The sequence below is a fragment of the Rhodococcus tibetensis genome, from assembly GCF_024438035.1.
Classification (GTDB): domain Bacteria; phylum Actinomycetota; class Actinomycetes; order Mycobacteriales; family Mycobacteriaceae; genus Rhodococcus_F; species Rhodococcus_F tibetensis.
The window spans coordinates 1-115,343 of sequence record NZ_JANFQF010000006.1 but is presented as its reverse complement, the minus strand read 5'-3'; the positions used below and the strand labels follow the sequence as shown (position 1 = coordinate 115,343).

At 66.2% G+C, this 115,343-nt stretch carries 110 protein-coding genes, 3 tRNA genes and 1 pseudogene (1 of these 114 running past the window's edge); 36 read left to right on the top strand and 78 right to left on the bottom strand.

Features of this window, described 5'->3' with window-relative positions; translation table 11 throughout:
- The 8 genes from NOF53_RS08990 to NOF53_RS08955 all read right to left on the bottom strand — a co-directional run.
- Positions 1-190: the 5' portion of a [protein-PII] uridylyltransferase gene (locus NOF53_RS08990; protein WP_255967453.1), read on the bottom strand. It extends 2,357 nt beyond the left edge of the window; only the first 190 of its 2,547 coding nucleotides appear in the window; it begins with the start codon at positions 188-190; its stop codon lies off the left edge, out of view.
- Positions 180-518, bottom strand: a complete 339-nt coding sequence (locus tag NOF53_RS08985) for a P-II family nitrogen regulator (protein ID WP_005240467.1) — start codon at positions 516-518, stop codon at positions 180-182. The genes NOF53_RS08990 and NOF53_RS08985 overlap by 11 nt, the downstream gene beginning before the upstream one ends.
- A gap of 57 nt (positions 519-575) precedes the next feature.
- Entirely contained in the window at positions 576-1,880 is a 1,305-nt protein-coding gene (locus NOF53_RS08980) for an ammonium transporter (RefSeq protein ID WP_255967450.1), read from the bottom strand.
- Between the two features lie 167 nt (positions 1,881-2,047).
- Positions 2,048-3,442, bottom strand: a complete 1,395-nt coding sequence (ftsY, locus tag NOF53_RS08975) for a signal recognition particle-docking protein FtsY (protein ID WP_255967448.1) — start codon at positions 3,440-3,442, stop codon at positions 2,048-2,050.
- Between the two features lie 65 nt (positions 3,443-3,507).
- Complete coding sequence (gene smc / locus NOF53_RS08970) at positions 3,508-7,113, bottom strand: chromosome segregation protein SMC (RefSeq protein ID WP_255967446.1); 3,606 nt, start codon at positions 7,111-7,113, stop codon at positions 3,508-3,510.
- 22 nt (positions 7,114-7,135) lie between these two features.
- Entirely contained in the window at positions 7,136-7,405 is a 270-nt protein-coding gene (locus NOF53_RS08965; RefSeq protein WP_255967720.1) for an acylphosphatase, read from the bottom strand.
- An 8-nt stretch (positions 7,406-7,413) separates the two neighbouring features.
- On the bottom strand, positions 7,414-8,343 hold the full coding sequence (locus NOF53_RS08960) for an NHL repeat-containing protein (protein WP_255967444.1): 930 nt from the start codon (positions 8,341-8,343) through the stop codon (positions 7,414-7,416).
- On the bottom strand, positions 8,343-8,783 hold the full coding sequence (locus tag NOF53_RS08955) for an OsmC family protein (protein WP_255967442.1): 441 nt from the start codon (positions 8,781-8,783) through the stop codon (positions 8,343-8,345). Before NOF53_RS08955 ends, NOF53_RS08960 begins: the two co-directional genes overlap by 1 nt.
- Positions 8,784-8,948: 165 nt before the next feature.
- Between NOF53_RS08955 and NOF53_RS08950 the strand changes: the two genes are divergently transcribed.
- Positions 8,949-9,620 carry a pyridoxamine 5'-phosphate oxidase family protein gene (locus NOF53_RS08950; RefSeq protein ID WP_255967440.1) on the top strand — a complete coding sequence of 224 codons (672 nt, stop codon included), beginning with the start codon at positions 8,949-8,951 and terminating at the stop codon, positions 9,618-9,620.
- On the opposite strand, the gene mutM is transcribed toward NOF53_RS08950, so the two are convergent.
- The 10 genes from mutM to fakA form a co-directional block, all read right to left on the bottom strand.
- Positions 9,562-10,440 (bottom strand): bifunctional DNA-formamidopyrimidine glycosylase/DNA-(apurinic or apyrimidinic site) lyase, encoded by an 879-nt coding sequence (mutM, locus tag NOF53_RS08945; RefSeq protein WP_255967438.1) that lies wholly within the window; start codon positions 10,438-10,440, stop codon positions 9,562-9,564. The genes NOF53_RS08950 and mutM overlap by 59 nt on opposite strands.
- The gene (rnc, locus tag NOF53_RS08940; RefSeq protein WP_255967436.1) at positions 10,433-11,191 is read right to left on the bottom strand and encodes a ribonuclease III; all 759 of its coding nucleotides are present in this window, start codon (positions 11,189-11,191) and stop codon (positions 10,433-10,435) included. The genes mutM and rnc overlap by 8 nt, the downstream gene beginning before the upstream one ends.
- A 19-nt stretch (positions 11,192-11,210) precedes the next feature.
- A complete protein-coding gene (rpmF, locus tag NOF53_RS08935) occupies positions 11,211-11,393 on the bottom strand; it encodes a 50S ribosomal protein L32 (protein ID WP_005240446.1) in 183 nt (60 codons plus the stop codon).
- Between the two features lie 2 nt (positions 11,394-11,395).
- Positions 11,396-12,007: a YceD family protein gene (locus NOF53_RS08930; protein WP_305086701.1), complete on the bottom strand. Its 612-nt coding sequence runs from the start codon at positions 12,005-12,007 to the stop codon at positions 11,396-11,398.
- A gap of 102 nt (positions 12,008-12,109) precedes the next feature.
- Entirely contained in the window at positions 12,110-12,883 is a 774-nt protein-coding gene (locus NOF53_RS08925) for a DivIVA domain-containing protein (RefSeq protein WP_255967718.1), read from the bottom strand.
- Positions 12,884-12,990: 107 nt separating this feature from the next.
- The gene (gene coaD, locus NOF53_RS08920) at positions 12,991-13,482 is read right to left on the bottom strand and encodes a pantetheine-phosphate adenylyltransferase (RefSeq protein ID WP_255967431.1); all 492 of its coding nucleotides are present in this window, start codon (positions 13,480-13,482) and stop codon (positions 12,991-12,993) included.
- Complete coding sequence (rsmD, locus tag NOF53_RS08915) at positions 13,479-14,045, bottom strand: 16S rRNA (guanine(966)-N(2))-methyltransferase RsmD (RefSeq protein WP_255967429.1); 567 nt, start codon at positions 14,043-14,045, stop codon at positions 13,479-13,481. Before rsmD ends, coaD begins: the two co-directional genes overlap by 4 nt.
- Positions 14,042-17,446, bottom strand: a complete 3,405-nt coding sequence (locus NOF53_RS08910; RefSeq protein WP_255967427.1) for a pyruvate carboxylase — start codon at positions 17,444-17,446, stop codon at positions 14,042-14,044. Before NOF53_RS08910 ends, rsmD begins: the two co-directional genes overlap by 4 nt.
- Before the next feature lie 175 nt (positions 17,447-17,621).
- Entirely contained in the window at positions 17,622-19,880 is a 2,259-nt protein-coding gene (gene recG, locus NOF53_RS08905; protein ID WP_255967425.1) for an ATP-dependent DNA helicase RecG, read from the bottom strand.
- Between the two features lie 8 nt (positions 19,881-19,888).
- Positions 19,889-21,592, bottom strand: coding sequence for a DAK2 domain-containing protein (fakA, locus tag NOF53_RS08900; protein WP_255967716.1), 1,704 nt, complete (start codon positions 21,590-21,592; stop codon positions 19,889-19,891).
- 235 nt (positions 21,593-21,827) lie between these two features.
- Between fakA and rpmB the strand changes: the two genes are divergently transcribed.
- Both rpmB and NOF53_RS08890 read left to right on the top strand, forming a co-directional pair.
- The gene (rpmB, locus tag NOF53_RS08895) at positions 21,828-22,019 is read left to right on the top strand and encodes a 50S ribosomal protein L28 (RefSeq protein ID WP_109330998.1); all 192 of its coding nucleotides are present in this window, start codon (positions 21,828-21,830) and stop codon (positions 22,017-22,019) included.
- Positions 22,020-22,167: 148 nt separating this feature from the next.
- On the top strand, positions 22,168-22,968 hold the full coding sequence (locus NOF53_RS08890; protein ID WP_255967415.1) for an enoyl-CoA hydratase/isomerase family protein: 801 nt from the start codon (positions 22,168-22,170) through the stop codon (positions 22,966-22,968).
- 3 nt (positions 22,969-22,971) lie between these two features.
- Here the strand turns inward: NOF53_RS08890 and NOF53_RS08885 are convergent, their stop codons facing one another.
- From NOF53_RS08885 to NOF53_RS08875, 3 genes are read right to left on the bottom strand one after another with little or no spacing between them, the layout of a single operon-like run.
- Complete coding sequence (locus NOF53_RS08885) at positions 22,972-23,649, bottom strand: uracil-DNA glycosylase (protein WP_255967714.1); 678 nt, start codon at positions 23,647-23,649, stop codon at positions 22,972-22,974.
- A complete protein-coding gene (locus NOF53_RS08880; protein WP_255967413.1) occupies positions 23,646-24,167 on the bottom strand; it encodes a gamma carbonic anhydrase family protein in 522 nt (173 codons plus the stop codon). Before NOF53_RS08880 ends, NOF53_RS08885 begins: the two co-directional genes overlap by 4 nt.
- Before the next feature lie 9 nt (positions 24,168-24,176).
- Entirely contained in the window at positions 24,177-25,088 is a 912-nt protein-coding gene (locus NOF53_RS08875; RefSeq protein ID WP_374212588.1) for a thiamine-phosphate kinase, read from the bottom strand.
- A 259-nt stretch (positions 25,089-25,347) separates the two neighbouring features.
- On the opposite strand from NOF53_RS08875, the gene NOF53_RS08870 reads away from it, so the two are divergent.
- Entirely contained in the window at positions 25,348-25,578 is a 231-nt protein-coding gene (locus tag NOF53_RS08870) for an Lrp/AsnC ligand binding domain-containing protein (protein ID WP_255967412.1), read from the top strand.
- A complete protein-coding gene (locus NOF53_RS08865; protein WP_374212593.1) occupies positions 25,575-26,168 on the top strand; it encodes a DUF3515 domain-containing protein in 594 nt (197 codons plus the stop codon). The genes NOF53_RS08870 and NOF53_RS08865 overlap by 4 nt, the downstream gene beginning before the upstream one ends.
- 37 nt (positions 26,169-26,205) lie before the next feature.
- Here the strand turns inward: NOF53_RS08865 and NOF53_RS08860 are convergent, their stop codons facing one another.
- The 3 genes from NOF53_RS08860 to NOF53_RS08850 all read right to left on the bottom strand — a co-directional run bounded on the left by NOF53_RS08860 (position 26,206) and on the right by NOF53_RS08850 (position 29,533).
- A complete protein-coding gene (locus tag NOF53_RS08860) occupies positions 26,206-27,312 on the bottom strand; it encodes a D-alanine--D-alanine ligase family protein (protein ID WP_255967407.1) in 1,107 nt (368 codons plus the stop codon).
- 93 nt (positions 27,313-27,405) lie between these two features.
- Positions 27,406-28,530 (bottom strand): cystathionine gamma-lyase, encoded by a 1,125-nt coding sequence (locus tag NOF53_RS08855; protein WP_255967405.1) that lies wholly within the window; start codon positions 28,528-28,530, stop codon positions 27,406-27,408.
- A 4-nt stretch (positions 28,531-28,534) separates the two neighbouring features.
- Positions 28,535-29,533, bottom strand: a complete 999-nt coding sequence (locus tag NOF53_RS08850; protein WP_255967403.1) for an NAD(P)H-dependent glycerol-3-phosphate dehydrogenase — start codon at positions 29,531-29,533, stop codon at positions 28,535-28,537.
- 97 nt (positions 29,534-29,630) lie between these two features.
- Here NOF53_RS08850 and cofC point away from each other — a divergent pair, with 97 nt between their 5' ends.
- From cofC to NOF53_RS08835, 3 genes are read left to right on the top strand one after another with little or no spacing between them, the layout of a single operon-like run.
- Positions 29,631-30,368 (top strand): 2-phospho-L-lactate guanylyltransferase, encoded by a 738-nt coding sequence (gene cofC / locus NOF53_RS08845; protein ID WP_255967401.1) that lies wholly within the window; start codon positions 29,631-29,633, stop codon positions 30,366-30,368.
- A gap of 50 nt (positions 30,369-30,418) precedes the next feature.
- Positions 30,419-32,623 (top strand): RNA degradosome polyphosphate kinase, encoded by a 2,205-nt coding sequence (locus tag NOF53_RS08840; protein ID WP_255967389.1) that lies wholly within the window; start codon positions 30,419-30,421, stop codon positions 32,621-32,623.
- Positions 32,624-32,657: 34 nt separating this feature from the next.
- The gene (locus NOF53_RS08835) at positions 32,658-33,593 is read left to right on the top strand and encodes an NUDIX hydrolase (protein ID WP_255967387.1); all 936 of its coding nucleotides are present in this window, start codon (positions 32,658-32,660) and stop codon (positions 33,591-33,593) included.
- A 101-nt stretch (positions 33,594-33,694) separates the two neighbouring features.
- On the opposite strand, the gene NOF53_RS08830 is transcribed toward NOF53_RS08835, so the two are convergent.
- The 3 genes from NOF53_RS08830 to leuC form a co-directional block, all read right to left on the bottom strand.
- The gene (locus NOF53_RS08830; protein ID WP_255967385.1) at positions 33,695-34,369 is read right to left on the bottom strand and encodes an HU family DNA-binding protein; all 675 of its coding nucleotides are present in this window, start codon (positions 34,367-34,369) and stop codon (positions 33,695-33,697) included.
- Between the two features lie 157 nt (positions 34,370-34,526).
- Complete coding sequence (gene leuD / locus NOF53_RS08825; protein WP_109331021.1) at positions 34,527-35,135, bottom strand: 3-isopropylmalate dehydratase small subunit; 609 nt, start codon at positions 35,133-35,135, stop codon at positions 34,527-34,529.
- Between the two features lie 27 nt (positions 35,136-35,162).
- Positions 35,163-36,575 (bottom strand): 3-isopropylmalate dehydratase large subunit, encoded by a 1,413-nt coding sequence (gene leuC, locus NOF53_RS08820; protein WP_255967383.1) that lies wholly within the window; start codon positions 36,573-36,575, stop codon positions 35,163-35,165.
- A 147-nt stretch (positions 36,576-36,722) separates the two neighbouring features.
- Here leuC and NOF53_RS08815 point away from each other — a divergent pair, with 147 nt between their 5' ends.
- The 3 genes from NOF53_RS08815 (at position 36,723) to NOF53_RS08805 (ending at position 38,232) form a co-directional block, all read left to right on the top strand.
- Positions 36,723-37,424, top strand: a complete 702-nt coding sequence (locus NOF53_RS08815; protein ID WP_255967381.1) for an IclR family transcriptional regulator — start codon at positions 36,723-36,725, stop codon at positions 37,422-37,424.
- A 40-nt stretch (positions 37,425-37,464) separates the two neighbouring features.
- Complete coding sequence (locus NOF53_RS08810; protein WP_255967379.1) at positions 37,465-37,983, top strand: pyridoxamine 5'-phosphate oxidase family protein; 519 nt, start codon at positions 37,465-37,467, stop codon at positions 37,981-37,983.
- Positions 37,984-38,064: 81 nt separating this feature from the next.
- A complete protein-coding gene (locus NOF53_RS08805) occupies positions 38,065-38,232 on the top strand; it encodes a DUF5302 domain-containing protein (protein ID WP_255967377.1) in 168 nt (55 codons plus the stop codon).
- Positions 38,233-38,290: 58 nt separating this feature from the next.
- Here NOF53_RS08805 and NOF53_RS08800 read toward each other — a convergent pair.
- From NOF53_RS08800 to NOF53_RS08785, 4 genes are all read right to left on the bottom strand, one after another.
- Positions 38,291-38,363: transfer RNA gene (locus NOF53_RS08800), tRNA-Glu, on the bottom strand.
- 76 nt (positions 38,364-38,439) lie between these two features.
- Positions 38,440-38,511: transfer RNA gene (locus tag NOF53_RS08795), tRNA-Gln, on the bottom strand.
- Positions 38,512-38,650: 139 nt separating this feature from the next.
- Positions 38,651-40,126, bottom strand: coding sequence for a glutamate--tRNA ligase (gene gltX / locus NOF53_RS08790; protein WP_255967375.1), 1,476 nt, complete (start codon positions 40,124-40,126; stop codon positions 38,651-38,653).
- A 72-nt stretch (positions 40,127-40,198) separates the two neighbouring features.
- Entirely contained in the window at positions 40,199-40,972 is a 774-nt protein-coding gene (locus NOF53_RS08785; protein WP_255967373.1) for a fumarylacetoacetate hydrolase family protein, read from the bottom strand.
- A 170-nt stretch (positions 40,973-41,142) separates the two neighbouring features.
- On the opposite strand from NOF53_RS08785, the gene NOF53_RS08780 reads away from it, so the two are divergent.
- On the top strand, positions 41,143-42,315 hold the full coding sequence (locus NOF53_RS08780; protein WP_255967711.1) for an MFS transporter: 1,173 nt from the start codon (positions 41,143-41,145) through the stop codon (positions 42,313-42,315).
- A gap of 15 nt (positions 42,316-42,330) precedes the next feature.
- Here the strand turns inward: NOF53_RS08780 and NOF53_RS08775 are convergent, their stop codons facing one another.
- The 5 genes from NOF53_RS08775 to NOF53_RS08755 form a co-directional block, all read right to left on the bottom strand.
- Complete coding sequence (locus NOF53_RS08775) at positions 42,331-43,341, bottom strand: 3-isopropylmalate dehydrogenase (RefSeq protein WP_255967371.1); 1,011 nt, start codon at positions 43,339-43,341, stop codon at positions 42,331-42,333.
- Between the two features lie 72 nt (positions 43,342-43,413).
- Complete coding sequence (serA, locus tag NOF53_RS08770; RefSeq protein ID WP_255967369.1) at positions 43,414-45,009, bottom strand: phosphoglycerate dehydrogenase; 1,596 nt, start codon at positions 45,007-45,009, stop codon at positions 43,414-43,416.
- A gap of 224 nt (positions 45,010-45,233) precedes the next feature.
- Entirely contained in the window at positions 45,234-46,247 is a 1,014-nt protein-coding gene (ilvC, locus tag NOF53_RS08765; RefSeq protein WP_509908952.1) for a ketol-acid reductoisomerase, read from the bottom strand.
- Positions 46,248-46,286: 39 nt separating this feature from the next.
- A complete protein-coding gene (ilvN, locus tag NOF53_RS08760; RefSeq protein WP_109331036.1) occupies positions 46,287-46,790 on the bottom strand; it encodes an acetolactate synthase small subunit in 504 nt (167 codons plus the stop codon).
- Positions 46,787-48,730 (bottom strand): acetolactate synthase large subunit, encoded by a 1,944-nt coding sequence (locus NOF53_RS08755; RefSeq protein WP_255967366.1) that lies wholly within the window; start codon positions 48,728-48,730, stop codon positions 46,787-46,789. The genes ilvN and NOF53_RS08755 overlap by 4 nt, the downstream gene beginning before the upstream one ends.
- Positions 48,731-48,996: 266 nt before the next feature.
- Between NOF53_RS08755 and NOF53_RS08750 the strand changes: the two genes are divergently transcribed.
- From NOF53_RS08750 to NOF53_RS08740, 3 genes are all read left to right on the top strand, one after another.
- Complete coding sequence (locus tag NOF53_RS08750) at positions 48,997-49,488, top strand: PH domain-containing protein (protein WP_255967707.1); 492 nt, start codon at positions 48,997-48,999, stop codon at positions 49,486-49,488.
- Positions 49,489-49,540: 52 nt separating this feature from the next.
- Positions 49,541-51,385, top strand: coding sequence for a dihydroxy-acid dehydratase (gene ilvD, locus NOF53_RS08745; RefSeq protein WP_255967364.1), 1,845 nt, complete (start codon positions 49,541-49,543; stop codon positions 51,383-51,385).
- Positions 51,386-51,711: 326 nt separating this feature from the next.
- A complete protein-coding gene (locus NOF53_RS08740) occupies positions 51,712-53,247 on the top strand; it encodes an amino acid permease (protein WP_255967363.1) in 1,536 nt (511 codons plus the stop codon).
- A 61-nt stretch (positions 53,248-53,308) separates the two neighbouring features.
- Here NOF53_RS08740 and NOF53_RS08735 read toward each other — a convergent pair whose 3' ends face one another.
- Positions 53,309-54,172 (bottom strand): DoxX family protein, encoded by an 864-nt coding sequence (locus NOF53_RS08735; RefSeq protein ID WP_255967705.1) that lies wholly within the window; start codon positions 54,170-54,172, stop codon positions 53,309-53,311.
- A 98-nt stretch (positions 54,173-54,270) separates the two neighbouring features.
- Here NOF53_RS08735 and NOF53_RS08730 point away from each other — a divergent pair, with 98 nt between their 5' ends.
- Positions 54,271-55,425 (top strand): PQQ-dependent sugar dehydrogenase, encoded by a 1,155-nt coding sequence (locus NOF53_RS08730; protein ID WP_255967362.1) that lies wholly within the window; start codon positions 54,271-54,273, stop codon positions 55,423-55,425.
- A 123-nt stretch (positions 55,426-55,548) separates the two neighbouring features.
- On the opposite strand, the gene gatB is transcribed toward NOF53_RS08730, so the two are convergent.
- From gatB to NOF53_RS08710, 4 genes are all read right to left on the bottom strand, one after another.
- Positions 55,549-57,060, bottom strand: a complete 1,512-nt coding sequence (gatB, locus tag NOF53_RS08725; protein WP_255967361.1) for an Asp-tRNA(Asn)/Glu-tRNA(Gln) amidotransferase subunit GatB — start codon at positions 57,058-57,060, stop codon at positions 55,549-55,551.
- Positions 57,061-57,102: 42 nt separating this feature from the next.
- On the bottom strand, positions 57,103-58,134 hold the full coding sequence (locus NOF53_RS08720) for an ATP-dependent 6-phosphofructokinase (RefSeq protein WP_255967360.1): 1,032 nt from the start codon (positions 58,132-58,134) through the stop codon (positions 57,103-57,105).
- Between the two features lie 131 nt (positions 58,135-58,265).
- On the bottom strand, positions 58,266-58,928 hold the full coding sequence (locus NOF53_RS08715) for a response regulator (protein WP_255967359.1): 663 nt from the start codon (positions 58,926-58,928) through the stop codon (positions 58,266-58,268).
- Positions 58,929-58,937: 9 nt separating this feature from the next.
- The gene (locus tag NOF53_RS08710; protein ID WP_255967358.1) at positions 58,938-60,107 is read right to left on the bottom strand and encodes a sensor histidine kinase; all 1,170 of its coding nucleotides are present in this window, start codon (positions 60,105-60,107) and stop codon (positions 58,938-58,940) included.
- A 165-nt stretch (positions 60,108-60,272) separates the two neighbouring features.
- Here NOF53_RS08710 and NOF53_RS08705 point away from each other — a divergent pair, with 165 nt between their 5' ends.
- Together NOF53_RS08705 and NOF53_RS08700 are read left to right on the top strand one after the other, a co-directional pair.
- Positions 60,273-60,914, top strand: a complete 642-nt coding sequence (locus NOF53_RS08705; protein WP_255967357.1) for a hypothetical protein — start codon at positions 60,273-60,275, stop codon at positions 60,912-60,914.
- A gap of 2 nt (positions 60,915-60,916) precedes the next feature.
- The gene (locus NOF53_RS08700; RefSeq protein ID WP_374212592.1) at positions 60,917-62,368 is read left to right on the top strand and encodes an alpha/beta-hydrolase family protein; all 1,452 of its coding nucleotides are present in this window, start codon (positions 60,917-60,919) and stop codon (positions 62,366-62,368) included.
- Here the strand turns inward: NOF53_RS08700 and gatA are convergent.
- Both gatA and gatC read right to left on the bottom strand, forming a co-directional pair.
- Positions 62,342-63,838 carry an Asp-tRNA(Asn)/Glu-tRNA(Gln) amidotransferase subunit GatA gene (gene gatA / locus NOF53_RS08695; RefSeq protein WP_255967355.1) on the bottom strand — a complete coding sequence of 499 codons (1,497 nt, stop codon included), beginning with the start codon at positions 63,836-63,838 and terminating at the stop codon, positions 62,342-62,344. The two genes, NOF53_RS08700 and gatA, sit on opposite strands and share 27 nt — an antisense overlap.
- On the bottom strand, positions 63,835-64,134 hold the full coding sequence (gene gatC / locus NOF53_RS08690; RefSeq protein ID WP_109331061.1) for an Asp-tRNA(Asn)/Glu-tRNA(Gln) amidotransferase subunit GatC: 300 nt from the start codon (positions 64,132-64,134) through the stop codon (positions 63,835-63,837). Before gatC ends, gatA begins: the two co-directional genes overlap by 4 nt.
- A 395-nt stretch (positions 64,135-64,529) precedes the next feature.
- Here gatC and NOF53_RS08685 point away from each other — a divergent pair, with 395 nt between their 5' ends.
- Positions 64,530-65,180 (top strand): ACT domain-containing protein, encoded by a 651-nt coding sequence (locus NOF53_RS08685; RefSeq protein WP_255967352.1) that lies wholly within the window; start codon positions 64,530-64,532, stop codon positions 65,178-65,180.
- Between the two features lie 20 nt (positions 65,181-65,200).
- Here the strand turns inward: NOF53_RS08685 and NOF53_RS08680 are convergent, their stop codons facing one another.
- From NOF53_RS08680 to NOF53_RS08640, 9 genes are all read right to left on the bottom strand, one after another.
- On the bottom strand, positions 65,201-65,689 hold the full coding sequence (locus NOF53_RS08680; RefSeq protein ID WP_255967350.1) for a GNAT family N-acetyltransferase: 489 nt from the start codon (positions 65,687-65,689) through the stop codon (positions 65,201-65,203).
- A 57-nt stretch (positions 65,690-65,746) separates the two neighbouring features.
- Complete coding sequence (gene ligA / locus NOF53_RS08675; RefSeq protein WP_255967348.1) at positions 65,747-67,837, bottom strand: NAD-dependent DNA ligase LigA; 2,091 nt, start codon at positions 67,835-67,837, stop codon at positions 65,747-65,749.
- Between the two features lie 41 nt (positions 67,838-67,878).
- The gene (locus tag NOF53_RS08670) at positions 67,879-68,901 is read right to left on the bottom strand and encodes a methionine synthase (protein ID WP_255967345.1); all 1,023 of its coding nucleotides are present in this window, start codon (positions 68,899-68,901) and stop codon (positions 67,879-67,881) included.
- Positions 68,898-69,992, bottom strand: a complete 1,095-nt coding sequence (mnmA, locus tag NOF53_RS08665; RefSeq protein WP_255967343.1) for a tRNA 2-thiouridine(34) synthase MnmA — start codon at positions 69,990-69,992, stop codon at positions 68,898-68,900. Before mnmA ends, NOF53_RS08670 begins: the two co-directional genes overlap by 4 nt.
- On the bottom strand, positions 69,992-71,212 hold the full coding sequence (locus NOF53_RS08660) for a cysteine desulfurase family protein (protein ID WP_255967341.1): 1,221 nt from the start codon (positions 71,210-71,212) through the stop codon (positions 69,992-69,994). Before NOF53_RS08660 ends, mnmA begins: the two co-directional genes overlap by 1 nt.
- A 17-nt stretch (positions 71,213-71,229) precedes the next feature.
- Positions 71,230-72,105, bottom strand: coding sequence for a lysophospholipid acyltransferase family protein (locus NOF53_RS08655; protein ID WP_305086694.1), 876 nt, complete (start codon positions 72,103-72,105; stop codon positions 71,230-71,232).
- A 41-nt stretch (positions 72,106-72,146) separates the two neighbouring features.
- Positions 72,147-72,980 (bottom strand): GNAT family N-acetyltransferase, encoded by an 834-nt coding sequence (locus NOF53_RS08650; RefSeq protein WP_255967337.1) that lies wholly within the window; start codon positions 72,978-72,980, stop codon positions 72,147-72,149.
- A 130-nt stretch (positions 72,981-73,110) separates the two neighbouring features.
- Positions 73,111-74,067, bottom strand: coding sequence for an electron transfer flavoprotein subunit alpha/FixB family protein (locus tag NOF53_RS08645; RefSeq protein ID WP_255967335.1), 957 nt, complete (start codon positions 74,065-74,067; stop codon positions 73,111-73,113).
- Positions 74,068-74,113: 46 nt separating this feature from the next.
- Positions 74,114-74,914 carry an electron transfer flavoprotein subunit beta/FixA family protein gene (locus NOF53_RS08640; protein WP_255967333.1) on the bottom strand — a complete coding sequence of 267 codons (801 nt, stop codon included), beginning with the start codon at positions 74,912-74,914 and terminating at the stop codon, positions 74,114-74,116.
- Positions 74,915-75,153: 239 nt separating this feature from the next.
- Here NOF53_RS08640 and NOF53_RS08635 point away from each other — a divergent pair, with 239 nt between their 5' ends.
- From NOF53_RS08635 to NOF53_RS08625, 3 genes are all read left to right on the top strand, one after another.
- Positions 75,154-75,981: a class I SAM-dependent methyltransferase gene (locus NOF53_RS08635; protein ID WP_255967331.1), complete on the top strand. Its 828-nt coding sequence runs from the start codon at positions 75,154-75,156 to the stop codon at positions 75,979-75,981.
- Positions 75,982-76,046: 65 nt separating this feature from the next.
- Positions 76,047-77,597, top strand: a complete 1,551-nt coding sequence (locus NOF53_RS08630) for a 1,4-alpha-glucan branching protein domain-containing protein (RefSeq protein ID WP_255967703.1) — start codon at positions 76,047-76,049, stop codon at positions 77,595-77,597.
- Positions 77,594-78,838, top strand: coding sequence for a glycosyltransferase family 4 protein (locus NOF53_RS08625; protein ID WP_255967329.1), 1,245 nt, complete (start codon positions 77,594-77,596; stop codon positions 78,836-78,838). Before NOF53_RS08630 ends, NOF53_RS08625 begins: the two co-directional genes overlap by 4 nt.
- A 56-nt stretch (positions 78,839-78,894) precedes the next feature.
- Here the strand turns inward: NOF53_RS08625 and NOF53_RS08620 are convergent, their stop codons facing one another.
- Both NOF53_RS08620 and NOF53_RS08615 read right to left on the bottom strand, forming a co-directional pair.
- Positions 78,895-79,149 carry a DUF3253 domain-containing protein gene (locus NOF53_RS08620; protein ID WP_255967327.1) on the bottom strand — a complete coding sequence of 85 codons (255 nt, stop codon included), beginning with the start codon at positions 79,147-79,149 and terminating at the stop codon, positions 78,895-78,897.
- A 25-nt stretch (positions 79,150-79,174) separates the two neighbouring features.
- Positions 79,175-79,918, bottom strand: coding sequence for an acyltransferase (locus tag NOF53_RS08615; RefSeq protein WP_255967325.1), 744 nt, complete (start codon positions 79,916-79,918; stop codon positions 79,175-79,177).
- A gap of 139 nt (positions 79,919-80,057) precedes the next feature.
- Between NOF53_RS08615 and NOF53_RS08610 the strand changes: the two genes are divergently transcribed.
- Entirely contained in the window at positions 80,058-81,365 is a 1,308-nt protein-coding gene (locus NOF53_RS08610; protein WP_255967323.1) for an outer membrane protein assembly factor BamB family protein, read from the top strand.
- 36 nt (positions 81,366-81,401) lie between these two features.
- Here the strand turns inward: NOF53_RS08610 and NOF53_RS08605 are convergent, their stop codons facing one another.
- From NOF53_RS08605 to NOF53_RS08585, 5 genes are all read right to left on the bottom strand, one after another.
- Positions 81,402-82,559 carry a THUMP-like domain-containing protein gene (locus tag NOF53_RS08605; protein WP_255967321.1) on the bottom strand — a complete coding sequence of 386 codons (1,158 nt, stop codon included), beginning with the start codon at positions 82,557-82,559 and terminating at the stop codon, positions 81,402-81,404.
- A 1-nt stretch (position 82,560) separates the two neighbouring features.
- Positions 82,561-83,532 (bottom strand): class I SAM-dependent methyltransferase, encoded by a 972-nt coding sequence (locus tag NOF53_RS08600; RefSeq protein WP_255967319.1) that lies wholly within the window; start codon positions 83,530-83,532, stop codon positions 82,561-82,563.
- A gap of 57 nt (positions 83,533-83,589) precedes the next feature.
- Positions 83,590-84,369 carry an enoyl-CoA hydratase/isomerase family protein gene (locus NOF53_RS08595; protein ID WP_255967318.1) on the bottom strand — a complete coding sequence of 260 codons (780 nt, stop codon included), beginning with the start codon at positions 84,367-84,369 and terminating at the stop codon, positions 83,590-83,592.
- A gap of 57 nt (positions 84,370-84,426) precedes the next feature.
- Positions 84,427-85,269, bottom strand: a complete 843-nt coding sequence (locus NOF53_RS08590) for an NUDIX hydrolase (RefSeq protein WP_255967317.1) — start codon at positions 85,267-85,269, stop codon at positions 84,427-84,429.
- Between the two features lie 63 nt (positions 85,270-85,332).
- Positions 85,333-86,157: an ABC transporter ATP-binding protein gene (locus NOF53_RS08585; protein WP_255967315.1), complete on the bottom strand. Its 825-nt coding sequence runs from the start codon at positions 86,155-86,157 to the stop codon at positions 85,333-85,335.
- Between the two features lie 50 nt (positions 86,158-86,207).
- On the opposite strand from NOF53_RS08585, the pseudogene glgX reads away from it, so the two are divergent.
- Positions 86,208-88,205: pseudogene (glgX, locus tag NOF53_RS08580) on the top strand (glycogen debranching protein GlgX); the annotation flags it as partial.
- Between the two features lie 17 nt (positions 88,206-88,222).
- Here glgX and yczE read toward each other — a convergent pair.
- The 4 genes from yczE to ctaD form a co-directional block, all read right to left on the bottom strand.
- The gene (yczE, locus tag NOF53_RS28020) at positions 88,223-88,924 is read right to left on the bottom strand and encodes a membrane protein YczE (protein WP_255967313.1); all 702 of its coding nucleotides are present in this window, start codon (positions 88,922-88,924) and stop codon (positions 88,223-88,225) included.
- Positions 88,925-88,990: 66 nt separating this feature from the next.
- Positions 88,991-89,752 (bottom strand): aminoacyl-tRNA hydrolase, encoded by a 762-nt coding sequence (locus NOF53_RS08570; protein ID WP_255967701.1) that lies wholly within the window; start codon positions 89,750-89,752, stop codon positions 88,991-88,993.
- 20 nt (positions 89,753-89,772) lie between these two features.
- On the bottom strand, positions 89,773-90,993 hold the full coding sequence (gene serB, locus NOF53_RS08565; protein ID WP_255967310.1) for a phosphoserine phosphatase SerB: 1,221 nt from the start codon (positions 90,991-90,993) through the stop codon (positions 89,773-89,775).
- Between the two features lie 164 nt (positions 90,994-91,157).
- Positions 91,158-92,948 carry an aa3-type cytochrome oxidase subunit I gene (gene ctaD, locus NOF53_RS08560; RefSeq protein WP_208961302.1) on the bottom strand — a complete coding sequence of 597 codons (1,791 nt, stop codon included), beginning with the start codon at positions 92,946-92,948 and terminating at the stop codon, positions 91,158-91,160.
- Between the two features lie 301 nt (positions 92,949-93,249).
- Here ctaD and NOF53_RS08555 point away from each other — a divergent pair, with 301 nt between their 5' ends.
- From NOF53_RS08555 to NOF53_RS08545, 3 genes are read left to right on the top strand one after another with little or no spacing between them, the layout of a single operon-like run.
- Positions 93,250-94,248, top strand: a complete 999-nt coding sequence (locus tag NOF53_RS08555; RefSeq protein ID WP_255967306.1) for an ABC transporter substrate-binding protein — start codon at positions 93,250-93,252, stop codon at positions 94,246-94,248.
- Positions 94,249-94,283: 35 nt separating this feature from the next.
- Positions 94,284-95,357 (top strand): ABC transporter substrate-binding protein, encoded by a 1,074-nt coding sequence (locus NOF53_RS08550; protein WP_255967304.1) that lies wholly within the window; start codon positions 94,284-94,286, stop codon positions 95,355-95,357.
- 10 nt (positions 95,358-95,367) lie between these two features.
- Entirely contained in the window at positions 95,368-95,841 is a 474-nt protein-coding gene (locus tag NOF53_RS08545; protein WP_255967302.1) for an NUDIX hydrolase, read from the top strand.
- Positions 95,842-95,912: 71 nt separating this feature from the next.
- On the opposite strand, the gene nrdF is transcribed toward NOF53_RS08545, so the two are convergent.
- From nrdF to NOF53_RS08525, 4 genes are all read right to left on the bottom strand, one after another.
- The gene (gene nrdF / locus NOF53_RS08540; protein WP_255967300.1) at positions 95,913-96,926 is read right to left on the bottom strand and encodes a class 1b ribonucleoside-diphosphate reductase subunit beta; all 1,014 of its coding nucleotides are present in this window, start codon (positions 96,924-96,926) and stop codon (positions 95,913-95,915) included.
- 31 nt (positions 96,927-96,957) lie between these two features.
- Positions 96,958-99,039, bottom strand: coding sequence for a class 1b ribonucleoside-diphosphate reductase subunit alpha (gene nrdE, locus NOF53_RS08535; protein WP_255967699.1), 2,082 nt, complete (start codon positions 99,037-99,039; stop codon positions 96,958-96,960).
- Positions 99,040-99,098: 59 nt separating this feature from the next.
- Positions 99,099-99,575 (bottom strand): class Ib ribonucleoside-diphosphate reductase assembly flavoprotein NrdI, encoded by a 477-nt coding sequence (gene nrdI / locus NOF53_RS08530; protein WP_255967298.1) that lies wholly within the window; start codon positions 99,573-99,575, stop codon positions 99,099-99,101.
- An 88-nt stretch (positions 99,576-99,663) separates the two neighbouring features.
- The gene (locus NOF53_RS08525) at positions 99,664-99,897 is read right to left on the bottom strand and encodes a redoxin NrdH (RefSeq protein ID WP_255967295.1); all 234 of its coding nucleotides are present in this window, start codon (positions 99,895-99,897) and stop codon (positions 99,664-99,666) included.
- 443 nt (positions 99,898-100,340) lie between these two features.
- Here NOF53_RS08525 and NOF53_RS08520 point away from each other — a divergent pair, with 443 nt between their 5' ends.
- Positions 100,341-101,171 (top strand): siderophore-interacting protein, encoded by an 831-nt coding sequence (locus tag NOF53_RS08520; protein ID WP_255967293.1) that lies wholly within the window; start codon positions 100,341-100,343, stop codon positions 101,169-101,171.
- A 21-nt stretch (positions 101,172-101,192) separates the two neighbouring features.
- Here the strand turns inward: NOF53_RS08520 and NOF53_RS08515 are convergent, their stop codons facing one another.
- Positions 101,193-101,756, bottom strand: coding sequence for an NAD(P)H-dependent oxidoreductase (locus NOF53_RS08515; RefSeq protein ID WP_255967291.1), 564 nt, complete (start codon positions 101,754-101,756; stop codon positions 101,193-101,195).
- A 99-nt stretch (positions 101,757-101,855) separates the two neighbouring features.
- On the opposite strand from NOF53_RS08515, the gene NOF53_RS08510 reads away from it, so the two are divergent.
- Entirely contained in the window at positions 101,856-102,455 is a 600-nt protein-coding gene (locus NOF53_RS08510; protein WP_255967289.1) for a TetR/AcrR family transcriptional regulator, read from the top strand.
- A 3-nt stretch (positions 102,456-102,458) separates the two neighbouring features.
- On the opposite strand, the gene NOF53_RS08505 is transcribed toward NOF53_RS08510, so the two are convergent.
- Entirely contained in the window at positions 102,459-103,010 is a 552-nt protein-coding gene (locus tag NOF53_RS08505; RefSeq protein ID WP_255967287.1) for a nucleosidase, read from the bottom strand.
- 67 nt (positions 103,011-103,077) lie between these two features.
- Between NOF53_RS08505 and nadE the strand changes: the two genes are divergently transcribed.
- The gene (gene nadE / locus NOF53_RS08500; RefSeq protein WP_255967285.1) at positions 103,078-103,917 is read left to right on the top strand and encodes an NAD(+) synthase; all 840 of its coding nucleotides are present in this window, start codon (positions 103,078-103,080) and stop codon (positions 103,915-103,917) included.
- 4 nt (positions 103,918-103,921) lie between these two features.
- Positions 103,922-104,701: an SDR family oxidoreductase gene (locus NOF53_RS08495; protein ID WP_255967283.1), complete on the top strand. Its 780-nt coding sequence runs from the start codon at positions 103,922-103,924 to the stop codon at positions 104,699-104,701.
- 27 nt (positions 104,702-104,728) lie between these two features.
- Here the strand turns inward: NOF53_RS08495 and NOF53_RS08490 are convergent, their stop codons facing one another.
- Together NOF53_RS08490 and moaA are read right to left on the bottom strand one after the other, a co-directional pair.
- A complete protein-coding gene (locus tag NOF53_RS08490) occupies positions 104,729-104,989 on the bottom strand; it encodes a MoaD/ThiS family protein (RefSeq protein WP_255967281.1) in 261 nt (86 codons plus the stop codon).
- On the bottom strand, positions 104,982-106,037 hold the full coding sequence (moaA, locus tag NOF53_RS08485; RefSeq protein ID WP_255967279.1) for a GTP 3',8-cyclase MoaA: 1,056 nt from the start codon (positions 106,035-106,037) through the stop codon (positions 104,982-104,984). The genes NOF53_RS08490 and moaA overlap by 8 nt, the downstream gene beginning before the upstream one ends.
- A 113-nt stretch (positions 106,038-106,150) precedes the next feature.
- On the opposite strand from moaA, the gene NOF53_RS08480 reads away from it, so the two are divergent.
- The 4 genes from NOF53_RS08480 to NOF53_RS08465 all read left to right on the top strand — a co-directional run bounded on the left by NOF53_RS08480 (position 106,151) and on the right by NOF53_RS08465 (position 110,381).
- The gene (locus NOF53_RS08480) at positions 106,151-107,335 is read left to right on the top strand and encodes a molybdopterin molybdotransferase MoeA (RefSeq protein WP_255967277.1); all 1,185 of its coding nucleotides are present in this window, start codon (positions 106,151-106,153) and stop codon (positions 107,333-107,335) included.
- A complete protein-coding gene (moaCB, locus tag NOF53_RS08475) occupies positions 107,332-108,303 on the top strand; it encodes a bifunctional molybdenum cofactor biosynthesis protein MoaC/MoaB (protein ID WP_255967275.1) in 972 nt (323 codons plus the stop codon). Before NOF53_RS08480 ends, moaCB begins: the two co-directional genes overlap by 4 nt.
- Entirely contained in the window at positions 108,296-108,709 is a 414-nt protein-coding gene (locus NOF53_RS08470; RefSeq protein ID WP_255967273.1) for a molybdenum cofactor biosynthesis protein MoaE, read from the top strand. Before moaCB ends, NOF53_RS08470 begins: the two co-directional genes overlap by 8 nt.
- 259 nt (positions 108,710-108,968) lie before the next feature.
- Positions 108,969-110,381 (top strand): DEAD/DEAH box helicase, encoded by a 1,413-nt coding sequence (locus tag NOF53_RS08465; RefSeq protein WP_255967271.1) that lies wholly within the window; start codon positions 108,969-108,971, stop codon positions 110,379-110,381.
- On the opposite strand, the gene bluB is transcribed toward NOF53_RS08465, so the two are convergent.
- The 3 genes from bluB to NOF53_RS08450 all read right to left on the bottom strand — a co-directional run bounded on the left by bluB (position 110,378) and on the right by NOF53_RS08450 (position 112,877).
- Positions 110,378-111,037 (bottom strand): 5,6-dimethylbenzimidazole synthase, encoded by a 660-nt coding sequence (gene bluB / locus NOF53_RS08460; protein ID WP_255967269.1) that lies wholly within the window; start codon positions 111,035-111,037, stop codon positions 110,378-110,380. The two genes, NOF53_RS08465 and bluB, sit on opposite strands and share 4 nt — an antisense overlap.
- On the bottom strand, positions 111,034-112,083 hold the full coding sequence (locus NOF53_RS08455) for a CobW family GTP-binding protein (protein ID WP_255967267.1): 1,050 nt from the start codon (positions 112,081-112,083) through the stop codon (positions 111,034-111,036). The genes bluB and NOF53_RS08455 overlap by 4 nt, the downstream gene beginning before the upstream one ends.
- Positions 112,084-112,391: 308 nt before the next feature.
- Positions 112,392-112,877, bottom strand: coding sequence for an acyltransferase (locus NOF53_RS08450; protein WP_255967265.1), 486 nt, complete (start codon positions 112,875-112,877; stop codon positions 112,392-112,394).
- A gap of 125 nt (positions 112,878-113,002) precedes the next feature.
- On the opposite strand from NOF53_RS08450, the gene NOF53_RS08445 reads away from it, so the two are divergent.
- Positions 113,003-113,401: a PAS domain S-box protein gene (locus NOF53_RS08445; protein WP_255967263.1), complete on the top strand. Its 399-nt coding sequence runs from the start codon at positions 113,003-113,005 to the stop codon at positions 113,399-113,401.
- 240 nt (positions 113,402-113,641) lie between these two features.
- Here NOF53_RS08445 and NOF53_RS08440 read toward each other — a convergent pair whose 3' ends face one another.
- The 4 genes from NOF53_RS08440 to NOF53_RS08425 form a co-directional block, all read right to left on the bottom strand.
- Positions 113,642-113,848: a hypothetical protein gene (locus NOF53_RS08440; RefSeq protein ID WP_255967261.1), complete on the bottom strand. Its 207-nt coding sequence runs from the start codon at positions 113,846-113,848 to the stop codon at positions 113,642-113,644.
- A gap of 57 nt (positions 113,849-113,905) precedes the next feature.
- Positions 113,906-114,169 (bottom strand): hypothetical protein, encoded by a 264-nt coding sequence (locus NOF53_RS08435; protein WP_374212591.1) that lies wholly within the window; start codon positions 114,167-114,169, stop codon positions 113,906-113,908.
- Between the two features lie 748 nt (positions 114,170-114,917).
- A tRNA-Ala gene (locus NOF53_RS08430) sits at positions 114,918-114,990 on the bottom strand.
- A gap of 170 nt (positions 114,991-115,160) precedes the next feature.
- On the bottom strand, positions 115,161-115,343 hold a 183-nt coding region (locus tag NOF53_RS08425; protein ID WP_255967257.1), incomplete at its 5' end, for a hypothetical protein.

Here is a 115,343-nt window from a genome sequence, read left to right as displayed (position 1 = left end):
CGTCCAGTCGACGGCCGTGTCCTCCCCTCGCACCGGGGGTGCTCTCCGAACCGCCGCTGAGGAGTTGTCGGCGTGCGCGGGCCAGGTCCGCAGCTTCGTTCGATCCGCCTGACGCAACCGGCCCTGGTTCCGTCGCCTTCGCGACGGGACCAGGGCCGGTCTTACCGGACCCGTTGGGGTCAGAGCGCATCCGCGCCGCGTTCCCCGGTGCGTACCCGGATGACCGACTCGACGGGCGACACCCACACCTTGCCGTCACCGATCTTCCCGGTGCGGGCGGCTTCGACGATCACCTCGACGACCTTGTCGACTGCCGCATCGTCCACTACCACCTCGACCCGGACCTTCGGTACGAAATCGACCGAGTACTCGGCTCCGCGGTAGACCTCGGTGTGCCCCTTCTGGCGGCCGTACCCCTGGACCTCGCTGACGGTCATGCCCAGGACGCCCGCCTGCTCGAGTCCCGTCTTGACGTCCTCGAGAGTGAACGGCTTGACAATTGCCGTGATCAGCTTCATTTCGTTGTCCCTTCCAAAGCTCTTCAGTACTCGGTGTTCACTCTTATCACTTGCCGATCAGGCGAAGTCGTAAGCGGTCTCCGCATGTTCACTCTCGTCGATGCCCTGAGCCTCTTCCTCGGCGGACACCCTCCAGCCGAGCGGCTTGAGAGCGAACGCGATGACAGCGGTCAGGATGCCGGTGAACACGAGCGCGAACAGGGCGATCACGATCTGGACAACCAATTGCTTGTAGTCACCACCGTAGAACAAACCGGTCGACGTTCCGAAGAACCCGATGGCCACGGTGCCCCAGAGTCCGGAAACGAGGTGGACACCCACGACGTCGAGCGAGTCGTCGTAACCGAACTTGAACTTCAGACCCACGGCCAGCGCCGACAGGATGCCTGCGATCGCGCCCAGGACGAGCGAGCCGACCGGACTGAGGGCACCCGCCGCCGGGGTGATGGCGACCAGGCCGGCGACCGCACCGGAGGCTGCGCCGAGGCTGGTGGCGCGGCCGTCACGGATACGTTCCGTCAGGAGCCAGCCCAGGATCGCGGCGGATGTGGCGGAAGTCGTGTTGACCCAGGCGAGTCCGGCATTGCCGTCGGCGGCGAAAGCCGAACCCGCGTTGAAGCCGAACCAGCCGAACCACAGCAGAGCGGCACCGAGCATGACGAAAGGCAAGTTGTGCGGACGGAACGCGGTCTTGCCGAATCCGATGCGCTTTCCGATGATCACGGCGAGGACGAATGCGGCGATACCGGCGTTGATGTGAACCACGGTGCCACCGGCGAAGTCGATGGGGGCCACCGAGGCGACCAATCCGCCCTCACCGTCATCGGTGGTTCCGAACATCTTTGCCGCGAGCCCGTCTTCCGAGCCGGACAGCAGACCGCCACCCCACACCATGTGAGCGAGGGGGAAGTACACGATGGTGACCCACACACCGGAGAACAGCAGCCAGGTGCCGAACTTGACGCGCTCAGCCAGGGCACCGCTGATCAGTGCGGTGGTGATCATCGCGAACGTCACCTGGAAGGCGATGTCGATCACGTTCGGGTAGCCGAATGCACCCGCGATGAAGTTGCCGTCGGCATCGGTGATGCTGTCCTTCAGTCCGAAGAACTCGAAGGGGTTCGCGAAGATGCCACCGATGTCGTCGGTCCCGTAGGACATCGACCAACCCCACAGCACGTAGATCACCGCGATGACCGCCATGGCGCCGAACGACATCATCATCATGTTCAGCACGGATTTCGACCTGGACATACCGCCGTAGAAGAACGCCACGCCCGGCGTCATCAGTAGAACCAGGGATGCTGACATCAGCATCCATGCGGCGTTGCCGGAGTTTGCCAACACTTCGTCGGGACTCACTTACTACCTCCTAGTCGCGCGCTGCTCTGCACGTCGTCAGGAAGAAGGTTCGCTTTGCGGTGTTTCGGCTGTGCCACTGCACTGTTTCGCGCGCGTGAACGCATGACCCTATTGTGTTGCGTACAGGTTTCGTAACGGCAGTTGCAAGGTTTTCGTCGCTGTTCCGCTCAACCCAGCAAGGCGTCGACGAACGCGCCAGGTTCGAACGGGGCGAGATCGTCGGCACCTTCTCCCAGCCCGACGAGCTTCACCGGGACACCGAGTTCGTGTTGCACCTGGAATACGATGCCGCCCTTGGCCGTGCCGTCGAGCTTCGTGAGCACCACCCCGGTGATGTCGACGACCTCGGCGAACACGCGCGCCTGCGCCAGACCGTTCTGACCGATCGTCGCATCGAGCACCAGCAGCACGTCGTCGACAGACGCCTTCTTCTCGATCACGCGCTTCACCTTGCCGAGCTCGTCCATCAGACCGGTCTTGGTGTGGAGGCGGCCCGCCGTGTCGATCAATACGGCGTCCACGCCGTTCTCGATGCCCTTCGATACGGCATCGAACGCGACGGCAGCCGGATCCGCGGCTTCCTTGCCCCGAACCACCTCAGCACCTACCCGTTCCGCCCACGTCTGGAGCTGGTCCGCGGCCGCGGCGCGGAACGTGTCCGCCGCCCCCAGGAGAACTCGCCTGCCGTCGGCGACGAGAACACGTGCGAGCTTGCCGGTGGTCGTGGTCTTGCCGGTGCCGTTGACCCCGACGACCAAGAGGACCGCGGGGTGGTCGTCGTGCGGAAGCGCACGAATCGAACGATCGAGTTCGGGACGCAACTCGGCGATCAGTACCTCGCGCAGCAGCGCCCGGGCATCGGCCTCGGTGCGGACGCTCCGCGCCGCCATTTGCTCACGCAGCGCGGTGACCACCTTCGTGGTGGTCGCCGACCCGAGATCCGCGATCAGAAGGGTGTCCTCGACCTCTTCCCACGAGTCCTCGTCCAGGTCACCGCCGCCCAGCAAACCCAGCAGGCTCTTGCCCACGGCAGACTGCGAGCGGGACAGCCGACCACGCAGACGGTCGAGCCGTCCTTCGGTGGGAGCGATGACGTCGAGCACCGGCGCGGCAGGAGCCGGTTCCGGTTCGGGCGCGACCTCGGGTTCCGGCTCGACCTCGGGCGCGACAACCGGTTCATACGTGACCGGCTGCGGCGGGACCGTCGGCTTCTCCGGGGCCTTCTCCGGCTCGGGAGCCTTCTCCGGCGCCGGGGGCACGACGACCTCGGGTTCGGGCGCCGGCTTCGGCACAACGGGTTCGGGCGCCGGCTTGGGCACAACAGGCTCGGGCGCAGGTGGACGTGGCGGCGCCGTCGCCGTCGACCCTTCACTGAAACTGAAGCCGGTACCAGCGCGATAACCTCCCGACCGGTCCTTCTCGGTGGCGATCTGTGGAGTGTCGGGCGCCTTCAGGGAGATCTGGCGTCGCCGGTACAGCACTGATCCGACAACGAGAACGACGAGAAGAACGGCCAATGCGGCCGCGATGGCAATCCAGGCTCCGGTAGTCACGCCGCCCATTGTTTCAGGCGCCGGTTTCGCCCGTGCAGTGCCTTCCCGGGGCGACGCCCTCGACCGCAGCGCGGTCAGGCCTCAGCGGTCGCCATGTCCTGTCCCCGCAGGCGCTGGGAGATGACGGTAGTGATGCCGTCACCGCGCATGCTCACGCCGTAGAGTGCATCGGCGACTTCCATCGTCGGTTTCTGGTGGGTGATGACGATGAGCTGCGACTTCTCCCGCAGCTGCTCGAACAAACCGATGAGACGGCGCAGGTTCGTGTCGTCCAGCGCTGCCTCGACCTCGTCCATCACGTAGAACGGTGACGGCCGGGCCCGGAAGATCGCCACCAGCATCGCGACCGCGGTCAGTGACTTCTCCCCACCCGACAGCAACGACAGCCGTTTGACCTTCTTCCCGGGCGGGCGGGCCTCCACCTCGATGCCGGTGGTCAGCATGTCGGACGGATCGGTGAGCACCAGCCGCCCCTCACCACCGGGGAACAACTTCGCGAACACCTGTACGAATTCCCGTTCGACGTCGACATACGCCTCGGTGAACACCTGCAGGATCCGGGCGTCGACATCAGCGACGACACCGAGCAGGTCCTTGCGTGCCGTCTTTACGTCTTCGAGCTGGGTCGAGAGAAAGTTGTACCGCTCCTCCAGTGCCGCGAATTCCTCGAGGGCGAGCGGGTTGACCTTTCCGAGTGTCGCCAGATCCTTCTCGGCACGCTTCGCGCGACGTTCCTGCGTAGCCCGGTCGTAGGGAACTGGCGCAGGCATCGTCACCTGCTCGCCACGCTCCTTCGCCTGCTCGTACTCCTCCATCTCCAGCGGAGACGGTGGCAACGACACGTCGGGCCCGTATTCGGCGATCAGGTCGTCCAACCCGATGCCGTGCTGTTCGAGGATCGTTTCCTCGAGCTGCTCGATGCGCATCGCAGCCTGAGCGCGAGCCACCTCGTCGCGGTGGACGGCGTCGGTCAATGAAGCCAACTGCCCCGTCAACTGACGCACCTTTTCTTTGACTTGTTCGAGCTGCTCGGTCCGTTCGGTGCGTGCTCGGGCGAGTTCGTCGCGGTGTGCCATCGCCGCCTCGACCACGTCACCGAGGTGGTCGGCCACCGCCTGTCCCGATTCGGCGACCGCAGCCGCGACCGCAGCGGCATTCTGCCGCGCCTTCATTGCACGTTCCGCACGTGCCCGGGCATCTCGTTCCACCTGGGCCGCCCGGCGCAGCGAATCCGCCTTCCCGCGCACCGACTCCGCGCGCTCCTCGGCTGTGCGAACCGCGAGACGTGCTTCCACCTCGACGGCGCGCACTTCGGCGAGCGCCGCGGCTGCCATCTCACGCTCGTAGCTCGTGGATTCGGACCCTCCCGATTCGGTGCCGGCGGGCGAGGAGTCCTCCTCGGCCAGGCGCAACCGCTCTTCGAGTTCGGCGAGAGCCGCCACTGTCTCCTCGCGTCCACTCTCGGCCTTCTCCCGTTGCCGGGTGAGGCGATCGGACTCGGCATGCGCCGCGCGTGCCGCCTGCCCGAGACGGCCGAGCCGCTCATAGATGGCGGACATCGCGGCGTCGGACTCGTTGAGGGCGGCAAGGGCTTGCTCTGCGTTCTCCTGGCGCGCGGCCTGTTCCGTCAGCGCCCCCGCCAGGGCTGCAGACAGCTCCTCGGATCGCCGTTCGGCACGGGCCAGATCGCTCACCGAATTGTCGATCGCGGCCTGAACTTCGAGCGTGCTGGGCTGCCTGTCCGAACCGCCACTGATCCAGCCGGCGCCGAGTAGGTCTCCGTCCCGGGTGACCGCACGCAAGTGCGGTGCGGAGTCCACGACCTCGACGGCGTCGTCGATGGAGTCGACCACCACCACGCCGGTGAGGAGTGCCGACAGCCCGGTTCGCAGCTCGACCGGGCACTCGATGACATCGACCGCCCAACGGGCACCGAAGGCGAGCGAGGTGCCCGACGGTGGCGTCCGGTCACAGCCGATCAGTAAGGAGGCCCGTCCGCTGTCGGTGTCCTTCAGCGCGCCGACCGCCGCGCGGGCTGCATCGAGCGAGTCGGCGACGACGGCATCGGCGGCCGGTCCCAACGCTGCTGCGACCGCCCCTTCATAACCCTGTTCGACGGTGATGAGGCCGCCGAGCGGTCCCGCAATGCCGTCGTCGCTGCGGTTCTCGACGAGCCAACCGGCCCCGTCTTTGCGTTCGAGTCCCATCGACAGAGCGTCGATCCGGGCGCGCAGGGACGCCACCTCCTGACCCGCCGCGCGTTCGGCGCTCTGCAGTTCGGTGACACGCTCGGTAATGAGGCGCAACGCCTCGACCGCTCGCTCGTGGTGGGAGTCGAGCCCGACTTCCCCGGCGTCGAGGTCACCGATCTCGTCCTGGACCACTTCGAATTCGGATTGCGCGGCGTCGCCGCGCGCCCGCGCTTCCTCGATGGCCACCGTCAATCGCGACACCTCGGCGTCCACCGAGTCGGCGCGGGACCGCAGGGTGTCGACCTGGCCCGACAGGCGGGCAAGCCCCTCCCGGCGGTCGGCGATGGCGCGAACGGCCGCCATGTGCGCGCGTTCCGCTTCAGCGGCGGCCTCCTCCCCCGATGCCAGCTGCTCCTTGGCCGCGTCGAGAGCCGCGCGCGCCATCTCGACGGCTTCGGCCAGTTCCTGTTCTTCCGTAGCGAGCCGGTCGGCCCGCGCCTCCATCTCGTCGGGATCCTGGCCGCGGTGCGCCGAAGGCTCCGAATCGAGGTGCCGCGCCCGTTCGCGGGCGATCCGAATGGTGGCGTTCACGCGCTCCGCAAGGGCAGACAATTGAAACCACGTCTGTGCGGCCGCCTCGGCGCCCGGCGTCAGCCGCGACAGCTCCTGCTCGTGACGGCCGAGTTCGAGATTGGCCTCGTCGAGCGCTTCGGTGACGGCATCGTGCTGCTCGCGTGCCCTCTTCTCGTCCTGCGCCTGATTCTCGAGGTCCGAGCGGCGCGTCACCAGGTCATCGGCGGCGAGCCGGAGCTTGGCATCGCGAAGATCGGCCTGCACGGTCTGCGCGCGACGCGCCACCTCCGCCTGCCGTCCCAGTGGCTTGAGCTGGCGGCGCAATTCGGCCGTCAGATCGTTCAGCCGGGCGAGGTTGGCCTGCATGGAGTCGAGCTTGCGGACAGCTTTTTCTTTGCGCTTGCGGTGCTTGAGCACTCCCGCAGCTTCCTCGATGAACGCGCGCCGGTCCTCCGGACGCGACTCGAGGATGGCTGCCAGACGCCCCTGCCCGACGATGACGTGCATCTCCCGGCCGATGCCGGAGTCGCTGAGCAGCTCCTGCACATCCATCAGGCGGCAGGAGCTGCCGTTGATCTCGTATTCGCCTGCACCGTCGCGGAACATCCGACGGGTGATCGAGACCTCGGAGTAGTCGATGGGGAGCGCCCCGTCCGAATTGTCGATGGTCAGCGTGACCTCGGCGCGGCCGAGTGGTGCTCTGCCCGCGGTGCCCGCGAAGATGACGTCTTCCATCTTGCCGCCGCGCAGGGCTTTCGCTCCCTGCTCACCCATCACCCAGGTGAGGGCGTCGACCACATTGGACTTACCTGATCCGTTGGGTCCCACGACGCACGTGATACCGGGTTCGAATCGCAGAGTCGTTGCGGACGCAAAGGATTTGAATCCCTTCAGCGTCAGACTCTTCAGATGCATGACGGACGACTTTACCTTCGGTTCACCGTTCGACGAACCCGGTGAGGTCACCGCGAGCAGAATCCCACTGCTCCACCACCAGGTCCACGTCGCCAGGCGTGTTGCCTGAGCGCAGGAGTGCGAGCAGCGCGTCCAGCTTCTCGCGTGGGCCCTCGGCGATCACCAGCACGCGGCCGTCCGCCTGGTTGGCCGCATAGCCGACGAGACCGAGTTCCAGTGCTCGCGCGCGCGTCCACCACCGGAACCCCACACCCTGTACGTAGCCGTGTACCCACGCTGTCAGTCGTTCCATGCTCATTGTCACGGCCGTTCCAGTCGGTAGATGGTTCCGGTGAAACTCGTTGCGTAGAGGGCCTCTGCGTTCCAGCCCGGCCCGGCACCGAACCGTACCGACGACACCAGCGGAACCCCGGACGCGATCGCGCAACTGTCTCCGGTCGCCGGATCGACGCGCACCACCTTGCCGCCGCCGTTGTAAGCGACGTACACGATGCCGTCCGGCCCTACCGTGAGGTCGTCCGCGGCATTGAGAGGACCGGCCCCGGGCAACGGAATCGACACGATCGGGCCGGTGAGGTCGTCCACTCGCAGAATGCGCAGCGTGGTGGTGGTATCGAACGTCGTCACCGTGTAGATGTTCCCGTCGTGGGCAGCGAGACCGTCCACGGTTCCCAAATCGGTACGCACCGTTTCCGGCGTGTGCGGTTCCGCGGCGGGAACACGGGTCAGTCCCGCTCCGGCCCCGAGGTTCCGGGCGGTGAGGATGTCGCCGTTGTCGAGTCGAACCAGGCCGTTCGGCATGACGAGCCCCTGGGCCACCGTGCGCGTATCCCCGGTCTCGAGGTTCACGACGTCGATCGTTCCGCTCTCCGTTCCGGCAACCCCGGACGAGAATGAATTACCCGTCGCAAAGTAGACGTCTGAGCCGTGCACCGCGATGCCGCCCGGCGCATCGACGTCGGGCACGATTTCGCGGATCGTTCCGTCCGGGTCGACTCCGTCGACACCTCCGCCCCCGACGAGGCCGGTGCGGGACACCAGCATCGTTCCCGCCCCGTCGAAGGCGAGGTTCTCCACTACGCCGGCACCCGAGACCACCTCGGACACTGCCCATGGCGTGCAGGTCCCGACCGGCGGTGCGAAGGCCGGGCCGGCGGCGGCGGGCGCGGCCGCGAGAAGACCCGCGCAGAGCACCGACCCTCCGGCGAGGGCGGTCAGCTCACGCCGCATCAGGCGTCGCTTTCGACGGTCAGCGTGACTTTCGTTCCCGTCTTCAGAGTCCGGCCCACCGTGCACACCTTGTCTACCGAGCGTTCCACGAGCGCGACGAGACGCTCCTGCGCCGCGGCGTCGAGTTCGCTCAGATCCAGTTCGAGGACCTCGTCCAACTGCGGGTACACCTCGTTCTCTCGATCGGCCGCGCCCGACACCCGGATCGTGGCGTCGTAGCTGTCACCAAGCCGTCGCGACAGTGGGAAGTCCGAACTCATGCCGGTGCATGCCGCAAGCGCGATCTTCAGCAGCTCACCCGGAGTGAAGACGCCTTCGACGCCGTCCGAACCGATCAGGACCTCGGCGCCGCGCGAGCTGCGCCCCGTGTAGCGGCGTGTGCCGGTTCGCTCGACCCACAACGAGGTAGTGGCCGGCGTGTCGGAAGTCTGTTCTGCCATGCGAGCAATCCTGCCACCCGCCACCGACCGGCCTGCACGACGGGCATATACGCACCCGACTCGAGACCCGGCCGAAGTTGTGTGTTGTGGGCACCGAAGCAGAGCAGAGGCAATCGGTGCGCCGTAGGGTGAACCGACCAACGACGCCGGAGACGTGAGCGGGGAATGCAGATGGGCCAGATCGGTAGCGCGGGAGAGCGGAGTCTTCAAGTCGTGCACGGCACCGAGGATCGTGCCGCCAAGTTCTACTCGGACCAGATGCTCGACCACCTCAATCCGACAATGATCGACTTCGTCGGACGCCAGGAACTCGCGTTCGTCGCCACCGCCGACGCGTCCGGCGAATGCGACAACAGCCTGCGCGCCGGCGCACCCGGTTTCATGCACGTCATCGATCCGAAGACACTGGCGTACCCGGAATACCGTGGCAACGGGGTAATGGCGAGTCTCGGAAACATCAGCGAGAACCCGCACGTGGGAATCATTCTCGTCGACTTCGTCCACGACCTGATCGGTCTGCATGTCAACGGGTCCGCCCGGATCGTGGAAGACGCGGACCTGCGTTCCGAGATCGCGGATCTGCCAGCAGATCACACCAAGGGCCGGGTGCCCGAGCGGTGGGTCGTCGTCGAGGTGGAAGAGGCGTACATTCACTGCCGCAAGCACATTCCGCGGATGGCGCCCGTACCGCAGCACCGTGAGTGGGGCACGGATGACGTGAAGCGCAAGGGCGGCGACTACTTCGACGCCAAATCGACCCTGCGTCACGACGAAGAACTCAGTCAGGAGGTCTCGGCGGACTTCGCCGCGGCGCGGGCTGGCAACTCGGGCAGCTGAACGACGAGCGATTCATGAACCTCTCCCGACGGATCGCGGTACCGCACCGCGGGCAGGGACGATCCTCTCGCCCGTATGCGGACAACGACCGATCGAAATAGCCGGACTCGCCGTTCACGTTCACGTACAGGGCGTCGAAGGACGTGCCGCCTTGGGTGAGGGCTTCTCGCATGACCTCCTGAGCGGCACTGAGCAGTTCACGGAGTTTCGCAGCGGCCAACCGATCGGTGAGCCGGGATCCGTGAATCTGCGCGCGCCACAGTGCCTCGTCCGCGTAGATGTTGCCGATGCCCGACACCACCGTCTGGTCGAGAAGGGCACGTTTGATCTCGGTGTGCTTGCGGCGCATCACCGTAACGGTCGCCGCGGAATCGAACCTCGTGTCGAGTGGATCCCGGGCGATGTGCGCAACCGAGTCGGGGATGAGCGAGCCGTCGACGTCGACCAGCGGCGCGAGCGCCCATCCACCGAAGGTGCGTTGATCCACAAATCGAAGATCGAGTCCCGAATCGAGGCGCGCCCGAATGCGCAGATGTCTTTCGGTGACGGCCTCGGGCGGCTGCACGAGCATCTGCCCGCTCATTCCCAGATGCACCACGAGCGCGACTGCACTTGGTTCGAGAACCAGCCACAGATACTTTCCGCGGCGGTCAGCTCGCGCGATCCGCTCGCCGGTGAGCTGTCCGGCGAGATCCGCTGCGCCGAGGAGGTGACGACGGATCGCCCGGGGGTGAAGGACATCGATCGACGCGATCGACGCTCCGACGATGTGCCGTTCGAGTCCGCGGCGAACTACCTCTACCTCGGGGAGTTCAGGCACTGACGTTGTCGGCGGCTACGTCGGGGCCACCGTCGGACAGTGTGTTCCACGCAGTACTCGCGGCCTTCTGCTCGGCTTCCTTCTTGGATCTGCCGATTCCGACTCCGAACGGCTTACCACCCACCACGACCGTGGCGGTGAACTCTTTGTCGTGGTCCGGTCCTGTTGCGGTGATCTCGTACGAGGGGACACCGACACCGCGTTCCGCAGTGAGTTCCTGCAGGCTCGTCTTCCAGTCGAGTCCTGCGCCGAGACGCGGAGCCCGTTGGAGGAGGTCGCTGAAGAGATCGAGTACCACTCGCCGCGCTGTCTCGATCCCGTGCTGCAGATGGATAGCCCCGAGAATCGACTCCATGCCGTCCGCCAGGATGCTCGGCTTGTCCCGCCCGCCCGTCATCTCCTCGCCCTTGCCGAGGAGTAGATGCGCGCCGAGCCCGCCGTTACCGAGAGATCGGGCCACCTCGGCGAGCGCGTGCATGTTGACAATGCTCGCTCGGATCTTCGCGAGGTCACCCTCGGACTTCTCCGGATGTGCCAGGTACAACTGCTCGGTGATGGTGACGCCGAGCACGGAGTCGCCGAGGAACTCGAGCCGCTCGTTGGTGGGAAGACCACCGTTCTCGTACGCATACGAGCGGTGAGTCAACGCCAACGTGAGCAGCGGGGGTTCGATTTCTACGCCGAGGGCGGCGAGGAGGGAAGCATGATCCTCCTCGCCGCCGGCGGTTGCATTGCTGATGTCGCTCGTCACGACGCCTCTCCGTGGCGAACTAGACGGCGGCAGTGACCTGGCGGCCCTTGTATGTGCCGCAGGACGGGCACGCGACGTGCGGCAGCGTCTTCTCGCCGCAGCCACGGTTGGGGCAGGTGACGAGGGTAGGCACAGTGGTCTTCCACTGGCTGCGACGCGACCTCGTGTTGGATCGCGACATTCTGCGCTTGGGGACAGCCACTTCTACTTCTCCTCGGCTTCGTTGTTCACAAGATTCTTGCTGGGTTCTGATTCCACGCCAAATTTGGCTGCAAGACCAGCCCAGCGAGGATCAAGTATGTCATGCCCATGGCCAGATTCGGCAATCGCCAGGCGAACGCCACATTCTGGGCACAATCCTTGGCAGTCGTCACTGCAGAGCGGCTGCAGGGGAAGTGCTAGTCCGACCGCATCGATGATGACGGGCTCGAGGTCGATCTCGTCGTCCTCGACGCGATAGATTTCGTCCTCGTCCGTGGTCTCCTCGGTGGCACTGTCCGGGTATGCGAACAGCTCGGTGAGGCTGAGATCGACAGATCCGGTGAAAGGCTCGAGACACCTTGAGCACTCTCCGACGGTGTCGGCACCGACGGAACCGGTGACCAGGACGCCTTCGGACACGGCTTCCAAACGGAGATCGAGATCGATCTTTTTTCCTTCTTCGATCGCGATCAGGTCGAGTCCGATGCGCCGCGGCGCCGTCACCACCCGTTCCACGGTGCGCATCGAACCGGGACGACGGCCTAGTTTGACCGTGTCCAGCACGAAATCCGCGTCCCTACGGGAACGCGATGAGCTGCGGCGATGGGTTGACAACACACTTCACTTTCGAGAAAGAGCAAACGACTAAGGGCAACCACTCCACGATACGCAATCAGCGTGGATGATCCAAATGCCGCCGGAGGAAACCCCTGACGGTCAGCGGCGTCGCTCGGACCGCCGGTCGTCCGCGTCGTAGTCGGAGGCGTAGTCGGGCACGCCCGACCCCGTCCGTAACTGCTGACGTCCCCGGCCGACGGAGCGAATGGTTCCGGACAGGAACTCTTCGAACTCGGCGAGTTTCGTGTCGACATACAGGTCACAATCCGACCGGAGCCGGTCCGATTCGGCGTGCGCGGCGTCGATCACCCGAGCCGACTCGGCATGCGCCTGCTGCACGACCTCGGTCTGGGACACCAGGCGCTCCTGCTCGGCGGTACCTTCCGCGACGGACCGCTCGTACGAGGCCTTTCCGGCGTCGATCATGCGATCGGCCTCGGACCGGGCGCGGGTGGTGAGAGTGTCGTACTCGCGCTGCCCCTCGGCGATGGTCGCCTCGGATTCGGCCTGCGCATCGGTGACGAGTTGCTCGGCGTGCGCACGCGCCTCCGCGACCATCCTGTCGGCCTGAGCTTTCGCGTCGGCGAGGATGCGATCGGCGTCGTCCCGCGCGTTCTCGATGGTCGAACCCGCCTCGGCGTTGGCACTGGCAACTGTCTTTTCGGCGTTCGACCTGGCGTCACCGACCAGTTTGTCGCGGTGGTCCAGCACGTCCTGAGCGTCGTCGAGTTCACCCGGAATCGCGTCGCGCACGTCGTCGAGTAATTCGAGAACATCGCCGCGCGGGACCACACAGCCGGCGGTCATGGGCACACCGCGTGCCTCTTCGACAATCGCGACAAGTTCGTCGAGCGCCTCGAAAACCCGGTACACGAATAACCCCAATCTTTCATGACCTCAACAGGTCGGCGCAGCCTACTTCGTGCAAGTCTGCCGGATGGGAACGTCAGGGGTGCGCCGCGACGGCCGGTGTGTCGGGATCAGCTCTCGGTTGCCCGCTCCGCGATCCTCGTGAGCAGGCGTGCATGCACTTTCTCGGGCAGCATTCCTGTGACGTCGCCGCCGAACGTGGCCACTTCCTTGACCAGGGAGCTGGAGAGATAGCTGTACGCCGGGTTGGTGGGAATGAACAACGTGTCGACACCGGTGAGCTTGTGGTTCATCTGCGCCATCTGCAGCTCGTAGTCGAAGTCGTTGGCACCACGCAGACCCTTGACGATCGCGGTGATCCCTTGCTGCTTGGCGTAATCCACGAGCAGGCCGTGCCACGAGCTGACTCGCACGTTCGGCAGTGCACTGATGGAATCCTCGAGCATCTCGATCCGCTCTTCGACGGTGAAGAGGCCACGCTTGCTCTTGTTGATCATCACCGTGACGACGACTTCGTCGAACTGCGCGGCAGCTCTGCCGATCACGTCGAGATGACCGTTGGTCACAGGGTCGAAGGATCCGGGGCAGACAGCGCCAGTCATGAGTCCAGACCGTAGCAGGTCGCCATTTCGATCCGGGCCTCGCCGTACTTCTTCGCCTTGACGGGCGCGTAACCGTCCGGCCACGACGTCTCCGGGGACCGTGACGACCGCTCGAGGACCACGACCGACCCGTCGGCGACCCAGCCCTGCGCCCGCAACTCGCTCAGAACCGCCTGCACTGCGCCGTCATCCACCGCATACGGCGGGTCCGCGAGAACCAGGTCGTAGACGCGATCGGCGATGCCGGACAGGACGGCGGACACCGGTGCCGTCCGCAGCGCTGCACCCGGCAACCCGACAGCAGTCACATTCTGCGAGATGACTCCCGCCGCTTTGGCATCCGACTCGACGAGCACCACACGGTCGGCCCCGCGTGAGAGCGCCTCGAGCCCCAGTGCCCCCGAGCCCGCATACAGGTCGAGAACCGAGGCACCCTCGAGGTCCATTCGGCTGTGCAGTGCGCTGAACAGTGCCTCGCGGACCCGGTCCGAAGTGGGCCGGGTCCCGCTCGGCGGGACCCGCAGGCGTCGACCGCCCGCGAGTCCCGCGATGATCCGAGTCACTCGCTCGCGGACTCGCCTGTCGACACGACGGCGAGGAGATCGCCGCCCTCCACCTGCTGGACCGACCCGATGGCCAGCCGGGAGACCGTGCCACTTCGAGGGGCGGTGATGGCCGCTTCCATCTTCATGGCCTCGATGGTCGCGATCGTGTCACCGGCGGCGATGTGCTGGCCCTCGGTCACGGCGAGGGTCACCACACCGGCGAACGGCGCCGGCACGTGGCCGGGGTTGTTCTTGTCGGCCTTCTCCGCGGCCGGGAGCTCACTGGAGATGGACCGGTCGCGCACCGACACCGGACGCAGCTGCCCGTTGAGGATGCACATGACGGTGCGGTATCCACGCTCGTCGGGTTCGGAGATGGCCTCGAGCCCGATGATCAGCTCGACACCCTGTGCAAGGCGGACCCGGTGCTCGTCGCCGCGGCGCAGGCCGTAGAAGAACTGGTTGGCCGAAAGCTGCGACGTGTCGCCGTACTTGTCCCGGTGCTCGAGGAATTCCTTCGTCGGGCCGGGGAACAGCAACCGGTTGAGCGTGGCTCGGCGTTCCGCGGACGTGCCGGAGAGTGCCTTCTCGTCGTCCGCGGACAGAGCCACCTCGGGCTTGGCGGCTCCGCGCCCTTCGAGGGCACGGGTGCGGAACGGTTCGGGCCAGCCACCGGGCGGAGTGCCCAGTTCGCCGCGCAGGAATCCGACCACCGAATCGGGGATGTCGAACTTCGCCGGGTTCTCCTTGAATTCCTCGGTAGACGCACCGGATCCGACGAGGTGCAAGGCGAGGTCGCCGACAACCTTCGACGAGGGGGTGACCTTCACGAGACGTCCGAGCATGCGGTCGGCGGCCGCGTACTTGGCCTCGACCTCCTCGAACTTGTCGCCGAGACCGAGAGCGACGGCCTGCGTGCGCAGGTTCGACAGCTGGCCGCCCGGGATCTCGTGGGTGTAGACGCGTCCAGTCGGGGCGGGCAGCCCGGACTCGAACGGCTTGTACACCTTGCGCAGAGCTTCCCAGTACGGCTCGAGGTCGCACACGGCTTGCAGGTCGAGCCCGGTGTCGTACTCGGAGTGCGCGGCCGCCGCCACGATTGCCGACAACGCCGGCTGGCTGGTGGTGCCGGCCAGCGCGGCGGAGGCGCCGTCCACCGCATCCGCGCCTGCGTGCCACGCGGCCAGGTACGTCGCGAGCTGCCCGCCGGGGGTGTCGTGGGTGTGCACGTGCACGGGCAGGTCGAAGTTCTTTCGCAGCGCCGTCACAAGGGTGGTAGCGGCAGGCGCGCGCAGCAGTCCGGCCATGTCCTTGATCGCGATGACGTGCGCACCGGCCTCGACGATCTCCTCCGCGAGGCGCAGGTAGTAGTCGAGGGTGTACAGCTTCTCGTTCGGGTTCGACAGGTCACCGGTGTAGGACAGGGCGACCTCGGCGAGAGCGGTGCCGGTCTCGCGGACAGCGTCGATGGCCGGCCGCATCTGGTCGACGTTGTTGAGAGCGTCGAAGATGCGGAAGATGTCGATACCGCTGTTGGTGGCCTCCTCGACGAAAGCCCGCGTCACCTTCTCCGGGTACGGGGTGTAGCCGACTGTGTTCCGTCCACGCAGCAGCATCTGCAAGCAGATGTTCGGTACGGCCTCACGCAACGCCGACAGCCGGTACCAGGGGTCCTCGTGCAGGAACCGCAGAGCAACGTCGTAGGTGGCACCGCCCCACGCCTCGATGGAGAGCAATTCCGGGGTCAGACGCGCGACGTGCCCCGCGACGTCGAGCAGACCGCTGGTACGCACCCGCGTAGCGAGCAGCGACTGGTGCGCATCGCGGAACGTGGTCTCGGTGACGGCGAGGGCTTTCTGCTCCCGCAGCGCCTTGGCGAATCCCTCCGGCCCCAGGGCGAGGAGCTTCTGGCGGCTGCCGTCCGGCGGCGGGGTGGAGAGGTCGATCTGAGGCAGCTTGTCGCGCGGGTATACCGCCGACGGCCGCTCGCCGTGCGGCTTGTTCACTGTCACGTCGGCGAGGTAGGTCAGGATCTTGGTGCCGCGGTCGGCGGAGCTGCGCAGCGTGAGCAGCTGGGGGCGTTCCTCGATGAACGAGGTGGTGACGCGGCCCGCCTTGAAATCCGGATCGTCGAGCACCGCCTGGAGGAACGGGATGTTCGTCGACACACCGCGAATGCGGAACTCGGTGACCGCGCGGCGCGCCCGGGCGACGGCGGTTTCGAAGTCGCGGCCACGGCACGTGAGCTTGACGAGCATCGAATCGAAGTATGCGGAGACCTCTGCCCCGACCGACGTTCCGCCATCGAGGCGGATACCGGCACCACCCGGGGTGCGGTAGCCGGTAATCCGACCGGTGTCCGGACGGAACCCGTTGGCCGGGTCTTCGGTGGTGATGCGGCACTGCAGCGCCGCTCCACGCAGGGTGATCTTGTCCTGGCTCAGGCCCAGATCCTGGAGGGTCTCCCCCGAGGCGATCCGTAGCTGCGACTGCACCAAATCGACATCCGTCACCTCTTCGGTGACTGTGTGCTCGACCTGGATGCGCGGGTTCATCTCGATGAACACGTGGTTGCCGCGGGTGTCGAGGAGGAATTCGACGGTGCCCGCGCAGGAGTAGTTGATCTCCTTCGCGAACGCCACGGCGTCCGCGCAGATCTTCGCCCGCACCTCTTCGGGAAGGTTCGGGGCCGGCGCGAGCTCGATGACCTTCTGGTGCCGGCGCTGCAGCGAACAGTCTCGCTCGAACAAGTGGATGACGTTGCCCTGACCGTCGGCCAGGATCTGGACCTCGATGTGACGCGGATCGATGACCGCCTGCTCGAGGAAGACCGTGGGATCACCGAACGCCGACTCCGCCTCACGCGCGGCCGCCTCGATCGACTCCCGCAATTGGGACGGCTCGGCAACCCGGCGCATGCCCCGGCCACCGCCACCGGCAACCGCCTTGACGAAGATCGGGAACTGCATGGTTTCCGCCGCCGCGAGCAGCTCGTCCACATCCGCTGACGGCTCCGACGACGCCAGGACCGGAAGGCCGGCGGCCTTCGCAGCCGCGATAGCGCGGGCCTTGTTGCCGGTCAGCTCGAGAACCTCCGCGGACGGGCCCACGAACGTGATGCCCGCTTCTGCGCAGGCTGCGGCCAGATCCGGGTTCTCGGACAGGAACCCGTAACCGGGATAGATCGCGTCGGCACCGGCCTGCTTCGCGGCAGAGACGATCTCCTCGACCGAGAGGTACGCCCGAACCGGGTGCCCCTCCTGGCCGATCTGATAACTCTCATCAGCCTTGAGACGGTGGATCGAGTTCCGATCCTCGTACGGAAACACCGCAACGGTTCCAGCACCTAGTTCGTAGGCGGCACGGAAAGCGCGGATCGCAATTTCGCCACGGTTGGCGACCAGGACTTTGGAGAACATTGAAGCAAACTACCCCGCAACCTTCGGCGGCAGAGAAACGGTGTCCCATTATGCAGGATCGTCCGCAATCTTCACAAAGCAGCCCCTGACGTGTGCGAATTCTGCAATGGGCCGGAAACAGAGCAGCGAAGAATTACGTGAGCGGAAGTAATTTTTTCGTCCCGGCCGTGGAATCTCACGTCTTCTCGAGAAATTGGATACGGTCTGCGTCGAGCGCCGAGGTCACCATTGCGGAAAGGCCGGGGTGATTTTCGAGACGCGGATCGTCGGCCGTCACCGACCGGGCGAAGTCTGCGGCCGCCGCGATCACGTCCTCGTGGCCGAGAAGCGACAGCAACCGCAACGTCGAGGTGGTTCCCGATTGCGCCGCTCCGAGGATGTCGCCCTCACGCCGGGTCGCGAGGTCGAGCTGAGCGAGTTCGAAGCCGTCGTTGGTGGACGCCACGTTCTGCAGGCGCCCGAAGGCCGGCGCACCCGGATTCATCTCCGTGACGAGAATGCACAGACCCTGATGAGCACCCCGGCCGACCCGGCCGCGGAGCTGATGGAGCTGGCTGACCCCGAAACGGTCGGCGTCGACGATCACCATGATCGTCGCGTTCGGAACGTCGACGCCCACCTCCACGACCGTGGTGCACACGAGGACGTCGATGTCCCCGGCCGTGAAGTCGCGCATCACGGCGTCCTTCTCGTCCGTCGGCAGCCTGCCGTGCAGCAACCCGACCCGGAGGTCGGGCATGATCGTGCCGCTCAGCTCCTCGAAGACCTCCACGGCAGATTTGGTGTCGGGCTGTTTGTCGTCGAGAGAGTCTTCGCCGTCGCCCTTCTCACCGTCACCGATGCGCGAGCAGACGACGTACGCCTGCCGCCCCTCGGCCACGTCCTCGCGGATCCGTTCCCACGCGCGCGCGACCCATTGCGGTTTCTGGGACGCCGGTACCACACTGCTCTTGATCGGCGAACGGCCCTTCGGCAACTGGCGCAAGGTGGACACGTCGAGGTCGCCGAGCACCGTCATCGCGATCGTGCGGGGTATGGGCGTCGCCGTCATCACCAGCAGATGCGGGCTCAGGCCTTCGCGCGCCCGCGAACGCAGTCGGTCGCGTTGTTCGACGCCGAACCGATGCTGCTCGTCGACCACCACCATGCCGAGGTTGAAGAACTCGACGTTGTCCTGGATGAGGGCGTGCGTGCCGATGACGATGCCGGCGTCACCGCTCACCACCTCGAGCAGCGCCGCCCGCTTCGCGGCGACCGGCATAGAACCCGTCAGGAGGGCCACACGGGTCGCCTTCTCGTCCGCGCCGAGTTCGCCCGCCGTCGCGAGCGAGCCCAGCATTGCCCGCAGCGACCGCGCGTGCTGGGTCGCGAGCACTTCGGTGGGGGCGAGCAGGGCGCACTGATACCCGGCATCGACCACCTGGAGCATGGCACGCAAGGCCACGATGGTCTTGCCCGATCCCACCTCTCCCTGCAGGAGCCTGCTCATCGGGTGCGGCCGGGAGAGGTCTGCGGAGATCTCTTCCGCGACGGCGTGCTGGCCGTCGGTCAGCTGGAACGGAAGCCTGCGCTCGAACTCGTCCGCGATTCCGCCGGGTGCCGGCGGACACTCCGGTGCCGCCCGCTCGGCGTTGTCGTGGCGGCGGCGAGCGAGCACCAATTGCAGAGCCGCCGCCTCGTCGAACCGGAGCCGGTCGTGGGCGTTCTCGATGTCCTCACGCGTGTCGGGTAGGTGGACGAGGCGGAGCGCCTCGTCGAGACCGATGAGGCTCCGCTCTTGCCGGATCCGCTCTGGCAGCGGGTCGTCGACGTGGTCGAGTTGGTCGAGAACCTGCCGGACGCACTTCATGATCGTCCAGCTCTCCACCTCGCGCGTTGCGGGATATAGCGGGATCAGGGCGCGCTCGAACACGGACATGTCGACGCCTGCGCCGGGCTCCTGGGCGGCCCGGGCGATCCCAGCGAGATCACCTGCCCCGCGAATCCGCCCGACGTTCACGACGGGGTCCTCGCTCCCCGCACGCGGCTCCGGGAGGATCAGGTAACTCGGATGAGTGAGGCTCCACTTGCTGCGAAAGTACTTCACGGTGCCGGAGAACATCGCACGCACGCCGGGCTTGATCACGTGCTTGACCTTCTGCGGACTGAAGAACGTGACGTCGACGTTCTGGGTGTCGGTCGCGAGAACCACCTTCAGCATGCTGCCCGGTCGGTTCTTCATCTTCACGACCGCCGCGGACGTCACCCTCGCGATGATGGTGATGTGCTCACCCTCCGGCGGATCCTTCTCGGCCAGTTCGCGACCCTGCGACGCGTACCGGTGCGGATAGTGCCGCAACAGGTCCTCGACGGTACGGATGTCGAACGCCGTGTCGAGCGCGTCGGCGGTCTTGTGCCCGAGCAGGTGATCGAGCCTGTCGGCGAGTGTGGCCATCGAATTCCTCATTCCACCCCGAGTTGCAACAGATCTCCAGGTTGTCCACCGTGGTAGACCATCACCTCGACGCCGGGGTGCCGCTGCGAGATGTGATCGGCCAGCTCCGTGCCGAGCCCGTCCGGCGCTTCTGCGCCCATCAGGAGAGTGACCAGTTCGCCGCCTCCCCCGAGGACGACGTCGACGAGCCGTTTCCCGGCGGCGGCGGCGTCCGGTTCGATCACGATCACCTCGTGACCCATCAAGCCGATGCCGTCTCCCGGTTCGCACGTGCCCACGTAGGTCAACGCCCGCTCCCGTGCAATGCGCAGCGAACCCCACCGGGTGGCCGCCGCGGCCTCGGACATCGCGAAGGCGTCGTCGACCGCTTCCCGTTCCGGATCGTGCACTGCGAGGGACGCCAGCCCCTGCACCATGGACGAGGTCGCGAGAAGAAGCACCTCGTGCCGCGAATCGCGGGCCGCGGCACTCACGGCAACGAGTTCCTGGGCGGTGAGCGCCCCGTTGGGAAGGACCAGCACTTCCCTGCGTCCCAGCTGACGGATGATGCCGAGAAGTTGCGCGCGGGTGACGGGGGCGGCGTCACACCGGAGCACGGTCGCCCCCTCCCCGGAGAAGAGATCGGCGGCGCCATCACCAGCGACGACCGCAACGATGCCCCGATCCTCCTGATCGGGGCGAATGCGGACGGGAGAGAGGAGCCGACCCTGTTCGCGCGCGTCCACGAGGAAGCTGCTGACTCGGATCGTGTGTACACGTCCGGCACCGAGACCGGCCTCCACGGCGGCCCCGGCGTCCGCGCAGTGCACGTGCACCGACCACCCGCCGCCGCCGTCACCGACGATCACGGTGGAATCTCCCAGTTCGTCGAGCGCGCTCCGCAGTTCTGCCATCCGGGCCTCGTCCGTGTCGGCCACCAGGTACATCACCTCGAAGTCCTGCTGTGGGGAGCTTTCGCAGGCGAAGTGGGCGTCCCGGTGCAAGGCGATCTCGTTCGTCGCCGGCAACTCGGCCCCCGGCGATTGCGCTCCTACCGCTGAGTGGCGGGCAGACGGCGGACGGCGCGGCACTCGCAGCGCGATCGGCGCACGGTCCGGCCGCTCACCGGTGACCGCGGCGACGAAGGCGTCGAGGATTACGACCAGACCCAGTCCGCCTGCGTCGACCACGCCGGCGGTGCCGAGAACGTCGAGCTGGCCGGGCGTGCGGGCGAGCGCGGCCGCCGCAGCGTCTGCCGCGGAGCGCGCGGTATCAGCGACGGGCGCATCGTCCGGGAATTCCGCGGCCGCGTCCGCAGCGCAACGCAGGACGGTGACGATCGTGCCTTCCACCAGGTCACTGACCGCGTCGGTCACCAGGTTGGTCGCCATCAACAGTCCGGTACGCACGGTCCTGGTGTCGACGGCGCCGGTGACCGCCGCCTCGGCGACTCCGCGCAACACCTGAGAGAGGATGACTCCCGAGTTGCCCCGGGCGCCGGCCACCGCGCCGCGGGCGAGCGCGATGGCTACCTGACGGACGTCCGTCGAACCATGGTCGGTCCCGGCGTACCGATCGATCGCCTCGAGGGCCGCACGCATGGTGAACAGCAAATTCGTTCCGGTGTCGGCGTCCGGGATCGGGAACACGTTGAGACTGTTGATCTCCTCGCACCGTGCTTCGAGTCCCGCGACGGCCGTCCTGGCCCACGACGTCAGGACTCGGCCGTCCATCGGGTGCTCAGGGACCACTGGCATCCTCTCTCGCGGGTTCAATCGAAGGTGCCGTCAGACTAGTCGGGGGACGCCGACCGAGTCTGCCGTGCGAGGCCTTACGACCGAGTTTGGCCAATCAGCACTCGAGCGGCTACTCTTGCACGGTTGCCTCGTAAGGGCCGCGATCACTGCGGCCTGCCTACGTAGGGCCAGTTAAATTTCACAGTTCACTATCTTGAAGGAGTTCGCGACTATGGCTGCCGTCTGCGACGTATGCGCCAAGGGGCCCGGCTTCGGTAAGTCGGTCTCGCACTCGCACCGGCGTACCAATCGTCGCTGGAACCCGAACATTCAGACTGTTCGTGCTGAGGTTGCCCCCGGAAACACCCGGAAGCTCAACGTCTGCACGTCCTGCCTGAAGGCTGGAAAGGTTGCTCGGGGCTGACCCGACGCTGCGTGTTTTTGTCACAACACCCCCGACACCTCGGTGTCGGGGGTGTTGTCGTTTCCGCGTCCGGATCGCGCTCGTTCGCCAACGGTGCAGCGCATCGGGTCTCGGTGATGCCGGGTAGCACGCCACGTAGGGTGCAACCGTGACTTCACTCGATGGACTCAGCAAGGTACAGCTCGACGACGGCGTGCTCCGCATCACGATCTCTACCGCGGACAACGGCACGTCCCTCGACGGCGAAGGCCTCGAACAGGGCACGCGCGCCCTCGAGACCGTGGGCGACCGGATCGGCAGCGTCCTCCTCGTCGGCGAGGGCCCGAACTTCTGCGCCGGCGGCAACGTCCGCGCCTTCGCTTCCGCGCCCGTGCGCAGCGAGTACGTCGCCGAGATCGCACGCGTCTTCCACGTCTTCGTGCGGGCTCTCGACGCGGTGACCGTTCCGGTGATCGCCGGTGTGCACGGGTGGGCTGCGGGGGCAGGAATGAGCCTCGTCTGCCTCGCCGATGTCGCGATCGGTGGGCCAGGCACCAAGATGCGTCCGGCATACCCTTCGATCGGCTACACACCGGACGGCGGTATGTCGTGGACCCTTCCGCGGATCGTGGGCATCGCCCGCGCTCGCGAAATCCTGCTCACCGATGCGGTTCTGAGCGGCGACGAGGCCGTGCGCCTCGGCATACTCAGTCGCCTGGTCGGTGACGACGTGGTGCAGGACGAGGCGCTGCGACTCGCACGAACCCTTGCTGCGGGTCCGACCTCCTCCTACTCCGGGATCAAGACGCTGCTCTCCGCGTCGTCCACACGCACTCTCGCAGAACAACTCGACGCCGAGGCCGCCTCGATTGCCGTGGCAGCGGACAGCCCGATCGGACGTGAAGGCGTCGATGCCTTCGTCGAGAAGAGGCGCGCAGACTTCGCGTCGATCAAGGAAGTTCGGGCGTAAACGCTAGGGCAGCTCCCAGTTCACGGATTCGGCGCCGAGGCCGTCGAGCAGTTCGTTCGCTCGGCTGAATGGGCGTGAACCGAAGAATCCCCTCGACGCGGACAACGGTGAGGGGTGCGCGCTCTCGATCGTCGGCACATCTGCGAGCATCGGCTTCAATGTGGACGCGTCCCGGCCCCACAGAATGGCCACGAGGGGTTCTGGGCGCGCCACCAATGCGCGAATGGCCTGTTCGGTGACCGCTTCCCAGCCCTTCCGGCGATGGGACGCGGGAAGTCCCGGCTGGACTGTGAGAACTCTGTTCAACAGCAACACTCCCTGACGTGACCACGGTATGAGGTCTCCCGTGGACGGCGTCTGGAAACCGAGATCCTTGCTGTACTCGGTGAAGATGTTGCCTAGGCTGCGCGGAACGGGGCGCACGTCGGGTGCCACCGAGAAGCTGAGCCCGACGGCGTGCCCAGGTGTCGGATACGGGTCCTGACCGACGATCAGCACCTTCACTTCGGAGAAGGGGTGCGTGAACGCGCGCAGGACGTTCTCGCCTGCCGGAAGGTACTCCCTGCCCGCAGCGATCTCCGCGCGGAGGAACGCACCCATCTCGGTGATGCGATCGGCCACCGGCGCGAGAGCCTCCGCCCAGCCGGCCTCGACCAGATCTGACAGCGGCGCAGCCATCAGTCGAGCCGCCGCAGGGCGTCGCGGTAGTAGGCCGCGTTGGCCGAATACATCTTGACGTTCATCTCCACGTGCCCCTCGGGAACCTCGTAGCCGTCCCGGATCTTGGCGGGAACACCGAGTGCCATCCGCCTCGGCGGTACCTCGAACTTGAAGGGAACGACTGCGCCCGCCCCGACCACGGAACCGGCCCCGATCACCGAGCCGTTCAACACCACCGAGCCCGACGCGATGAGGCAGTCGTTCCCGATCGTCGATCCCTCGATGTGAGCGGCGTGCCCGACGACGCACCCCGAACCGATGACAGTGGGGTCGATCGGCGTGCAATGGATCACGGTGCCGTCCTGGATATTGGTCCCCGCGCCGATGGAGATGGTGCCGTAGTCGGCGCGGAGCACGGCCTGCGGCCACACCGATGCGCCCGCCGCCAGAGTGACGTTTCCGATCACCACCGCATCGGGATGGACGTAAGCGTCCGGATGAATGTCCGGTTCCTGCTCGCCGAGAGCGTAGATAGCCATGGGTGCAACTTATACCGAGAAACTCTGCCAGCCGGAGGCCCCCGGCCAGCGCCGGCCGTCGACCGAGATACCCGACCCCTCATGAACCGTTCCGATGCGAAACCACCCCTCCGGCAGCGGCACGTCGGACGGGAAAGTGGCAGCGAACCCGTGGTCTTCTCCCCCGGTCAACACCCATTCCCAGTAGTCGGTCCCCAGGACCGCGGCTGCGGATACCAGGTCGGGCGAAACGGCGAGGTCCTCCCGCACGAGTGACATGCCGACCCCCGACGCGGCACCGATGTGCCCGAGATCCGCGAGAAGTCCGTCGGAAATGTCGGTCATCGAGTGCGCACCCGCCTCGGCGGCGGCCCACGCCGCCGCATACGGCGGACTCGGTACGCGGTGGGCGGCAAGAAGGCCGGGAAACCGGGTCGATCCCGCGAGAAAGAGTGCCAGCCCGCCGGCGGACGCACCCAGCGTGCCTGCGACCGCGACGACATCCCCGGCCAGAGCTCCCGAACGAAGGACCGCGCGCTGCCCCCCGAGGTCACCGAGGGCAGTGACGGAAATCACGACGTGACCGGCCTGAACAAGGTCACCGCCTACCACGCCGGCGCCGAGTTCCTCGGCAGAGTCCCAGATTCCCGCGGAGATGCCGTCCGCCACCTCCACCGGGGTATCCGGCGGCAGACCGAGCGACACGAGAAACGCGGTGGGCCGCGCACCCATCGCCGCCACATCGGCCGCATTCTGCGCCACCGCCTTGCGTCCCACATCACGCGGAGACGACCAGTCGAGCCGGAAATGCCTGTCCTGCACCAGCATGTCGGTGGACACGACGACGCGACCGTCACCCGCCCGGACGAGCGCGGCATCGTCTCCCGGCCCGAGAAGTGTGGTGGGCGGCTGCACCCGGCCCGCCACGGCACGGTCGATCACGGCGAACTCCCCTACGTCCGCGACGGTGCGGGGAACGTGGGATCCCGGGGTATCCGTTGGTGTGATGATGTGCCTCCACGCGCGCCGTAGTGTCGGATCGCCCGGCGCAGCGCCAGTGTGCCCGGTCGACGGAATGTGCGACTGCGGTACCTTTTAGCTGTTGCCGGGACTCTCCGGCACGTGACCGATCAGCGCACCGAAGCACCCGCGACTCTACCGAGATCGATGTGGGGCGGAGCAGGGAAGGGCCGGAGCGAGAGTGCAAGCGTTCATCCTGATCCAGACCGAGGTGGGGAAAGCTTCGGCCGTCGCGGTGCAGATTGCGCAGATCACCGGTGTGCGATCCGCGGAAGACGTGATCGGGCCGTACGACGTCATCGTGCGCGTCAGCGCGGACGATGTCGCACCGGTAGTCCAGGAGATCCGCCGGGTCCCCGGTATCACCCGCACCCTCACCTGCGACATCCCCGAGAAGCCGAACACGATCTGAGCATGACCGAACCCGAATCGAACCCCACCGCGGCTACCGGCGTCGAACCCGTCGAGCGGCGGAATCCCGCGCTGATCGCCACCGCGGTGGCGCTCCCGGTCGCGTTGGTGATCGGCATCGTCGTTGCCGCGGTCATCGCCGGGCGTAATCCTGCGAAGGACCCGGTGTCGCTGGGTCCGGTGCCGGCGCCCGCGGCTGCTTCCGCGGAGTGCACGGCATTGATGACCGGTCTGCCGGACACGTTGGGCGAGTACACGCGGGCCGAACTCACCCAGCCGGCGCCTGCGGCGACCGCGGCTTGGCAACCGGCCGAGGGTGATCCCCTCGTCCTGCGATGTGGCCTCGACCGGCCCGCAGAGTTCGATCAGGCGTCACCACTTCAGGTGATCAACGGGGTCCAGTGGTTCGAAATCTCCGGGGAGAGCGCCGGAATCGACGCGAGCAGCTGGTTCGCCGTGGACCGCGGGGTCTATGTCGGACTCACCGTTCCCCGGGGTGTCGGCCCCACACCGCTGCAGGACATCTCGGATGCGGTGTCGAGGTCCCTGCCGCAGAAGCCACTGGATCCGGCTCCCGTCCCCAATCCGTGATCTGCGCCGGGAGACCGGCGCAGGCCGAGCACTTCGCCTAGCGCAGTCCGGTGCCGCGGGCGAGCGCGGTATCGACCAGTGTGGACACCAGGGTGCCGTAGTCGACTCCGATCGCTCCCCACATGCGTGGATACATGGAGATCGACGTGAACCCGGGCATGGTGTTGATCTCGTTGATGACCGGACCGTCTTCGGTGACGAAGAAGTCGACGCGCGCGAGGCCCTGGCAGTCGAGGGCGGCGAAAGCGCGCACCGCGAGAGCGCGAATCTCGTCGCTCACCGAGTCGTCGAGTTTCGCGGGCACATCGAACTCGCACACGTCGTCGAGGTACTTGCTGTCGAAGTCGTAGAACGCCTCGTCGTTGCCCGACGCTTCCGGCATCCGGATCTCGGCGACAACACTGGCCCGGACCTCGCCGCTCGGGAATTCGAGAACTCCGCACTCCACCTCACGTCCGCTGATCCCCGACTCGACGATCACTTTCGGATCGTGCTCACGGGCGTGGGCGATGGCGTTGCCGAGGTCGGCCCAGTCGGCCACCCGGGTGATGCCGATGGAGGAGCCACCTCGCGCAGGTTTTACGAACACCGGCAGATCGAGCCGGGACTTCTGCTCAACGGTGAGGCTCTCGGTTCCCGGCCGCAGCACCACCTGGTATCCGATGGGCAACCCCTCGGCCGCAAGCAGCTTCTTGGTGAACTCCTTGTCCATTCCCGCAGCGCTCGCGAGGACACCGGGGCCGACGTAGGGAATTCCGGCGAGCTCGAGCAGACCCTGAATCGTGCCGTCCTCGCCGTAGGCGCCGTGCAGGACGGGAAAAACCACGTCCACGGAGGCGAGGATTTTCCCCGCCTCACCGTCGTCGAGCGCGACAAGGTCGCCCGAGCGGGTGGGGTCGGCTGTGAGCGTCAAAGCGGAACCGCCGGCATCGACACTGGGCAGCGACCGGTCGCGGATGGACAGCGAGTCGGGATCGGTGGAGCCGAGAACCCACGCCCCTTCGGTCGTGATGCCGATCGGCACCACCTCGTACCGTTCCGGATCGAGGTTCCTCAGGACACTTCCGGCGGAGACGCAGGAAACGGAATGCTCGTTGCTACGGCCACCGAAGATGACGGCTACCCGGGTACGCGGTTTACTCACGAACAAACCGTACCGCCGCCCCGGCGTGCTCACTGCATCCACCTCTGAACATCGATTCTTCGCCGACCTCACGACCTCGGCACCCGCACTCGGTCACAGTGCCGATAGCGCCTGTTCGAGGTCGGCGAGGAGATCGTCGGTGTCCTCGATTCCGCAGGAAAGTCGTGCGAACCCGTCGGGAACGGGATCGCCCCACCTCGCCCGGCGATCGACCGTGGTGTGGATGCCACCGAAGCTCGTCGCCGAAACCAGGAGTTCACTGCCCGCCACGAAGCGATGGAACTGCTCGGCTGAGCCGAGTTCGAAGCTCACCAGCCCGCCGAATCGGCGCATCTGCTCCGACGCGACTGTGTGGGAGGGATCACCCGCCAAGCCCGGGTAGCGCACCGCGTGCGCCGAGGGATGCGCTGCCAACATGCCTGCAACAGCCTGTGCGTTGGCGCACTGCCGCTCGAAACGCAGCCCTGCGGTTCCGAGGCTCCGGTGCGCGAGCCACGTCTCGAACGGCCCCAGAACGGTTCCCGACAACGCTCTTTCGCGCTCCATCCCGGCAAGGAACTCGGCGTCCGATACTGCGACGTAGCCCATGAGGAGATCGCTGTGCCCACTCAAAACCTTTGTGCCACTCGCCACGACGACGTCCGCACCGAGCTGCAGCGGTTGCTGGCCGAGCGGTGTCGCCGTCGTGTTGTCGACGACGAGTACGGCGCCGGCGTCCCGGCACCGCTGCGACAGCACGCGTAGGTCGACGACATCGAGGGACGGATTGGCCGGAGTCTCGGCGACGACGACGGTCGTTCCTTCCGCCGACGCCAACAGGGTCGCGGTACTCTCACTCGCCATGTCGGAGGTCGTCACTTCGTGCACGGTGATGCCCATCGGCTCCAACCGCTCCCGCGCGTAGGCACGGACCTGGTAGTACCCGTCCGCGGGAACAATGACTGTGTCGCCGGCAGTGAGGAGGGTGCGCAGCGCGACGGTGACCGCGGACATCCCGGAGCCGACCACCAGCGCCCCGGAGGCGCCTTCGAGCGTTGCGAGCGCCGATTCGAGATCGCGCCAGCCCGGATTCGAGGCCCGCGCATACGTGTCAGTCTCGGTCCCCTCTTCGGCGCTCAGCTGGTACGGAGCGGCGAACACCGGCCCCCGCTGCATCGGAGATCCTGGAACGGATTCTCCTGCAACAGCTTTGACGCAACGGGTGGAGTCTCCACTCACGCGCTCACTCCGGCTTCGTACGACGACCGAGCAACTGGCCGATCGCATCCTGCACGACGAGACCCTCGTGACACACGCGGTGCACGGCGTCGGTGAGCGGCATCTCGACGTCGTAGCTGGATGCGAGCGCCCGGACCGACGAACACGACTTCACGCCTTCCGCGACCTGGCCGTGGGTGGCCGCCTGCGCGGTCTCCATGGACCCGCCCTGGCCGAGCCGTTCACCGAAGGAACGGTTTCGCGACAGCGGTGACGAGCACGTGGCGACGAGGTCGCCTATGCCGGCGAGGCCTGCGAGGGTGGTCGGTTTCGCGCCCAGGGCAACGCCCAGACGAATGATCTCGGCCAGGCCACGCGTGATGATGCTGGCAATGGTGTTGTCGCCCAACCCGATTCCGGATGCCATGCCGCATGCGAGGGCGATGACGTTCTTGCATGCGCCGCCGATCTCACACCCGATCACGTCAGAGTTGGTGTACGGACGGAAGTACCCGGTGGCCGAGGCCTTCTGCAGTGCCAGCGCCCTCGTCGAGTCGGTGCAGGCGATCACCGTCGCCGCCGGTTGTTCGATCGCGATCTCGCGGGCGAGATTGGGGCCGGACAGGACGGCGACACGCCCCGGATCGGCGCCGGTGACCTGGACGATGACCTGACTCATCCGCATCAGGGTGCCGGTCTCGATCCCCTTCGCGAGGCTGAGGAGGGTGGCGTCCTCGCCGATCATCGGACTCCACACCTCCAGGTTGCTCCGCAACGACTGGGAGGGAACGGCGAGGACGACGAAGTCGGCGCCGTCCAGGGCGGCCGCCGCATCGTCGGTGGCAGTCAGCGTCGGCGGAAGCGCGACGCCGGGCAGGTAGTCGACGTTCTCGTGCCGTCCGGCGATCGTTTCGGCGACCTCGGCCCGGCGCGCCCACATGGTGACGTCGGTTCCTGCATCGGCCAGAACCTTCGCGAAAGCCGTCCCCCACGAACCTGCCCCCAGTACAGCAGCCTTGCTCACACGGCCCCCTCATCGTCGATTCTCGGAATATCCCGCTCACAGTAGCGCCGATGCCGGGGCACGACACCGTCACGCGTGGACTGGCAAGATGTCGGGCATGAGCACCGCGACCCCACCCGTGACGCCGCGCGCGCACGTCCTGGTCGCGGTGAAGGAACTCCACGTGGCCAAAACCCGCCTTTCCGGGGTGTTCGACGTCGCCGACCGCACCGGCCTGGTGCTGTCGATGCTGCGCGACACCCTGTCGGTGGTCCGTGACGTCGACTCCGTGGTGGGTGTCACCGTGGTCACGCCCGATCCGGCAGTGGCGCGTCTCGCGCGCAGTGTCGGTGCCCATGTCTACGCCGACCCGGCCACACCGTCGGCCGAGGTCCGGACGGACGGGCAGGGCGAGCACGGACTCAATGCGGCACTGGCGGCCGCGGCCGATCACGTCCGGCGCAGTGAGCAAGGGGTGGACGTGATCGCCCTGCAGGCCGACCTCCCGTCGCTGCGTAGTGACGAATTCGGCGAAGCTCTCGCTGCGGCCAGAATCGGTGGTCGATCGGTGGTCGTCGATCATCACGGAACCGGCACCGCGGCCTTGTTTTCGTGCGACCCTTCCGTTCCACTCGATCCGCGATTCGGGCCCGGGTCTGCGCAGCGACATCTGGAGTCGGGCGCGCGCCCGTTGCACGGGCACTGGCCGGGTTTGCGGACCGACGTCGACACCGCCGACGACCTGGATACCGCTCGCGCACTCGGAGTCGGGCCTGCCACGCGCGCTGCGCTCGACGCGGCCACTCACATCGCCGCTTCCCCGGGCGGCAACTCGTCAGTGACGGGCGCATGGTGAATTTGCTCCATCAATTGTCCGCAGGAGATTTCTCGAGGGATGATCGTGGGGTGAGTAATGGTGAAGCACTCGACCAGCAGACCGACGTCGACGACAAGAACGGAGCCCACGAGGGCGCCCTTGTGGTGAACTCCACGACTATCCCGATGGCACCTCCTGCGGCTACGAGCGTTCCCGCGAGCATCCTCACCGAAGGACTGCCCGAAGATCGTTATCTCAACCGCGAACTCAGTTGGCTCGATTTCAATTCGCGTGTTCTCGCGCTGGCCGAAGACACCTCGCTGCCCTTGCTCGAGCGTGCCAAGTTCCTCGCCATCTTCGCGTCGAACCTCGACGAGTTCTTCATGGTGCGGGTCGCAGGACTGAAGCGCCGGGACGAGACCGGTCTGTCCGTGCGCTCGGCAGACGGCCTGTCCCCCCGGGAACAACTCTCGCTCATCGCGACCCGCACCCAGGAAATTTCCGACAGACACGCTCGCGTGTTCCTCGACTCGGTACGTCCTGCGCTTGCTGCGGAAGGGATCTCCATCATCGGATGGTCCGATCTGACCGACGACGACCGTGTACGCCTGTCGGTGCATTTCCAGGAGCAAGTCTTCCCGGTGCTCACCCCCCTTGCCGTGGATCACGCGCACCCGTTCCCCTACATCAGTGGCCTCAGTCTCAACCTCGCGGTGACGGTGAAGGACGCGGCCACGGGCGGGGAACATTTTGCACGGGTCAAGGTTCCGGACAACGTGGGCCGGTTCGTCCGGGTCAACCGCAACGAGACACCGTCTTCGATCGATGCCTTCCTTCCCATGGAAGATCTCATCTCGGCCCACCTAGACGTGTTGTTCCCGGGCATGGAAATCGTGGAGCACCACGCTTTCCGCATCACGCGCAACGCTGATTTCGAGGTCGAAGAAGACCGCGACGAGGACCTTCTGCAGGCCCTGGAGCGGGAACTGGCCCGTCGGCGGTTCGGGTCACCGGTGCGACTCGAGGTCGCCGACGACATGACGGAGCACATGCTCGAATTGCTGTTGCGGGAACTCGACGTCGATCCGGGTGATGTCATTCAGGTTCCCGGACTCCTGGACCTCTCGTGCCTGTGGCAGGTGTACGCGGTCGATCGGCCGGTGCTCAAGGACCGGCCGTTCGTGCCTGCGACCCATCCGGCTTTCGGCGAGAGGGAGACACCCAAGAGTGTGTTCTCGACACTTCGCGACGGCGACGTGCTCGTTCATCATCCGTACGACTCCTTCTCCACGAGCGTGCAACGTTTCATCGAGCAGGCGGCGGCCGACCCTCAGGTCTTGGCGATCAAGCAGACCCTGTATCGGACGTCCGGCGACTCGCCCATCGTCAATGCACTGATCGCCGCCGCCGAGGCAGGTAAACAGGTTGTAGCCCTGGTCGAAATCAAGGCACGGTTCGACGAGCAGGCAAACATCAAGTGGGCCCGCAAACTCGAGCACGCCGGCGTCCATGTGGTGTACGGACTCGTCGGACTCAAGACGCACTGCAAGACTTGCCTCGTCGTCCGGCGTGAAGGTTCGGCGATCCGCCGGTACTGCCACATCGGTACCGGCAACTACAACCCGAAGACGGCCCGACTCTACGAAGACGTGGGCCTGCTGACCGCTGCCCCGGAGATCGGCGCTGATCTCACTGATCTGTTCAACTCGCTGACGGGCTATTCACGGAAAACGCACTACCGCAATCTCCTCGTCGCGCCTTACGGAGTCCGCCGGGGAATCATCGAGCGGATCGACGCCGAAGTGGCGTACAAATTACAGGGCCACGAAGCCGGAATCCGCATGAAGGCCAACGCCCTGGTCGACGAACAGGTCATCGACGCCCTCTACCGCGCATCCAAGGCCGGCGTTCCCGTGGAAATCGTCGTCCGCGGAATCTGCGCCCTCAAGCCAGGGGTTCCGGGGATGAGTGACAACATCGTGGTTCGTTCCATTCTCGGCCGATTCCTCGAACATTCCCGCATCTTCCATTTCCGCGGCGCCGACGAGTTCTGGATCGGCAGTGCCGACATGATGCACCGCAATCTCGACCGCCGTGTGGAAGTGATGGCGCAAGTGAAAGATCCCCGCCTCGCAGCGCAGATCGGTGAAATCTTCGATTCGTCTCTCGACCCCACGACCCGGTGCTGGGTGCTGCAGCCGGACGGACGGTGGGCCCCGGCGCCTGCGGACGGTGAGGATGTCCGCGAGCACCAGGAGGCGATGATGCGAACGCGGATGGGCAGCGGATCCTGAACGCGGCGACTGCGCGGCAGAAGGAAGGAATTCGTTGAGCACCTCAGATGGCAAACCGGTCAGAGCCAATATCTTCGCCGCCGGTGCAGTGTTGTGGCGGAAGTCTCCGGAGCAACCCGACGAGACCGAAATCGCGCTCGTTCACCGGCCCAAATATAAGGACTGGTCATTCCCGAAGGGAAAGCTCGATCCCGGTGAGACTGCGGTCGTTGCCGCGGTGCGCGAGGTGGAGGAAGAAACCGGTCTTCGGGGACGCTTGGGACGCCACCTCGGCGCAGTCACCTACCCCGTCCCCGGACACCGCCGATTGAAACGCGTCGAATACTGGGCTGCCGAAGCGAGGGACGGCGAATTCGAAGCCAATGACGAGGTAGACGAATTGCGCTGGCTGCCTGTCTTTCAGGTCGCCGACCAATTGTCGTATCCGATGGACCGCACGATTCTCCGCCGATTCACCGCCCTGCCACCCGACACCGCAACCGTGTTGCTGGTACGACACGCGAAGGCAGGGAGCCGGAAGCGGTACAAGGGGGACGACAACACCCGACCTCTCGACCCGACCGGCCACCTGCAGTCCGATGCACTCGTCACCCAACTCCGGGCCTTCGGCGCCACGGAGATCACTTCTGCGGATCGCACGAGGTGCACGCAGACCATGGAACCGTTGGCACGCTCACTGGACACCACGATCCGGGTGGAGCCTGTCCTGTCGGAAGAGAGTTACACGGCCGATCCGGCCGCCGCCCGTACCCTGGTGCGCAAAATCGCAGCACGCGGCGGAGTTCAGGTGATCTGCAGTCAGGGAGGGGTCATTCCTGATCTGCTCGGGTGGTGGGCGAAGTCCGACGGCGTCGCATTACCGCCAGCGCGCAATCGGAAAGCAAGCACGTGGGTGCTGTCCCTGTCGGGCGGCAGGCTCATCGCTGCCGACCACATCGATAGTCCCCTGCCACTGTCCCGTCAAGAATGAGCCACCCGGAGCGTCGCCTCGGGTAGCGAACGCACACAGGCGCCGACCACGAATTCGTGGTCGGCGCCTGCTGTCACGCGGAGCGCTACGTACGGGGGGTTCTACTTGCTGCGCTTGGCCGGCGCCTTCTTGGCGGCGGTCTTCTTCGCCGTCGTCTTTGCGGGCGCCTTCTTGGCGGCGGTCTTCCTCGCCGTCGTCTTGGCCGGTGCCTGCTTGGCGGCGGTCTTCTTCGCCGTCGTCTTGGCCGGTGCCTGCTTGGCGGCGGTCTTCTTCGCCGTCGTCTTTGCGGGCGCCTTCTTGGCGGCGGTCTTGGTCGCCGTCGTCTTTGCGGGCGCCTTCTTGGCGGCGGTCTTGGTCGCCGTCGTCTTTGCGGGCGCCTTCTTGGCGGCGGTCCTCTTGGCGGCAGCCGACTTCTTGGCGGCTGCCTTCTTGGCCGCAGCCTTGGTGGCGGTTGCCGACGCACCGCGCTTGACCGCGGGACCCGTGGCCGGAAGCTTCTGGCCGCCAGCAATAACCGCCTTGAACTGGGCGCCCGGGCGGAACGCCGGGACCGACGTGGGCTTGACCTTCACGGTCTCACCCGTACGGGGATTACGTGCCACACGGGCCGCACGGCGACGCTGCTCGAAAACGCCGAATCCGGTAATGGTCACACTGTCGCCGCGGTGCACTGCCCGAACAATGGTGTCCACAACATGCTCGACAGCTTCTGTTGCCGTGCGCCTGTCCGAACCCAGCTTCTCGGTCAGAACATCGATGAGCTCTGCCTTATTCATTGAAAATCCTCCGCGAACTAATGGCCCACCATTGGACCGACTACGAACTACGGTAAACCTGAATACCGCAGGAGTCTATGTGCCACGCCAATTCTCATACAACGCGGCACCGTTCTCAGGAAATTGTTATCTGGCGGAGAGGCTCGAAATCGCTCAGTCAGTCGGTCGAAACAGGCTCCGGAAGCGTCGTTGGTTTCCAAGAAGGCCTTGACTTTTCGAACTCAGAAATGGCTTCTACCTGCCGTAATGTCAATCCGATGTCGTCCAGACCCTCGATCAGACGCCAGCGGGTGTAGTCATCAATCTCGAAGGGCACCACAGTGGTTCCGGCCGTCACCGTTTTGTTTTCGAGATCGACGGTCAATTCGAGACCCGGCTGCTCGTCGAGCAACTTCCAGAGCAGTTCGACATCCGACTGGGCCACCTGAGCCGCGAGCAGACCGGCCTTGCCGGCGTTCCCGCGGAAGATGTCGGCGAACCGCGAAGCAATCACGACCCGAAAGCCGTAGTCGGATAGCGCCCACACCGCGTGCTCCCGGGACGACCCCGTGCCGAAGTCGGGACCGGCAACCAGAACGCTGCCCTTGTCGTACGGCGCGACGTTGAGAACGAAGCTGGGATCGCCCCGCCACGCGGCGAACAGACCGTCTTCGAAACCTGTGCGCGTCACTCGCTTCAGATAGACGGCGGGAATGATCTGGTCCGTGTCCACGTTGGATCGCCGCAGCGGAACGCCGATACCTTTGTGTGTGCTAAAGGATTCCATCGAAAAATCTCCTAAATTCCTTGAGGCCTAGGCCAGATCTGCCGGTGCGGACAGCGTTCCCCGGACCGCTGTCGCGGCGGCTACGAGCGGCGAGACCAGATGCGTGCGGCCTCCCTTGCCTTGACGGCCTTCGAAGTTCCGGTTGGACGTGGAGGCCGAACGTTCCCCCACCGCCAACTGATCCGGGTTCATTCCGAGGCACATGGAACAGCCGGCCTGACGCCATTCCGCACCCGCGGCGGTGAAAATTTCGCCGAGGCCTTCCTTTTCCGCCTGCGCGCGAACACGCATGGAACCCGGCACGACGAGCATGCGGACTCCCTCCGCGACATGGCGGCCACGCAGAACCTCGGCAACCGCCCGAAGATCCTCGATCCGGCCGTTGGTGCACGAGCCGACGAAGACGGTATCGATCGCGACCTCACGCAACGGGGTTCCGGCTTCGAGTCCCATGTAGGTCAACGCCTTCTCGGCAGCCTGCCGTTCGCTCTCGTCGGCGATGTCGGCCGGATCGGGAACGGTCTCACCGAGCGGCAAACCCTGCCCGGGGTTGGTGCCCCACGTCACGAACGGCGTCAGCGTGCTCGCGTCGATGTGGACCTCGTTGTCGAAAACCGCGCCCTCATCAGTCTTCAGCTGTTCCCACGCCGCCACGGCGGCGTCCCAGTCGGCGCCCTGCGGAGCGTGGGGACGGCCCTTGATGAATTCATACGTGGTCTCGTCGGGGGCGATCATCCCGGCGCGGGCACCCGCCTCGATCGACATGTTGCAGACGGTCATCCGCGCTTCCATCGACAGCTTCCGGATCGCTTCGCCGCGATATTCCAGAACGTAGCCCTGGCCGCCGCCGGTACCGATCTGCGCGATGACGGCGAGAATGAGGTCTTTACTCGTGACACCGTCGGGCAATTCGCCATCGACGGTGACGGCCATCGTCTTGAAGGGCCGCAGTGACAGCGTCTGGGTCGCCATGACGTGCTCGACCTCGCTCGTGCCGATACCCATGGCGAGTGCTCCGAATGCACCGTGCGTGGACGTGTGGCTGTCACCGCACACCACCGTCATGCCCGGCTGGGTGAGACCCAGCTGAGGGCCGACCACGTGCACGATGCCTTGATCGATGTTTCCCATCGGATGGAGACGGACACCGAACTCCTCGCAGTTGCGCCGGAGGGTGTCGACCTGAGTTCGGGAAATGGGATCGGCGATCGGCTTGTCGATGTCCACGGTGGGGACGTTGTGATCCTCGGTGGCGATCGTCAGATCCGGCCGGCGCAGGGGCCTGCCGGCGAGCCGCAATCCGTCGAACGCCTGCGGACTCGTCACTTCGTGAACGAGATGCAGGTCGATGTAGATGAGATCGGGATTGTTCCCCTCACCCCGAACGACGACATGGTCGTCCCACACCTTCTCTGCCAGGGTGCGTGCATTCTCCGCCATCTTCTCCACCTCTGCGTGTCACGTCGCACAGCGGGCTTCGGGCCGGTCCGCGGTGCGCTTGATGTCGTCAGTCTCTTCTCGGGCACGCACTCGACGGAAGCCGAAGGTGCGCTATGATCCCACCATGCGAGAAACTGGTATCGACCTATGAGACAGCATAGCGGCATCGGAGTGCTGGACAAAGCGGTAGGCGTGCTACATGCCGTGGCCGAGAAGCCCTGCAGCCTCACTGAACTGTGCTCGCGCACCGGACTGCCCCGCGCCACCGCACACAGGCTGGCCGTGGGTCTCGAAGTGCACCGCCTCCTCACCCGCGACACGGACGGGCTCTGGTGCCCCGGTCCCGGACTGGCCGAACTCGCTGCTACAGCCAATGATCCGCTCGTCTCGGCAGCCGCGCTCGTACTTCCTCGATTGCGCGAAATCACCGGAGAGAGCGTGCAGTTGTACCGCCGGGAAGGCACCCAACGCATCTGCGTGGCAGCGATGGAACCGCCGACCGGCCTGCGCGACACCGTCCTCGTCGGCGCACGGCTTCCGATGAGCGCGGGATCGGGCGCCAAGGTACTTCTCGCATGGGCGGATCCTCAGACGCAGCGTGCCATTCTCCCCGACGCGGCGTTCGGTGAACGCGTCCTCCTGGAAGTTCGCCGACGGGGCTGGGCGCAGAGCGCCGCCGAACGGGAACCGGGTGTCGCCAGTGTCGCCGCGCCCGTCCGCGACGGAAACGGTTCTGTCATTGCCGCCATCTCGGTGTCGGGACCCATCGACAGAATGGGCAGGCGTCCAGGCGCTCGCTGGGCGGCCGACCTCCTCGCCGCTGCGGAAGCGCTGCACAAGCGACTGTGAATATGCTCGGTCTCATCCGTAGCGCGACAGGAGAGACTTGATGGGCACCAATCAGCGAGCACACATCACGATGACGGATTCCGAAATTGCCGAGTTCGTCGACCGCAGTAGGGTTGCGACTCTCGCAACCCTCGGTGCCGACGGCAGACCGCACCTCGTGGCCATGTGGTATGCCGTGATCGACGGCGAAATCTGGTTCGAGACCAAGGCGAAGTCGCAGAAGGCCGTCAATCTGCGCCGCGACGACCGGGTGACGATCCTTATCGAGGACGGCGACACCTACGACACGCTTCGGGGTGTGTCGATCAACGGACGGGCCGACATCGTCGAAGAGCCGGACGCCCTGTTCGCCGTCGGAGTCAGCGTATGGGAGCGGTATACGGGCCCGTACTCCGACGAACTCCGTCCTGCGGTCGAGAAGATGATGCACAAGCGGATCGCCGTTCGCGTTGTTCCCGATCGCATCCGAAGCTGGGACCACGCAAAACTGGGCCTGCCGGCCATGCCGGTCGCCGGGACCACCGCTGCCTATCTCGACCAGGCCGCCCGCCGAAGCTGATGTGCTCGCGGAAAATAGCGGGCGTTCCGCACTCCCCCGGCGTAACTTCTCAGAGTGAACCATCTACCGAGGGAGTTCGCCGTGGCCGAAGCCAGTAACGAAGAAATCCGAAAGAAATTCCGTGAGGCACTCGAGCGGAAGAATCATCAGGCCGGAATGTCCACCGAGCACAAGGACGGCAATTCCAAAGTGCACAACGTCCACGGCCCGGCCGATCACAAACGCGAATTCCGCCGCAAGAGCGGATAAGCGAGCACCCGGACAGAAAGAGAAACACCCTCCAATGAATTGGAGGGTGTTTCTTTTGTAGCCCCGACGGGATTCGAACCCGCGCTACCGCCTTGAGAGGGCGGCGTCCTAGGCCGCTAGACGACGGGGCCAAGAACTTGGTCTTGCTCTGGAAGCTCAGCAAGCATAACTTGCTGAAGTTCGGTAACAAAATCGGCCGAACTTCCGCTGGGGTACCAGGACTCGAACCTAGAATGGCGGTACCAGAAACCGCTGTGTTGCCAATTACACCATACCCCAATGGCCTGTTCGCGACCGCCGAGCCAGGGGGCTCCGCGGCCCGCTCGGGCCGAAGAAGAGATTACCAGCCTAGTGGCGGGATATACCAAATCGCCTGGTCAACGACACTTTTTCTCCTCCTTCGGCCCTTCGGCGACTCTCAGTCGTCGATACTCGCGCGAGCGGAACGCAACCGGGACAGCGACACCTCACGCCCGAGCAGTTCCATCGACTCGTACAGCGGCGGGCTGATGTGCGAGCCCGTGATCCCGACACGGACGGGGGCGAACGCCTTACGCGGCTTCAGTCCCAGTCCGTCGACAAGCGAGGCCTTCAGCGTCTCCTCGAGAGAAGGCGCATCCCACACCGCGACCGCTTCCAGCGAGGCAATGGCGGCGTCGAGGACGGGCGCGGCATCGGTACCCAGGTTCTTTGCCGCAGCGGCGGGATCGATGGCGAAATCGGCTTCGTCCACGAACAGAAACTTCAGCAGCCCCCAGGCGTCGGACAGCACCACGATCCGCGTCTGGACCAGTTCTGCTGCCGTCGCGAAAACGGCCTCGTCGACCGTCTCCCCCAGATGTCCGTGCACCGTGAGGAAGGCGCGCAACCGAGCCACGAAGTCGGCGGGCTCGAGCAGCCGGATGTGCTCCGCGTTGATGGCGTCGGCCTTCTTCTGGTCGAACCGGGCGGGATTGGAATTGACCTTCGAGATGTCGAAGGCTGCCACCATCTCGTCCAGCGAGAACACGTCGTGATCGTCGGAAATGCCCCAGCCGAGGAGGGCGAGGTAGTTCAGCAGACCCTCGGGTACGAAACCGCGGTCGCGGTGAATGAAGAGATTCGATTCGGGATCCCGCTTGGACAGCTTCTTGTTGCCCTGCCCCATGACAAACGGAAGGTGGCCGAATTGCGGCGTGAAATCGGCCACACCGATGCGCTGCATGGCCTCGTAGAGCGCGAGCTGCCGGGGTGTCGAGGAGAGGAGATCTTCGCCACGCAGTACGTGGGTGATCTTCATCAGGGCGTCGTCGACCGGATTGACAAGGGTGTACAGGGGAATGCCGTTTCCGCGGGTGAGCGCGAAGTCGGGCACCGTACCGGCCTTGAACGTGGTCTCACCACGGACGAGGTCGACCCAGCCGAGGTCGTGATCGGGCATCCTCAGTCGAACGACGGGCTTGCGTCCCTCGTCGAGGTAGGCCTGGCGCTGCTCCGGGGTGAGATCGCGATCGAAGTTGTCGTATCCCAGCTTGGGATCGCGACCGGCGGCCTTGTGCCGCTCCTCGACCTCTTCCGGCGTCGAGAACGACTCGTACGCCTCACCCGCCGCCAGCAGCTTTTCGACCACCTCCAGGTGAAGTTCGCGTCGCTGAGACTGCCGGTACGGCTCGTACGGCCCACCCACCTCCGGGCCCTCGTCCCAACTCAATCCGAGCCAGCGCAGCGCATCCAGGATCGCCTGGTACGACTCCTCACTGTCACGGGCAGCATCGGTGTCTTCGATGCGGAACACGAAAGACCCGCCGTTGTGGCGGGCGAACGCCCAGTTGAACAGGGCGGTGCGGACGAGCCCCACATGCGGGGTTCCGGTGGGCGACGGGCAGAAACGGACGCGAACTTCGCTTGTGGTCATGGCTCACTTGGGTCGACGCTGGGAAACGGACCTCTACAGGCTAGTCCGCTCCCGGGTGCGACACGAGAGCCGTCAGCGCTTGGCAGTCACCGGATTCGTGAGAGTCCCGATACCACCGATGGTCACACTGACGCGCTGGCCCTCGACGATCGGCCCGACGCCTTCCGGCGTACCCGTGAGAATCACATCTCCCGGGAGGAGAGTCATGACGGCCGACACCCACTCGATGATCTTCGGAATGTCATGGAGCAGAAGCGAAGTATTACTGCTCTGCTTCACTTCCCCGTCCACCTCGGTCTTGATGTCGACGTCCGACGCATCCAGCTGCGTTTCGATCCAGGGCCCGAGGGGACAAAAGGTGTCGTGCCCCTTCGCTCGCGTCCATTGCACGTCCTGGCGCTGATGATCACGCGCCGACACGTCGTTGGCGGCCGTATAGCCGAGCACGACGTCGAGGGCCTTGGCCGCCGGGACGTCCTTGCACGGCCGGCCGATGACCACGGCCAACTCGCCCTCGTAATGAACCTCGTTCGAGGATTTCGGGAGGACGATCGCCGCGTCCGGGCCCACGATGGAGGTATTGGGCTTGAGGAAGATCACCGGGTCCGCGGGCGCCTCCCCACCCATCTCCGCGGCGTGGGCGGCGTAGTTCTTGCCGACACAGATCACTTTGCTGGCGAGGATGGGGGCGAGCAGTCGGACATCATCCAGTGGCCAACTGCGACCGGTGAAAGTCGGGGTGCCGAAGGGATGCTCGGCGATCTCCCGCGCCCTCAGCGAGGCGTCCTCCCCTTCGATACTCACGAACGCAACACCATCGGGACTTGCCACTCGACCAAGACGCATGCCGGAGAGTCTATCCGCCCGGTATCCGGGACGCCCCCGGCAATCGCGCCCGGCACGGTATAGACTCCGATAGTTCGCCAATATATGGGACCATCATCCTAGATACTGAGATTGCTTTGATTGTAACGAACGACCGAAACACCGCCGTCGGATCGGCCCGCAAGTGGTGGATGCTCGCACTCGGCATGTTTGCGCAAGCGGCACAGGCGGTCTTCGTCAACGGCGTCGCCTTTCTCATCCCGGAATTACAGGCCAATCACGGCCTGAGTCTCGCCCGCACCGGACTACTCGTCGCTGCGCCTACCGTCGGCGTGATGCTGACCCTGATCGCGTGGGGTGCGCTGGCCGACCGGTACGGCGAACGCACCGTACTGGCCATCGGAATGGCCGCGACTGCGGTAGCCGGGCTGGGCGCCGCAACATCCGGATCACTCACCGCCACCGGTGTGTTTCTCGTACTCGGCGGTATGGCTGCGGCCTCCGCGAACGCTGCGAGTGGACGCGTCGTGGTCGGCTGGTTCCCGCCCGAACGCCGGGGACTCGCCATGGGGATCAGGCAGATGTCCCTCCCCCTCGGGATCGCCTGCGCAGCGCTGACCATGCCCTCCCTCGCGCACGCACACGGAATCGGCTGGGCTCTGGCCCTACCGGGCGCACTTTGTGCGGCCGCCGCGCTCGCCTGCGCCGTCGGAGTCGTCGACCCGCCACGACCGAGTCGCACCTCGGCCGCAGGACTCGAGATGCTGGCAAATCCCTATCGGAACAACAGCACTCTGTGGCGCATTCACGCCGTATCCGTTCTGCTCGTCGTCCCGCAATACACGGTATGGACCTTCGCCCTCGTCTGGCTCATCTCCGAGAGGCACTGGGAGGCAACGACTGCAGGCATACTCGTGACTATCGCACAGGTTCTCGGCGCGTTCGGACGGATGGCAGTCGGGTTCTGGTCGGACGCCGTGGGTAGTCGATTGCGCCCGCTTCGCTGGGTCGCCGCATTCGGCGGACTGTCGATGGCGGCGCTCGCCGTGTCGGATTCGGCCCCATCCTTCCTGGCGATACCGGCGCTCCTCGCCGCATCCATTGCCACGGTCGCACCCAACGGCCTCGCATTCACCGCCGTCGCCGAGATCGCCGGTCCGTTCTGGGGCGGACGCGCACTCGGAGTCCAGAACACCGGGCAATTCGTCGCTGCGTCGATAGTCCCGCCCGCCTTCGGCGCGCTGATCGGAATCCTCGGCTTCCCGCTGACTTTCGCCATCGCGGCGGCCCTTCCGATGGTCTCCATACCGATGATCCCCGTGGCCGGGTCCGGGGACCCGGCCACGGGGACCGGAAAAGACTAGAGCCGCACCGCGCCCCTAGAGAGCGGCGACAATCCGGTCGCCTACCTCTTCGGTCACCACCGCAGCATCACCCCGCGACGCCAGATCGGCTTCGACGGCAGCCTCGATACGGGCCGCATCCTCGTCACGCCCGACATGGCGCAGCAGCAAGGCCGCCGAGAGAATGGCCGCCGTGGGATCCGCGATGCCACGGCCGGCGATGTCCGGGGCACTACCGTGAACCGGTTCGAACATCGAGGGATTGGTGCCGGACGCATCGATGTTGCCCGACGCCGCCAGGCCGATACCACCGGTCACCGCACCCGCCAGATCGGTGATGATGTCGCCGAACAGGTTGTCCGTGACGATGACATCGAACCGCGACGGATCGGTCACCATGTAGATGGTGGCCGCGTCGATGTGGCAGTAGGCCGTCTCCACGTCCGGGTACTCGGCCGACACCGTCTCCACAGCACGCGTCCAGATCGCACCGGCGTTGGAGAGGACGTTCGTCTTGTGGATCAGGGTGAGGTGCTTACTCCGAGTCTGCGCGAGCGCGAAGGCGTAGCGCACCACCCGCTCCGCCCCGAACCAAGTATTGATCGACACCTCGGTGGCGATCTCGTGAGGAGTGCCGACGCGGATCGCGCCGCCGTTGCCCGTGTACGGGCCTTCGGTCCCTTCGCGTACCACTACGAAATCGATGTCCGGTTGCGCCGCGAGCGGCGACTTCGTTCCCGGATACAGCTGGGAGGGGCGAAGATTCACATGGTGGTCGAGCGCGAACCGCATGGTGAGCAGGAGTCCTCGCTCGAGGATTCCCGGTGTCACCGACGGATCACCGATGGCACCCAGCAGAATCGCGTCATGGGTGCGGATCGCCGCCAGATCAGCGTCCGGCAGCAGTTCACCGGTGGCGTTGTATCGACGGGCGCCGAGGTCGTACTCGGTGGTCTCCAGGTCGGGTACGAGCTTCCGCAGCACCTTCAGCGCCTCGGCAGTGACCTCGACACCGATTCCGTCACCGGGAATGACCGCAAGCTTCATGAACGCCTCACTTCATCAGAGAGCTGTGCGCGTGTTCCGGCACGAGGTGCCGGAACACGCGCACAAAGGATTTCAGGCCAGGTCGACGAGTTCGATCTTGGTGGCGCCCACCGCGGTGGAGATCGCATCGCGCACGTCGGCAGGGACCTCGCGGTCGACACGGAGGAGGATGGTCGCACCCTCGCCCTCGGCGTCCTGGCTGAGCTGCGCGGCCTGGATGTCGATGCCGGCATTGCCCAGCTGGGTGCCGATCTTACCCAGCGCGCCCGGCTGATCGGTGTAGTTGATCACCAGGTTGAGGCCTTCGGCGCGCAGTTCGAAGTTGCGTCCGTTGATGTTGACGATCTTCTCGACCTGCTGCGGGCCGGTCAGCGTACCCGACACGTTGATGACGCTGCCGTCGCCGAAAACGCCGCGGAGGTCCACGACGCTACGGTGGTTGGGGCTTTCGGCTGCCTTCGTGACCTCGGCCGTCACGCCGCGCTCTTCCGCGAGGGCAGGCGCGTTGACGAACGTCACGGCGTCCTCGATCACCGCCGAGAACACCCCGCGCAGAGCCGAGAGGGCGAGCACGTCGACATTCTCCGACGCGAGCTCACCGCGCACATCGACCGAGAGGTTGACGGGCACCTCGCCCGACAGTGCTCCGAGGAGCACACCCTGCTTGCGCACGATTTCGAGCCACGGGGCAACTTCCTCACCCACGGCGCCCCCGGACACGTTGACGGCGTCGGGAACGAAATCGCCTGCGAGAGCGAGAAGTACAGACTTCGCAACGTCTGTGCCCGCGCGGTCCTGGGCCTCACTCGTGGACGCGCCGAGGTGCGGCGTCACGACGACCTCGGGGAGGTCGAACAACGGGCTGTCCGTGCAGGGCTCGGTTTCGAACACGTCGAGGCCCGCGGCACGCACGTGACCCGACTTGATGGCCTCGGCCAGGGCAGCTTCGTCGATCAGACCACCGCGGGCGGCGTTGACGATGACGACACCCTTCTTGGTCTTGGCCAGGTTCTCCGTACCGAGCAGACCCTTGGTCTCAGGAGTCTTCGGGAGATGGACGGAGATCAGGTCGGCCCGCCCCAGCAACTCGTCGAGCGAGACGAGCTCGATGCCCAGCTGGGCGGCACGGGCGGCCGATACGTAGGGGTCGTAGGCGATGACATGGGTCTCGAATGCCGCGAGACGCTGCGCGAACAGCTGACCGATGCGGCCGAGACCTACGACGCCGACGGTCTTGCCGAAGATCTCGACACCGTTGAACTTACTGCGCTTCCACTCGCGGTCGCGCAAGGTGGCGTCGGCTGCGGGGATCTGGCGGGCGGTGGCGAGCATCAGCGCGACGGCGTGCTCGGCCGCAGTGTGAATGTTCGACGTCGGGGCGTTGACGACCATGACACCGCGCTCCGTCGCAGCCGGCACGTCGACATTGTCGAGGCCGACGCCGGCGCGGGCGACGATCTTCAGCTTGGTGCCTGCGGCGAGAACCTCGGCGTCGACGGTGGTGGCAGAGCGGACGAGGATCGCGTCGGCCTCGGGCACAGCCGCGAGCAGGGCCGGGCGATCAGGTCCGTCGACCCAACGCACCTCCACACCGTCGCCCAATGCCTCGACGGTGGACGGCGCGAGCTTGTCGGCGATCAGAACAACAGGACGGCCTGGCTGGCTCACGTGCAAACTCCCTGATTAGGTGGGTGTGGAGGTGTTTTAACCACACACAGCTTAGTCCGCCCTCACCGGGAATCCGCATCCCGGTAGGCGATACCACATAGTGGACGCCCGCGACAGTGGAAACGGACCGACACATCGCCGGCCCAATGTCACATCCGGGTGCTCTGACGAGACCGAGGTGACATTGGGCCGGCGATGTTCGCGGAACGGTAAAGCGGTGAAACCTAGGCGGTTTCGGTGATCGGCCGGTCGACCCAGCTCATCAGGTCGCGCAGCTTCTTGCCGGTGACCTCGATGGGGTGCTCGGCGTTCGCCTTGCGCAGGCCCTCGAGCTCGGTGTTGCCGTTCTCGACATTGGCGACGAGGCGTCGGGTGAACTCACCCGACTGGATGTCGGCGAGGATCGCCTTCATGCGCTCCTTGGTGCCGGCATCGATGACGCGCGGGCCGGAAAGGTAGCCGCCGAACTCCGCGGTGTCGGACACCGAGTAGTTCATCCGGGCGATGCCACCCTCGTACATGAGGTCGACGATGAGCTTGAGCTCGTGCAGCACCTCGAAGTACGCCATCTCGGGCGCGTAGCCGGCCTCGACCATGACCTCGAAACCGGTCTTGACCAGTTCCTCGGTACCACCGCAGAGCACTGCCTGCTCGCCGAAGAGGTCGGTCTCGGTCTCTTCCTTGAACGTGGTCTTGATGACGCCGGCGCGGGTGCCGCCGATGCCCTTGGCGTAGGACAGCGCGAGCGCCTGACCTTCACCCTTGGGGTCCTGGTCGATCGCGATGAGCGCGGGAACACCCTTGCCGTCGACGAACTGACGACGAACCAGGTGGCCGGGGCCCTTGGGGGCGACCATGCCGACGGTGACGAACTCCGGGGCCTTGATCAGATCGAAGTGGATGTTGAGTCCGTGTCCGAAGAACAGCGCGTCGCCGTCCTTCAGGTTGGGCTCGATGTCATTCGTGAAAATCGACGCCTGCGCGGTGTCGGGTGCGAGCACCATGATCACGTCGGCCCACCCGGAGACCTCGGCCGGCGTGCCGACCGTCAGGCCCTGCTCCTCGGCCTTCGCGCGGGACTTCGAGCCCTCCTTCAGGCCGATTCGGACATCGACGCCCGAATCGCGCAGGCTCAGCGAGTGCGCGTGGCCCTGGCTTCCGTAACCGATCACAGCGACCTTACGGCCCTGGATGATGGACAGATCGGCATCGTCGTCGTAGAACATCTCGACTGCCACAGTTCAACCTCTTTCTTGGAATTTGCGTATCTAAAAGTACTAGCGAGTGGCCGTGATGGACTTCGGCCCCCGTCCCACGGCCACGACCCCGGACTGCACGATCTCCCGGATGCCGTACGGATCGAGCATCCGCAACAGCGCATCCAGTTTGGATCGCGTTCCTGTCGCCTCGATCGTGACCGACTCCGGGGAGACGTCGATCACCTTGGCGCGGAACAGATTTACCGTTTCGATCACCTGGGTGCGCACGCTGGCGTCAGCGCGCACCTTGATGAGCAGCAACTCGCGGGCGACAGAGGCGTCACCGTCCTGCTCGACGATCTTGATGACGTTGATCAGCTTGTTGAGCTGCTTCGTCACCTGCTCCAGCGGGAACTCATCGACGGTCACGACGATGGTCATACGCGAGATCTCGGGGATCTCGGTGCCGCCGACGGCGAGCGACTCGATGTTGAACCCACGACGGGAGAACAGCGCGGCCACCCTGGCCAGCACGCCCGGCTTGTCCTCGACGAGAACACTGAGGGTGTGGCTGGTGCTCACTGATCTTCCTCCCCGGCCGCTGCGGCCGTGCCCGAACGCTGCTCGCGCTCCATGGCCTCGTGAATGACGGCCGGCTCGGCGGCCGCCTCGTCGTCGTCGAACAGCGGACGGATGCCCCGCGCCGCCATGATCTCGTCGTTGCTCGTGCCCGCCGCTACCATCGGCCACACCTGGGCGTCGGCGCCGACAATGAAGTCGATCACCACAGGCTTGTCGTTGATGGACTGCGCCTCGCGGATCGCCGCCTCGACATCCTCTTCTCGCTCGACACGAATGCCGTGGCAGCCCAATGCCTCCGCCAGCTTGACGAAATCGGGGATGCGAATCGCGCCGTGCGTGCCGAGGTTGGTGTTCGAGTAGCGCTCGTCGTAGAAAAGCGTCTGCCACTGGCGCACCATGCCGAGGTTTCCGTTGTTGATGAGCGCAACCTTGATCGGGATGCCCTCGAGCGCGCAGGTGGCGAGTTCCTGATTGGTCATCTGGAAGCAGCCGTCACCGTCGATCGCCCACACCTCGGTGTCAGGCATACCCATCTTCGCGCCCATGGCGGCAGGCACGGCATAGCCCATCGTGCCGAGACCGCCGGAGTTCAGCCAGGTGCGCGGCTTCTCGTAGTTGACGAACTGTGCGGCCCACATCTGGTGCTGTCCGACGCCGGCGCAGTAGATCGCGTCGGGACCGGCGAGCTTGCCGACCGACTGGATCACGTACTCCGGGGACAGCGCGCCGTCGGAGGGACGGTCGTAGCTGAGGGGATACGTGCGACGGATTCCGTCGAGGTACGCCCACCACTCGGTGAGGTCCAGCGTGGTTCCGGTGGCCAGGTCCGCCTTGATCGCCTCGATCAGTTCGACGATGACCTCTTTGCAGTCGCCGACGATCGGGACGTCCGCGTACCGGTTCTTGCCGATCTCCGCCGGGTCGATGTCGGCGTGGATGACCTTGGCGTCGGGGGCGAACGAATCGAGCTGGCCGGTGACGCGGTCGTCGAACCGCGCGCCCAGGGTGATCAGGAGATCACTGCGCTGCAAGGCGGCCACGGCCGCAACCGTGCCGTGCATTCCGGGCATGCCGCAGTTCAGCGTATGGCTGTCCGGGAACGCACCGCGCGCCATGAGTGTGGTGACGACCGGGATACCGGTCAGCTCGGCGAGCTCGAGCAGCTCGGGTGAGGACTCCGACTTGATCACACCGCCACCGACATACAGCACGGGCTGCTTCGCGTCCGCGATCAGGCGGGCGGCCTCGCGGACCTGCTTACCGTGCGGCTTGGTGACCGGACGGTAGCCCGGCAACCGCATCTCCGGCGGCCACGAGAACGTGGTCTGCGCCTGCAGGACGTCCTTCGGGATGTCGACGAGCACCGCACCCGGACGCCCACTCGACGCGAGGTAGAACGCCTCCGCGATGATCCGCGGGATGTCCACCCCGTCTGTGATGAGGAAGTTGTGCTTGGTGATCGGCATGGTGATGCCGGAGATGTCAGCTTCCTGAAACGCGTCGGTCCCGATCAGACTGCGGCCCACCTGGCCCGTGATCGCGACGACCGGAACGGAGTCCATCTGCGCGTCGGCCAGCGGCGTAACCAGGTTGGTGGCACCCGGGCCGGAGGTCGCCATGCAAACCCCGACCTTGCCGGTCGCCTGGGCGTACCCGGTCGCGGCGTGGCCTGCGCCCTGCTCGTGACGAACGAGGACGTGCCGGACCTTCTTCGAGTCGAAGAGGGGATCATAGACAGGCAGAACTGCACCACCCGGAATACCGAATACCGTGTCGACCTCGAGCTCCTCGAGGGCTCGGACCACGGACTGGGCGCCGCTGACCCGCTCGGGGGCGAGTTGGCGGCGGCTACCGGTCTGCGTCGCGGCGGCCGCGGTCGTCGGGCTGGCAGCCCCCGACTTGCGCGGCGTGGGTTGAGGCCGTGCGGTTGGTGCGCTCACTGGGAAATCCTCTGATTCTGGCTCCGGGCAACAAAAAACCCCCGTCAGCGAATGCTGTACGAGGGTGGCGCGTCGTTTCTGGCGAGTTGAAGAAATCGACTCAGGCGACGACGCGCCGGCCGATTACGAGCAACTCATTCTGTTTCACGCGCTCGACGGTAGGCGCGCTAATGCTGAACAGTCAACTTGGTGAGTCGGCCGTCCCAGAATATGAGATACGTCGGCTGCGGTGCGAAGATGTAGAGGTGTCAACTCCGCAGCAGCCCGTGCCACCAGAGTCATCATCCCACACGACCGACATCCCCAAGCAGGTCATCCGAATTTCGCCACTCGCCTACATCGGGTGCGCATTCCTGCTCTTCGCCGTGTCGTTCCCCATTTTCGGGTGGCCGGCCGCCTTCGGCTGGCTCCTCCTGGCCCCGATTCTCGCCGCGGCGTGGGTCGCCCGGGTTCGAACCACCGTCACCCCCGACGGACTTCACGTGCGAAGACTGGTCGGCGGACGGGCCCTCGCCTGGTCGGAGATCACCGGATTCCGCTTCCCGAAACGCGGATGGGCGCGGGCCACACTGACCGACGGCGGCGAGGTGGCCCTCCCCGTCGTCACCTTCGATCGGCTTCCCCAGCTCGCCGCCGCGAGCGGTGGACGAATTACCGATCCCTACGCGGCAGCAGCCGCGGACGCGGAGCAGGCGCCCGATCCTGCCTCCGACGGTGAACACCCGGACAAGCACCAGCCGAGCACAGACGACGAATAACGCGCGAGTAGCGTTGATCAGTACTTCCGTACGCTGACTAAGGAATACGCTCATGCCCCCGCTGAGGTCCCGAACCACCACTGCCGGACGAAATGCCGCAGGCGCCCGCGCGCTGTGGCGTGCCACCGGAATGACCGACTCCGACTTCGGGAAGCCGATCGTCGCAATTGCGAACTCGTACACCCAGTTCGTCCCCGGGCACGTCCACCTCAAGAACGTGGGCGACATCGTCGCCGACGCCGTCTGGGCTGCCGGTGGGGTACCTCGCGAGTTCCACACGATCGCAGTCGACGACGGAATCGCCATGGGGCACGGCGGCATGCTCTATTCCCTTCCGAGCCGGGAGATCATCGCCGACTCCGTCGAGTACATGGTCAACGCCCACACCGCTGATGCGCTCGTGTGCATCTCGAACTGTGACAAGATCACCCCGGGCATGCTCAATGCCGCACTGCGGCTGAATGTTCCCACAGTCTTCGTCTCGGGCGGGCCCATGGAAGCCGGCAAGGCGGTCGTCGTGAACGGTGTCGCCCAGGCGCCGACTGACCTCATCACCGCCATCTCGGCGAGTGCCAGCGACGAGGTCGACGACGAAGGACTCGCCGAGGTCGAGCGCAGCGCCTGCCCGACCTGTGGGTCCTGCTCGGGCATGTTCACCGCAAACTCGATGAACTGTCTCACGGAGGCACTCGGACTGGCGTTGCCCGGCAACGGTTCCACGCTCGCCACCCACGAGGCCAGGCGCGCGCTCTTCACCCGGGCGGGAACCACCGTCGTCGAGGCGGCCCTGCGCTACTACAAGGATGATGACGAGTCGGTCCTGCCCCGTAACATCGCGACGCCTGCCGCGTTCCGCAACGCGATGGCCCTCGATGTCGCGATGGGCGGCTCCACCAACACGGTGTTGCACACCCTCGCGGCCGCCCAGGAGGGCGAGGTGTATGACTTCGATCTCGACAAGATCGACGAGATCAGCCGCAAGGTGCCCTGCCTGTCCAAGGTGTCGCCCAACTCCGACTACCACATGGAAGACGTGCACCGTGCCGGCGGAATCCCCGCGATCCTCGGCGAACTGCGTCGCGCAGGGCTGCTCGAGAGCGACGTCTCGACCGTGCACACCAAGAGCTTCGACGAGTGGCTCGACACGTGGGACATCCGTTCCGGCAAGGCATCCGACGAGGCCGTCGAACTCTTCCACGCCGCACCCGGCGGCGTCCGCACCACCGAGCCGTTCTCGACGAACAATCGCTGGTCCTCACTCGACACCGACGCCGCCAACGGGTGCATCCGCGACTTCGAGCACAAACACACGGTCGAGGGCGGCCTGGCCGTGCTGCGCGGCAACATCGCCGTCGACGGCGCCGTCATCAAGACAGCCGGGATCGACGAAGACCTGTTCCATTTCCAGGGACCCGCGCGCGTCGTGGAGTCGCAGGAAGAGGCGGTGTCGGTGATCCTCGGCAAGAAGATCCAGCCCGGTGAGGTCCTCGTCGTGCGCTACGAGGGTCCCGCAGGTGGCCCGGGCATGCAGGAAATGCTGCACCCCACCGCCTTTCTCAAGGGCTCCGGTCTCGGGAAGAAGTGCGCACTGATCACCGACGGCCGATTCTCCGGCGGTTCCTCGGGACTTTCCATCGGCCACATCTCCCCCGAGGCCGCCAGCGGCGGCGCGATCGGCCTGGTCGAGGACGGCGACCAGATCCTCATCGACATCGCGACCCGCACGCTGAAGCTCCTCGTCGACGACGCGGTGCTCGCCGATCGCCGGGCGAAGATGGAGTCGTCCGAGCGTCCGTGGCAGCCGCTGAACCGCGAGCGCACCGTCACGACGGCCCTGCGCGCGTACGCCGCGCTCGCCACGTCCGCCGACAAGGGTGCGGTCCGCCAGGTCCCCTGACCGCGCATCGACACCGGGCACACCGCGCAGACACGAAGCCGGGTGCCGCAGCAGGAGGTTTTCTGCCGCGGCACCCGGCTTCCGCCGTCGGTGTGACTTTCGGATTCCGCCTCGGATGTGACCGCGCTCACGGTGATCAACTCGCTCAGACGGCAACACCCCAGAAAGGGTTCTCTTGATCGAAATGATCAGTTGAGGCCGAGCTTCTTGCACACGTCGCTCAGTAATGGTTCCCTCAGTTGGCAGTTGAGACCTACATCACAATCGGCAACACCGGAACACCTCCGGCCCACGAGGCCATCGGGAACACAACCTAGGAGCGACACATGCCAGGAGTCGGCATATGGCGAACGAAATCCGTCGAGCAATCGATCGCGGACACCGACGAGCCCGACACTCGGCTGCGGAGGGAACTGACCGCGAAGGATCTGACCGTCTTCGGTGTCGCTGTCGTGATCGGTGCCGGTATCTTCACTCTCACCGCCCGCACGGCAGGCAACGTCGCAGGGCCGTCCATCTCGCTTGCCTTCGTACTCGCCGCCATCGCATGTGGCCTGGCCGCATTGTGTTATGCCGAGTTCGCGTCCACCGTACCGGTGGCCGGAAGCGCGTACACCTTCTCGTACGCCACCTTCGGCGAATTCGTCGCCTGGATCATCGGCTGGGATCTCATTCTCGAGTTCGCACTCGCGTCGGCCGTGGTGGGTAAGGGCTGGTCGCTGTATCTCGGCAACGCACTCGGCTTCAGTGGCGCCACCACAGCGCATCTGGGACCGATCGACTTCGACTGGGGCGCGCTGATCATCATCGGTGCCATCACCGCCGTGCTCGCCATCGGCACCAAGGTCTCCTCCCGCGTGTCCGCGGTCATCACGGCCATCAAGATCGCCGTCGTTCTCCTCGTCATCGCCGTGGGCGTCTTCTACATCAAGAAGGAGAACTACGCGCCCTACATTCCGCCCGCAGAGGGTGCGTCGAGCACCGCGCACGGCGTGCATCAGACGCTGTTCTCCTTCCTCACCGGTGCCGACGGCAGCAGCTACGGCTGGTACGGCCTGCTCGCCGCGGCCAGCCTCGTCTTCTTCGCCTTCATCGGATTCGACGTCGTCGCCACCACCGCGGAGGAAACCAAGAACCCGCAGAAGGCTCTTCCCCGCGGAATCCTGGGCTCACTGGCCATCGTCACCGTCCTCTACGTCGCCGTGACCCTTGTCCTCACCGGCATGGTCAAATACACCGATCTGAAGACCGGGAGTCCGCTCGTCGGCGACAGCAGCGCCACTCTCGCCACCGCTTTCGAGGCTCACGGCATCACCTGGGCGCAGACGGCCATCAACTTCGGCGGACTCGCAGGTCTGACCACCGTGGTGATGGTCATGATGCTCGGACAGACCCGAGTGCTGTTCGCGATGTCTCGGGACGGCCTGATGCCGCGGGGACTGGCCAAGACCGGCAACAAGGGAACCCCCGTTCGTATCACCCTGATCGTCGGTGCCGTCGTCGCCCTGCTCGCCGCGTTCTTCCCCATGGGAACGCTCGAAGAAATGGTGAACATCGGAACGCTGTTTGCGTTCGTGCTGGTCTGTATCGGTGTGATCATTCTTCGCCGCACGCGGCCCGACCTGCCGCGCGGCTTCCGCGTCCCGCTGGTTCCGCTGGTTCCGATCCTGGCCGTCGCCGCCTGCGGATGGTTGATGCTGAATCTCTCGGTCGAGACGTGGATCCGGTTCGTCGCGTGGATGGCACTCGGTGTGGTGATCTACTTTGCGTACGGTCGGCGCAAGTCCGTTCTGGGCCAGCGCCTCGCGGCACAGGCGGAGCCGCCGGAAGAGGAGAAGCTCCCCGAGTTCGCACAGCACTGACCTGGATGAACGAATCCGCCGCACGTTCTGAACGGGACGTGCGGCGGATTCGTCTGGGCAGTCAGATGAGCGGGTTGGCACCGTTCAGGAAGATCCAGGTGCAGACGCCGGCAGCGACACCGAGAATCAGAGCGACGAACGAACCGATGAACGGACGGGTCGCCCACCCCCGCCTTCCATCGAGAGAGATACGACCGGGCCCGGTGAGAATGATCACCCCGGCGCACACGCCGAGCAACGTCTCGTACTCGGTTCCCGCGGGCGCGAAGTACTCGAGTCCCGGTTCCGCCGTCTGCCGGAAAGCCCACGCATTGATCATCACCGCGAGAACCGAAGCAGCGGCCAGTGGCGTAACCAGCCCGAGGATCAGCAGCGCACCACCGGCAACCTCACCGACGGCGCCCAGAATTGCGAGAAGCTTCGCCTGCTGGAATCCCGCGTTCGCCAACATGTCCTCGAACCCGTCGAGACCTGGGCCGTTCCATATCCCGGTCAGCTTCTGCAGTCCGTGCACCAGAGCGGTTCCGCCCACAGCGAGGCGCAGCGCAAGCAATCCGAGGTCCAGGGTGCCGCGACCGATCTTCACATCACCGTCACCCGCCGCACCGACCGCGGACGTACCCGTCGTTGCGTCCGATCCGGTGGAAGGCCGACCGAGAACCTCGGTCGGCTGGTCCGACTCCCGCGACCCCGAGTCCCGGTAGGCCGGGATCTGCTCGGTCGGCAGACCCGCGCCGTGCGCGTCACCGAAATCCAGCTCGTCGTCGGTGTGCGGAAGAGCGCGCCCCCCGGAACCGGACACCGGCGTGGCCGTCGGAAAACGCTCGGTCGGAGAGTCGTACGGGCTCGAGACCTTGCCGTAGTCCGGTGAAGCGCCGTGGTCCGAGGCACCGGGGTCCGGCGACTCGTTGGGGTCTTTCCGCATGTCAGTCACACCGTCCAGGGTAGGTCGGCGGGGGGAACATCGCCGGGAAGCGGATGCGGCGTGGCGGTGTCGGCGCACCCTTCCGTAACGTTTCTCTCATGATGGTGGGTGGGCTGCGCCGCAGGGCGACCGGCAGATCGACATGGATGATGTCCGTGCTGTGCGTCACCGCGCTGCTCGCAGCAGGATGTGCAAAGTTCGATGATTCGGCGTCGTCGCCGTTCAGCCCCGAACCTTCCGAAGCGTCGGGCGCCGAGGTAGAGCCCGAGAGCCCGCCGCCGTCCACGACTACACCACCGCCGCCCAGCGGGCCGCTCGGGCCGTGTCAGGATCCGGACCCCAGTGTCATCGCCACCTGTCTCGACACGACGGGTGGCCTCGTGGTCCTTCCCGACGCAGCCACTGCTCTGGTCGCTGAGCGGCGGACCGGACGCATCCTCGAAGTAGCGCAGGGCCGCCAGCCCAGGGAAATAGCTCACATCGACGTCGACGGCAGTTCCGACGGCGGACTCCTGGACATCGCTCTGTCACCGAGCTTCGTCGAGGACAACCTGATCTACGCCTACGTGTCGACTCCCACCGACAACCGGGTGGTACGCGTCGCGCCTGGCGATACTGCAAAGGAAGTACTCGGCGGGATACCGCGGGGGGACGTCGGCAATGCGGGTTCACTCGAATTCTCGGGAGACGAACTCATGGTGCTCACGGGAAATGCGGGAAATCCGGCCGCCGCGTCCGACCCAGCCTCTCTCGCCGGCAAGCTGCTGAAGGTCACGGCGCTCTCTCCCGCCCCGACTCCTGCGCAGCCGCGGCCGCAGGTCGTCTTGTCCGGCATCGGAACCGCCGGTGGGGTGTGCGTCGACCCCGGCGTGGCGGTGTGGGTTACCGACCGCACACCCCTCGAGGATCGCCTGCAACGGGTCAGCGCCGACGGCGCCGTGTCCTCCCCGGTGTGGACGTGGCCGGAGCGCCCCGGCGTGGGCGGGTGCGTGGCCGCGCAGGACGTCGTTGCCGTGTCGCTGAGCACGGCCAAGGCGATGTCAGCGCTCGCCGCCGACCCGAGCACCGGAGCTGTCACCACCGCTCCCGGCGTCATCGTCCAGGACCGGTACGGCCAGCTCGGTGGAGCCGCCCTCGGGCCGGACGGTCTGATCTGGGTCAGCACGGTCAACAAGACGGCCGGCCAGCCGGGTCCCAACGACGACCGTGTGATCAAGATGCCGTTGCCATCCGGCGGCGGCGGGTTCGACTGACGCGCTGCTCGGCCCCGTCCCGCCCCTCCCTGCTTGTACTCCCGTGCACGAACGGGACGTTCGTTCGGTTGAACCGAACGAACGTCCCGTTGGTACGTCGGCGGGGTTACACGTCGGCGGAGGTTAGCTGCAGGCCTCGATGACGAGTTCCTTGACACGAGCGGGGTCGGCCTGGCCACGCGTCGCCTTCATCACGTCGCCGACGATCTTGCCCGCGGCCGCCACCTTGCCGCCGCGGATCTTGTCGGCGATGTCGGGGTTGGCTGCCAGGGCCTCGTCGACGGCCGCCTTCAGCTTGGTGTCGTCCCGCTCGACCACGAGTTCCGGATGGTTCGCAACAACCTGTTCCGGATCGCCCTCGCCGTCGAGGACGTGGTCGACCACCTGACGCGCGACCTTGTTGTTCAGCTTGCCGCTGTCGATGAGCGCGACCACCTGAGCCACCTGCGCCGGGGTGATCGGCAGCGCCGTCAATTCCACGCCGCGCGTGTTCGCCTGCTGGGCCAGGTACGACACCCACCATGACCGCGCGGCTTCCGCGGAGGCTCCGGCCTCGGTCGTGGCGATCACGAGGTCGAGGGCACCGGCGTTGACGAGGTCGCGCATCACCTCGTCGGAGACACCCCACTCGGCCTGGATCCGGGCGCGACGAACCCAGGGCAACTCCGGCAGCGTGCCGCGGAGTTCCTCGATCCATTCGGCGCTGGGGGCCACCGGCTCGAGGTCGGGTTCCGGGAAGTACCGGTAGTCCTCGGCGGTCTCCTTGCGCCGGCCCGGCGACGTGGTGCCGTCCGCCTCCTGGAAGTGGCGGGTTTCCTGGATCACCACACCGCCCGACTCCAGCACGGCTGCCTGACGGCGCATTTCGTACCGGACCGCCACCTCGACGCTCTTGAGGGAGTTGACGTTCTTCGTCTCCGTACGGGTTCCCAGCTCAGTGGCGCCGATCGGCATCAGCGACACATTGGAGTCGCAGCGCATCGAACCCTGGTCCATGCGCACGTCGGACACGTTCAGCGACTTCAGCAAATCGCGCAGCGCGGTGACGTAGGCACGGGCAACCTCGGGAGCGCGCGCACCGGCACCGCTGATGGTCTTGGTCACGATCTCGACCAACGGAACACCCGCCCGGTTGTAGTCGAGCAGCGAGTGGCTTGCGCCGTGGATGCGGCCCGTCGCGCCGCCGACGTGCAGCGACTTCCCGGTGTCCTCTTCCATGTGCGCCCGCTCGATCTCGACGCGCCAGGTGGTGCCGTCGTCGAGAACGACGTCGAGGTAGCCGTCGGTGGCGATCGGCTCGTCGTACTGCGAGATCTGATAGTTCTTGGGCTGGTCCGGGTAGAAGTAGTTCTTCCGCGCGAAACGGCCCCACGGTGTGATCGAGCAGTTCAGCGCCAGGCCGATCCGGATCGCAGATTCGACCGCAGCCTCGTTGACCACCGGCAACGACCCGGGCAGGCCCAGGCAGACCGGGCACACCTGAGTGTTCGGCTCAGCGCCGAACTCGGTCGGGCACGGGCAGAACATCTTGGTGTTGGTGCCGAGCTCTACGTGTACCTCCATGCCGAGAACAGGCTCGTACTTGGCGAGCACATCGTCGTAGTCGAGGAGGGCCGGCGCGTCGACAGCAGTCATGCAGAAGAGTTTATGCGCCTGCTCGTGTGCCCAAAAACGCGGTCAGCCGAAAAAGGCGGCTGCCTCGTCGTATCGCTCCCGTGGCACGGTCTTGAGGTGGCGGGTGGCGTCGGTGAGCGCCACCAATTCGATCGACGTGCCGTGCAGGGCAACCATCTGCCCGAAGTCTCCGCGGTGGACCGCGTCCGTGGCGTGCACCCCGAAGCGGGTGGCGAGCACCCGGTCGTACGGGGTGGGTGTGCCGCCCCGCTGCACGTGCCCGAGAACCGTTGTCCGTACTTCCTTCCCGATGCGGCGTTCGATCTCGGTGCCGAGCTGCTGCGCGACACCGGTGAATCGTTTGTGCCCGAACTCGTCGATGCCACCTTCGCGCAGCGTCATCGACTCGGGGGTGGGCGCGGCACCCTCGGCGACGACACAGATGAAGTGGGAGTCACCCCGCTGGAACCGCTTCTTCACCATGTCGCACACCTCACCGACATCGAACGGCACCTCGGGAACGAGGGTGAGGTGCGCGCCCGTCGCCAAACCCGAATGCAGAGCGATCCAGCCGGCGTGCCGGCCCATCACCTCCACCAGCATGACCCGTTGATGCGACTCGGCGGTGGTGTGCAACCGGTCGATTGCATCCGTCGCGATGGACAACGCGGTGTCGAAGCCGAACGTCACATCGGTGCAGTCGATGTCGTTGTCGATCGTCTTCGGAACCCCGATGACCGGGACACCGCTTTCTGCCAACCACCCTGCGGCAGTGAGCGTTCCCTCTCCTCCGATCGGAATGAGGGCGTCGATACCGTTGTCGTCGAGGGTCTGCCGGATCTGGTCCAGTCCGGCTTTCAACTTGTCCGGATTCACCCGGGCAGTGCCCAGGATGGTGCCGCCGCGGGTGAGGATGCGGTCGATCCGGTCGTCGTTGGACAACGGAACCTTGCGGTCCTCGAGCAGGCCGCGCCAACCGTCCCGGAATCCCACCACCGAGCTGCGATACCGGCCGTCGGCAGTGCGCACCACCGCCCTGATCACCGCGTTGAGTCCGGGGCAGTCGCCGCCGCCGGTCAGGATCCCGATTCGCATCCGAGCACCCCTCGTTCTCCCGTTGCGGCGCCGTGTCCCGATGGGAAGGCGCCTCGTGTGGTGATGGTGGTTCTCCTTACCCATCTTGCCGCTCGGACGCCGTGAGGGCACCTCGGACCGACGGGTTCTTTTCAGCCCGGTGTGACGAGGCCACTCTCGTAGGCGAGAACCACGGCCTGTGCGCGGTCTCGGAGATCGAGCTTGGACAGCACCTTTCCGACATGCGTCTTGACGGTCTGCTCGGCGACGAACAGCCGGTCCGCAATCTCGGTGTTGGACATCCCGCCGGCAATGAGTTCGAGAACCTCTCGTTCGCGCGGGGTCAGCGCCGAGAGCGCCGCAGGCTTGCGGCGTGTGGTGCTGCGGCGGCTCGTCACGTCCGCGATCAGGCGTTTGGTGACCGTCGGCGCCAGAAGCGCCTCCCCGTCGGCGACCACCCGGACGGCACGGACCAGTTCCTCGGCGGGCGCGTCCTTGAGCATGAAGCCGCTGGCGCCGATGCTGAGCGCTTCGTAGACGTAGTCGTCGACGTCGAACGTGGTGAGCATCAGAACGCGCACAGGGGGATCGAATCCCGCCGACAGGATCAGGCGCGCCGCATCGAGACCGTTCATCTCTGGCATCCGGACATCCATCAGGACCACGTCGGGACGCAGACGTCTGACCTCGGTCACCGCCACGGCCCCGTCCGGTGCGTCGCCGATGACGCTGATGTCGGGTTGTGAGGAGAGCAGGGCGCCGAAGCCCTGACGGACCATGGCTTGATCGTCAGCAATGAACACGGTGATGGCCACGCCGTCAGCCTAGGCTGACGCGGCCGCGAACTCGGCGTGGACCTCGAATCCGCCGTTGTCGTGCATCCGCGTGGTGAGCACCCCCCCGACGGCCTGCGCGCGCTCACGCATGCCGATGATTCCATTGCCTCCGGTCGATTCGTGCCTGGTCAGCGCAGACGCGATACTGCGTTTCGCCGGACCGTTGATCACGGACAGCGACACGATCGGCGACTGATACGTGATTTTCACCTCGACCGCTGCGCCCGATGCATGCCGCGCTGTGTTGGCCAACGACTCCTGCAGGATGCGATACATCACCAGACCGACCGACTCGGACGCGAGCGTCGCGTCACCGGACACACTCCAGGTGACCGGGATCCCGGCCCGGCGACTGCCCTCGAGCAACTCGCCGATCTGGCCCACCCCGGGCTGCGGGGCGTGCTCGGCGAGCTGGCCGTCGCTCCGCAGGACGCCGAGCAGTCCGCGCACCTCGTTCAGTGCGGCGCGCCCGGCCGCGCCGATCGACTCGAATTCGGCGCGGGTTTCGTCCGATACGTTCGCGATGCGATAGGGCGCGCTCTGCGCCTGCACGACCACCATCGACATATGGTGCGCGACAACGTCATGCAAGTCACGCGCTATGCGCGCCTTCTCCTCGAGAACCGTGCGACGCGTGCGTTCGAGCTCGCTCAGCTCTTCCTGCCGGGCGAGTTGCCTGCGCGAGAGCACGAGCCAGCGGATCAGCAGGCCGAAGACGACGATCGCCGTGAGCCCCACGGCCCAACCGCGGCCGTTGGTGCCTGGCGTGTCGGCGAGGAAGAGCAGCACCGTCGACATCCATGCGACGCCGACGACGGGAATGGCCGCCCGCATACTCACTGCCGCCAGGAGCGCCAGTATCACCAGGATATGGACTACCTGCCAGGGGTAGTCGTAGCCCGCTTGCAACCCGAAGACTCGCGGAATGACCAGAGCGGAGACCGCAGAGACAGCCCACCCCAGCGCGGGGTTGGCGCGGATCAGCACGAAGGGAAACGCTGCGAGCGCCGCGACGAACGGCTGAATCGCCGGGCTCACCTGGTGCGTCAACTGTAGTGTCGGCCACGCGACAGCGAAGAGAATCGCTGTGACCACGACAATTGCCAGGTTCAGCCACTGGCCTCGAGCAACTCTCCGGATACGCGTCTTCTTGTCCACACGTCGAGCGTAGGAAGTGCGTTCACCGCATGTCCTCACTCCTCGGGCCGAGGTACCCCTAGTACCGAGGTATGAGATCGCGGCCCACTCGTCCCCCGAGGCCAGTGATCGAACCGGACTCCGGTGTGATGTGGCTGCGTAACGCTTGTTCATACCGTCTTCGTCATGCGAACGACGGGGACACGGAGAACTACCTGGGCTGCGGTGGCCTTTGCCGCAACGGCCCTTCTGACCACTACCGGATTCTCCGGCACCGGGACCGCGGGCACACCCCGGCCACAGAACGCCGCCGCGTCGGACGCGGTACTCACTCTCACCTCCGCCGAGGAATTCGCGGAATCGTCCATTCCCGCGGATTTCGAATCCGTCATGGGGTACACACCGCAGCGCGTCGAGGGAGTGCTCGCCGATCCGGCGGGCGACTGCTCGTCCCCGGTGCCGTTGCCGGTCGAATTCGACGCCTCGTGCAAGGCCCACGACCTCGGATACGACCTCCTCCGCTACGCCTCCCGGTCCGGGAACGACCTCGAACCGTGGGCACGACAGAGCCTCGACACACAACTCGATCGACGAATGCACGCGGCGTGCGACAGGCGCGTCGACGAACGTGCTCGCACCTCCTGCTATGTCATGGCGAACATCGCGACCACTGCCGTCACGGGAAACAGTTGGCGCCAAGGCTATTCCGCGCCCGTGACCGAGTCCGGAGCCAAGTACGGGCTCGCAGGCGGTGTCGGGGTCGCACTCCTCGCGGGTGCGACCTGGTCCCTTCGCCGCCGACCGGAACCCCAGGGAGCCGTCGCATGAGCATGACCGCTGTCCTCGACGCCCGGCGCCACCTCGACTACGGATCCCGAGTACCGGCGAATGTGCTCCGCCGCGGGCTCGCCACAACGATTCCGGTGTCGGCACTCCCCCGGGCCTCCTCCACGATCTCCGTGACGATGTTCGTACTCGCCTCGCTCGCACCGTCATTGCTTCCTCGAAGCGCCCTGACGCAAGCCCTCTTCACCGGCGTTCTCGCTGCGGCGGGGCTCGGGATCCTCGTCCTCGCGCGCCGGCTGCGGCAGGTGCTCATTCGCCCCTCCGCGTCGCGGGTACCCCGGGAATCCGTTCGCCTTCCAGCCTTGTTGGGCGCGATGGTCGCCACTGCCTGGACGATCGTGATTGCCGACCACTGGCAGGATTCACTGCGGCAGGCGATGGGGATGAACAACGTGGGCCCGGGTCACTGGATGCAGGTGATCATCGGCGCCGCGTCGACCTTCGGGTGCCTGGTTGCCGTCGGGGCGGCTGTCTCCTCGGTGGCCCACCGTCTCGGCTGGATCGGCAGCGCCACCACCGCCATCGTTCTCGCGACCGGTCTGCAACTGGTTGCGGGGCCGGCGGTCTGGGAGATGATGTCGCGTTCGTACAGCGATTCCAATGATCTGGTCGACGTCTCGCTGCATCGTCCGATGTCCGTCGCACTGGCAGGGAGCCCCCCGTCCGTCGTCAGTTGGGAGTCACTCGGCCGGCAGGGACGTCGCTTCGTCGCTGCCGGTGAGCAGTCGGCGAGTATCCGCACCTACGTCGGGATGAATTCGGCGCCCGACGTGCAGTCCCGCGCAGCCCTTGCGGTCTCGGAACTGGAGCGGGCGGGCGGATTTACGCGTTCGGCCATCGTCGTCACCGTTCCCACCGGTTCCGGTTGGATAGACGAGAACGCCGCGAAGGGGTTCGAGGAACGCTTCGGTGACGATGTTGCGATCGTCGGACTCCAATACTCCTACGCACCGAGTTGGATCACCTTCGCCTTCGGCCGCTCGGCGGCCGGCGAATCTGCGGCAGCGTTGTTCGAGGCCGTCGCCGACCGCATCGCGGCAGTACCCGAGGCACTCCGGCCTGCTCTCTACGTCTACGGCCAGAGCCTCGGATCCGTCGGGGGCAGCGCCCAGTTCGCCGACGCAGCAGACCTGAACCGGCAAGTGTGTGGGGCGCTGTGGGCAGGACCGCCCGCCGGGTCCGTGATGACCGACGGCGCAACGGTTCTGGCCAACACGTCCGATCCCGTCGTGTGGTGGTCACCCGACCTGATCCTGCACCGGCCCGATCTGTCGCGCGCCGTGCGAGATGCTCCGATCCCCCAATGGATCCCCGGCGTGACCTTCCTCCAGGCCGGCGTCGACCTGGTGTCGGCGCTCAACTTCCCCGCCGGGCACGGGCATCGCTACGGAGAAGAGCAGGGCACCGCCCTACCCGACTGCGACCTCAGCCGGTGACCCGATAGGACCACGTGCAGCTTCAAAAGCCGCACCCACCCGGTAGAGCCGCTCATCGGCGAGCGCCGGCGCCATGATCTGCAGGCCGACCGGGAGACCGTCGTCCGCCGACAGCCCGGAGGGAACGGACATCGCGCAGTGGCCCGCGAGGTTGGTGGGCAGCGTGCACAGGTCCGACAGGTACATCGCGAGCGGATCGCCGACCTTCTCCCCCAGCTTCCAGGCCGTGAACGGACTGGTGGGAGAGACGAGGACATCGACCTGCTCGTAGGCCCTGTCGAAGTCGCGGGATATCAGGGTCCGGACCTTCAGCGCCTGGCCGTAGTAAGCGTCGTAGTACCCCGCCGAGAGCGCGTAGGTGCCGATCATGATGCGGCGCTTGACTTCCGGACCGAAGCCCGCAGCACGAGTAGCGGCCATCACCTGATCCGCGCTCATGTCGCCCTCGTCGATCCGCAGTCCGTACCGCATGGCGTCGAACCGGGCGAGGTTGGAGGACACCTCACTCGGGAGGATCAGGTAGTACGCGGCGAGCGCGTACTCGAAGTTGGGGCAGGACACTTCGACGACCTCGGCACCCAGTTCGGTGAGCTGTGCTACCGCCGCGTCGAACGAGGAGAGGACGCCGGGCTGGTAGCTGTCGGAGTGCAGCTCCTTGACGACGCCGACCTTCACACCTCGGAGATTGCCGCCGGCTCCCTCCCGCGCCGCGGCGACCACCGGGCGGACCGGCGCATCGATGGAGGTGGAGTCGCGCGGATCGTGACCGGCTATCACCTCGTGCAGCAAGGCAGTGTCGAGAACCGTGCGGCCACAAGGGCCCCCCTGGTCCAGCGACGACGCACAGGCGACCAGGCCGAAGCGAGACACCGTGCCGTAGGTCGGCTTGGTGCCCACCGTCGCGGTCAGCGCGGCGGGCTGCCGAATCGATCCACCGGTGTCGGTTCCGATCGCGAGCGGCGCCTGCCGGGACGCGAGCGCCGCGGCGCTGCCGCCGCCCGACCCGCCAGGTACGCGGGAGACGTCCCAGGGGTTGCGGGTGGGGCCGTACGCAGAGTTCTCCGTGGACGAGCCCATCGCGAACTCGTCGAGGTTTGTCTTGCCCAGGATCGGGATACCGGCAGCGCGGAGTTTGCTCGTGAGAGTCGCGTCGTACGGGGCAACCCAGTTCTCGAGAACTTTCGAGGCGCAGGTGGTGGGCATGTCGGTGGTGGTGAAGATGTCTTTGAGCGCCAACGGAACTCCCGCCAGCGGCGAAGCGGGAGCCTCACCCGCGGCCAGCGCGCTGTCCACCTCCTTCGCCGACACGAGAGCCTGTTCCCCCGCCACGTGCAAGAAGGCACCGAGTCCGCCGTCGACCTCCGCGATGCGGTCGAGATGCGCCTGGGTGACCTCGACGGACGACACCTCACGGCGGTGGATCTTCGACGCCAGTTCCGCCGCGTCGAGTGTGGTCAGTTCGGCGCTCATTCGCCCTCTCCGAGAATCTGCGGTACGGCGAAACGATCCTGTTCGACAGCGGGTGCGCCGGACAGCGCCTGCTCCGGGGTGAGCCCGGGAACGATCACATCGGGACGGGTCACGTTGGTGACCGCGTTCGGGTTCGCCATCGGCTGGACGTCTTCTGCGGGAACCTCGGTGACCACCTTCACGTGGCTGAGAATCGAGTCCAGCTGACCCGCGAACTCGTCGAGTTCGGCGTCGGTCAGGGCGAGTCGAGACAGCCGCGCGAGGTGCGCGACCTCGTCACGGGAGATGGCAGGCACCGCGGGGCCCCTTTCAGGTCGGACGTACACAATGTCCGTCCCAGCCTAGAGCGTGGCCCGATCAGCCGTGCAGCCAGCGCCGAATCCTGGCCGTGCGGAGGCGCGTGCCATGAACCCGGGTGTCGTCACCGGTGAAGCAATACACCGCGTGGTACCGCATCGGATCGGAAGCCCGATCGTGGCCAACTGCGCCTACGTTTCGACTGGAATGTTTCGTGGACGAGGCGATTCCGTATCGAGGGTGTCAACGAATCGGGCGCGACCTGGAACTCCCGCTCGGTCCTCCCCCGAACGCGGAGGGGGGACCGCATACTCGGAACCGAAAGTGCAAGGATGGTCGTGACGGGGGTCGCAGGTGGTACTCCCGCGTTTATCTCGTGGTGAAAGGGACGCACGTGTCGTATCTTCTTCGCGTCCAGCTCCCCGACCGACCAGGTAGCCTCGGCTCGCTCGCCGTCGCCCTCGGATCGGTGGGCGCTGACATTCTGTCGCTCGACGTGGTGGAGCGGGGTGCCGGATTCGCCATCGACGACCTCGTGGTCGATGTCGAGCCGGGATCGCTGCCCGACACCCTGATCACCGCCGCCGAGGCTCTCCCCGACGTCACCGTCGATTCCATTCGCCCCTACGCCGGAATACTCGACACCCACCGCGAACTCGAGCTGATCGATCAGGTGGCCACCGCCACGGACGACCGCCTGCAGGTCCTGGTCGACGGCGCGCCGCGCGTGCTGCGCGTCGGCTGGTCCGTGGTTGCGGACCTCGGCCCGCGGGGCGCCTACCGCGTGGTCGGCAGTTCGGGTGCTCCGGAAACCCATGCCACGGACATCCCCTGGATGCCCCTCGAGAAGCCGATGGCACTGGACGGCGAGGACGACTGGGTACCGCGGGTGTGGCGCGATATGAACACCACGCTGGCTGCGGCCCCCCTCGGAACCACCGGCCGCGTGTTGATGCTCGGCCGGCCCGGGGGGCCGGAGTTCCGTCCCTCGGAAGTCGCGCGACTGGGGTACCTCGCCGGCATCATCGCGACCGTACTGGGCTGAGGACCGGAACGCGCCCTGCCTCAAACCAGTTCGCGGACCAGCACGGTCAACTCGATACCAGGCACGGGAACCCAATTGCGTTCGGGCACAGGGACGAAGCCGTTGCGGTCGTAGATGCGCCGGGCTGCTTCCATCGAGGCCTGTGTGGACATGACGACGGCTCTGTCACCGCGGTCGTAGGCGGTGTCCAGCACGTGTCGCACCAATGCCGAGCCGACGCCGGAGCCGCGCGCGTCCGGTGAGACCGCCAGCATGCGGAATTCGAGTTCGCCCGGCTCTGCCACATCCGCGTAGGGCGATGTGGGATCCGCGATCGTGACGGAACCGACGACCTGACCGTCGATGACGGCAACCCGAACGTCCGCCTTGTCCACACGTCCCGCCGTATCGCGTAACCGGTTGGTGTACGGATCGTGTGCCTCGACGAATCCGCCGCCGACGTACGCGATCACCGTCAGGTCGCCCACGACCTCGTACTCGTCCGGGGCCACATCCCGTATTTCGATCATGTCCAGAACTATGACAGGACACCTCACGGTGCCCAAAAAACTGGAGTGAGGAACCGGTCACATCGCCGAATCGGCCACGGCCTCCGGTCCCCCTTCGAGCAGGCGCCGGAATCCGTCCTCGTCGAGAACGGGGACACCGAGTTCGACGGCCTTGTCATGCTTCGAGCCCGGTGATTCACCGACCACCACGTAGGCCGTCTTCTTCGACACCGAACCCGCCGCCTTACCGCCGCGTACCAGGATGGCTTCCTTGGCCTGATCACGCGAGTACGTCTCGAGCGATCCCGTCACCACGATCGACAGGCCTTCGAGGTTGCGCGGAATCGATTGGTCGCGTTGATCTTCCATGCGCACGCCTGCCGCGGCCCACTTCTCGACTATCTGCAGATGCCAGTCCACGCCGAACCACTCCGCGACCGCGGCGGCGATGGTGCCGCCCACGCCGTCCACTGCCGCGAGCTCTTCGACGGAACTCTCGCGGATCTTTTCGAGCGAACCGAACTCGCCGGCAAGCGCACGGGCGGCCGTCGGTCCCACATGACGGATCGACAACGCCACCAAGACCCGCCACAGTGGTTTGTCCTTCGCGGAGTCGAGGTTGTCGAGGAGCCGCCGTCCGTTGGCTGAGAGAGCCCCCGCCTTGGTCCGGAAGATCGACGTCTTCAGGAGATCGTCCTCCGTGATCGAGAACAGGTCACCCTCGTCCTCGATCGCCCCGGCCTCGAGCAGCCCCGTCGCGGCCTCGTAGCCGAGCACCTCGATGTCGAACGCGCCCCGGCCCGCGACGTGGAAGACCCGCTCCCGGAGCTGCGCGGGACAGTAGCGCTGATTGGGGCAGCGGATGTCGGCATCCCCCTCCTTGGCCGGGGCCAGGAGGGTGTTGCACTCGGGGCAGTGCGTCGGCATGACGAACTCGTGCTCGTCGCCAGTACGCACGTCGACGACGGGGCCCAGGACCTCTGGGATGACGTCACCAGCCTTGCGGATCACCACGGTGTCACCGATCAGGACACCTTTGCGCTTGACCTCGGAGCCGTTGTGCAGGGTGGCGAGTGACACGGTGGAACCGGCGACGGTGACCGGTTCCATGTAGGCGAAAGGTGTGACCCGTCCCGTCCGCCCCACATTGACCCGGATGTCGAGGAGCTTGGTGGTGGCTTCCTCGGGCGGGTATTTGTACGCGATTGCCCACCGCGGGGCTCGCGAGGTGGAACCGAGCCGGCGTTGCAGCGACATCTCGTCGACCTTCACCACCAGTCCGTCGATCTCGTGCTCGACGTCGTGCCGGTGTTCACCCCAGTACTCGACCTTCGCCACCACCGCGTCGGCGCCCACGACGCGGGAGGTGTGCGAGGAGACGGGCAGACCCCACGCGGCCAGCGCCGTGTAGGCGTCGTACTGCGAGACGGGTTCGAACCCTTCGATTCGGCCGAAACCGTGACAGATCATTCCGAGACGGCGACGGGCGGTGACCGCGGGATTCTTCTGCCGCAGCGAGCCGGCGGCGGAGTTGCGGGGATTCGCGAAGGGCGCCTTGCCCTCGTCGACGAGCGCGGCGTTGAGAGCCGCGAAATCCTCGAGCCGGAAGAACACCTCGCCGCGCACCTCGAGCAAGGCGGGAACCGGATATTCGTCTGTGCCGGTAAGCCTTTCCGGAATGTCGTCGATCGTGCGTGCGTTAAGTGTGACGTCCTCGCCCGTGCGTCCGTCACCGCGAGTGGCTGCGCGCACGAGTCGGCCGTTCTCGTACACGAGGTTGAGTGCGACGCCGTCGATTTTCACCTCGCAGAGGTAGGGCAGATCGGCACCCGCCTCCTGTTCCACACGGCTGATCCAGGTGCGCAACTCGTCGGTGGCGAAGACGTTGTCGAGACTGAGCATGCGCTCGAGGTGGTCGACGGAGGTGAAATCCGTCGCGAAGCCGCCGCCGACGAGCTGGGTCGGCGAGTCGGGGGTGCGCAGGTCCGGGTACTGGTTCTCGAGGTCGTTCAACGCTCCGAGGAGCGCATCGAACTCACCGTCGGAAATGACGGGCGCGTCGCGGACGTAATAGCGGAACTGATGCTGCCGCACTTCCTCGGCCAGTTCGTTCCACCGCTCCCGTACGTCGCCGGGGGCGGGTGTCGGGGCTTCGGTCGATTCAGTCACGTCCGAAGATTAACCGGTCGGGCCGACAGCCAACCCGCGAGTCACAGTGATTCGGGGTCGTCGGTGAATGCACTACTCACTTCACTGCACAGACGCAGGGCCTCACGACTCCACTGCTCGTCTGCTCCGGCGAGCCCACATGCCGGCGTGACAGCCACCTGGGTGCGCAGTGTCGTGCGCGGAAAACCGAGTCGGTCGATCAGCGTCACGGCCGGTGCGGCGAGGTCACGCCAGGTGGTGGGGGTCGACGGCGCCACGCTGGGGATCAATCCGAGCGCGAGCTCCTTTCCGGCGTCGAGCAGTTCCCCGATGCCGTCCAGATCGGCTGCTGTCAGCTGCGCCACGTCCAGGCCAACCGCTCGTGCCGTACTGCGCCGCAGAAGGTCGGTGGGTATTCCCGCGGCGCAGCAGTGCACCATCGTGACGCCACCGGAGCCGGTGAGAGTCGCCTCGAGCACCGCCCGGGCCTCCGGTTCGGGCAACGCGCGAACCGTCTCTAGACGGGTCCGGCCGGACAAGGTGCCGGCCAGCACCGCAGGCAACCGCGGTTCGTCGAACTGGATCAGGACCTGCGCACCGAGACGTCGGGTCACCTCGGCGGCATGCCGGGCCACACCCTCGCCCAGCGACTCCGCGAAGTCGCGCACCGCCCCCGGATCGGTGAGGACGCGGCGGCCCGTGCCGAACTCCACTTCCGCTGCCAAGGTGAGCGGTCCGACCGCTTGTACTTTCACCACATGGTCTGCGCCGACGAGACCGGCCGTCTCCCAAGCTTCTTCGAGCGCATCGAGGTCCTGGTTCAGCAGGTCGGTAGCACGCTTGGCCACCGAACCTCTCCGCGAGATCACCCGGTACGCCGTCGTGGACACGTCCAGCTGCAGATCGACGAGAAGTGCGCTTGCCCGGCCGATCATGTCTGCTCCGAGCCCCCGCGCGGGCAACTCCACCAGGTGGGGAAGCCTGCCCAGTTCACCGAGAACGATCGTGGCAGCTTCGCGTGCATCGGTTCCGGGCCACGAGCCGACGCCGGTGACGGCACCGGCCAGCGAAACAGTCTGTGTCACTGCGCGGTCGGACGGGAGTCGGTACCCGAGATCGTTCCACTGCCGAGCACGATGTCGCCCGCCGGATCGGTTCGGTAGAGAACCACTGCCTGACCCTTGGCCACACCGGTGAGGGGTTCGCGCAGCGAAATGGCGATGCCGCCGTCGACTGCCTCGGCCACGGCCTCGGCCAGGCCGCCGTGCGCGCGTACCTGAACCGTGCACTCGATCGGCGCGTCCGGCACCCGGCCCGACGTCCAGACGGCTCGTTCGGCGCTGATCGCGTGTACCTCGAGGTTGCGCGCGGAACCCACACGGACGGTGCCTGTCTCGGGCTCGATTGCCGTGACGTACCGCGGCTGCCCGTCGGCCGCCGGGCCCTGGACACCGAGGCCCTTGCGCTGGCCGATGGTAAAGCCGTGCACGCCTTCGTGTTCCGCGAGAACTTCACCCGAGTCGGCGTCGACCACACTTCCCGGGCGCACACCGATCCGCGCGCCGAGGAACGCCCGAGTGTCGCCGGAGGGGATGAAGCAGATGTCGTGGCTGTCCGGCTTGTTCGCCACCGCGAGACCTCGGTCCGCCGCCTCCGCCCGGATCTGCTCTTTCGGAGTATCGCCGACCGGGAACATCGCCCGCGCCAGCTGGTCCGCGGTGAGCACACCGAGAACGTAGGACTGGTCCTTGTCGGCATCGACGGCGCGCCGGAGCACTCCGTCGTGGAGTTGCGCGTAGTGACCCGTGGCCACCGCGTCGAACCCGAGTGCGACGGCGCGGTCCGCAAGAGCGGCAAATTTGATCTTTTCATTGCAGCGCAGGCAGGGGTTGGGTGTCTCACCCGCAGCGTAGGACGCTACGAAATCGTCGATCACGTCTTCCTTGAATCGGTCCGCGAAATCCCAGACGTAGAAGGGGATTCCGAGCACGTCCGCCGCACGCCTGGCATCACCTGCATCCTCCTTGGAGCAGCACCCACGCGATCCGGTACGCAAGGTTCCCGGTTCGGCGGACAAGGCCAGGTGCACACCGACCACGTCGTGCCCCGCGGCCACAGCCCGAGCCGCAGCGACGGCGGAGTCGACTCCGCCACTCATGGCCGCCAGTATTCGCATCAACGATTCCCTCCACGCGCTCCGACACCGGCGAGCCCCGCGGCGCGGGCTCGCTCCACTACTTGCGGCAGTGCCGCGATCAACGCTTCCACGTCCTCGGCCGTCGACGTGTGGCCCAGCGAGAACCGCAGCGAACCCCGCGCAGTGGCGGGGTCCACACCCATCGCCGTCAGGACATGGCTCGGTCGAGCCACGCCCGCCGTACACGCCGAACCGGTGGAGCACTCGATTCCCGCAGCGTCGAGCAACATCAGCAAGGAATCACCCTCACACCCGGGGAAGGTGAAGTGAGCGTTGCCGGGTAGCCGCGCAGTACCGACCGGCCCGTTCGACACGGCGTCGGGCAGGATCTCCTGCACGCGGGAGATCAGCTGGTCCCGGAGCGCGGTCAGTTCCCCGGAGCGTGCTTCGAGGTTCGAAGTGGCGTGACGCAATGCCGCTGCCATCCCGACGACACCGGCGGTGTCCGGGGTACCCGAGCGCAGGTCGCGCTCGTGCCCGCCGCCGTGTAACAGCGGAACGCAGGCCACCTGGCGTCCGAGCAGCAGTGCACCGACTCCCTGCGGACCGCCTACCTTGTGCGCGGCGATGCTGAGCGCGGAGAGGCCGCTGGCGGCGAAATCGACGGGCAGATGGGTGACGGCCTGGACCGCATCGCTGTGCATGGGAATGTCGAACTCCGCCGCGACGGCCGCGAGTTCGGCGATCGGCATGATTGTGCCGACCTCGTTGTTGGCCCACATGATCGTGACCAACGCAGTTTCGTCGGCATGACGGGCCAATTCGTCACGCAGCGTGTGCGGCGACACCCGACCGCGTTCGTCGACAGGGAGCCACGAGACCTGGGCGCCTTCGTGTGTCTCGAGCCACTCCACCGCATCGAGGACCGCATGATGTTCGACGGAACTCGCGAGAATCCGCACCCGGGCGGGGTCGGCGTCGCGGCGGGCCCAGAAGATGCCCTTGACTGCGAGGTTGTCGCTTTCGGTGCCGCCGGAGGTGAAGATCACTTCGGACGGCCGGGCCCCGAGGTCAGCCGCGATCGACTCGCGCGCCTCCTCGATGCGCCGGCGGGCGGCACGGCCCGAGCCGTGAAGCGAGGACGCGTTGCCCACAGTCGAGAAGATATCGGTCATTGCCTGGACGGCCGCGGACACCAGGGGAGTGGTCGCTGCGTGATCCAGGTAGACAGGGCGATCGGCACTGCGGGCAGAGGTCATGACCCGACCAGGATAACTCAGGCGATCAGGCGCTCTTCCCTCTCGATGCGGGGACCGGACTTCTCGGCGGGGTCCCGGGACGGATCGAGGATGTCGTGCGCTGCGAGATCGATGGGCTCGGACCCTCGCACGGCTCGTTCGCACCGGGCGGCGAGATCCCTGCGCGACTCCCCCGGATACTCGATCGGCGCCAGCCTGACTTCGGCGATGACGCCCTTGTGCCGGATGATCCGCCGAATCGACCGGCCGATCGTCTCCTCACCCACGAAGCACGGCCCGGTGGTCAGCTCTCCACCGCGCATCGTGTAGCGCAAGGAGACCGGCTGTACCGGGCACTCCGCGTCGATCGCCGCTTGAAACAGCGCCGGACGGAAGCCTCCGTACGCGCGCCCGCACCACGTCGTCCCTTCCGGAAAGGCAGCTACCCTTTCGCCGTCCCGCAGCCGCGCCGCGGTCGCGGCCACGGTGCCGGGCAGCGCGCGCAGGTCGTGCCGGTCGATCGGGACGATCCGCATCCGCCGCGCGAGCGAGCCGAGGATCGGCCAGTCGAGAAGGTCTCCCCGTGCGACGAAGCTCGCCGGGTCGAGGGCATTGAGTACCAGGACGTCGGTCCAGGAGACGTGGCCCGTCACCACCAGGATTCCGCCCTCGTGGCGCCGCTTGCCGCGGTGATCGACCACCTCGAGCCGCAGACCCACACACCGCAGCAGTACGGCCGCGTAGCGGCGTTGGAGGCCGATACGCCAAGCCCGTGGCATCACGCAACCTGCCGTCAACAGCGGCGCGGTGACCAGGGCGGAAGCCACGAGTAGCCAACGGATCGCGACGACGGCGGCCGAGACGCCCGGCGCCTCGGGTGGCAGGCAGCTACTCCCACACGGACTCGACGGCATCCAGGCGTGGACGGGAGTCGGCGTCCCGGTGGAGGTGGTGCTCACGCCTGAGCTCCGGTTTCGAGGACCGCCGATGCCGAACGCAGCCGTTCGAGGTAACGCTCGTTCGCTTGATGCAGTCCCTGCAACGCGACGAAGTCGGCGACACCAAACTCCGGGTCGTGCGCCGGCTCCCCGCACACTTTTGCGCCCAGACGCAGGTACCCCCGCAGCAACGGAGGCAGCAAGGGCCGGGCCGGTGGCTCGATCTCGTCGAGGGAACGGCCGGCGACGCGGACCGGATTGCGGGGGACGACCCTGGCCGCAGGATCGTTGCCGTACTTCTTCAGAAGCAGGTCTCGCACTCCGCGCACGTTGGAGCCGGCCGGCGCTTCCGGACTTTCCTGCATGGGCACCGACACGCAGCCCATCACCCAGTCGTAACCGGTCAACTGCAGGTAGTGGAGGATTCCAGCCCACATCAGGCTCAGTACCGAGCCGGAACGGTGTTCGGGGTCGACGCACGCCCTGCCCATTTCGACGATCCGATTGCCCCGGGGGTCCAGGGCCGAGATGTCGAACTCGGTGGCGGTGTAGTAGCCACCGGCTTGCGCGGCAGCATCCGGCGGAAGCATGCGGTAACAACCGACGAAATCGCCGGTCGCCTCATGGCGGACCAGGAGGTGATCGCAGAAATCGTCGAACCGGTCGGCCTCGAGGCCGCTGCTGGTTGCGGGAACGGAGAAACCCGGCTCCGCGGCGAACACGCGGTAACGCAACCGCTGGGCCGCCACCCGATGCTCGCGGTCGGAGGAGACGACGAGGGAATACCGGGGCGGAATTACAACAGAATCGGCGGTGTCACTCGCTGCGCGAAGAACAGACGAAGTTGTCATGGCGCAGGTTTACCGAGCAGGGGCGGCGGCGGGGCATCGACGAGGTGTCGTGTCGATGCAGCCGGGGTGAACGGTGTAGATACGACGGCGGCCCCGCCCCCCGAAGGGAACGGGGCCGCCGACAGGCAATCTAGCCCTTGTGGGTCTTGACAGCGTCGGTGAGCTGCGGAGCCACATTGAACAGGTCGCCGACGATGCCGAAGTCCGCGATCTCGAAGATCGGTGCTTCCTCGTCCTTGTTCACGGCGACGATGGTCTTCGACGTCTGCATACCTGCGCGGTGCTGGATGGCACCGGAGATACCGAGCGCGATGTACAGCTGCGGGGAAACCGTCTTACCGGTCTGACCGACCTGGAACTGCCCCGGGTAGTAACCGGAGTCCACAGCCGCACGCGACGCACCGACAGCGGCGCCGAGCGAATCGGCGAGCTCCTCGACGACGGAGAACTTGTCCGCGCTGCCGACACCACGGCCACCGGAGACGACGACGGTCGCCTCCGTGAGTTCGGGACGGTCGCCGCCGACGATCGGATCACGTGAGGTGATCTTGACGACGCCCTCTTCCTGCGCGGGAACCTCGACCTCGACCTTCTCGCCCGCACCGGCCTCCGGCTTCGCCTCGATGGCACCCGGCCGCACCGAGATGACGGGGACGTCACCGTTTGCCTTCGCCTCGACGGTGAACGCGCCACCGAAGATGGAGTGCACAGCGCTGCCGTCGGACTTCACGTCGACGGCGTCGCAGAGCAGGCCGGACCCGATCCGGGCAGCGAGACGTCCGGAGACCTCTTTGCCTTCGATGCTGGCTGCGGTGATGACCGCAGCGGGAGCAGCGGACTCGACGAGCGACGCGAGGACGTCGACCTTCGGGGTGACCAGGTAGCCGTCGATGTCGTCCGACTCGGCCACATAGATCTTCGCGGCGCCCGCCGCCGCGAGGGCGTCGGCGAGCTTGTCCGCGGTACCGGCGGGACCGGTGACCACTGCGGCCGGCTCACCGAGTGCACGAGCGGCGGTGATCAATTCGGTGCTGACCTTCTTCAGTGCACCCTCTGCGTGCTCGACGAGCACCAGTACTTCTGCCATGTCTAACTCTCCCTGTATATGTCTGCTGGTCTGTGGAGGGCGCGGATCAGATGATCTTCTGGCCAACGAGGTATGCGGCGATCTTGCTGCCGCCGTCGCCCTCGTCGACGATGCGCTCACCAGCGGTACGCGGGGGCTTGGGCGTCGAGGCGGTGACGGTGGTGCCCGCGTTCGCGACACCGACGGTCTCCGGGTCCACGCCGAGGTCGGCCAGGGTGTAGGTGATGACTTCCTTCTTCTTCGCGGCCATGATGCCCTTGAAGGAGGGGAAACGAGGCTCGTTGATCTTCTCGGTGACGCTCACGATGGCCGGCAGGTTCGCCTGGAGGCCGAACACACCCTCGTCGGTCTCACGCTCACCGGTCGCGACGCCGTCGGCGACCGTGAGCTTGCGCAGCTGCGTGAGCTGCGGGATGCCCAGGTACTCGGCGATGATTGCGGGAACCGCGCCCATCCGGCCGTCGGTGGCCTCGTTGCCGGCGATGATCAGGTCGGCGGGCTCGTCGTTCTCGAACGTGATCTGCCCCAGAGCGGCAGCAAGCGTCCACGCGGTCTGGACCGCGTCGGAACCGTGCAGTGCGGGGTCGTTGATGTGCACCGCTTTGTCGGCACCCATGGACAGGGCCTTGCGGATGGCGTCGGTGGCGCGGTCCGGACCTGCGGACAGCACGGTCACCTCGCCGCCCTGCGCCTCCTTGATGAGGAGCGCTTCCTCGACGGCGCGCTCGTTGATCTCGTCGAGCACGGCGTCGGCGGCCTCGCGGTCAAGCGTGTAGTCACCATCGGTCAGCTTGCGCTCGGACCATGTGTCGGGGACCTGCTTGATCAAAACAACGATGTTCGTCATGGGTCTTCGTCGACCTCCTGTGTGTACTTGCCTGGTTATCGCGAGTTGCTCCGCATGAGCCGAGCTCTCGTCTTCGTATGCCCTCGCACAATTGCTCTGCGACAGATTACCTCACGTTAAGTTACCCGTTGGTAACTTGCACGAAAGCCTCGTTCACCATAAGGCCGAAAACGAGTTTCAGTGCTGTGATGTGGACCACCTGGACGAGCGACCTTGCCCGTGGCACTAATCTCGCACCGGTGAGCGAATCATTTGTCGGCGACCGCGAGGACGCACCGCTGCCCCCGCTCGGGCACGAGCAATTGCCATCGACCGGAGACGAGCAACTGCCCCTCACGGGCGAGCGGACCGTACCCGGCATCCCCGAGGAGAACTACTGGTTCCGGCGTCACGAGGTGGTGTACCGCGACCTCCTCCCGCACTGCGCGGGACGCCGGGTACTCGAGGCCGGTTCCGGAGAAGGCTACGGCGCCAACATGATTGCCGATGTGGCGGCAGGCGTCACCGGACTCGACTACGACATCTCCGCCGTCGAACACGTCCGCGCGCGGTACCCTCGTGTCGAGATGCTGCACGGCAACTTGGCCGAGCTTCCCCTCGGCGATGCCTCGGTGGACACCGTCGTCAATTTCCAGGTGATCGAACACCTTTGGGATCAGGCACAGTTTCTGCGCGAGTGCTTCCGGGTGCTGACGCCCGGGGGGGAACTTCTCGTCAGCACACCCAACCGAATCACGTTCTCGCCCGGTCGCGACACACCGCTCAACCCTTTTCACACCCGTGAACTCGACGCCGCCGAGTTGACCGAACTACTCGAGGAAGCCGGGTTCACGGTGTCGCTGATGACCGGCGTCCATCACGGGGATCGGCTGAAGGCACTCGACACCAAGCACGGCGGTTCGTTCATCGGCGCCCAGATCGACCGCGCCCTGGCGGGCGAAGCGTGGCCGGCGGATCTCACCCGCGACGTCGAGGGCATCACGGTCGACGACTTCGTGCTGCACCCGGGCAACATCGACGACAGCCTCGACCTCGTGGCCGTCGCGGTAAAGGATCCTGTGCAGTGACCGATACCACAGGAGCGGGACGCGCGGGACGCGGGACCTTTCCGCCGGAACCGACGGAGCCGGGCATGTTCTGCCTCGTTCTGCACTCCCACCTGCCCTGGCTCGCCCATCACGGCCGCTGGCCCGTCGGCGAGGAGTGGCTTTATCAGTCCTGGGCTGCGTCGTACCTTCCCCTCACGGCCATGCTTCGGCGGTTGTCCGACGAGGGCCGCTCTCATCTCCTGACTCTCGGGATCACCCCTGTCCTCGCCGCCCAGCTCGACGATCCGCACTGCCTGACAGGCATGCATCACTGGCTGGGGAACTGGCAGATCCGGGCCCACGAAGCTGCCGGAATGCCCGATGGCGCACACCAGGCTCTCGGCGCCCGCGAGCACCGCGCCTCCGCCGCCGCCCTCACCGATTTCGAACTGCGGTGGCGGCACGGTGGTTCGCCCGTCCTACGCGAGCTTCTCGACCGGGAGGCGTTCGAGCTCCTCGGCGGTCCGCTCGCTCACCCGTTCCAGCCGTTGCTCGACCCCAGGCTGCGCGAGTTCTCCTTGAAAGAGGGACTAGCCGATGCGAAGACCAGGTGGAACTCCACACCCACGGGCATCTGGGGCCCCGAATGCGCCTACACCCCGGGTATGGAGATCGGCTACGCCGAGGCCGGGGTAACCCACTTCATGGTCGATGGGCCCGCCTTGCGCGGTGATACGTCGCTCGGCCGACCGGTCCGCGAATCGGACGTCGTGGCCTTCGGCCGCGACCTCCAGGTCAGTTACCGGGTGTGGTCACCGAAGTCCGGTTACCCGGGGCACGGCGCCTACCGGGACTTCCACACCTACGACCATGCCACCGGACTGAAGCCGGCCCGCGTGACCGGTCGCACGGTGGACTCGGCCGACAAGGCGCCGTACGACCCGGCGCTGGCCTCCGAAGCCGTCGACCGGCACGTCGCCGACTTCGTCGCCACGGTCCGCACACGGCTGCGCGGAGAGTCCCAGCGAATCGGGCGGCCCGCCGTCGTCGTCGCGGCCTTCGACACCGAGTTGTTCGGGCACTGGTGGCACGAAGGTCCCGAGTGGCTCGAGAAGGTGCTGCGCGCCCTCCCCGAGGCGGGAATTCGGGTCGGCACCCTCGACGATGCCCGCACCCAGGGATACGTCGGCGCGCCGGTACCCCTCGAGAACTCGTCGTGGGGGTCCGGAAAGGACTGGCGGGTGTGGGCCGGCGAGAAAGTGTCCGATCTGGTGACGCTCAATTCGGAGGTGGTCGCGGCCGCACTGGACACCGTAGACAAAGCCCGTAGCCTCGGTTCTGCACCCGGAAGACCCGAACTCCGCGACCGCGTCAACGATCAGATTCTGCGAGAGGCACTCATGACGGTGTCGAGCGACTGGGCATTCATGGTCAGCAAGGACTCAGCGGCGGAGTACGCCCGCGACCGGGCACACAAACACGCCCATGCGACGCGCGAAATCGCGGCCGCGGCGGCGGCAGGCAACGACACGTCGGCATCGCGCCTGGCCGCCGGATGGAACGCGGCCGACAGCCTGTTCCCCGGCCTGGATGCCCGGCGGCTGCCCGACCGTTCCGCAGTGCCGACGGCCACCGTCTCGGGAGGGGTGTCGTGAAGGTCCTCATCGTGTCGTGGGAGTACCCACCCGTGGTGGTGGGCGGTCTCGGCCGCCACGTGCATCACCTCGCCACCGCACTCGCCGCCGCCGGCCACGAAGTGGTGGTGCTGTCGCGGCGGCCGTCGGGAACCGACGCGTCCACGCACCCCACCGTCACCCACATCGAAGAAGGCGTGCTCGTCGTCGCAGTCGCCGAGGATCCGCCGCACTTCGTGTTCGGCGAGGACATGCTGGCGTGGACACTCGCCATGGGGCACGCCATGGTGCGGGCTGGCGTCGCCCTGCACAAGCCCGGTGTCGGGGAAGGCTGGCAGCCCGACGTGGTGCACGCCCACGACTGGCTGGTGGCACATCCGGCCATCGCTCTCGCCGAATTCTACGATGTCCCATTGGTTTCCACTTTGCACGCCACCGAAGCGGGACGCCACAGCGGCTGGGTGTCCGGGCGCATCAACCGTCAGGTGCATTCGGTCGAATGGTGGCTGGCCAACGAATCCGATGCGCTCATCACCTGCTCGGCGTCGATGCACGACGAGGTGACCACTCTCTACGGTCCCCAGCTGCCGCCGATCACCGTGATACGCAACGGAATCGACGTAACCACGTGGAACTTCCGTCAACGGGCGCCACGTTCGGGCCCGCCGAAACTGCTGTTCGTCGGCCGGCTCGAATACGAAAAGGGGGTGCAGGACGCGATCGCCGCGCTTCCCCGTATCCGCCGGAGCCATCCGGGAACCACGCTGTCGATCGCGGGTGAGGGCACCCAGTTCACCTGGCTCTATCAGCAGGCCCGCACTCACCGCGTTGCCCGCGCCGTCAACTTCCTCGGCAACCTCGACCACACCGAGCTGCTGAGCTGGCTCCACGGCGCCGACGCCATCGTCCTCCCGAGCCGCTACGAGCCGTTCGGCATCATCGCGCTCGAGGCTGCCGCCTCCGGGACTCCGTTGGTGACGTCTACTGCCGGCGGTCTCGGCGAGGCCGTTGTCGACGGAGTGACCGGCATGTCCTTCCTCCCCGGCGATGTCGCGGGACTCACCTCCGCGGTTCGCGAGGTCCTCGACGATCCGGCGGCGGCGCAGCAACGCGCAGTGGCCGCCCGGGACCGCCTCACCGCGGATTTCGACTGGCACACGGTGGCCGAGGACACGGCGCACGTCTACGCGGGCGCCAAACGCCGCGTGCGACACCCCTTGGCGCGCCCGGTCATTCCCGAGCGCCCGCTCCCCGGACGCTGAGTGCCGGGCGAATGTATCGTCGGGCGCTTCGCACGCGCCGCACGCGTACATTCGCCTCACGCACGGGGACGGCGAATTCGAATCGGACCACGCACCGATTCCGGATCCACCACCGCACCCTTCTGCGTGATTTCGACTTCCCCGGCCTCGACGAGACGCCGGGCGGCCTGGCGCACCGACTCCATGAGGGGTCGCCACTCGTCCGGGGCGATCGCGTGGGCCACGTCCGACGGGCAGATGCTCGAATTCGCCGCCCTCGCGTTCAGCAGTGCGCGGATACGGTCGTCGAGTTCGCGGTCCGACACTCCCATGTGCTCGACTATGCCACCGGACGGCTCAGCCTTCGCGGGCTGCCTTCTTGCGAGCGATGTCCTCGAGTGCGGCGATGTACTTGGCCCGCTCCGCGGCGCCGGCTTCCCACTCGGCCTTGCGATTCTTCACCGCCTTGGCGGGCGATCCCACGGCGATGCTGAAGTCCGGGATGTCGCCCTTGACGACGGCGTGGGCGCCGAGCACGCAGCCGCGACCCACCCGGGTGTTGCGGAGCACCGTGACCTTGGCAGCAACCCAGGTGTCGGGACCGATGCGTACCGGGCCCTTCACGATGCCCTGATCTTTGATGGGCACGTTGACGTCGTCCATGCGGTGATCGAAGTCGGTGATGTAGCACCAGTCGGCGACGAGAGTGGACGCGCCGATCTCGATGTCGAGGTACGTGTTGACCACGTTGTCCTTGCCGAACACCACTTTGTCGCCGATGCGCAGCGATCCTTCGTGGCATCGGAGGGCATTGCCGTCACCGATGTGGACCCAACGGCCGATTTCGAGGCGGGACAGGTCGGGCGTCGAATGGATCTCCACCCGCTTGCCGAGGAACACCATGCCCCGCAGGATCACGTGCGGGTTGGCCAGCTTGAACTTGGCCAGCCGGTAGTACCGCACCAGGTACCAGGGCGTGTATGCCTTGTTAGCCAGCACCCAGCGCAGCGAGTCGCGGGTCAGGAAGCGGGCCTGCTCGCTGTCCTTCCGCCGGGATCCCTTCCACCTCGTACGCAACGGTGCGCCCCACATGCTCGTCATAGCCCGTCAGCCTACGTTCACCGGCCGAAGCCGCGTGCGCGTGTGCCCGGACACCGACACCGGGTCGGGGTGTGCCGATCGTGTGGCTCTCGGCGGGATAGTCTCTGGGCCGAGCGTTTGTCGAAGACGAGGAGATGTAATGCGGCGGGTCCTACGTTCGTCAGTACTGGCGCTGGCGACGATCTCGGCTGTCGTCCTCAGCGGCTGCGGGGGCGGGGCGCAGGTCGACGACATCTTCTCCGCGGGCGGATGGCCCGGCATGCACGCGGACGCCCGAAACAGCGACACCAGTCCGGTGACAGGATCCCGCGACATCTCACTCGCATGGTCGCGTCCCCTCGGCGGGCCCGTAGCGAACTATGCATCCGTGGCGGCGAGCGGCCAGATCTTCATCACCGCTCGCACCGAGAAGGGGTGCAATCTCTTCTCCTTCCAGATGGAGAGCGGCCGCAAACGCTGGTGCCGCCAGCTCGCCCCCGGCGTCGTGGCGTCCACCCCGGTGGTCGACGGTGCCGCCAATGTGTACGTGGGTGAGAACGGGGCCATGAACTCGTTCAACGAGCACGGCCAGTTACGTTGGCGCACACCGGTTGTCGGAACTCCGCTGTCGGCGCAATTCACGGGCGACGGCAACCTCCTCTTCATCACCCAGCTCGGCCAGATCAACGTCGTGAACACGCAGACCGGTCAGAAGGTGGTGGCGTCATACGACCTCGTCCCGCCGCCGACCGTCGCCGAGGGCGCGAATGTGGACATCCTTCCCGACGACAAAGGCCTCAGCGGCTGCTTCTTCGGCTCCCCCGACTGCCCGGTGGCCAACATGCCGGCCATCGACCTCGATTCCGGCAAGTTCTATTTCACGTTCTTCGCGCCCGGCGCGACCGAGGCGCAACTCGTCGCAATGAAGTACTCCGGCGGCGACAACCCCGCCATCACCCAGGAATGGTCCAGCGACACTCTGCCCGCCGGCAGCGCGTCCAGCCCCGATCTGTCTGCTGACGGCTCTGTCGTTTACACCAACGACAACTGGGGCACATTGTGGGCGATCGATTCTGCGACCGGCGATCCGAAGTGGAGTTACGACATCGGGTACGCTCCGGCCGGCAGCCCGTCGACGTCTTCGGACGGTCTGATCATCCCCGCGGGCGGGCTCGACGGCCACCTCTTGGCGCTGCAGGACGAGGGCGACCACGCCGAACTGGTCTGGGAGCGGAAGGATCTATTGCAGCTGGGCGTCCCGGCGCAGACGGCCGGGTCCACCGGTTACTCGGTGGTCCGCGAGGGTAAGGACGGACTGGCGTTGCTCACCTTCGACACCGGGACCGGCGAGACGCTCGATCAGGACACGCTGCCCGCGGCGAAGGGGTTCACGGTCGGCACGTCGGTCGGCCCGGAGGGCGAAGTCCTCACTCCCACGCTGCTCGGGGAGCTGTTCGTCCTCCGCTGACCCGTGATGCTTGTCAACGTCCCGGTTGACAAGTGCTCACAGGCGCGGAGCGCAGATGAAGGCGACGCCCGCTCGACCGATCCGCGTGATCACCACACTGAGCGAACGGCTTCCGCGCAGCTTCAACTTAGGACGCAGGACCGCGGGATCGACGTCGACACCCCGGACGAGAATTTCCGCCACCCCGCAATCGTGACGCGCCAGCTCCTGACGCAGCGACTTCTCCGAATACTTCACCTGCTCGAGGATGCGGAACCCCCGCACGCCGTCGGGAACCGAATCACCGGTGAGGTAGGCGATCCGGGGATCGAGCTGCCACAGTCCGTGTCTGGCCGCGAAGTGCCGCACCAGCCCCGCGCGGACGACGGCTCCGTCCGGATCGACGATCCACTCCCCCGGCGCGCGTTCCGGAATGTTGTCGTCCTCGGCGTCCGTCACCGTCCAGACAGTGCCGTCGGAGTCGAGGACACTCGCCCGCCGGGTGACCCCGGCTCCGGACAGTCCCGGTGACCACAGGCACGCCTCTCGCACGCCGCCGCCGAGGGACACGACCTCGACCTCGCCTTCCCAGGCGAGCCGGTCGAAATCGAGGCCCGGCGCACACTTCACCGCGAGGTCTCGGCCACGGTACGCGTCGATGAGGTCGGGCAAGGGCGGTTCCAGCGCGGCGGGGTCGTGCGTGCGCCTGCCGCCGGACCGTCGCGCCGGATCCGCGAGCACGACGGTGTCGCGCGTGCACGGGACGAGCGCGTCGGCGCGGAGAACGGCCGCCCCGGGAACGTTGTGCTGCGCCATCAGGAGCCGGACCGGGTCGAGGTCGCTGCCGATTACCCTGTTCGCCGTCCCGATCACCGCAGCGAGTTCCGCACCGATCGAACAGGTGACGTCGTGGACGTTCCGGTCCTTCAGCCGCAACGCACGATGTGCGGCGACCGCACGCGGCGTCGCCTGCTGCAGCGCATCGTCGGTGAACAGCCAGCCCTCGCTGCCAGGCAGCTTGGCCGACGCCTTACGCCGCAACAGCACCGTCTCCACCAGCAAGGCCACTCGAGAGCCGAAACGCGAACGCGCCCGGCCGATATCGGCCAGGCGCGTAGACGTGGTCAGTGCAAGTTCCTCCACCTCGGCGAGAGCCGCTGCGCCTGCAGGACTCTGCAGGTACTCCACGTCTTCGGGAGTGAACGCATAGCCCAATTCAGTTGCCGGGCTTCACGCCGGTGATCATGACGTTGTAGAAGAACCCACGCGGCACCACGTGCCGGAGAACCTTCTCGTCGACCCAGCTGAGTGTCTTCCATCCGGTGAACGCGAAACGCCCCCAGCCCCAGCCCAATTTCTCCGGCGGCACAGCGGCCTCGAAGGTGCGGACGGGCCACCCGAGCAGGGCCGCCGCGAATTCTTCGGTGGCGGCATGCACCTGCGCGGCGCCGGCGGACTCGGCAATCTTCTCGAGGTCGCTCGGATCGAACGTATGGAGATCGACGACGGCTTCGAGAGCTGCGGCGCGTGAGGACTCGTCCAACTCTGCCTGCGGGCGACGCCACTCGGCGAGGAACGGCAGCTTGGTAATACGAGTCGTGGTCTCCCACGTGGCGCGCCCGAGCCAGCGCGCGTAGAAGTTGCCGATCGTGGTGGGCTCACCGGCGAACACGAAACGTCCACCGGGCTTGAGCACTCGCAGTACCTCACGGAGCGACTGCTCGACATCCGGGATGTGATGCAACACAGCGTGTCCGACGACGAGGTCGAACGTGTTGTCTTCGTAGGGGATCGTCTCGGCGTCGGCGACGCGGCCGTCGACGGGCAACCCCAGGCCCTCGGCATTGCGCAATGCCACCTTGACCATGCCGGGCGAGAGGTCGGTGACCGAACCGGTCTTCGCGACCCCACCCTGCATCAGATTGAGAAGGAAGAAACCGGTACCGCAGCCCAATTCGAGCGCCCGCTCGTAGGGAAGTGGCTGATCCCCCGCGACGGCGTCGAAGCGACCCCGCGCGTAGTCGATGCACCGCTCGTCGTACGAGATGGACCACTTCTCGTCGTACGTCTCGGCTTCCCAGTCGTGGTAGAGCACCTGGGCGAGTTTGGTGTCCTTCAGCGCCGCCTCGACCTCTTCGGCGGTAGCGTGCGGATGAGGAGCGGGGTCGTCATGGGCGCTAGCAGTCATGCGGCAAATCCTACTCGCTGGTAAGAGTGAACAGGTTCTAGTTTTCCCGGGGTCAGACTACTCGCCCGTGAACTGGGCCTTACCTGGGCCGTTCTCGATGAACGATTCCATCCCGATCGTGCGGTCCCGAGTGGCGAACAGAGACGCGAACAGCTGCCGCTCCACCGCCAGCCCGCTGTTCAGATCGACGTCCAGCCCCCGGTCGATGGCGGCTTTCGCCGCGGCCAACGCGCGTCCGGCGCCCTTCGTGAACTGGGACGCCCAACGGCGTGCGGTCTCGTACACCTCGTCGGGTGCCACCACCTCGTCGACCAGACCGATCGCCAGCGCCTCGTCGGCGTTGACGAAGCGACCGGTGAACACCAGGTCCTTGGCCTTCGAGGGCCCGATCAGCCGAGCGAGACGCTGCGTGCCGCCGCCCCCGGGAATGATGCCGAGAAGGATCTCGGGGACACCGAGCTTGGCGTTGTCGCCGGCGATACGACGATCCGCGGAGAGTGCGACCTCCAGACCGCCACCGAGCGCGTACCCGGTGATCGCGGCGACGGTCGGCTTGGGAATCTCGGACACCGCGGCCAGGTCTGCCTGCAGATCGGTGATGACATCCGACATCTGACCGAAGTTCATCTCGGACATTTCCTTGACGTCGGCGCCGGCGGCGAACACCTTCTCTCCGCCGTACACGATCACTGCCTTGACGTCGGAATTCACACTCGCTTCCCGTGCAGCGGCACGCAACTCCTGCTGGACCTGCCGGTTCAGAGCATTCATCGGGGGACGCGCGAGTCGAATCGTGCCGATGCCTTCGGAAACCTCGAGAGTGACGAATTCAGCCATGAGGGAAGAGGCTACTTGTCTGCCTCCGACCCGGTTTCGCGGGCCGCCGCATCGCGTTCAATCGCGAGACGCCCACGGATGCGGACCGGCTTCGTAGTAGCCGTCCTGTCCCGGGAACTCCACGCGGAGCTGCTCTCGGTCCGTGACAAGCGTCGGCAAGATCACCGGGATCTCCGGCTCCGCGGCCAGCACCTCCGCGACCGAACCGAAAGCGGTGAGCGCCGTGAGCTGACTCCACGTCGGCGGCAGCAGAATGCTTCCGCCGCCCTGCCAGTGCGCGAGCGCCGCGGCTGGACTCTGCCACTGCACGTCCTCGGCCTCGGACGTCGCGCCGTCCGCGATCTGGCCGTGCGGTGCGGCGGCGACGAAGAATCGCGTGTCGTAGCGCCGGCCCTCGCCGACCGGGGTGATCCAGTTGGCCCAGGGCCGTAGCAGGTCGGTCCGCAGCATGAGGTTCTCGCGCCTCAGGAAGTCGCTGAACGAGAGTTCGCGCTTCTCGAGTTGTGCACGGAACTGCGCGTAACGGGACGTGTCCGCCACGACCGTGTCTGCGCTCGGTCCCGCGAGGAGCACGCCGCATTCCTCGAACGTCTCGCGCACCGCCGCGCACACGAGGGCCTTCGCGCGCGCAGCATCAGTCGAGAACCGCCCGGCCCACCAGTCGACGGACGGTCCGGCCCAGTCGACCTCGGCGTCGGCGTCCGACGGGTCGACCCCGCCGCCGGGGAACACGGTCATGCCGCCGGCGAACGCCATCCCCTTCACCCGGCGGAGGAGGAACACCTCGATACCGGGCGCCGCGACGTCTGCCACGACGTCGCGGATGAGGATGACGGTGGACGCGTCCTTGGGTGCCACGTCGGTACTGTCGCGGGGCGCCTGCTCTTGCTTCGAGACCATGTCTCGGAACCTACGCCGCCGGGTGATGCGGATCGCAGTCGGTCCCGCTGTGACCTCCGGTCCTCAGCCCCGCCGGTGCGCACCGGCGACGCGGGTCCGCCGCGCGAAGAACCGGCCGTCGACCTTGTCCAGGCTGATGGACTGGCTGAACGCCTCGCTGAGGTTCTCGGAGGTGATCACGTCGTCGAGCAAACCCTGCGAGACCACCCTGCCCTCGTTGAGGAGCAGCGCGTGGGTGAATCCGGGCGGGATCTCCTCGACGTGGTGGGTGATGAGGACCGTCGCGGGAGCGTCGGGGTCGGCGGCGAGGTCGGTGAGGCGAGCGACGAGTTCTTCGCGCCCACCGAGATCGAGACCGGCGGCGGGCTCGTCGAGCAGCAGCAGTTCCGGGTCCGTCATCAGCGCACGGGCGATCAGTACGCGCTTTCGTTCCCCCTCGGACAGGGTGCCGTACGTGCGCCCGGCAAGGTGCTCGGCGCCGAGGCTCTCGAGCATCTCGACGGCACGGTCGGTGTCCATGTCGTCGTAGCGCTCACGCCAGCGTCCGAGTACCGCGTAACCGGCGGAGACGACTAAATCGGTCACGACCTCCTCGGACGGCACCCGGTTGGCGAGCGCCGAGGAGGACAGTCCGATCCGCGGTCGCAGTTCGCCTATGTCGACGCGGCCGAGCCGTTCGCCGAGAAGGTAGGCGCTTCCGCTCGTCGGATGCAGTTCGGCGGCCGCGATCCGGAGCAACGACGTCTTGCCTGCTCCGTTCGGACCGAGGACCACCCATCGCTCGTCGAGCTCCACCTTCCAGGACACCGGCCCCACGAGGGTGTTGCCCCCGCGCCGGAGGAGAACATCGTCGAATTCGATGAGCAGATCAGGATCAGGTTGATGCACGCACCCATCTTCCCGCACATCTTCGGCGCATTCGCGGCAGGATCAGTTACGTGTCGTCTCACATCGATTCACGTGCCGGCGAGAGACCCTCGTTCCCGCCGAGCCTGCGCCTGCCCGGATCGCCATTTCCCCTGGGAGCACACGTCCGAGGCACCGGTACCCAGTTCGCCGTCCATGCCCCGGACGCAGACCTGGTACAGGTGTGCCTGATTTCGCCGGAGGGTGGCGAGTCACGAATCGACCTCGTGCAGCGCACCTACGGCATCTGGCACGGAGTGGTCGACGGCGTCGGTCCCGGCCAGCGCTACGGCTACCGGGTACACGGGGACTGGAACCCCGACGCGGGTATCCGAATGAACTCGGCCAAACTCCTCCTCGATCCGTGGGCGAAACGGATGATCGGTGGTCTCGGTGACCACCGCGCCCTTCTCGCCCACGACGCGGACCCGTTCGGTGCGCCGTCGCCGCTCGACAGCCTGGGTCATGCGCCGCTGTCCGTCGTGACTCCCGCCCTCCACCGCACCACCGGTCCCAGGATCGAAAGGCCCTGGGAGGAAACGGTCCTCTACGAACTTCACGTCGGCGCGTTCACGGCACGACACCGGGGCGTCCCTCCGCAGTACCGCGGCACCTACCTTGGCCTGGCGGGACCCGCGGTCATCGGACATCTCGTCCGACTCGGGGTGACGGCGGTGGAACTGCTGCCGGTGCACGCGCACGTGTCCGAACACACGGTGCGCGAACGGGGAATGCGTAACCACTGGGGCTACTCGACCGCGTCCTACTTCGCGCCTCATCCCGGTTACGCTGCCGTGCCCGGCGACGAGATCGCCGAATTCCACACCATGGTCGATGCCCTGCACGCAGCCGGCATCGAGGTCATCCTCGACGTCGTCTACAACCACACCTGCGAACAGGGCGTCGACGGGATCAGCCTCAGCTGGCGTGGTCTCGACGCTCCGGGCTACTACCTCCTCGACGCCGGCGGCCGCGACATCGACCTCACGGGATGCGGGAATACGGTCGACGCGCACTCCCCCATCGCCGTCCGCATGATCTGCGACAGCCTGCGTTACTGGGCACACGACATGGGGGTCGACGGATTCCGTTTCGACCTGGCTTCCGCCCTCGGCCGACCAGAAGGAGGTCGATTCGACTCCCGGGCTTCGGTGTTCTCCGCCATCACCGCGGATCCTGTTCTCTCGCGCTGCAAACTCATCGCCGAACCGTGGGATGCCACCACCGACGGATACCGGGTCGGGCACTTCGGTCCCCAGTGGTCGGAGTGGAACGACCGATACCGCAACACCGTTCGCCGCTTCTGGAACGGCGACACCGGTGTCCGCGAACTGGCCTCGCGCGTCGCCGGGTCGGAGGATCTGTTCCACAGTCGCCGCCCCTGGGCTTCTGTCAACTTCGTCACCGCCCACGACGGCTTCACCGCAGCCGATCTCGTGGCGTACCGGAGCAAGCACAACGAGGCCAACGGGGAGAACAACCGGGACGGCGCCGACCACAACGACTCCGTCAACCACGGCGTGGAGGGACCCACCGACGACCCGTCGATCACGGACGCCCGAGGGCGTCATGTCCGCGCTCTGCTCGCGACGCTCGCCCTCTCGACGGGCACCCCGATGTTCACGGCGGGCGACGAGTTCGGTCATTCGCTGGGCGGAAACAACAACGCGTACTGCGTCCCCGCCGATACTCCGCGCGAGAATGCCTGGCCACTCGACTGGAGCACCGGTGACCGGACGCTCACCGCGTTCGTCACGCGCGCCCTCGATCTGCGTCGCGCGTCTCCCGCACTGCGGCAACCGGAATTCTTCGAAGGGCGACACACACCCACCGGTCACCCCGACCTCGTCTGGTTCGGGGCCGACGGTGCGGAGATGAACGACCGTGCGTGGCACGACGACTCACGCCGCACCCTGCAGGCATGGATCGACGGGTCCGACATCCGGTCCCACACCGAGGACGGATTTCAGCTCACCGACGACAGCTGGCTCCTCATCTTCCACGCCGGGGGACCGATCGAGGTGGCCTTGGGCTACCCCGACTGGTTCTACGGAACCCTGCTCGCCGAATTCGATTCCAACTCCCCTGACGGCGCACCCGAACCGGGTGGCCCCATCTCGGGCGACTCCACGATCACGCTGTCCGGGCCGGGGCTGCTTGTCTTCCGGGCGGTGGGATAGAAACCGCCGACGCGCATCATCAGCTGGATCAACGGGCCGATTCCCAGCGCATAGACCACGGTCCCCAGCCCCACAGTTCCGCCGAGCAGCCAGCCGGTCGCCAGCACAACAACTTCGATCGACGTGCGAATCAGGCGCACCGACAATCCGGTTCGCCGCACCAGACCGGTCATCAGCCCGTCCCGCGGTCCCGGGCCCAGACCGGCGCCGATGTACAGCACGGTCGCCAGAGCGTTGAGCACGACGCCCCCGATCATCATCACCACCTGCAGGGCCACCGACTCGGCGGGCTGGAGAAACACCAAGGAGGTGTCCACGGACACCGCGATGACCACAACGTTGGCGATCGTGCCGAATCCTGGCTTCTGCCGCAGCGGAACCCAGAGCAGCAGGACCCCGGCGCCGGTGAGGGCAGTCACGGCACCGAAACTGAGTGACGTGCGGCCCGCGACGCCCTGATGGAAGACATCCCACGGATCGAGGCCGAGTCCCGCAGTGATCATCATGGCCATCGAGAAGCCGTACAACCAGAGTCCGGTGAAAAGAGAGATCAAACGTCGAACGAGCATGGTCGCCAGTGTTCCCGGCATCCGGCCGCCGCCCCATAGCCAAGCCGCGGGTACTGGACCCACCGCTCAGAGGGCGGCGATCACCGTCACAGATCCGGGAGCCACCTCGGTGAAACCCGCATCACGCACCGCGACCGCGCGCCCGGCGGACACGAGGTCCGACAACGCCGCCCACGTCGCCGAGTCGGCGTCACGGACGGCGAGGCGGTAGCCGGTTTTCGCCCACCGCCTCGCCGCGTCCACACTCATCGCTCCGGCGAGCAGCATCGACGCGTGCCCCACCTGCGCGGCGGCCTTCCCGACGGTCATATCCAGCGCGGCGTCGACCCACAGCACGGGCGTCCCGTACGGAGCGGCACCGGGGTCGTCGTGGTCGAGGTCGGTTCCGCCGATCTGCAGCTTCTTGATGCGCGGGTCGAGCGCGCCGACCCCGCCGGGGACGAGCGCTCGCGCCTGCGCGCCGTCGACCTCCACCGTGATGCCGTCGACTTCCTGCGCTGCGCGCCACTGCGCCCCGCGCGCCCGGCGCGACACCTTGCGGATGCGAGATCCCACCCACGCGAGGTACGCCGATCGCCAGGGGCCCGGTTCCCCGTCTGGGTCGACACCGACGCGTGGGTCGAGGCACAGTGCCACCGATGCCGTCGCGGCCGCCGCCAGCAAGGCACTGCGCGACGGAGGGTCCGACTTGGGGATGTGCAGCACGATCGGCATAGCGAGCACCAGAGCGGGATCCTCCGGATCGGGACTCCCACCGTAACCGGCCGCGAGGACCGCGTGGCGCGCCTCCCACAGCGCAGCATCGTCGGCGGCGCCAGTGTGGACGATCGCGTCCGCGGAGCGTTCCGTCACGACAGCGGAACTCGTCTCACCACGCCGTCCACGGCGTCGGCGGCTTCGACCTCGTCGCGGGTGACGCCGAGGATGAACAGCACGGCGTCGAGGAAGGGATGCGACAACGCCGTATCGGCAACCTCACGGAGCGCAGGCTTCGCGTTGAACGCGATACCGAGACCGGCGGCATTGAGCATGTCGATGTCGTTGGCGCCGTCACCGACCGCGACCGTCTGCTCCATCGGCACACCCACCTGGGCGGCGAACTTGCGCAGCGCAGTCGCCTTGGCAGCCCGGTCGACGATGTCGCCGACGACTCGTCCGGTGAGCTTCCCATCCACGATCTCGAGAGTGTTGGCCTGCACGAAATCGAGTTCCAATTCGTGTGCGAGCCCCTCGATCACCTGACGGAAGCCGCCCGACACCACACCGCAGTGGAAGCCGAGCCGACGCAGGGTACGAATGGTGGTCCGAGCGCCCGGTGTCAGTTCGAGACCCTCGGCGACGTCGTCGATCACGGAGGCGTCGAGACCTGCGAGCGTCGCCACCCGCTGGTGCAACGACTCGGTGAAGTCGATCTCGCCGCGCATCGCTGATTCGGTGACCGCACGCACTTCGTCCTCGACCCCGGCCCGGGCAGCGAGCATCTCGATGACCTCGCCCTGGACGAGGGTCGAGTCGACATCGAAGACGATGAGCCGCTTGGCCCGGCGCGCGAGCCCACCCCGCTCGACTGCGATGTCGACGCTCTCCATCACGGCTACCTCGGCCAGCACCGTTCGCAGCTGCTTGTCCACCGCGGCCGTTGCGGGAGCACTGACGAGAAGTTCGAGGCCGGTCACCGGATAGTCGGCGACACCCCGGATGGAGTCGATGTTGACGCCCAGTTTCGCCATTTCACGAGCGACGGACCGCAGCGCCCGCGCGGACACCGGACTACCGAGAATGACCACCGCATGGGTGGACAGCGACTGTCGGCCGGGGTCCGCCCCGATCTCTACGTCCACAGACATGCCGACGGTGGCCATCGCCTCCTCCAGTTCCTCCTGGAGAGCTTCTCCATCCTCCGGACAGGCCACCAGCACGCCGAGGGTCAGGCGGCCACGAATCACCACCTGTTCCACATCGAGCAGGCTCACGTCGTGGCGGGAGAGCGCCGCGAAGAGCACCGATGTGACACCGGGGCGGTCGGGCCCCGTGACGGTCACCAGGACAGTGGTGTCAGCTGCGCCCACTACGAACTCCGTTCGTGTTACTCACGCTGAAAAGAACTCCGTTCGTCGTACGTGCGCAGCAGCACGGAAGGTCGTCGTGCTCGCGCGGCATGTCCGGCACCTATTGTGCCAAGTGAAAGGCCCCGCCCGATGGTGGGGCGGGGCCTTTCCGAAACGATCTGTATCTAGCGGCCGGAGTCGGTGCCGGGCTCGCCTTCACCGCGGACCGTGAGCGGCGCGTGACGTTCCTCCTCGAGGACGGTGCTGGCGTGCTTGCCGCCGTGCCCGGGGCCGACGTGTGCCTCTGCCTTCATCCGCTCCACCATGTGCGGGTAGTGCAACTCGAACGCGGGACGCTCGGAGCGGATACGCGGCAGTTCCGTGAAGTTGTGACGCGGGGGCGGGCAGGTGGTAGCCCACTCGAGCGAGTTGCCGTACCCCCACGGGTCGTCGACGGTCACGACCTCGCCGTACCGGTAGCTCTTGAAGACGTTCCAGATGAACGGCAGCGTGGAGGCACCGAGCACGAAAGCAAAGATGGTGGAGAACGAGTTCAGCATGGTGAACCCGTCCGACGGCAGGTAGTCGGCGTACCGGCGCGGCATACCTTCGGCCCCGAGCCAGTGCTGCACGAGGAACGTGCCGTGGAAGCCGATGAACGTGGTCCAGAAGTGCCATTTGCCGAGGCGTTCGTCCATCATCCGCCCGGTCATCTTCGGGAACCAGAAGTAGATGCCGGCGTAGGTGGCGAACACGACCGTGCCGAAGACCACGTAGTGGAAGTGCGCCACCACGAAGTAGCTGTCGGTGACGTGGAAGTCGAGCGGCGGGCTCGCGAGGATCACGCCGGAGAGGCCACCGAAGAGGAACGTGATCAGGAAGCCGACCGAGAAGAGCATCGGCGACTCGAACGTCAATTGCCCCTTCCACATCGTGCCGATCCAGTTGAAGATCTTCACCCCCGTCGGCACCGCGATCAGGAAGGTCATGAAGGAGAAGTACGGCAGCAGCACCGCGCCGGTGGCGTACATGTGGTGCGCCCACACGGCGATCGACAGGGCAGCGATCGCGATCGTGGCATACACCAGACCGCTGTAGCCGAAGATCGGCTTGCGGCTGAAGACGGGGAAGATCTCCGAGACGATGCCGAAGAACGGCAGCGCGATGATGTACACCTCTGGGTGACCGAAGAACCAGAACAAGTGCTGCCAGAGCAGTACGCCGCCGGTAGCCGGATCGAAGATGTGACCACCGAGGTGACGGTCGACGAACAGACCCAGCAGAGCGGCCGTCAGGAGGGGGAACGCCAGCAGGATCAGGATGCTGGTGATGAAGATGTTCCAGGTGAAGATCGGCATACGGAACATGGTCATACCGGGGGCACGCAGGCAGATCACGGTCGTGATCATGTTGACGCCACCGAGGATGGTTCCGAGGCCACCGACCGCGAGGCCCATGATCCAGAGATCGGCACCCACACCCGGGGAGTGCAGGGCACTGGTGAGTGGGGTGTACGCGGTCCAGCCGAAGTCGGCCGCGCCGCCCGGTGTGATGAAGCCGGCGGTCGCGATGATGGCGCCGAACAGGTACAGCCAGTAGCTGAAGGCGTTCAGGCGCGGGAATGCGACATCGGGCGCGCCGATCTGCAGCGGCAGGATGTAGTTGGCGAAGCCGAAGACGATCGGGGTCGCGTACAGCAGCAGCATGATCGTGCCGTGCATGGTGAACAGCTGGTTGAACTGCTCATTCGACAAGAACTGCATACCGGGCACAGCGAGCTCGGCACGCATCATCAGGGCCATCAGGCCTCCGATGAGGAAGAAGATGATCGAGGTCGTCAAATACATGATCCCGAGCACCTTGGGGTCGGTGGTCGTGATCATTTTGAAGATGAACGAGCCCTTGGGTCCCTGCCGCGGCGGGTAAGGCCTGGCTGCAGCTATCGCGGGGACTGGCTGGGGCGCTACGGCAGTCACTGATCCTCCTGAATGCGCGTCCGTCCCCGGGCTGCGAGGCGAACGGTCTCTGGCTTGCGCTCATCGAATCGTAGACGGTGCCCCGATCGGTCTCGGACTCGGTCCTACCTCCTGTCGTACTTACCCCCGCTCAGCGCCGACAGGGGCATCTCCGACCAGCGGATTGTCTCCGTGAGACGTGCTCCTTCTCACCCGATACGGCGTGTCGCGAATGCCCGCCGGAGGGGCTGGGGAGACCGCCCCGATCGCCCCGTTACCGGTGCTAAGGTATCGCTTACCTAACGTCCCTCAGGAGCTCCAAGTGAACGTTCTTTCCCGGCGCCGCGCGGTGGCCGGCGTCGTCGCTCTCGCGGCCGCCGTCGCCGTCACGTCCTGTTCCAGCAACGACGAGCCGGCCACCACGCCCGATTCCGCCGCTTCTGCGCAGTTTCCCCGCATGGTGGAACACTTCCGCGGCACCACCGAGATACCCGCCGCACCGCAGCGGGTCGTGGCCCTCGACAACAGCTTCACCGATGCCGTACTCCTCCTCGAGACGCCGCTCGTCGGCTATGTCGACTACCGCGACCCCGGGCTGCCCGACTACCTCGGCAGCACCCGCGACGAGTACGCACCGGAAGCCGAGTCGGTGGGCAAGGTGAGCACCGCGAGCCTCGAGAAGATTGCCGCACTCCAGCCGGATCTCATCATCTCGGCCGAAGTACGCGACGGAAAGAACTACGAGCAGCTGTCGGCGATCGCGCCGACCATCTTCACCGAGACGACCGGTCCCACATGGAAGGAGAACATCCGTCTCGTCGGTCAGGCGCTCGGCAGGGAAGAGCTCGCGAACGAGAAGATCACCGCCTACGAGGCGCGCGCCGCGGCAGTCGGTGCCGACATCAACAACAAGGCGTCCAACCCGGTCGTTTCGGTGGTCCGATTTGCCGGTGAACCCACCGCCCGGCTCTACCGCACCACCTCGTTCAGCGGCATCGTGCTCGACGATGCGGGAATCGCCCGGCCACAGAGCCAGGGGCCGGACCCGGCCGACCCCAGCAACATCATGCAGTCGATCAGCCCGGAGCTGCTCAGCGACGCCGATGGTGACGTGATCTTCGTCAGTACCTGGCAGGACCCGGCCGGCAAGAGTGCCGAGGCCGCCCGACCCTTCCTCGAAAGCCCGCTGTGGCAAACGCTGCAGGGACGCAAGGTGGACGTCGACGACGCCCGCTGGATGTCACCCGTCAGCATCCAGGGCGCACACCTGATTCTCGACGACCTGTCGGACACGTTCGAGGTCGACAAGCACAGCGGCTAACCTGAACGCGCCCGTTCACACAGGAAGTCGCCGAATTGTCCCTTCGCAGGTTTTCGACCGTCCGCCGCGCGTCCCTCGGTCTCGTTGCCGGTGTCGCCGTCTTCGCTCTCGCCGGCTGCTCCCAACCGGCCGACGACGACCCCGCGTCCTCGATCGTTCGGACCACCACGAAGATCGCCGGCGCCGCGGTAGTCGGCATCGAGCGGGACACCACGACGGCGTGCCCGGGCCCGGCACCGGTCGACTCGGCGCTGTCGGGGTCGTCGACCCACCGGGTGGTCCATACGGCAGGCACCAGTGACGTACCTGCGGATCCGCAGAGAATCGTCGTACTCGACAGCGCCGCACTGGACGCGGTGTGCGCACTCGGTCTGTGGGAGCGCGTCGTCGGTGCCGCGACGAGCGGCGACGGCGACTCCCCACAGCCGGGATACCTCGGCACGGGCATCTCCGAACTTCCGAGTGTCGGCCCGGCCGGCGCACCGGACGTAGGCCGGATCGCGCAGGCGGCGCCGGATGTGATCCTCGGTTCGAGTCCGGCGACCGGTGAACTGTACGGCGAGCTCTCCCCTGTCGCGCCCACCGTGTTCGTCGGCTCGGATCCCGTGTACTGGAAGGCGCAATTCATCCTCGCAGGCAACGCCCTCGGCCGGGCCGACGCCGCCACGGCTGCGCTCGAGCAGTACCAGGCGGACGCGAAGCAACTCGGCATCGACATCGACGCCGCGCAAACCCAGGCATCCGTTGTTCGTTTCGGCGCGGACACCCTGGAAGTGGAAGGTCCGGCGGCGTTTGCCGGTCAGGTGCTCACCGACGCCAGTGTCCGCAGACCCGCCTACCAGAACCTCGAAGGTGCGGTCACCGAACCGATCGCGGGCGCCGAACTCGACCGCGCCGAGGGTGATCTCATCTACGCCGTCCTCGCCGGCAAGGACGGCACGCAGCACGCCGAGGACGTCATGTCCGGGCAAGCGTGGGAAGACCTCGAGGCCGCCGTCGACAGTCGCGTGTTCGCCGTCGAGGGTGAGGTCTGGAACGGCAACGGGCTGGTGGCGGCTCGGGCTGTGCTGACAGATCTGCGGAACACCTTGAACGGATACGCCGGCTAGGAGGACTTTCGTGCCCGTCCCGGAGTTCGTGACTGCGATGCGCCGGCACATCGGCCACGCGCCACTGTGGCTGTCGGGGGTGAGCGTCGTCGTCCGCGACGACGACGGGCGGCTGCTGCTGACCCGCCGCGCCGACAACGGAAAGTGGGCCGTGGTGTCGGGTGTCCTCGAACCCGGCGAGGAGCCCGGCCCCGCGGCGCTACGGGAAGTGCGTGAAGAGACCGGTGTGGACGCAGAATTGGTCCGGATCACCAGCGTCGACGTGACCGGACCCATCACCTACCCCAACGGCGACGTCGCGCAGTACCTCGACGTGTGCTTTCTCGCGCGGTACCTCGGCGGAGCCGCATCGGTGTCCGACGACGAGAACCTCGAGGTCGCATGGTTTACCCCAGACGCGGTGCCGCCCGACCTCACCTCGTCTTCGCGACTGCGACTCGAGAAGGCACTGCAGGACGTGCCGGAGGCCTGGTTTCAGCGCTGAACGCAGTTCGCCCAATGCCCCACCAATGCAGTCGAACTGCACCGCGGAGGCATTGGGCGAGTAGAACGCTGTCAGAAGTCCCAGTCTTCGTCTTCGGTGTTGACGGCCTTGCCAATGACGTAGGAGCTGCCGGAGCCGGAGAAGAAGTCGTGGTTCTCGTCGGCGTTCGGTGAGAGCGCCGAGAGGATGGCCGGGTTGACGTCCGTTTCGTCCTTCGGGAAGAGCCCCTCGTAACCCAGGTTCATCAGCGCCTTGTTGGCGTTGTACCGCAGGAACTTCTTGACGTCCTCGGTGAGGCCGACCTCGTCGTAGAGGTCCTGGGTGTAGTCGACCTCGTTGTCGTAGAGCTCGAACAGCAACTCGAACGTGTAGTTCTTGAGGTCGTCGCGCTCGGCCTCGGTGAGCTGCTCGAGACCCTTCTGGTACTTGTAGCCGATGTAGTACCCGTGCACGGCCTCGTCGCGGATGATGAGGCGGATCAGGTCGGCCGTGTTGGTGAGCTTGGCGCGCGACGACCAGTACATCGGCAAGTAGAAGCCCGAGTAGAACAGGAAGCTCTCGAGCAGGGTGGACGCCACCTTGCGCTTGAGCGGCTCGTCGCCCTGGTAGTAGTCCATGACGATCTCGGCCTTGCGCTGGAGATTCGGGTTCTCCTCGGACCAGCGGAAGGCGTCGTCGATGTCGCGGGTAGAGCACAGCGTCGAGAAGATCGAGCTGTAGCTCTTGGCGTGCACCGACTCCATGAACGCGATGTTGGTGTACACCGCCTCCTCGTGCGGGGTGATCGCATCGGGGATGAGGCTGACGGCGCCCACGGTGCCCTGAATGGTGTCGAGGAGCGTCAGCCCCGTGAACACCCGCATCGTGAGCTGCTTCTCCTGCGCCGTGAGCGTGCCCCACGACGGGATGTCGTTGGACACCGGCACCTTTTCGGGTAGCCAGAAGTTGCCGACGAGGCGGTCCCACACCTCGGCGTCCTTCTCGTCCTGAACGCGGTTCCAGTTGATCGCGGATACGCGACTCACCAGCTTGACCATCGAATTCCTCACTTCGTTCGGGCTGTGCGCCTTGCTGGTAGCTCCCACTACCGAAAAGGCGCACGGGCGGCGGAGCCGCCTACAGCATGCAGGAAACGCAACCTTCGACCTCGGTGCCTTCGAGGGCCATCTGACGCAGCCGGATGTAGTACAGCGTCTTGATTCCCTTGCGCCACGCGTAGATCTGCGCCTTGTTGATGTCGCGGGTAGTGGCAGTGTCCTTGAAGAACAGTGTCAGCGACAGGCCCTGGTCGACGTGCTGGGTGGCCGCGGCGTAGGTGTCGATGATCTTCTCGTAACCGATTTCGTACGCGTCCTGGTAGTACTCCAGGTTGTCGTTGGTCAGGTACGGCGCCGGGTAGTAGACGCGACCGATCTTGCCTTCCTTGCGGATCTCGATCTTCGACGCCACCGGGTGAATGGAGCTGGTGGAGTAGTTGATGTACGAGATCGACCCGGTGGGCGGGACAGCCTGCAGGTTCTGGTTGTAGATGCCGTGCTTCTGCACGGACGCCTTCAGCTCGCGCCAGTCGTCCTGGGTGGGGATGTGCACGCCGGAGCCGGCAAAGAGCTGACGCACTTTCTCCGTCTCGGGCTCCCACACCTGGTCGGTGTACTTGTCGAAGTACTCACCGGACGCGTACTGCGACTCCGGGAAACCCTTGAAATACGTTCCCCGCTCGATGGCAATCCGGTTGGACGCCTGCAGCGCATGGAACACCACGGTGTAGAAGTAGATGTTCGTGAAGTCGATGCCCTCGTCGGAGCCGTAGTAGATCCGCTCGCGCGCCAGGTACCCGTGCAGGTTCATCTGTCCGAGGCCGATGGCGTGGGAGTCGTTGTTGCCCTCCTCGATCGACGGCACCGAGTAGATGTGCGTCTGATCGGACACCGCGGTCAGTCCGCGGATCGCCACCTCGATGGTCCGCGCGAAGTCCGGCGAGTCCATCGTCTTCGCAATGTTCAACGACCCCAGGTTGCAGGAGATGTCCTTGCCCACCTTGCTGTACGAGAGGTCGTCGTTGAACAGCGACGGCGTCGACACCTGCAGGATCTCCGAGCACAGGTTGGAGTGCGTGATCTTGCCTGCGATGGGGTTGGCCCGGTTCACCGTGTCCTCGAACATGATGTACGGGTAGCCCGACTCGAACTGCAGCTCCGCGATGGTCTGGAAGAACTCGCGGGCCTTGATTTTCGACTTGCGAATCCGCTTGTCGTCGACCATCTCGTAGTACTTCTCGGTGACGTTGATGTCCGCGAACGGAACGCCGTAGATGCGTTCGACGTCGTACGGCGAGAACAAGTACATGTCCTCGTTCTTCTTTGCCAGCTCGAACGTGATGTCCGGGATGACCACGCCGAGCGAGAGCGTCTTGATGCGGATCTTCTCGTCGGCGTTCTCACGTTTGGTGTCGAGAAACCGGTAGATGTCCGGGTGGTGGGCGTGCAGGTACACCGCGCCCGCGCCCTGACGTGCGCCGAGCTGGTTGGCATAGGAGAAGGAGTCCTCGAGAAGCTTCATGATCGGGATGACACCCGAGCTCTGGTTCTCGATCCGCTTGATGGGGGCGCCGTGCTCACGAACATTGGTGAGCAGCAATGCGACTCCGCCGCCGCGCTTGGACAGCTGCAGCGCGGAGTTGATGGAACGGCCGATCGACTCCATGTTGTCCTCGATGCGCAGCAGGAAGCAGGAGACGGGTTCACCGCGCTGCTTCTTGCCGGAGTTGAGGAACGTGGGGGTGGCCGGCTGGAAGCGTCCGGCGATGATTTCGTCGACCAGCTTGGTCGCCAGATCCTCGTCACCTGCGGCGAGGGTCAGCGCCACCATGCACACTCGGTCCTCGAAGCGCTCGAGGTAACGCTTGCCGTCGAACGTCTTGAGCGTGTACGAGGTGTAGTACTTGAAGGCGCCCAGGAACGTCGGGAAGCGGAACTTCTTGGAGTACGCGTGGTCGATCAGCGACTTCACGAAGGCGCGCGAGTACTGATCGAGAACCTCGGGCTCGTAATAGTTCTCCTCCACGAGGTAGTCGAGCTTCTCGTCGAGGTTGTGGAAGAACACCGTGTTCTGGTTGACGTGCTGCAGGAAGTACTGACGGGCCGCGGCGACGTCCTTGTCGAACTGGATCTCGCCGCCCGGCCCGTACAGGTTGAGCATCGCGTTGAGTGCGTGGTAGTCGAGACCGTTCGTCGAGTCCCCACCGCGCGCGTCACGCTCTACGCTCCCCGCATCGATGGTGTCTGTGATGGTCGGCGCCACAGCTCCTGCTCCTTGTCGTCTAAGTGATCCCAGAATTCACCCAGACCGACCTTCACCCGTTCGACGTCTTCGGCTGTGCCCATGAGTTCGAAGCGGTAGAGGTAGGGAACGTGACACTTCTGAGAAATGATGTTTCCTGCAAAGCAATAGGACTCACCGAAATTGGTGTTTCCCGCCGCGATCACGGCTCGGATCAGCGACCTGTTGTGTGGATTGTTGAGAAATCGGATGACCTGCTTCGGGACGTAACTGGTGTCCCTGCCCGTCGCCGTGGTCCCGCCTCCATACGTGGGGAGGATCAGGACATAGGGCTCGTGCACCTCGAAGGCGCCTTCGCGGTCATGGATGGGTATCCGTGTCGCAGGCATCCCGAGCCGCTGAACGAATCGGTGCGTGTTCTCCGAGGCACTGGAGAAATACACCAGCGAGGTCATCGGCGCTCACCATCTCGATCGAAACTGTCGGTCAGTGCTGCCCCGGAACCGGCTCGCCCTCGCGCTGGGACGGTGCGATCGGGTCGCTTCAAGCAGCGTTTGCCGAGAGGGTCTTGATGCGATCGGGCCGGAAGCCCGACCAGTGCTCGTCACCGGCCACGACCACAGGCGCCTGCAGGTATCCCAGCGCCATGACGTAGTCCCGAGCCTCGGGATCTTCGGTGATGTCGACGACGGCGTACTCGATACCCGCCTTGTCGAGGGCCCGGTAGGTGGCATTGCACTGAACGCAAGCGGGCTTGGTGTAGACGGTGATGCTCATGAGTCCCTCTTTCCACTGCCGAAAATGGAGCTGACGAAGTGTGTGTTCAGCACCCGAGATCTCCCCTGATCGAGAGGACGGTCACCCCAGCGGAGGGGTTCACCGAGCCGATTCCCGTAGTGGTCTCTCAGTGCTCAAGACACTACACCTAGTGGCCGACAGAAACACTTAACCCGAGATGTTGTGAGTCACATCGATGAAATTCCCTGGTCGACCTCCGCCGGACCGCAAAATTCGTGACACCGTCGGCGTGTTGCACATCACATTTTCGGCGTGACCTGAATCGCTCCCGTCGGGGAGGTTCGCGCACCCGAGCCCGACGAGCCTACGTCACCTCTGCACCGTCACCGGCAATCCCAGCGCACGCAGCAGTGGACGCCCCGCGCGACTCCGCCGGTGCTTGCCGGGCCGGTAACTGCCAGAGCCCCGGGTAGCGTGAGCGGATGCCCGAGCCCTCCTCCGAGCCGCCCGACCGCTGGGCGCCCGTCGTCCGCACGGAGAGAATCACGCCGAACATGCAGAGGATCACACTGTCGGGCGGCGACCTCACGCGATTCGAGTCGAGTGGAGCGCCCGACGAGCGGCTACTGCTCGCGTTTCCGCCCGGTGGCATGGAGAGGAGCTACACCGTCCGGCGATGGGATCCGTCCGCGTGCGAGATGGACATCGACTTCGCCGTCCACGCGGGCGGCCCTGCGGTTCGCTGGGCGCTGCAGGCGTCGCCGGGCGAAGTCGTGGGGTTCTCGGCCGCCTCCGGCTGGTACGCACCGCCCGGCGACGAGGAATGGCAACTTCTTGTCGCGGACATGACGGCGCTACCCGCCGTCGGCCGTATCGTCGAGGAACTGCCCGGTTCGGCGCACGTGCACGTCATTGCCGAGATCACCACCACCGAGGATCGGCAGCAGCTCACCACCGGCGCCGACCTGACGGTCACCTGGTTGCACGACAGCGGCAACGGGACCGGGCGCAGCAGGTTGGCGGAGGCCGCCCGCAGCTGGTCGCGACCCTCCGGGCCGGGATACGTGTGGTTCGCCGGGGAAGCGAAGACCTCGCGTGACGTTCGCCGCTGGTTGCGACATGAACTGGGGTGGCCGCCGGAGCGATATGACGTCATGGGCTATTGGCGTGCCGACAAAGAAGACTGGGTCGCGCGGTACGAGACGTTCCGCGAACAGATAGAAGCCGCCAGGGACTCTGCCCTGGCGGCTGGTCGAGACTTCGATGCGGTGCGGGACGCAGTCGATGCAGCACTCGATCGAACCGGGCTGTAGCGACGGCGCTCCGCGGACCACTCAGGCGTCGACGAGCTGCTTGGTGGCGTCCACCAGGCTGGTCACGACGTCGGCGACCTGCTGCGCGACCTCGGCGTTTTCCCGCGGGTGGCGGTCACCGAACTTGTCGATGGTGCCGCCGATGGCGAGGGTGACGTCCTCGAGCACCTTGCCGCCGGCGATCCGGACGGCCTTGCGGGTGTCCTCGTGCGCCCACTGCGCGCCGTTGCCGCTGGGCGACGCGCTGATGACGGCGACCGGCTTGTCCTTGACGGCGCCGGTTCCGTAGGGACGGGAGATCCAATCGATGGCGTTCTTGAGCACGGCGGGAATCGTGCCGTTGTACTCGGGGGTCAGGATGAGGAGCGCGTCGGCGCGGCCCGCGGCGTCACGCAACGCCTCGACAGCGGGGAGGGAACCGGCGACGTCGATGTCTTCGTTGTAGAAGGGCACCTCGCCGAGTCCGTCGAACACCGTGACGTCCGCACCTTCGGGAGCGACCGAGACTGCCGTCTCGGCGAGCTGACGGTTGACCGACGCGGCGCGGAGGCTGCCGACGAGTACGAGGATGTTGGTCTGCGACATGTGAATTTCCTTCGATGGTGCGGTGGGTGTCTCGGGAACAGGTATATCAACTAAACGGACCGTGGTCCACTTATATTCCCATCGCGGTAGGATTGCGCCGTGACCCGACTCCTCCTGCCCCAGATCGGGGTCGATCCACCCGAACGGGGTGATGCCGCGCGTAATCGACGGCTCCTGCTCGATGCAGCGGCCCTCCTCGTGGCCGAGCGCGGCGTCGACGCGGTGACGATGGACGCCGTCGCCTGCAGGGCCGGTGTGGGCAAAGGCACAGTTTTCCGGCGATTCGGAAGCCGCTCGGGCCTCATGCTCGCGCTCCTCGATCACTCCGAACGCGAACTCCAGCAAGCGTTCATGTTCGGACCGCCACCGCTGGGGCCGGGCGCCGATCCGGTCGAACGGCTCATCGCGTACGGCCGGGCCCGCATCGCCACCGTCCAGGTCGAGGGCGAGGTCCAGAGGGCCGCGGAGAACTCTCCGGGCATCCGTTTCGCGGCCCCCGCACGGGCCGTCTCGGTCACGCACGTCATGTCGCTGCTCCGCGAGGCCGGCGTGAAAGGTGATCACGAACTGCTCGCGTGTTCGCTGCTTGCTCCACTCGAGGCGACACTCGTACTCCACGAACTTCGCGACCTCGGGATGTCGACCGAGCGGCTCGAGGCGGCCTGGGCGGATCTCGTCAGGCGCGTCACCCGCGCCTGAGGGTCACAGGGCCTGCAGCCACTGCGCCAGTCCCCTGGCGCTGGCGTCGATGCGCGCCGGCCAGTCGAGCGCCGAGTCGTCGGCGGTATCGCTGACGTGCTTGACCAAGCGGCATCGGACCCCTGCCCGCGCGCACGCGTAGGCGACGGCAAAACCCTCCATGTCGACGAGATCGGCCCGCCCCGCAAGCACGTCCCGCACCGCCGCGTCCGATACGAAGACGTCACCGGTGGCCAGCACCGAACCGTCCCCCTCCGGTATGTCCAGGCGGTCCGCCACCTCGTGCCCCAGGGCCCGGATGGCATTGCCGCTGATGTCGTGGTTGAGCACGATCGACGGCACGAAGAGACCACTGTGGTGTTCGTGCAGCGCGCCTGCGGTGCCGATGTTGACCACGAGCGGCTTCTGCGACGACGGGTAGTCGGCGAGCGCATTTGCGACGGCTACGGCCGCGCTCACCTTCCCGATGCCTGTGATCAGCACGTCGAACTCCGGCGGGACATGCACAGCCTCTGCCTTCGTGGCACTGACGACGAGGATGTCCGATCTGCTCATGCGCGGAACCGTACCCGGGCCTTCCCAACCTCTGCATCGAACCTCCCCACTCGCTACAGTTTCTGGCATGGCGAATCTACGTGCGCAGATACTCGAGGAGCTCGGTGCCAAGCCCACCATCGACGCGGCGAAGGAAATTCGCACGCGCGTCCAGTTCCTGAAGGAGTACCTCCTGTCGACGCCCGCGAAGGGATTCGTCCTGGGCATCAGCGGCGGCCAGGACAGCACACTCGTCGGGCGCCTCGCCCAGCTTGCGGCGAGCGAATTACGCGAGGAGGGACACGAGGCCGAGTTCATCGCTGTTCGTCTCCCCTACGGCACGCAGGCGGACGAGTCGGACGCCCAGATCGCGCTGAAGTTCATCGAGCCCGACCGATCGGTGTCGGTCAACGTCAAGCCCGGCGCCGACGCCACCGCGAAGGAATCGGCCTCGGCCCTGCGGGACATTCTCGGTGACGGCGGCGAACTCCGCGATTTCGTTCGCGGCAACATCAAGGCCCGTGAGCGCATGGTCATCCAGTATTCGATCGCGGGTCAGCTCGGCTACCTCGTACTCGGCACCGACCATGCGGCCGAGGCCATCACCGGGTTCTTCACCAAGTACGGCGACGGCGGCGTGGACGTCACTCCGCTGACCGGCCTCTCCAAGCGTCAGGGTGGGGCCCTGCTCCAGGAACTGGGAGCACCGGAGACCACCTGGAAGAAGGTGCCCACCGCCGATCTCGAGGACGACCGCCCCGCCATCCCCGACGAGGAGGCCCTCGGGCTGACGTACGCACAGATCGACGACTATCTCGAGGGCAAGGACGTTTCCCCCGACGTCGCCGAGAAGCTCGAGACCATGTATCTGAACACGCGCCACAAACGCACGGTGCCCGTCACACCTCTCGACACCTGGTGGCGGTGATCTGGTGACCCAGGTTCTGGTCGCGGGCGGCTCCGGTACCGCGGGCAGGCAAGTGGTCAAGGAGTTCCTTGCCCGCGGGCACTCGGTCCGTGTCCTGACCCGGCACGGTGGTGCACCAGGCACCGAGATCGTTCATGTCCACGGTGACCTGGTGACTGGCGAGGGGCTGGCCGACGCGCTGGACGGAGTCGACGTGGTGGTGGACACGACCGACGGCAAGACCCGACGCACTCGCGCCGTGCTGGACGAGGGCGCTACCAATCTGCTCGCGACAGCAGACGGGGCGGGCGTGCGACGCGCGGTTCTGCTCTCCATCGCCAACGTCGACGGCGGCGAGTTCGCTTACTACCAGGCCAAACGCAGGCAGGAACGCGTCTACGAGAACTCGCCGGTCGAGACGGTCATCGTGCGCGCCACACAGTTTCACGATTTCATCCCCATGGTCGCGAAGCCGCCGAGCCGTGTCGGGGTGATTCCGGCGTTCGCCAGGACGCGGTTCCAGACGATCGACACACGCGATGTCGCGCTGGCTCTGGTGGACGCCGCCCTGTCCACCGACCCGGCGCCCGAGGGCCCGATCACCATCGGCGGCCCGGAAGTCCGCACAGCTCGTGAACTCGTCGTGGCATGGAAGAAGGCCAGGGGCGCGCACGGGCTCGTCCTCGACGTCCCGCTGCCGGGCGCATTGGGCGCCTTCCTGAGGGCGGGGCGAAATCTGGTTCCGGAGAACGAGTTCGGATCGATCACCTTCGACCAGTGGTTGGCCGACACGACGACTGCCTGATCGGGCCCGGAGTGCCGCGAGCCGGGACTAACCTCCCGCGAACGGCGGCAGGACGTCCACCTGGTGTCCGGCGGTACGCGTGAGGTCGCGCGTGAGCTCGGAATCCACGAGGAAGGCGGCCACCGACAGCACTTTCTCCATATCGGCGCCGTACTTGGCGACGAGGGCGGATTTCACCCGACCGAGCGGGGCGTCCACCGGCAGGTCGAGGGTTTCCTTCGTGCACCCGGCGGCGTCGGCGGCCGCCGCGAAGTACCGCACCGAGATGCCTGTTCCCGTCTCAACCACCGATAGCTCCCATGCTGCGTTGCGGAGGCGCGAAGCCGTCCGCGTTGATCCCGTGCCCTGCCCACTTGTTCCACATCGCCCCACGCCACAACCGCGCGAGGTCTTCGTCCCCGGCTCCCGAGCGCAGAGCCCCCCGAAGGTCGACCTCCTGGTCACTGAACAGGCACGACCGTACCGTTCCCTCGGCGGTGAGACGGGTGCGGTCGCAATCGGAACAGAACGAGCGGGTGACGGACGCAATGATCCCCACCGTGGCAGGACCCCCGTTCACCAGCCACTCCTCCGCCGGTGCGGACGCGTCCTCCCGGCCGTGTTCCACAAGAGTGAACCGCTCACCGAGAACCGAGAGCAAGCGGTCGGCGGACACCATCTGCTCACGCGCCCACTCGTGGTCGGCGTCGAGGGGCATCTCCTCGATGAAGCGAAGCGCGATTCCCTCAGTGAGGCACCATTCGAGGAGGTCGGCGGCGCCCGCGAGTGTTTCCGGCATCAGGACTGCATTGATCTTGAGCGGCGCCAGGCCCGCATCGGCGGCCGCACGGATTCCGGCGATCACCGACGGCAGCCGATCGCGCCGCGTGAGCCGGGCGAAGTGCTTGCGATCGATCGAGTCGAGAGAGACGTTGACGCGGGTGAGGCCTGCCCGGGCGAGTGCGGCGGCCCGGTGTTCGAGCCCCACGGCATTTGTGGTCATCGACAGCGGCACACCTGGAACCCGTTCGGCGCACCCGGCGATCATGGCTTCGAGGTCGGCGCGCATCAGCGGTTCACCGCCGGTGAACCGGACCTCCCGCACCCCGAGCAGATGCACCGCGATTCCGACCAGGCGGATGATCTCGTCGGCCGTGAGCAGATTGTGCGCCGGGATGGCGGGCAGGCCTTCCTCAGGCATGCAATAGGTGCAGCGCAACGAACACTTCTCGGTGATCGACACGCGAAGGTCGCGGGCTACCCGGCCGAACTTGTCGACGAGGTGCCCGACGTCCGGGCGGCCCGCCAGTGAAACGGACGACCGCACGGTGGGGATGCCCATCTCCACCATCGTCATCGCGTTGCCTTTGCCAGCATCCGTCCAGTATGACGCGATGCGGTGATCGGTGCCGTACGGCGGTGCGCAGGGCCGCCGTGGATAGGATTGGTAACCATGGCCGGAGGAACGTCGTGACCACGCGGACGGTAGAGCAGCATGCTCAGCACGTCGCCGACCTTCTTACACCGCTCCATACGCGACCCGGCGAGGAGATCCCGCTCGGTGAGGCGCTGGGACGCGCCCTCGCCGCCGACATCCACTCTCCCGTCGATCTACCCCTGTTCCGGAACTCCCAGATGGACGGGTACGCCGTCGACGCCGCGTCCATCACGTCGGTCCCGGTGATGCTCCCGGTGCGGGGGGTGATCGCGGCCGGACCTGCTGAACCTGTCGCTCACCGTCCCGGCACGGCCTACCGGATCATGACCGGAGCACCGGTTCCGGAGGGCGCGGACGCAATCGTTCCCGTCGAGGACACGGACACCTCAGACGGCAGGGTTCGAATCGAAAGAAGCCGATCAGCAGGTGAATTCGTGCGGGAGCGCGGCAGCGATGTCCGGGCGGGAACTCTTCTTCTCGCCGCCGGAAGCCTTCTCGGGGCCCGCCACATCGCCGTACTCGCCGCCGTCGGCCTGCAGCGCGTCCCGGTGCGCCCGCGGCCTCGTGTCGCGGTGATCACCACCGGCGCCGAACTCGTCGATGCGGGAATCGCACTGCGCCCGGGCGAAATCTACGACTCGAACGGCATCGCTCTGGCGTCGAGTGCACGCGCCAACGGCGCGGAGGTGGTTTCGATCGCCCGCAGCAGCGACGATCCGGCCGAGTTCCGCACCCTTCTCGCCGAGGCGATCCTCACCGCCGACCTCGTACTCACGTCCGGCGGTGTGTCGATGGGCGACTTCGAGGTGGTCAAGGAAACCCTCTCCCCGCTCGGCGCTCACTTCGGTCACGTGGCGATGCAGCCGGGCGGACCCCAGGGGACAGCCGTGGTCGACAGCGTCCCGGTGTTGAACTTCCCCGGCAATCCCGTGAGCACACTCGTCTCCTTCGAGGTTTTCGCACGTCCGGAAATTCGCCGCGCAGCAGGACTCCCCCCGACGGAGATCGTGGAGATGCCGCTCGCAGCGCCACTCACTTCCGTGCGGGGAAAGCGGCAGTTCCTCCGCGCACGCCGTACGGACGCCGGGGTCGAGCTCGTCGCCGGTCCGGGCTCACATCTCGTGGCAGCGATGGCGTGGGCGGATGTCCTCGTCGACATCCCCGCCGATGTCACCGCGCTCGACGCCGGCCAACTCGTGAAGGTGATTCCCCTATGAGCGATCTGACCCACCTCGACAGTGAGGGTCGCGCCCGCATGGTCGATGTGAGCGCGAAAGCCGACACCACCAGGACCGCCGTGGCGGAAGGACGGCTCGTCACTACCCCCGAGGTGATCGAACTCGTCCGGGCCGACGACCTTCCCAAGGCTGATGTACTTGCCACGGCCCGGATCGCCGGTATCTCGGGTGCGAAGAAGACCTCCGAGCTGATTCCGTTGTGCCACCAGCTCGCGCTGTCGTCGGTCACGGTGGAGTTCGGATTCGTCGACGACGCCATCACGATCGAGGCGACGGCGAAGACGAAAGGGCCGACCGGCGTCGAGATGGAAGCACTGACCGCGGTGGCGGTGGCCGGGCTGACGCTGCACGACATGATCAAGGCCGTCGATCCCGCTGCCACCCTGGACGGTGTCCGCTTACTCACCAAGGACGGCGGCAAGCGCGGCCACTGGACCAGGGAGCGGGCACCCGAATCGACCGCGCCGACAGGGCGAACCGCCGCGGTCCTGGTCGCCTCCACAGGTGGTGCGGCGGGCACACGGGAGGACACGACCGGTCCGGCCATCGCGGCCTGGCTCGATGAACGCGGGTTTCGAACGCGCGGCCCCCTGATCTACGCCGACGCCGACATCGCGGCCGGCATCACGGACGCGCTGTCCGGTAATCCGGCACTGATCATCACGACGGGCGGAACGGGCGTCTCCCCCACGGACGCGACGCCCGAAGCCACCCGGGCCGTACTCGACCGCGAACTGCCGGGCGTGGCGGATGCCATTCGCAACCGCGGAACCACGGTGACCCCACATGCGTCGCTGAGCCGGGGACTCGCCGGTGTGTCGAACGGCACAGTGATCGTGAATCTCCCCGGCTCACCGGGCGGAGTGAAGGACGGACTTGCGGTGCTCGAACCCATCGTCGATCACCTTCTTGCACAGGTCGCCGGTGGAGGTGCGCACGATGAGTGACATTCTTGCCCAGATTTCGGATCAGCCCCTGGACTCGGCTGTGGTCGACGCAGCCGTGGCAGGACCGGAACACGGCGCGGTAGTCGTCTTCACCGGGGTTGTACGTAATCACGATGGGGGCCAACCCGTTTCGGCACTCGAATACCAGGCACATCCCGATGCCGAGCGCTTTCTCCGCACATGTTGTGAGGAGGTTGCGTCGTCGACGGGACTGCCCGTTGCCGCCATCCACCGGGTGGGTTCGCTGACAGTCGGGGACCTGGCTCTCGTGGCCGCCGTCGCCGCACCGCACCGGGCCGAGGCGTTCGCGGCCTGCGCCGAACTCGTCGAACGCATCAAACACGAGGTACCCATCTGGAAGCGACAGCATTTCGCTGACGGCGCCTCCGAATGGGTCGGACTGTGAGTCCTGAGTCGAACAGGTGTCACGTCACCAGGTAGACTCGGCAGCACTAGGTGACCATGACGGTCACCCAGCGTCGTAGAACGCATTCAGTTCGGGAACGTCCGAATCCTGTTGGATGTGCACCAGCGTGTGCATCCGCTCTCTTACGGCGAAAAAGCTTGCCGACCGGCAACGCCGCCAACCTGTGCTCGAGCTCCGACGGGATCCTCTTCCGTATCGGCCCTCCGGGCACAACCCTGTGCCCGAAAGGCTCTGACACTTGTCTGACACCACGACACCCGACACCACCTTCGCCGCCCTCGGCGTCCGCGAACCGCTCGTGAGGGTGCTGTCCTCACAGGGGATCAGCGCACCCTTCCCCATCCAGGTCGACACGCTGCCCGACACGCTCTCAGGCCGTGACGTCCTCGGCCGCGGCAAGACCGGAAGCGGCAAGACACTCGCCTTCTCCCTCCCGATGGTCTCGCGCCTCGCGGGTGAGTTGTCGGGCGGAAAGCGTCGCCCCGGCCACCCCGTGGGTCTGATCCTGGCCCCCACCCGCGAGCTGGCCACCCAGATCACCGCCACGCTCGAGCCGCTGGCCCAGGCGTACGACCTGAAGGTCACCACGATCTTCGGTGGCGTCTCCCAGAACCGCCAGGTTTCCGCCCTCAAGGCCGGCGTCGACATCGTCGTCGCCTGCCCGGGCCGACTCGAAGACTTGATGAAGCAGAAGTTCGTGAGCCTCGACGCCGTCGAGATCACTGTGCTCGACGAGGCCGACCACATGGCCGATCTCGGGTTCCTGCCCGTCGTCACGCGCATCCTCTCCGCCACCCCGCAGCAGGGTCAGCGACTCCTGTTCTCGGCCACGCTGGACAACGGTGTCGACAAGCTCGTCAAGCGGTTCCTGAAGAACGAGGTCCTGCACTCGGTGGACGAGGCGAACTCCCCCGTCGCGGCCATGACGCACCACGTGTTCGATGTCGACAGCCCCGAGACCAAGCGCAAGCTGGTCGAGAAGCTGGCCTCGGGCACCGGACGCCGAATCCTGTTCATGCGCACCAAGCATCAGGCCCGGAAGCTGGCCCGTCAGCTCACCGAAGCGGGTATCCCGTCGGTGGATCTGCACGGCAACCTGTCGCAGGCCGCCCGCGACCGCAACCTGGCGTCCTTCTCTGCCGGTGAGGCCCGTGTGCTGGTGGCCACCGACGTAGCCGCGCGAGGCGTCCACGTCGACGACGTGGAGTTGGTCGTCCACGTCGATCCGCCCGCCGAGCACAAGGCCTACCTGCACCGTTCGGGTCGGACCGCACGCGCGGGCAGCGCCGGAGATGTCGTCACCGTCGTGCTGCCCGAGCAGCGCAAGGATCTGTCCATCCTCATGCGGAAGGCAGCGATCAAGGTCACTTCCGTCCGCAGCACCGCGGACTCGGCTCACGTTCTCGACCTCGTCGGTGACATCGCCCCTCATGTGACACCGGCGCCGAAGGCCGCCCCCACGTCAAGCAGCGGCGGACGCACTCAGCGTCCCGGCGGCGGTCAGGGCGGCCAGGGTGGACGCGCGCACGGACAGGGCGGCGGCGCTCGTCGTTCCCGTTCCGGCGCGGCGGGACGTCCGCGGGCGGCGACGTCCACGGGCGGCGGAACACGCACCGCGTCGGCCGGCGGATCACGCCGCCGTCAGGGCTAGAACTTTTCGAGGTGGACGGCGTCGGCCAGTGGTCGGCGCCCCCGCCACCCGAAGCGCTCGAGGTCCGGCACCTGCTGGAACTCGGCGACCTCCCCCACGCACAGCCAGGCGATGGGGCGCACCGGCTCGGGGATTCTCAGCAGTTCGGTGAGGTAGGGCTCGTCATAGAACGACACCCAGCCGACGCCGACGTTCTCGGCGGCGGCGGCGAGCCACAGATTCTGAATCGCCAGCACGGCCGAGAACAGGCCTGTGTCGTCGACCGTGTGCCTGCCGAGGATGTGCTCGCCGCCGCGGCTGCGGTCGTAGGTGACGACGATGCCCATGCCGCTCTCGCGTATTCCCTCGATCTTGATCGGATCGAACGTCGCCCTGCGATCCTCGGGCAGTGACTCGGCGAATCGCCTCCGGGCGTCGGCCACGTGCTCGGCGAACACGTCGAGTGTCTCCGGCTTGCGCACGACGACGAAATCCCACGGCTGCGTGTTGCCCACACTCGGCGCGCAATGCCCGGCGCCCAAGATGCGGTCCAGAACCTCCTGCGGCACCAGCACTCCCGTGAACTCCGCTCGCACATCTCGGCGGCGACGGATCGCGTCATATACAGACAACGTAGGTTCGAGGTTCGACGGCGTGCTACACGCGGGCTCGGTCACGCCGTCACGGTATAGCGGTGGACCCCCAGCATCGCACCGGGGTCGACATCTTCGCCCTCGGACACGATGCAGTCCTCGAGACCGGCACGCACCTTCTCCGGTTCGATGTCCGCACCGATGAGCACCAATTGCGTCGTCCGCTCCTCATCTGCTTCCCACCGGGTGGAGGTGAACCGGATGTGTGGTCCGACGGTCTGCACCTCGAACTTGCGCGACTGCCCCGGTACCGCGAAGTGCACGAATCCCTTGATCCGGTAGATCCCGACGGGCCTGCTCTCGAGGAAATCGACCAGCCGCCGCGGATCGATCGGCTCCTCGGACGCGAAATCCACTGCCGTGTAGGACGAATGCAGGTGGTCGTGATCGCCGCATACTCCGTCGCACTGCTCGTGTTCATCCAGCAACAGTCGATCGAGAGTGAGCTGTTCGCCGGGCGCCGGATCGCGTCCTGGTTCGTGGTCGAAGAGCAGGGTCGGCTCGATGCGCCCGTGCGCGGTCGCGAGAACCGGGGCACGATCGTTGTAGTCGCGGACCATCTCCTTCACCGCAGCGAGTCGTGGTTCGTCGATCCGGTCGGTCTTGTTGAGCACGACGAGGTCTGCCAGGGTCACGTGCTTCCCGAGATCAGTATGTTGTGCGGACGTTTCCTCGAACTGCTCACCATCGACCATCACCACCAGCCCCCCGTACACGACGTGCGGATTCCTGCTGCCGAGCACGAGCCGAATCATATTGCGTGGCTCCGCAAGTCCGCTCGCCTCGACGATCACCACATCGATCTGCGAGGAGGGATTCGCCAGACGATCCAGCATGTCGTCCATGTCGCTGACGTCGACAGCGCAGCACATGCACCCGTTACTCAGCGACACCATGGAATCGACCTGACCGGCAACCATCATCGAATCGATGTTCACGGCTCCGAAGTCGTTGACGATGACACCCACTCGGACACCGCGATTGTTGCGCAGAACATGATTGAGCAGGGTGGTCTTACCGGAACCGAGGAATCCAGCGACGATGACCACCGGAATCCGCTTCTTCGCCACTGCCCCGACCTCCGTGGACCTCGTTGAGCTACCGGGCGCCCATCGTAGCGCCCGGCCGAAAGGCCTCAGCCCACCGCGCCGAGTATCACCGCCTCGATGTCGGCGGCAGAGCATCGGCATCGCATGGTCAGTGGCTCGCTCGAGTCGTGACCGTCACCACGGGAAGCGTCCCCGCGAAACATGATGTCGGGTCGAGTAGCACCACACTCTCGATGTCCTCGCGTCCGCTCAACGTGGATCCGAGAGCGGACCATCGCCCCGTAGGAATGTCCGACAAGCGCGGTCGCCGCCGAACGCGACTGGGGCGGTCACCCGACCGGAGACTCGACTTCCAGATCGCGGACTCGTCGCGCGGGTGAGCCGACGTAGAGTCCGTTCGGCGCGCAGTCACGGGTGACCACCGCTCCTGCACCGATGACACATCCTTCTCCGACCGTGACCCCGGGCAGAATGATGGCCCCTGCGCCGATCCAGCAGCCGTCACCGACCACGATGGGGAGGTCGATCGCCGGCCCACCCCGACCTGACGCCGGACCCAGCCGATGTGTGCTGGTGATGAACTGAGCACGGTGCCCGACGGCCACTTGCCGGCCGAGTGTGATCGACGCGGTGCCGTCGAACAGCACGCCTCGGTTGACGAAAGTACCGCGACCCAGACTGATGTCTTTGCTGCCGAAGTAGCAACCCGAATAGACTCCGGCACCCCACACCTTCGCTCCCGCAGCCATCAGCAACAGAATTCTCAGCCAGACCGGCACGAATGCCGAAGATTGAACGATCGTGACGAAGCGCACCCGCCAACCCTAGTCAGAAATCGGGCGCCACGCGCTCCCCTGCTGTCTCGTCGACGGCGCAAGGGAATTGTGGTAACGAACCTGCCACCGAGGCCGATGATGCTCTCGAGACCCAAGGGGGGCAAGTGAAACAACTCGATAGCGAAGGATTCGCTGCGATGCTCGAATCGGTTCCGCACGCGATCAGCGTCCACGACAAGAACCGTCAGGTCATCTTCAGCAACTCGGCCTGCGCCGCTCTGATCGGCGCAGGCATCGACGAATTCGCCACCCTCGAGCACGAACAACTCTTCCATCCCGACGACACCGAACTATGGAAGGCGATGCTCGCCCGCGCCTTGGGCGACGAAAAAGCAAGTGCAACGGCGCACCTGCGTATCCACCACTGCAGTGGCCACTGGATCTGGGCTCACGTCGCGGCTTCCGCCTTCGAGGCAGGCACTGAGACGTTGATCGTTCTGGTCCTGCAGGATCAGTCCGACACCATCTGGGGGAACCCGAAGTCCGTCAAGCAGACGATCTGACATCTCACCGATCGTCGCAGCTCGGCCGACTGCAGGGCGGTGTCCGGATCGTCGCACCACACCGTCGGCAGAAATGGGTGCGGTGCCCACCGTTGTTCGAGGCGCCGCAGTCGCACACCTCCCACCCCACAAGGCAGGTGTTGGCACCGAACAGGTGTCCGTTGGGACATCGCCGCGGCGCAGACTCGGTCCGGCGCATCACGGAAGTAAACATACATGTGAATCGAACGTATGTTCTATTCACATGTAATTACCCGGAGCGTCATCACTTCCATCGGTGCGCTCCACCAGGAACCAGCTTCCCGGCGCATAGACCAGTTCCCGGTCTGCGCGGACGATGACGAGCGCCCCGCTGTCATGGATGCTGTAAGTGTCGTCACCGCTGAAGTCGGTGACGGCGAACTCTGCCAGTTGGTCGAACGACCGATGTGTCACGGTGAATGTCATACCGCCAGTGTCCCACTGCGGCAAGGTATCGACGTTGAAATCGTCGGCGCTGCTACGTCACATGTGAGGCAGCGCGGCAGCGAGAAAGACGATCCCGAGCGCAATCCCGAAGGCGCCGGTGAGTATGCCGATGAGCGCTTCCAGGGACGTCGACTCGTCCGCCTCGACCGAAGGATGCCGAGCTGCGACGATGCCCGTGGCAATAGCTCCGGCGCCGAGGAGCATTCCGAAGCCGAACATCCAGAACATCACGATCGACAGCGCTCCGAGCATCACCGAGACGTCGCTGCAGTAGGCGCCGAGGGGTCGCACCGACCTCATCGGCCACGGCAGGTGGTCGCGCCGGCGGTCGGACAAAGGCGAGGGGGTCGTGGTGGTGTTCGTGGTCATGAGTGGCGGAGATCCTCGAGTGCAAACGTACAGGGGCGAAAAGTGGGCGAGATCGAGTCGGGCATTTTCAGATGCGGCAGTGCGCTCAGCCCTCTCGGCACCGCACTCTTTGTGGCATCAGCAAAGCCTCGGTGACCGGGGCTCCCACTTGCAAAGGACTCGAGAACAAGCACAGCAACACACCTCCCCGGCTTACCCAAAAGCGCCCGTCACCTCGACAGACGGATCATCACTGTGCACCAAGAATTTAGCACTCACCCACCCAGAGTGCCAATCGATACGGAGTCGGAAGCGGCAGCTCGCGCGTCACCCATCACGGTTACTTTGCCGTTACCGATTGGCATGGCTGGCACGACACCGACATGAGTGCTAATTTCCGACATGCACAGGCATCCGTGTCCGTCACCCTGGCGGGCACGCCGGGCGAAGGGGAGGTGCACTGCTGTGCGGTACGGGAAACGCGGACCATCCGATCCGAAGGAACGACGCGACCATCGAACAGTGCAGAACGACGAATGTGTGCGCTGGCCGGATCCGAGCCCACTCCACAGTTGGTGGGAACGCATCGTATGGGGCGATCGGAGCGCCGTGACATGAACGGAGCGACAGTGCTGGCACGCGCAGGCGACTACGAAGAAGTCCCCACCGTGCGATGCACAGCGAGGGACTACTTCATGGGTGGAGCTAAGGGGACTCGAACCCCTGACCCCCACACTGCCAGTGTGGTGCGCTACCAGCTGCGCCATAGCCCCGTATTCGGTTGTTCTCCGCACTCGGAAATGACTTCCTCCGTGCTCGAAGAAAGTTACACCATCGTCGACCTGGCCAACAAATCGCCTGCTCAGAGGCGCTTCGCGCCCGTGCGTGGCAAAGGAGTCCAGACACTCGTGTGCTGTCTCAGGACTTCGTGTACACATCTGTCTCAGGACTTCGTGGACAGTGTGGTCAGTGGTTGGAATGTAGCTGATCGGTCGAGGGTGAGTTCGCGGGCGATGGCGTCACCGACCAGGACGGTGACGTCGTCGCCTCGCCAGTGCAGTACCGCTTTCTGATCTCCCCACCGTCTGCCGAGGGAGATCGAGTGGCCGTCGAACTGGACGATGCC

Bases quoted from the DNA above. Each gene is read 5' to 3' on its own strand.
- NOF53_RS08985 (WP_005240467.1), bottom strand. From the start codon at position 518: ATGAAGCTGATCACGGCAATTGTCAAGCCGTTCACTCTCGAGGACGTC.
- ftsY (WP_255967448.1), bottom strand. From the start codon at position 3,442: ATGGGCGGCGTGACTACCGGAGCCTGGATTGCCATCGCGGCCGCATTG.
- smc (WP_255967446.1), bottom strand. From the start codon at position 7,113: ATGCATCTGAAGAGTCTGACGCTGAAGGGATTCAAATCCTTTGCGTCC.
- NOF53_RS08965 (WP_255967720.1), bottom strand. From the start codon at position 7,405: ATGGAACGACTGACAGCGTGGGTACACGGCTACGTACAGGGTGTGGGG.
- NOF53_RS08960 (WP_255967444.1), bottom strand. From the start codon at position 8,343: ATGCGGCGTGAGCTGACCGCCCTCGCCGGAGGGTCGGTGCTCTGCGCG.
- NOF53_RS08955 (WP_255967442.1), bottom strand. From the start codon at position 8,783: ATGGCAGAACAGACTTCCGACACGCCGGCCACTACCTCGTTGTGGGTC.
- NOF53_RS08950 (WP_255967440.1), top strand. From the start codon at position 8,949: ATGCAGATGGGCCAGATCGGTAGCGCGGGAGAGCGGAGTCTTCAAGTC.
- coaD (WP_255967431.1), bottom strand. From the start codon at position 13,482: ATGACTGGCGCTGTCTGCCCCGGATCCTTCGACCCTGTGACCAACGGT.
- NOF53_RS08910 (WP_255967427.1), bottom strand. From the start codon at position 17,446: ATGTTCTCCAAAGTCCTGGTCGCCAACCGTGGCGAAATTGCGATCCGC.
- recG (WP_255967425.1), bottom strand. From the start codon at position 19,880: ATGGCCACACTCGCCGACAGGCTCGATCACCTGCTCGGGCACAAGACC.
- fakA (WP_255967716.1), bottom strand. From the start codon at position 21,592: ATGGACGGCCGAGTCCTGACGTCGTGGGCCAGGACGGCCGTCGCGGGA.
- rpmB (WP_109330998.1), top strand. From the start codon at position 21,828: ATGGCTGCCGTCTGCGACGTATGCGCCAAGGGGCCCGGCTTCGGTAAG.
- NOF53_RS08880 (WP_255967413.1), bottom strand. From the start codon at position 24,167: ATGGCTATCTACGCTCTCGGCGAGCAGGAACCGGACATTCATCCGGAC.
- cofC (WP_255967401.1), top strand. From the start codon at position 29,631: ATGAGCACCGCGACCCCACCCGTGACGCCGCGCGCGCACGTCCTGGTC.
- NOF53_RS08830 (WP_255967385.1), bottom strand. From the start codon at position 34,369: ATGAATAAGGCAGAGCTCATCGATGTTCTGACCGAGAAGCTGGGTTCG.
- leuD (WP_109331021.1), bottom strand. From the start codon at position 35,135: ATGGAATCCTTTAGCACACACAAAGGTATCGGCGTTCCGCTGCGGCGA.
- leuC (WP_255967383.1), bottom strand. From the start codon at position 36,575: ATGGCGGAGAATGCACGCACCCTGGCAGAGAAGGTGTGGGACGACCAT.
- NOF53_RS08815 (WP_255967381.1), top strand. From the start codon at position 36,723: ATGAGACAGCATAGCGGCATCGGAGTGCTGGACAAAGCGGTAGGCGTG.
- NOF53_RS08810 (WP_255967379.1), top strand. From the start codon at position 37,465: ATGGGCACCAATCAGCGAGCACACATCACGATGACGGATTCCGAAATT.
- gltX (WP_255967375.1), bottom strand. From the start codon at position 40,126: ATGACCACAAGCGAAGTTCGCGTCCGTTTCTGCCCGTCGCCCACCGGA.
- NOF53_RS08785 (WP_255967373.1), bottom strand. From the start codon at position 40,972: ATGCGTCTTGGTCGAGTGGCAAGTCCCGATGGTGTTGCGTTCGTGAGT.
- NOF53_RS08780 (WP_255967711.1), top strand. From the start codon at position 41,143: ATGCTCGCACTCGGCATGTTTGCGCAAGCGGCACAGGCGGTCTTCGTC.
- NOF53_RS08775 (WP_255967371.1), bottom strand. From the start codon at position 43,341: ATGAAGCTTGCGGTCATTCCCGGTGACGGAATCGGTGTCGAGGTCACT.
- ilvD (WP_255967364.1), top strand. From the start codon at position 49,541: ATGCCCCCGCTGAGGTCCCGAACCACCACTGCCGGACGAAATGCCGCA.
- NOF53_RS08740 (WP_255967363.1), top strand. From the start codon at position 51,712: ATGCCAGGAGTCGGCATATGGCGAACGAAATCCGTCGAGCAATCGATC.
- NOF53_RS08735 (WP_255967705.1), bottom strand. From the start codon at position 54,172: ATGCGGAAAGACCCCAACGAGTCGCCGGACCCCGGTGCCTCGGACCAC.
- NOF53_RS08730 (WP_255967362.1), top strand. From the start codon at position 54,271: ATGATGGTGGGTGGGCTGCGCCGCAGGGCGACCGGCAGATCGACATGG.
- gatB (WP_255967361.1), bottom strand. From the start codon at position 57,060: ATGACTGCTGTCGACGCGCCGGCCCTCCTCGACTACGACGATGTGCTC.
- NOF53_RS08720 (WP_255967360.1), bottom strand. From the start codon at position 58,134: ATGCGAATCGGGATCCTGACCGGCGGCGGCGACTGCCCCGGACTCAAC.
- NOF53_RS08705 (WP_255967357.1), top strand. From the start codon at position 60,273: ATGCGAACGACGGGGACACGGAGAACTACCTGGGCTGCGGTGGCCTTT.
- NOF53_RS08700 (WP_374212592.1), top strand. From the start codon at position 60,917: ATGACCGCTGTCCTCGACGCCCGGCGCCACCTCGACTACGGATCCCGA.
- gatA (WP_255967355.1), bottom strand. From the start codon at position 63,838: ATGAGCGCCGAACTGACCACACTCGACGCGGCGGAACTGGCGTCGAAG.
- NOF53_RS08680 (WP_255967350.1), bottom strand. From the start codon at position 65,689: ATGATCGAAATACGGGATGTGGCCCCGGACGAGTACGAGGTCGTGGGC.
- mnmA (WP_255967343.1), bottom strand. From the start codon at position 69,992: ATGCGAATACTGGCGGCCATGAGTGGCGGAGTCGACTCCGCCGTCGCT.
- NOF53_RS08660 (WP_255967341.1), bottom strand. From the start codon at position 71,212: ATGACCTCTGCCCGCAGTGCCGATCGCCCTGTCTACCTGGATCACGCA.
- NOF53_RS08655 (WP_305086694.1), bottom strand. From the start codon at position 72,105: ATGCCGTCGAGTCCGTGTGGGAGTAGCTGCCTGCCACCCGAGGCGCCG.
- NOF53_RS08650 (WP_255967337.1), bottom strand. From the start codon at position 72,980: ATGACAACTTCGTCTGTTCTTCGCGCAGCGAGTGACACCGCCGATTCT.
- NOF53_RS08645 (WP_255967335.1), bottom strand. From the start codon at position 74,067: ATGGCAGAAGTACTGGTGCTCGTCGAGCACGCAGAGGGTGCACTGAAG.
- NOF53_RS08640 (WP_255967333.1), bottom strand. From the start codon at position 74,914: ATGACGAACATCGTTGTTTTGATCAAGCAGGTCCCCGACACATGGTCC.
- NOF53_RS08630 (WP_255967703.1), top strand. From the start codon at position 76,047: ATGTTCTGCCTCGTTCTGCACTCCCACCTGCCCTGGCTCGCCCATCAC.
- NOF53_RS08620 (WP_255967327.1), bottom strand. From the start codon at position 79,149: ATGGGAGTGTCGGACCGCGAACTCGACGACCGTATCCGCGCACTGCTG.
- NOF53_RS08615 (WP_255967325.1), bottom strand. From the start codon at position 79,918: ATGACGAGCATGTGGGGCGCACCGTTGCGTACGAGGTGGAAGGGATCC.
- NOF53_RS08610 (WP_255967323.1), top strand. From the start codon at position 80,058: ATGCGGCGGGTCCTACGTTCGTCAGTACTGGCGCTGGCGACGATCTCG.
- NOF53_RS08600 (WP_255967319.1), bottom strand. From the start codon at position 83,532: ATGACTGCTAGCGCCCATGACGACCCCGCTCCTCATCCGCACGCTACC.
- NOF53_RS08595 (WP_255967318.1), bottom strand. From the start codon at position 84,369: ATGGCTGAATTCGTCACTCTCGAGGTTTCCGAAGGCATCGGCACGATT.
- NOF53_RS08590 (WP_255967317.1), bottom strand. From the start codon at position 85,269: ATGGTCTCGAAGCAAGAGCAGGCGCCCCGCGACAGTACCGACGTGGCA.
- yczE (WP_255967313.1), bottom strand. From the start codon at position 88,924: ATGCTCGTTCGACGTTTGATCTCTCTTTTCACCGGACTCTGGTTGTAC.
- nrdE (WP_255967699.1), bottom strand. From the start codon at position 99,039: ATGCTCAACCTGTACGGGCCGGGCGGCGAGATCCAGTTCGACAAGGAC.
- nrdI (WP_255967298.1), bottom strand. From the start codon at position 99,575: ATGACCTCGCTGGTGTATTTCTCCAGTGCCTCGGAGAACACGCACCGA.
- NOF53_RS08525 (WP_255967295.1), bottom strand. From the start codon at position 99,897: ATGAGCATCACCGTCTACACCAAGCCCGCTTGCGTTCAGTGCAATGCC.
- NOF53_RS08520 (WP_255967293.1), top strand. From the start codon at position 100,341: ATGCCCGAGCCCTCCTCCGAGCCGCCCGACCGCTGGGCGCCCGTCGTC.
- NOF53_RS08515 (WP_255967291.1), bottom strand. From the start codon at position 101,756: ATGTCGCAGACCAACATCCTCGTACTCGTCGGCAGCCTCCGCGCCGCG.
- NOF53_RS08505 (WP_255967287.1), bottom strand. From the start codon at position 103,010: ATGAGCAGATCGGACATCCTCGTCGTCAGTGCCACGAAGGCAGAGGCT.
- nadE (WP_255967285.1), top strand. From the start codon at position 103,078: ATGGCGAATCTACGTGCGCAGATACTCGAGGAGCTCGGTGCCAAGCCC.
- moaA (WP_255967279.1), bottom strand. From the start codon at position 106,037: ATGACGATGGTGGAGATGGGCATCCCCACCGTGCGGTCGTCCGTTTCA.
- moaCB (WP_255967275.1), top strand. From the start codon at position 107,332: ATGAGCGATCTGACCCACCTCGACAGTGAGGGTCGCGCCCGCATGGTC.
- NOF53_RS08470 (WP_255967273.1), top strand. From the start codon at position 108,296: ATGAGTGACATTCTTGCCCAGATTTCGGATCAGCCCCTGGACTCGGCT.
- NOF53_RS08440 (WP_255967261.1), bottom strand. From the start codon at position 113,848: ATGACATTCACCGTGACACATCGGTCGTTCGACCAACTGGCAGAGTTC.
- NOF53_RS08435 (WP_374212591.1), bottom strand. From the start codon at position 114,169: ATGAGGTCGGTGCGACCCCTCGGCGCCTACTGCAGCGACGTCTCGGTG.